The sequence below is a fragment of the Anoxybacillus tepidamans PS2 genome (assembly GCF_000620165.1).
Classification (GTDB): domain Bacteria; phylum Bacillota; class Bacilli; order Bacillales; family Anoxybacillaceae; genus Anoxybacteroides; species Anoxybacteroides tepidamans_A.
In genome coordinates this window covers 1-115,343 of record NZ_JHVN01000005.1, presented here as the reverse complement: position 1 = coordinate 115,343, position 115,343 = coordinate 1, and the positions used below count along the sequence as shown (strand labels likewise).

The following is a 115,343-nucleotide window of genomic DNA, read 5'->3' as shown; positions in this document are numbered from 1 at the left end:
GGTGACATGGGCAATAATTGGGCGTTTTGTTTCTTTACGGGCGATGGAAAGCACCGTCTTTAATTCTTCTAGATCGTAATATGTCTCTAACAGTACTCCATCGACATCTTCGTGTAAAAGGGCATATAATTGCTCGCGAAACGTCCGCTTGACTTCCTCAAGTGTAATGGCGCTTTTGTTAATGCTGCGCAGCCCGCCGATTGTTCCGAGGACATAGGCGCGGTTTTCCGCAGCTTGTTTGGCCAATCTTACCGCCGCTCGGTTAATAGATTGCACCTCATCTTCTAATCCATAGCGGGCTAGTTTAATATAATTGGCGCCATATGTGTTTGTTTGAATGACTTCGGCCCCTGCCGTAATATAAGCTTCATGGATATGAACAATATCATCCGGCTTAGAGAGGTTCAATTCTTCAAAACAGCGATCGACACCGTGCGAGTATAATAGAGTGCCCATCGCGCCATCGGCAATAACAATTCGTTCTTTCAAGTCTTCTAACAGACCCACATTCATTCCCCCGTCCTTCTTCAATAAAATAAAAAAAGCCTTCTACAATAAGAAGAAGACTTTTTGCGCTGCTCCTTCTTATCTTCCAAGCAACATGCTTGTCTGGAATTAGCACCTTGGCATTTGCCAGGTTGCTGAGGGTTCATAGGGCCAGTCCCTCCCCCTCTCTTGATAAGAAATCGTTATGAAGTTTTAAAAAATGGTTATTTATAATTTAAATAATTTTATGAAAATATTCAACTACAAATTTTTATTCTTTTATCGCTGTACCGCGTTTGTGTCATAAAAACAAGCCTAATTCGTTGCAGAATTAGGCTTTTATAAGGTTGTCTTAGCGATAATTGACAAATTGCACGTCGATCGGCAGGTCGGCTTCACGAATCGCGGCAATCACCTTTTGCAAATCGTCTTTGCTTTTACCGCTGACGCGAATTTGATCTTCTTGAATTTGACTTTTTACTTTTAGGCCGGTATTTTTAATAATCGTGTTGATTTTTTTCGCATTGTCTTTATCGATGCCTTGAACAAGTTTCGCGCGTTGGCGCACTGTTCCGCCGGAAGCCGGTTCGACTTTTCCATAATGGATATTTTTTGTTGAGACGCCGCGTTTAATGAGTTTTCCGATGAGCACATCTTTTAGTTGCTCTAGTTTAAATTCGTCGTCGGAAATAAGGACAAGCTCTTCTTTTTCTAAAGAAATATCGCTTTTGCTTCCTTTGAAATCATAACGATTTTGAATTTCTTTCAGCGCGATATTAATGGCATTGGTGACTTCAGATAAGTCGACTTTGGATACAATATCAAATGAGCTTTCTTTCGACATACACTACCTCCAGCAAAATTTGGTCATTTCGTACTTATTATAGTAAAATGTAGCATGATAAACAATAAAAAGGAAGATGCATCCATGAAGCCATTAAAAGCAGGAGAAACAACCATATTAACAGTCAAACGAGAAGCGTCTATTGGCTATTTTTTAACAAACGGTAAAGAAGAAGTGCTGCTTCACAAAAGAGAAACGGAACGCCCGCTTTCGATTGATGAGGAAGTAACGGTCTTTTTGTATCAAGACCACGAGGGGCGGCTATGTGCGACAATGGAAAAGCCAAAAATCACCAATCATCGGTACGACTGGGTCGAAGTGGTCGATGTTGTTCCGAAGTTAGGCGTCTTTGTCGATATTGGAATTTCGAAAGATGTGCTCGTATCGCTTGATGATTTGCCGCCGCTTCCGACGCTTTGGCCTAAGCGCGGCGATCAACTGTATTGTTCGCTAAAAACCGATAAGCGGGGACGGTTGCTTGCTGAGCTGGCGGATGATGAAGTGATGAAGCAAATTGCTGTGAAGGCGCCGGAATCTATATTTAACAAAAATATTCGCGGCCGCGTCTATCGGCTTATTAAAGCCGGATCGTTTCTCATTTCAGATGTCGGATATATCGGGTTTATTCACGAGTCCCAGCGCCGGAGAGAACCGCGGCTTGGCGAAATCGTCGAAGGACGTGTTATTGCCGTCAAAGAAGACGGAACGGTGAATGTATCCCTGCTCCCAAGAAAGCATGAAACGATCGATGAAGATGCTGATATGATCTATCGTTATCTGGAAAGCAGAGGCGGGGCGATGCCGTATCACGACAAAAGCGACCCAGACGACATTCAAGCGCGTTTCCAAATGAGCAAAGCGGCCTTTAAGCGGGCTTTAGGGCGCTTAATGAAAGAGAAAAAGGTATATCAGGAAAATGGATGGACGTACATCAAAAGAGAAGAATCGTGAAAACAAGCGGAGCGAAAAAGCTCCGTTTTTTTTGTAGAAAAACTAAAAGATTATACAATATAACCGATAAAAACAGTGGAAATATTGTAAAACGAGGGGAAAAGAGATGAAACAACTGCGACTGATTATTGCTATGATCATGATTGTCGGTCTCTTTGCCGGCTGTTCGACAAAAGAGGCTGTGAACTCAAAAAAACGGATACGAGTCGGCATTATGTTGTCTGACGTCGGACTAGGAGATCAATCGTTTAGTGACTCTGCTTTTCGCGGATTAATGCAAGCGCGCGATGAACTTGGCATCATTTTTGATTATCGGGAGTTGCAAGATACGAAAACGTATGAACAAGGATTGAAAGAACTTGTTGAAGAAGGAAACGACGTTGTTATTGGTCTCGGATTTATGGTGCAACAAGATTTGGAAAAAGTCGCGAAGCAATATCCGAAGCAACAATTTATTTTAATCGACGCCGTTTCCAATTTAAAAAATGTGACATCGATTACATTTAAAGAAGATGAGGGAAGCTTTCTTGCCGGGCTTGTTGCGGCGCTAACGACTAAAACAAACAAAGTCGGCTTTATCGGCGGGGCTGATGTGCCGCTAATTCGCAAATTTGCTGTCGGCTTTGAAAAAGGGGTACATGCGATAAAACCTTCTGCATCCGTTGATATCGTGTATGCCGGTGATTTTGGCAACGACAAGCTTGGAGCAAAGATTGCTAGAGGCATGTTTCAAAAAGGAAGCGATGTGGTCTATACAGCTGCCGGGTTTACTGGAGTAGGTGCATTGCGCGAGGCGGAAACGCACGGAGTATATGCCATCGGTGTCGATAGCGACCAATATTTTTATGCGGAAAAAGCGGTTGTCACGTCGATGGTCAAAAACGTCGATGTAGCGCTGCTTACTGTGTTAAAGGAATACGTGAAAAAGGGCGAGATTCCAACAGGAACTGTTGAGTTAGGATTGAAGGAAAACGGGGTCGGTCTTGCGCCGATCCGAGTGGTGCCATGGAATGAGCCGCAGCAAAAGCTTTTAGAACAATGGAAAGAAAAAGTGGAAAGCGGACAAGTGACAACGAAAGAATAGAAAAGGGGATTACAATGACAATTCGGAAAAAGCTATGGCTTCATTCGACGATCTCGATACTACTATCGATAGTGATTATGGGATTTATTATTGCGAATATGTTATCCATTCAATCGACGAACAAAGATATTGTTCCTGTATTGCTGACGGTACAAAAGCTTGAGGCAAGCATGAAGTCGGCGAAACAAGGCTTAAATAACTTTGCGTATAATATGACAGAAGGCAACAAGCAGGAAGTGATCACGCAAGTAAATGAAACGGAGCGAATGATAAGCCAGCTTGAAAAGATGTTGAAGCAAAAAGAGTTTCGTGTATTGTTAGAAAAAGCGAAACGGAAATTTTCTGATGTGCGCGCTCGATCTTTGGAAGCGCTCGACAGCCGCAACGAATCTGAAGCGAGACGGCAAGCGATGCGCATTGAAGGAGCGATTAACGATTTATATGTTCTGCAGCTGTATACAAACGATTTTTATGAACAATTGCAACGTGATTTACAAGGCCAAATTCGTTTCGTAGTATGGGCATCAGTGATTGGCTGCGTGGTGCTCTTTGTATTGTCGGGAGGGAGCAGCTTAAGGCTGACGCGTTCGATTACGAAACCGCTTGAACGGCTTGCAGCGAACGCAACCGAAATTGCTAGAGGCAACTTGCTTGTCGAGCGCGTTGCTTACAAGAACCGTGACGAAATTGGTGAGCTGAACGCGGCATTTAATCAAATGGTGGACGAACTAAAGCGGTTATTGCATTCTGTTGATGATGCTAGCAAACGGGTCGAAGCGTTCGCTAAAGAGATTGAACAGGAAAATCAAACGTTAACAGAAATCAATCGGCAAGTCGCTTTATCGACCAATGAGTTATCATCCGGCGCTCAAAGTATTTCTGAAGAGTTGCAGCAAGCGGTATTGCTCATTGAAAAAATGGACAATACGTTCGCACAAACAGCCGAGAGAACGGAACAAACAGCGCAATACAGTGAAGTCGCAGTCGAGGCGATCCGCGACGGACAAGCAGCGATTCAACAGCAGATGGAGTTGATCCGCAATAACGCTGAAGCGACATCGTTGATTGAGCGGGAGACGAAAGAATTTATCGAGCATGCGACGGACATTGAGCAAATGGCGAAGGCCGTATCGGAAATTGCTGAACAGACGAACTTGCTTGCCTTAAATGCAGCCATTGAAGCGGCGCGAGCGGGCGAAGCGGGGAAAGGATTCGCGGTGGTGGCAGAGGAAGTGCGCAAACTTGCGGAGCAGTCTGCTCAGGCGACAAAGCAAATTTTCACAACAGTTTCCCATATTAAACATGGGGTGGCTTCCGTTTCAGCCGCAGTGGCACAAGGAGTGAAAATTGCTGAACAGCAATCGCAATCGATTGAAACGACAGCAGCTGCTTTTACTGAGATTGAAAGCAAAGTCGCAGGAATTTCAACTGATATTCAAGCGCTTGTGACCGATGTCGCCGCCTCAAAGCAGTTCGGAGAAAGGGTGCTCCAGAACGTTGAAAGCATTAGCGCGGTTGTCGAGCAATCGGCTGCCGGAAGCGAAGAAATTGCCGCTTCGATGTCCGAACAGCTTACCGCTTTTGAAAATATGGTTGAAAAAGTCAAAATGCTGCGTCAATTGACGGATGAATTGCATACAGTGATGGCGAAGTTTCGTATGGAATAAATTGATCATAAAATAAAAGTTCTCCACGACTTTCAAGGTGGAGAACTTTTGTTTTAAGGACGAGAGGGGCCTTCATTACGATTAAGGAGCCTATTATACAAAATTATTAACGTTGTTATTTCTTCCAAACTTATAGGCCGAGACGAGGAAAAAGATCAGCGCGAACGCGAGAATAATGAGCAGATTCAAATATAAGCTTCCAAAGGAATGACCTTGCTGCAATTTTAATAACGCGTCTAGCGCCCAGCGTTGCGGCAGAAAATTAGCTATTTTTTGTACGAAAGTAGGCATAATATCCGCCGGCCAAAAACAGCCTGAAAGCATGCAGGTAGGAACAACGATCAAGTTTTGCATCGCTCCTGCTGAAGCAGAGCTGTTTGCAAAAGCGACCGTTATAAAAGCGATGCCGATGGCTACTAGTGAAAATAACATCAGAATAGCTGCCATTTGCCAAAAAGCAATATTCGTTTTTATGTGAAATACCTGATCCATCATCACTAGTGTAATCATAATCTGTCCGGTCATCACAATCATGTTGACGATGATATTTGATAATATATATTTGTTTCCGTTAATCGGGGCGGATAATAATCGGAAATACGTTCGATTTTCTTTTTCTCGCACGATCATTTCCGCTAAACTGCCCGCTGAAAAAAGCATAATCATCAGCAAATATCCGATGGTCTGATAGGTCATGCCGATATTTTTCGATGTATCTTTTAGCGGATGGACTGATGTACGGAACGGCGATTGCTGGTAGCGTTCGTACATTTGCCAAAATGTGCGCTCATCCCCGTTTGCGATTTTTCCAAGTGCACTAATATTATTGATGTAGTGATATAAATATGATTTGACGAAACCGGTAATTTCCGCTCCGTGAATCGAAACGATTTGCAGATGGCCGGGTCGTCCTTGCTCGACGCTTTTGGAAAAGCCTTGATGAAAAACAAGCACGCAATCGAGCTTGCCGGATGTGATTTGATCGTCTATTTCCGATTTTTTAATGTTCGTTACCGAAAGATGTTCTAACCCTTTGATAAAATGGATCGTATCATTCGTAATATAATGAGGATCGTTGTTGACAACGCCGATGTGCACATTTTTTTCGTTAGAACCGCTGTAGACAAACAAGGATATGATAATTCCGATGAGCGGCGTGCCAAAATACAATAGGATATTTTTTTTATTACTGAACGTCTTTTTTAAGGTATGTCTAACTAACCACATTACATCTTGCATGTTATAATCCCTCCTGTTTTGTGAACGCCGTTCCAGCGATCAGCAAAAACAGCGCTGCGAATCCGACATTTAACAGCATGGTGAAGGAACCAGCTGATAAATCGTTCACATAAATGATTTTTGTAAGGGCTGTATTGACCCATGTGAGGGGGGAGAGGTTCGTTATCAATTTTTCCATTGTGCCTGTAGCTTCTATTTTGTAATACGCTCCGCCCAAGAAGGACGCTAGCTGTATAACAACCATAAGAATCATTCTGGCCGCTCCTTCTGTTCTTGCAATATAGCTGATCCCAAGACCGAGGCTAACGGCAAATAATACTTCTGTAAATACTACAAAATACACTAGAGCAAGATGATGTCCCCAATAGGCTTTAAAGACGAATTTGCTGAACGTAATGACAATGGCTACGCAAAGAAAATTCACAACGACGTTTCCAAGTATTTTTCCAATAAAAATTTCAAATTTATGGACTGGTGCTGCCAATAATCGATCTGCTGTTTTGCGCGTTCGTTCTCCCCGAATTAAATAACTGGCTGGCAAGGCTCCATAAAGGGCGATCATCGTTGTCATGGCAATCGCATAATAGTCCATTGCACCTGGCTGTCTTTTAGAATGAAGGGACGTTTCTTTTATATAATTATTTTGTACTTTGTTGTTCATTAATAGTTGCACTTGCTCGGGTTTTACTTGTGCGACGGCTGTGGCGATGTTATACTGATCGGCAAACGCTGCCGCCATTCCTTGAATAATGCTCGCTTTGATCGAGTTTGTATCGTTCACATATAGTTGGATTTGTTCATTGGTGATTGCCATATATCCATCATAATTGTCTTGCTGTACCTCTTTTTTTGCATCAAGCTGACCAGAGGCTCGTTTAAAATGAATATCGGATTTTTTGGCTTCTTTCATAAACTGACGAACATAGCTTGAAAATTCTCCTGATGTTTGATCTTTATATAATACATGGATCTGGCCAACAGAAGTTGTAGTATTAAAGGCATTAGATAAAGCCGTTCCTAATATGAGCATTAATACAATCGGGAATGCCAGCATAAAAACGAGCGTTCTTCGATCCCGAAAATCACTTTTTATTTCTTTCATAGCAATGCGAATGATATTCAAAAAACATCTCTCCTTTGGACTAGTGATCCCTTAAACTTCTCCCTGTTAAAGTAAGGAACACGGTTTCTAAATTTGGCGACTGTTCTTTCAGTGAACGTATTTCTACTTTGTCGTTAATGAGACATTGAATGATGGTATTTAAATTGTTAACGCTGATATCCGAACTGACTTTAATTAAGTTTTCTTCCATTTGAACAGCTTTTACGCCGCTAATGGATTGTATTTTATTTAAATCGATCGTCTCCATCGGTTTAATTTCAATCCACACATCTTTTGTATTCGTGATAATGGCTTTGAGTTGCTCTTTTGTTCCTTCAGCGATGATTTTGCCGTGATCGATAATCGCAATCCGAGAGCAAATTTCTTCGACTTCCTCCATATAGTGGCTTGTATAAATAATGGTGCAGCCCATTTCGTTCAATTTTTTGACAGAGTTTAAAATATAGTTTCTTGATTGCGGATCGATGCCCACCGTTGGTTCGTCCATAATAATGAGCTTAGGCCGATGGGCGATTGCACAAGCGATATTCAATCTCCTTTTCATTCCACCTGAGAAGCCTTTAGGATAGCTTTTATGTTTATCGCTTAATCCGACAAATTTCAATGCTTCTTCCACTCGTTCGTGTAGCTGGGAACCGCGCAGTCCGTATAGCCCTGCGAAAAATTTCACGTTTTCGTATGCCGTCAAATCTTCGTAAATGGCAATATCCTGCGGAACGATGCCGATATTCTTTTTAGCGAAATGGCTATGCTTGCTAATATTTTTGCCAAGAATTTTGATTTCTCCGGCGTTGGCTCGCAACAGTCCTGCAATCATATTGATTGTTGTGCTTTTTCCGGCTCCGTTTGTTCCAAGAAATCCAAATATTTCTCCCTCAGCTACGGTTAAAGACATATTATCAACTGCGATAAAATCGCCGAATTTTTTCGTCACATTTTTTATTTCCAAAATGTTCATCATCTCACCTCTTCGTGTTCGTTATGTCTTTAGTATAAAAAAGAAAATGAACTCATATAAGTGCATGAGTTCATTACTTTTACATGAGAATATTCATATTTTCCATCTGAAGCTGTTCATTGATTGACAGGGAGCAATGTGGTGACAGAGAAACCGTTTGTGCCATCGACAATTACAGTGCCGTTTACGGACGCTGCCCGTTCTTCCATGCCGATGATTCCAAGGCCTTTTGTTACCTTTTCAGCTCCTTTTCCGTTATCTTTGACTTCGATTTTAATTAGAGTATTCAGCACGTGAATTTCAATCGAAATGACGGTGGCTTCTGCGTATTTCATGGCGTTCGTTAAGGCTTCAGTAATATTTTCGTAAATAATTTTCCACTGAATTGGGGAAATGACTTCCAAATTGCCTTTGCAAACAAAAGGGATTTGAATATTGTGCTGCGCTGAAAATTCCTCTATGAATAATTTCACCCGATTGATTCCCATTTGTTCCGCTCGCGGTTTGATATGCTTTAACGTGATGCGAATATTTTCAATTCCTTCTTTGGAAATATGAATCGCATTTTGCAGAAATTCTTTCGCCTTGTTATGATCGATGTCCATTAAGCGCTTCGCGGCCTCCATCTGAATGAGCGCTCCGGTCATCGAATGGCCGATTTGGTCGTGAATTTCTTGGGCGAGCCGATTCCGTTCTTCTAACTGAAGCGTATATTGTGACTGCTTAATGTATTCATGATATTCGTTTAAGCTTTTCGTTAGCCGCTGTAGATCCCTTCGCATTGTATCAAGCTTATCTTCTAAATTCGCTATTCGAAACGTATAGCGTTCGGCCATGGCGACACTCATAAAATTAAAACACGCTGTCAGAAAATAAACCGGGTGCAGATTGTTTGGAATAAAGACGATTGGAAATAAAAGTAAAGTGAATATCGCCCATTTATTGTGAACATGGTTTGCTGAAAGTTCATATAGGTTAATCGGCAGCAGCAAAATAAAGAAAGAATAGATATGGAAGCTTGAAAGCAATATAAGAGCAATTGATAAAAATACCACCCCTTTTTTTAACGATGCTTTTTTGAAAATATAAATGCTCATATTGATGCAAAGATAGACAAGAGAAGCAAAAACGAACCAAGGAGTGCTAATGTGGTTGGAGTATAAATAGCAAATACATATATATAGCCATAAAATAAGTTTGTTTAGAATGAACAAAAGTTCCATTGACATCCCTCAGCGAATTTTTCCTGTTAAATAATAAATGGCAATCTGTGTCCGATGCTGCAAGCCTGTTTTCCCTAAAATCGATGTGATATAATTGGCGATCGTCCCTTCTGATATAAAGAGCTGCTTGGAAATTTCTTTATTGGAAAGTCCTTTGGCAATTAAAGACATAATCTCCATTTCCCGCTCTGTAAACAGCGTTTTATCGATTTTAGGTTGAGCTTCTTTTTCAGTTGTTAAATTCGATTTAATCTTTTCCATGATCACGTCTTGCATAATCGTATTTCCGTTATATACGGCTTTGATCGCTTCCCTTATTCTTTCTGGATCGGTGTTTTTTAAAAAATAGCCTTTTGCGCCGTTGCGGATGGCGTCCAAAATGTATTCGTCATCATCGAAAGTGGTGAGGATCAGAGGTTTTGTGTTTGTTTGTTCGCATATGAGTTTCGTGGCTTCGACTCCATTCATATTCGGCATGCGCACATCCAACAGCGCAATATCAACAGGGAATTTTTTGCAGTATGCAACGGCTTCTTGACCGTCATTGACGGTTGCTACCACGTCAAATTCGTCATATGTACTTAGTATAATTCGCATCCCTTCTCGAACAAACGAATTATCATCGGCGATCATTACTTTTATTTTTCCTGGTTTTTGCGAGAGGTCGTTCATCCATTCACGTCCTTTCATATTCGAATTGATATTTTACTTAAAGTAAAGAGGGAGAAGGCCCGTTTGATCGGGCCAACCTCCATTTGTTTGGCAAAAGAAGGCTGAATGGCGGTCGCAACTAAAAAATACAAAACAAAATAACGTATAAAAATGGTTGTTAGTCCACAAATACGCGACGCATCGTATTAATTAAAAGGTAAAGGCCGTACGATAGACAGCTCTATTTGGCGGTAAAGATTGACTCGCCGACTGTTGTACGAGAAGGAGATGGGAAAATTTTAATATATTCACTGAGAATTCTCCCACCTCTAAGCGAAGTGTAGGTGGGAGAGGTTTATGATTTGTGAGAGAATCATTTAATTATAACAAAATATTGTAAACAAAGGAATGAGGGAACAGATTGAATAAAAAAGGGGAAGTGTACTGCATTATAGCTTTAGTCAAACCAACTGCATGTGCTTGCAAATCGCTGCAGAGAGAAAGGGAGAGCTGCTACAAAGAAGAACGTTAAGGTTTTTCAAATGTAAAAAGAGCTTGCAAGCAAGCTCTTTTTACAAATGGTCTGTCTTTTTAGAGTATTCGTTTTTTCCTGCTTGGCGATTTTTTTCCCGTAGCATGTTTTTTTCATGGCGTTTCGCGTTGTTATCGCGCGCCTTTTTATCGTTGTCGCTTGTACGAGGCATATTGCTTGCACTCCTTTTTATTAATCGTACATCGGTAGTTTTTTCAGCGACAAGCGATTTTATGCTTCGAGATATTGGTTAAGGAAAAAGACCGCTAACGTGCCTGGGCCGGCATGTGCCCCGATCGCCCCTCCGATTTGGGAGATATAAAAGCGGTTGCAGCCGAATTTTTCTTCAATCATCCGCTTTAACTCCAATGCCGCCTCCTCATCATCGCCATGGCTGATGCCGATCAGCTGCTTTTGTAAATCGTCTCCGCGCTCTTCCATTAATTCAACGATCCGTTTTAACACTTTTTTGCGGCCGCGAATTTTTTCAAGCGGAATCAGCTTCCCATCTTCTACGTGAAGAAGCGGTTTAATGTTCAATAGTCCGCCGACAACGGCTGATGCTTTGCTGATCCGTCCCCCGCGCGCTAAAAATTCTAAATCGTCGACGGTAAAGATATGCTCCATATGGCGGCAATATGTAGAAATTGCTTCGCATAATTGTTCATACGGCATCCCTCTTTGCGCTAATTCACATGCTTTTATGACGACGAGCCCCAAGCCGAGCGAAGCGCATTTTGAATCGATAACAGTCAGCTGAAAGTCAGGGTATTGTTCGAGCACTTCTTGACGTACCATCATCGCTGTTTGGTACGTCCCCGATAACTGAGAAGAAAAAGCGATATAAATAGCAGATCGACCATCCTTCGCAAGTTCTGTAAACAACTCTTTCATTTTAAGCGGGCTTGCTTGCGATGTTTTTGGTATTTCTCCATTCCGCATCGCGTTGTACACTTGCTTTGGCTCGATTGTGATGAAATCTTCATAATCCGCTTCGTTTAAATGAACAATGAGCGGAAGAAACGAAACGTGACGTTCTTGTAAAAAAGAATACGGTAGGTCACATCCGCTATCAGCGACAATGGCAATTGACATCCTCTTCACCTTCTTACCTTAAAATAATTCGTTCTTAATTAAGTGTAATAGCTTAAAAGAAAAAATACAATTTCCATTTTGTAAACGGTTGCTAGAGGAAGAAAAAACATCATTTTTTATTAAAAAATGAAACTTTTGGAAAGTAAGGCTCGTCTAAATAAATGGATTTTAAACCAATAATTTACATGATTGTAAAAGGGGGATTTGCTCGAATGAATAAAAAATGGCTTTCAAAGTTGTTAGTGACCGCTGTGCTGGCCACGAGCGCAGGACCGATTACTGCAAAAGCGGCGGAAGAAAAAATCTATATGCCGCCGCAGCAAAAATTGTATCAACGGGTAGGAATCAATATGCAAGCGAACAACGTTAGAGAAATGGAAGGAGTGAACATTTCAAAAGAGGAAGCGCTTGAAATTGCTAAAAAAGCGGTAAAAGTTGACAAAGATTATAAATTTCAAGGAATTTCATTCTCGAATGATTGGTATGGAAATAAACCAGTATGGCAAGTTTCATGGTATAAAGAGGATCGGGGATATCATGACATTAGTGTCACAATCAACGCGAAAACAGGAAAAGTAGTCAATATGCATATATACCATGAAAAAAATGATAATACATCGTTCCCTCCGAAAGTAAGCTACGAGCAGGCTGTGGACATCGCTAAAAAATATATCGAGACGATGTACCCTGGCAAGCTTAAAGAAGCGGTCATGGATGAGCAATTGAAAAAGCAGCAAGGAAGGCTGCCATATGGGAATCGAAAGTTTTATGCGGTCCGTTTTTATCAAGTCGTTAACAGCGTTCCGTACTATGAGAATAACATAATGGTGACGATTAATGGGAACGGGGAAATTCAAACATTTGAATATAACTGGAATGATGAAGTAACGTTTGAAAAGAACGAGAAAGTGATTAGCGAAGATCAAGTGAAAAAATTGCTGCAAGATCGTATTCAATTAGAATTGCGCTATCAGCTCGATTCTTCGGCCAATGCAAAGCCTAAGCTTATGTACGTTCCTAAGTCCAATATGTATCAATATTATTATGGAAATATAAATATGACGATTGATGCACACACAGGGAATTTTATTGACGTATACGGCAAACCGGTAGAACTATCTTCATCGGGAGAAGAAAAGCCGTTATCAAATCAGGCGACTCCTCTTCCGGTTCGCAATAAAGAATTAACACAGAAGGAAGCGTATGAAATTGTTCAACAAGCTTTGCCGCTTCCAAAAAATTTGGTGCTAAACTCGGCAAATTACGAAGAGCGCAATGAAACTCCGGTTTGGTTCTTTACGTGGAGAAGCCAAGACGACGGCTATTCTTTCTTGAATGCGACGGTGAATGCGAAAACTGGCGAAATCATCAGCTTTGACGACGATTCCATCTATAGAGACTTGGAATCTGGGAAAAACGTACAAATAAACTATACGAAAGAACAGGCATTACAAATTGCCTCCGACTTTGCAAGGAAAATTGCTGCTGATAAGGCGGACCGTTTATATGCAGCTCCCCCTCAAGAAATACGCTATGGAAAGGCAGCGAAACCGCAGTTTTATGAAATCTATTTTTATCGTAAAGAAAATGGCATTCCGGTACAAGGACAAGGAATGACTGTGACCGTTTCAGCCGAGACTGGAAAAATTGTTCGCTTTTATACAGAGTGGCGCAACGTGTCGTTCCCTGTACCGAATCAAGTCGTTTCCCTTGAAAAAGCAAAAGAAATTTATCTGAACGATACAAAATTTGCTTTAAGCTATTTTACAACAGTCGCACAAAACGAAAGCAAAAGCAATGAGGCTATTTTAGTTTATCAACCAGTGCCGACTTGGACGGAAAAATATTTGGATGCTATTGACGGCAAATGGAAGGATGCAGCGACAGGGAAAGTGATTGATGACCAAAGCGTTGCAACCGATATAAAAGGACATAAGCAAGAGCAGGCGCTGCAAGCGATGATCGATTACAACATTTACGATGTCGAAAACGGAAAGGTATATCCTGATAAAATAGTAACAAAAGGAGAATTTGTCGAGATTTTAATGCGAGCGGTGGGCGATTACGGAACATGGTATAACGAAAACGCACCAGCACCGTTCAAGGATGTAAAAAAAGAGGCGGATTATTATCCATACTTGCAGCGCGCGGTAGACCGCAAATGGATTAAAATGGATCGAGATGAGTTTCAACCGAACAGCCAAGTGACGCGTGAATTTGTTGCGGTAACGCTTGTGCGTGCACTCGGATATGACAAGCTTGCTTCGCAAAATGGTTTATTCCCTGTAACGTTTAAGGATGCGAACAAAATTCATTATAAAGGCTATGTCGGCTTAATCAGCAAACTCAAAATCATGCCAGGTACGAAATCGGGCGAGTTTCAGCCAGCTTCGCCATTAACACGCGCTGATATGGCTGTCATTATTTATCGTTTTATGAACAAATATGCGGCTATTGCCGAAAATTAACAGAAAAGCGATGCGGAAAATCTATTCCGCATCGCTTTGCTTTATTTGGTCAAGTTCTTCTTGCAGTTGACGCAGCTGCGCTTTTTCAGCTAAGTTAGAGTGAACGTAGGCAGAGGATAATGCATTTTTAGCAACAGCGACTGCTTCATTGACATCAATATCCGCTTGTCCTGCTGCCGCTTGTTTAGCATTCATAACAGCTTTGCGCGCCTCTTGAAATAACCGGTTTCCCATTATTAGTGTCCTCCAAGCGACGTTTCAATTGCTGTTCTTGCCTTCCGTTCTTCCGCTTCCGCATACGTCATATGATAAGGGATTCGTTCATCATGTTTTTCAACGGCATCGACGCTTTGCTGAATAAACCGCTTCGATTTATTTCGTTTACCCAAGACGCATTCCCCCTTGAAAAATAAAGACGCAACGCTGCGTCGTTTATATTGTAACCGCTTTGGGGGCATGATACTAAGGCAATTCGTTACAGCTTTAACAGCCCTTTTAAGTAAATGCCGATTCCATCTTCTTCATTGGTTTTTGTCACATCTTTTGCAACTTGCTTTAACGGCTCGATCGCATTGCCCATGGCGATCCCATATCCTGCCCATTGGATCATTTCTAAATCGTTGTCTTCATCTCCAAAAGCGATGACGCGATCATTTGGAATTTGGAAATATTCCGCGATGCGCTGCAATCCAAAAGCTTTATGGACACCCGCGCGGACGATTTCGATAATATGCCAAGGAGCAGCCCAGCGGCGATGATGGAGCACATTTGCGTGCACCGAAGATAAATAATATTGAATATCATCGGCATGCTCTTCGTCTGTATGAATAAGAACGCTCGTTGGATCGGTTTTTAATATTTGACGCAAATCGCCAATTTCAATTTTCGGTTGACCTAACTGAACGATGCTAAGCAGCTTTTCGTCATGGTCGTGGAAATATACATCATCCATTACTTCCGCTAAAATGTTTTTGATATTGTATGTTTCGCTTACTTCAATAATTTCTTTGATCGTTTCCAACTGAAGCGGGGAATGGTACATGCCCCACGTATCGTCTTTTGGGTGATGCACAAAAGCGCCGTTGAAGTTGACAATTGGGGTTGTTAAATGAAGCTCCTCATAATACATTTTGCTGGCGCGGTACGGTCTTCCAGTAGCGATTACAACAATGTGTCCAGCCTCTTTTGCACGTAAAATGACGTCTTTTGTGAACGGAGAAATCGTTTTATCATCTTTTAACAATGTGCCGTCCAAATCTAACGCAATTAAATATCGTTCCATAATAGCTCCTTTGCATATGTATTTTTAGATATGCGCTCTAAGAGCATAGCTGCGGTTTGCTGAACAGCAAGCACATAATAACATTGCTTTTCTTCTATAGTGTAACTCTTTTCCAAAATTTTTGTCTACATGTTACACTAGAAGAAAAGGAAATCAAAAGGAGTTTTAACAGCCATGGTAATTATTCAAAATGAGACAATCGCAAACGTTCCTGTATTGCATGTAGTAAAAGAAGAGAGAAAAAATGAAACGTTGCCGCTGATTATGTTTGTGCACGGATTTACGAGCGCGAAAGAACATAACCTTCATTTTGGCTATTTGCTTGCTGAAGCAGGATACCGTGTCATTTTGCCAGATGCGCTTTATCACGGCGAGCGTGAGCAAAATCTTACGGCTCAACAATTGCAATTATCATTTTGGAACATTGTTGTGCAAACCATTCGCGAGATTGAACAAATCAAAGGCGAACTTTGCGAACGCAATCTCGTTGAAAAAGATCGCATCGGTATAGCAGGGACCTCGATGGGAGGCATTGTGACGTTTGGAGCGCTTGCTGTATATCCTTGGATTAAAGCTGCTGTTTCATTGATGGGAAGCCCACGTTATGGGGCGTTTTTCGACGCGCAAGTTGAAATGGCGAAAAAAATGCAACTTTCGATTCCGATGACAGCCGAACAATTGCAAAAAGAGCGTGCACGACTTACTCGATATGATCTTTCACTGCAGCCGGAAAAATTGCAAGACCGTCCGCTTATGATGTGGCATGGCAAGCGTGACCAAGTCGTACCTTACCAATATACATATGAGTTTTACGAGCAAATAAAACCTCTTTATGAAAAAGGAAGGCTGAAATTTATTTCCGACAATGAAGCGGGCCATAAAGTGACAAGGGAAGCATTTTTAGAAACGGTGAAATGGTTTGTCGAGCATGTGTAAGATGTTTTTTAACTTTTAACATATCCACCGAGAAATCTTCCAACCTGAAAGGACGGGGAGTTGGGGGAGGTTCATAGAGAAATCATATTATTGAGGAATTTTAAGCGCCGATTGGAGCCAGAAGCGAAAAGAAAAATCGCAGAATTTTCTGCGATTTATTTACTTGCTTTTTTGAGTTCCTTTTTCTCATAGCATTCGAAGCAATACAACGTTTCCTTTTCTTCGCTGATAACGCCGTTTAAAAATCCGGACAAACAGTGGATCGGTTTGCCGCACTTCGAGCAAAAGCCGACGAACTCTCCCAAGGGCCATTCCCCTTTCGTGACCGTTAAAAATTCCCATAAACATTCGCTCTGCCTATTGCTGCTTGACGAAATGGATCGGATCATCATGATGTTTATATTATTTATTATAATATAAGAAAGGTTCGTTTTATGAACAGATTTATTGGGAATTTCTTCATTATATAACATACGACAATCTCTTCACTTTGCCGCTAATCCAAGGAGAATGGCGCTTTAGCATTGATACAAACAATGAGAAGACTAGATCATGCAGAACGGATGAGATGTAGGAGGAAGACGGATGGAACGGATCGTTGGGGTTGTTCTTGCCGGAGGAGAGTCGCGTCGCTTCGGTCGCCCGAAAGCATTTGCCAAGAGAAAGGGGATGTATTTTTTTCAAATTGCAGCTGAAGCGTTGCGCCCAGCTGTTCAGAAACTATACATTGTCAGCCATCCTTCTCTTGTTTTGCGTTTTCGAAAGGAGACGAACGACGAAGTAATCATGGATGTAGAAGCGTACCGCGGCCAAGGACCGCTTGCTGGCATTTATACAGTAATGAAACGAACGGAGGCTGACTGGGTGTTCGTGCTTCCTTGTGACATGCCCTATATGAAAGCAAGCACTGTACAAAAACTTGTTTCCTGCATTGATGATGCATTTGATGTCATTATTGCTGCGCATTTTGATAGAATTCAGCCGTTGGTTGGTGCGTATCACCGCCGAACGATAAACGAAATGGAACGGTTGCTTGAAGAAGGAGATAATCGTATGATGTCGTTATTAGAGCGCGCACGTGTCCGTTATGTGAATGAGCAGCATTTTCAAGAAGAGAGTACCGTGTTTCAAAATATCAACTCACCAGCCGATCACAGTATTGATGGCGAGTGAGCCACATGTATGTGGGACAGGGAGAGGGATTGAGTTTAGGCGAACATCATATTTGTTGTATCTGTCTTCTTGAACTGGTACTATGATGCTAGATAGAACGAAAAGGCAAAGGTTAAGAAGGGAGTATCTTTGACGAAGATATTCCCTTTTTTTAAGACGGTTACGGGGGAGTTTGTTATGAGAAAAGCGATGTTATTATTTTTAGTCTGTTTTGCCGCGATTGCAGGCGGATGCAACCAAAAGGAAACAAAGGAATTAAAGATTGCAGCGGCGGCTGACCTCACACTAGCATTTAAAGAGATTGGCAAACAGTTTGAACAGAAGACAGGGACGCATGTCGTGTTTTCGTTCGGTTCAACCGGGCAACTAGAAGAACAAATTAAAAACGGCGCCCCTTTTGATGTGTTTGCTGCGGCAAACGTTAAAGCTATCGACGAGTTGAAAAACGAGCATCTCATTATTCCGGGGACGGATTATGTATATGCGCTCGGAAAGATTGGAATTGTCACGAAAGATCAGTCCGTCCGCAAGTTAGATGATTTATTGCAGCCGGATGTGAAAAGAATCGCCATCGCCAATCCAAGCCATGCTCCTTATGGGTTAGCGGCGAAACAGGCTTTAGAAAAGGGAGGAATATGGAATAAAATAAAGAACAAATTAGTCTACGGGAAAAATATCGCCGATACGCTTGCTTATGTAGAATCGGGCAACGCTGAAGCCGGGATCGTCGCCTATTCTCTAGTAAAAACACACAACATTCCTGTCGTGTTGATCGATGAAAGGATGTATGAGCCGATTCAGCAAGAAGTCGCTGTTTTAAAAGCAACGAAATATGAAAAGGAAGCGAAACAATTTGTCGAGTTTTTACATAGTAGAGCAGGGCAACAAATTATGAAAAAATACGGATTTACGATACCGAAGGAGAAATAGCAGTGGAGTATAGCCATCTGTTTCCGCTTATATTATCGTTGAAAGTGGCAGCGGCGGCCACTGTGCTTGCGGCAGCGGTAGGTCTTCCGCTTGCTTACTATTTGAGTCGTTCTAACGGAAAGATTGCTGATATGATCGACACATTGACTACATTGCCAATCATTTTGCCACCTACTGTTCTTGGGTATTATTTGCTTGTGTTGCTTGGCAGGCAAAGCGGGTTAGGCAAATTTTTAGAGGAGACATTGGGGATCTCGATAGTGTTCACGCCGATAGGAGCCGTTATCGCCGCATTCGCTGTATCGGTTCCATTTTTAATTAAGTCTGCTCGCGCCGCTTTTTCTAGTGTCGAGCCGAACTTGCTACATGCTGCCCGCGTACTGGGCCGCTCTGAATGGAATATTTTTGTTGTCATCATTCTCCCTCTCTGTTGGCGCGGTGTAGCCTCTGGCCTGATGCTTGTTTTTGCGCGAGCGCTTGGGGATTTCGGCGCGACTTTAATGGTGGCAGGAAGCATTCCAAACGAAACGATGACGATGCCTGTGGCCATTTATGACGCTCTGCTTGCTGGAAACGACCGATTGGCGAATGTACTTGTCATGATTATGACAGGTGTATCCGTAGCGCTGTTATATATGATGAAACGTTTAGAGCGGCGCGTGCTTCGAGGTGAAAAATAGCTGTATGCTTTATGTTAACATCAAAAAATTTTTTCAACACTTTTCTTTAAATGTTGACTTTACAGCAGAACGAGGAATTGTTGGTATTTTAGGGCCATCTGGTTGCGGAAAAAGTTTGACATTGCAGTGCATCGCTGGTTTGCAATCCCCCGCTGAAGGGGTGATTACGTTAAACGGGCGTGTATTTTTTGATTCGAAACAGCGAATCAATATGAAAACGCAAGAGCGAAAAGTCGGGTATATGTTTCAAAACTATGCACTTTTTCCTCATTTAACGGTCAAGCAAAATGTGGCGTTCGGATTGAAGGGGAGACCGAAAGCGGAAATTGAGCGAAAAACGATAGAGATGTTACAGAAAATCGGGATGGAACATTATGAACATTATTATCCGGCACAGCTTTCCGGCGGACAGCAGCAAAGAGTTGCATTAGCGCGGACACTTATTACCGATCCGGATATTTTGCTGCTTGATGAGCCTTTCTCGGCGCTCGATTCATACTTGAAGCGCTCGCTTGAACAAGAATTTCTCTCGTTTATTAAAGAGCAATTTGCAGGCGTTGTGTTATTGATTACCCACAACATTGACGAGGCAGAACGATTATGTGATCAAATCTTGATCTATCACGAAGGGAAAGTGGTGCAGTCCGGGAAGAAAGAGGACGTATTTGCTCGACCCGCGAGTGTTCATGCTGCCAGAACGATTGGATATCAAAATTTGTTCTCTGTCGATTCGCTTAAAAAGTGTCACGATGGTGCGCTGGTGATTGTTAATGGGACTGAATTGTTTGTTAGGGCAGAGGATGTGCCCATCTCTTCAAAATTTCTAGGCATTTATGCAGAGTATGTGTTGTTTGTCGAAGATGATCGTCCGAATACATTTGATTATGAAATTGTTCAAATGAAAACGGGGACGAACTGCTTACATTTAACAGTTCAGACGAAACATCTAGCGGTGCAAGCGACAGTTGCCAAAAAAGAATGGGATCGGCTCACAAAGGACAAAACAAAATTGCATCTTCCTCCAGAGCATTTGTTTTTTTGGCAAGAATGAATCTCTCGCGCCTGCACTCCGTTTAGAGGCAGGTGGATATGTTAAATTGGCAGCCGTCTCTTTTTCTGAGGTCGTTTGCCATAATATGATCATTGATGCGAAGTATGGCAGTCGTGTTTAACAGGGCGTGCCCCCTTTTGTCTGTTTAGTGTGGTATACTGTTTTGTAATATCGCTTTGTGCGAATGCATAAGGCAACAATTTATTTTGAAAAGAGGAAACGCCATGAGCGGAGCAAAACCGATTTTCGTTGACCGATGGAACCGTCCGTTGCGTGATTTGCGCATCTCCGTGACTGATCAATGTAATTTTCGCTGCGTTTATTGCATGCCGGCGGAAATTTTTGGCCCGAATTTTCGTTTTTTGCGGGAAGACGAATTGTTAACGATTGATGAAATGGTGCTGATTGCGGAATGTTTTGCAGAACTAGGCGCAGAAAAGGTGCGAATTACAGGCGGCGAACCGCTGCTCAGAAAAGAATTGCCGCTATTTGTTGAGCGGTTGGCGGCTATTGAAGGAATACGAGATATTGCCTTAACGACAAATGGGGTGCATTTAGTCAAAATGGCAGCACGACTAAAAGAAGCAGGATTGCAGCGGGTGAACGTCAGCCTTGATGCGCTCGAGGATGAAGTATTCAAAAAAATGAACGGGGTTGGTGTCGGCGTTCAGCCGGTTTTAAAAGGAATCGCCGCTGCAAAAGCGGCTGGGCTCTCGGTCAAAGTCAATATGGTTGTGAAAAAAGGATGGAACGACTCGCAAATCATTCCGATGGCGAAATATTTTAAGGAACAGGACATTCCGCTTCGCTTCATCGAATTTATGGATGTCGGGACGTCAAACGGCTGGGATGTAGCGCAAGTGGTGACGAAAAAAGAAATATATAAACAGATTCAAACGTTCCATCCTCTCGAGCCGCTCGAACAAGCCTACTTTGGCGAGGTGGCGAGCCGCTACCGCTACGTTGGAACGAATACGGAAGTGGGATTTATTGCTTCAGTAACGGAATCATTTTGTGCAAGTTGTACAAGAGCGCGGGTTTCAGCGGATGGAACACTTTATACGTGCTTGTTTGCGTCAGAAGGAGTTTCACTAAAACATTTATTGCGACAAGGAGCGGATAAGGCGGCTGTCAAGCAATTTGTGATGGATGTATGGATGAAGCGAACAGACCGCTATTCCGAAGAAAGAACGGAGCAAACGGCGAAGACACGCAAGAAAATTGAAATGTCGTATATCGGCGGATGAACCTCCTCCACCTACACTCCATTAAGAGATGGGAGATTTCTCGGTGGATTATGTTAAATCATGCAGGATAAGACTTTTTTCAAGAAAGTGAAAGAGCAAACTACAAAAATTAAGCGGGGGAGCCATGTGGTTGAAAGAAGAACACCGATTTCAGTCATAGAAGCGATTCAAAAAGTGATGAATTTTGCCAAAGAAGGGGAAACGGAGATCATACCGCTTGAAGAAGCATATGGGAGATATTTAGCGGAAGATCTTCTAGCGGATCATGATGTGCCGCCTTTTGACCGTTCGCCATACGACGGTTTTGCGATTCGAGCGGTTGACTCTAGATCGGCAAGCCTCGATCATCCGGTGGAGTTTGAAGTCATCGAAACGATTGGGGCAGGAGAAGTAGCTAAAAAAGAAATGGGGCCGTTTCAGGCGGTGCGCATTATGACGGGGGCGCAAATTCCAAGCGGCTGCGATGCAGTGGTAATGTTTGAAGTTGCTAACGAGTATGAGCGAAATGGGAAGACGTATATGTCGATTAAGCGTTCATTCCGTCCTGGAGATAACATTTCCTTTCAAGGAGAAGACACGAAAAAAGGCGAAGTGTTGGTTGCCAAAGGGACGTTGATCAATCCGGGCGTGCAGGCGTTGTTAGCGACATTCGGCTACGCTAATGTGAAAGTCGCCAAAAAGCCGCGAATTGGAATTTTTGCGACAGGAAGCGAGTTATTGGATGTGTCGGAACCGCTTGTTCCAGGGAAAATTCGCAACAGCAACGCTTATATGATTCAAGCACAAGCGATTCGAAGCGGCGCCTCCCCTCTTTATTTCGGAAAGTTGCCGGATAATATCGACCGTTGTTTTGCTGCTATCGAGCAAGCGTTACCGGAAGTCGATTTCCTCATTACGACAGGGGGCGTTTCGGTCGGCGATTACGATTATTTACCGGCCATTTACGAGCGGCTTGGAGCGGAAGTGTTGTTTAATAAAGTAGCGATGCGGCCAGGCAGCGTGACAACAGTGGCGCAAATGCAAGGCAAGTTACTGTTTGGATTATCAGGCAACCCTTCCGCGTGCTATGTCGGATATGAGCTATTTGTCCGCCCTATCGTTCGCACCATGCTTTGCTCGCCTACGCCTCATTTATATAAAACAAAAGCGACGTTATTGGCTGATTTTCCAAAACCGAATCCTTTTACGCGCTTTGTCAGAAGCTATGTAAAGGCACAAGATGGACAACTGTATGTAATGCCAGTAGGAACGGATAAGTCCAATATCGTGACATCGTTAGCAAAAGCGAATGCATTGATGGTGCTGCCAGGCGGAACGCGCGGTTTCATGCAAGGCGATTTAGTTGACGTATGGCTGCTAGAACATGAAGAAGGAAGCGCGCTATGAACGTCTGGCAAGTTGTCGGATTTAAAAATAGCGGAAAAACGACATTCATTGAAAAATGGATTCAGAGGGCAGCAAAAGAGGGGTATAAAGTGGGAACGATCAAACACCACGGACATGGAGGATATCCCGATATCGCCTGCGCCCGAAAGGATTCAAACCGGCATCAGCAGGCAGGAGCGCTGGCTGTTTCGGTAGAAGGCGCCGGTTTCTTGCAGCTGCATGCGTTTCAGCATGAATGGACGCTTTCACAAATTTTGCAGCTTTATTCGTTTTTGCCGCTCGATTTTGTCATTGTAGAAGGATACAAATACGAGCACTATCCGAAAATTATTATGCTTCGCGATCCATCCGACTGGCAGAAACTTAGCGGACTAAAAAATATTATCGGCGTGGTCTCATGGGAAGAGTTATCACTGCCAACAGATGCGCCGTATCCTTTGTTTTCGATTGCCGATGAGGAAAGCTATTTGCAATGGATTATGAACGAGGTGAAAAACGCAGTATGAGCACATTTTTTACAATCACCGACCAACCGATTTCGCTAGAAGAGGTGGTACGAAAAGTCATTCGGCCCGAAGCCGGGGCGGTGACGACTTTCATCGGCACGGTGCGAGAGTTCACGAACGGGAAGCGAACATTGTTTTTGCAATATGAAGCGTACGTGCCGATGGCGGAAAAGATGCTAGCCCAAATTGGCGAAGAGATCAGCAAGCGGTGGCCGGAAGCGAAAGTAGCGATTACGCACCGAATTGGTAAGCTAGCTATTTCCGATGTGGCTGTAGTTATCGCTGTGTCGACGCCGCATCGGAAAGACGCCTATGAAGCGAATCAATACGCAATCGAGCGAATTAAACAAATTGTGCCGATTTGGAAAAAAGAACATTGGGAAGATGGGACGGAATGGGTCGGAAACCAGCTTGAGACAAAGGCGTACCCGACAGGCAAACCCGAAGGAGAGGATCTAATATGATCACGCTGCTTTTTTTCGCCTATTTGAAAGATGCAATTGGAACAGAGCGGCTTGACGTTGCGCATGCTCCGATGACGGTCGGACAGCTGAAGCGGCAGCTCGAGGCTGATTATAACCTCGATTTGCGACATGTGATGGTAGCAGTGAACGAAGAATATGCGCTGGAAGAGCGGACGCTGCAACAAGGCGACATTGTCGCATTCATTCCGCCGGTAAGCGGGGGATGAAGCAAAAGGAGAACGGGATGTTTAGGTGATGCTTATTCTTTTTCAGAAACTGCTAAAATAGGTGAGTGTAAAAGAATTTATATATACGGTAGTGCAGGAAGAGGGGCTTTCGTTCCCTCTTTTTTTGTTTTCTATAAAAGCATTTACTTCTCCTTTGGCCCGGCTCTTAACATATGCCTCCCACCTCTAACTGGAGCGCAGATGGGAGAGTCTCATTGGATACGATTTGCTATTTATGCCAGTGAGTTAGCTAAAAAACTGATCAAAGTATTTCTATTTGTTAACGTAAAACAGTAATAAAGGGAATTGATTTTGAATAATTATAAAAAATAATTAAATATACATTTGATTTTATTTTTATACAGTATTATAATGATAACTACATGAAATACAAACGGTCGAGGTGGCAAAGAATGAATGTTGCAATCATTGGCGCAACGGGATACGGCGGCGCAGAGCTGCTGAGATTTTTGCAGCATCATCCGTATGTGAACGAGTGTATGCTGTATTCTTCATCACAAGACGGGATCGATTTATCGCTTAGTTTCCCGCACGTCGGAGAAGGGAAAACGCTTCGAAAAATCGATATCGAACAAATTGCAGCAACAAGCGACGCTGTTTTTTTGGCGACGCCACCGGGAGTGTCAAGCGAGCTTGCGCCGTTGTTGATTGAGCGCGGCATCAAAGTCATTGATTTATCCGGTGATTTCCGTTTGAAAGACGGAACATTGTACGAAAAATGGTACAAACGACAAGCAGCGAATGACGTTTATTTAAAGCAAGCAGTGTACGGGTTGACAGAATGGAACCGAGAGCATATTAGGGAGGCACAACTTCTCTCGAATCCAGGGTGCTATCCGACCGCCACATTGCTTGGTTTAGCGCCGCTTGTAAAAAATAGATTCATTGAAGAGCAATCTATCATTGTTGATGCGAAATCAGGTGTATCAGGGGCCGGACGCCAAGCGTCGTTAAATACGCATTTTTCCGAAGTCAACGAAAGCGTCAAAATTTATAAGGTGAACGAACACCAGCATATTCCAGAAATTGAACAGATGTTAACCGAATGGAATGAACGAATTCAGCCAATCACATTCAGCACTCACTTAATCCCAATGACAAGGGGGATTATGGCGACGATTTACGCAAAAGCAAAAACAGATTTATCGCTTGAAATGCTGGTAGATTTATATAAAACAAGCTATGAAACTTCTACATTCGTCCGCATCCGGCAAGCGGGGCAATTCCCGGCAACGAAAGAAGTGTACGGTTCAAATTATTGTGATATCGGCATTGCCTATGACGAGCGCACAGGGCGGGTAACTGTCGTCTCTGTCATCGACAATTTAGTAAAAGGAGCTGCGGGCCAGTCGATTCAAAATTTCAATCTTATGATGGGATGGGATGAAACGAGCGGATTGTTATTCGCGCCTATTTATCCATAGGAAGGAGATTGTATGACGATGTTAACAAAGCAAGCAAATGACGTTGATTATATTGCGGAAGGGACGGTTGTCACGCCGAAAGGATTTAAAGCGGCGGGGGTTCATGCCGGATTGCGCTATACAAAGAAAGATTTAGGTGTCATCGTCTGCGAGGTGCCTGCTTCGTGCGCCGCCGTTTATACGCAAAGCCATTTTCAAGCAGCTCCGCTGAAAGTGACACAAGAGAGCATCGCTGCCGAACAAAAATTGCAAGCGATTATTGTCAATAGCGCTTGCGCCAATGCCTGTACAGGTGAACAAGGATTGAAAGACGCGTACGAAATGCGAGAGTTGTGCGCGGTTCAATTTGGTTTGCCGCCGCATTATGTAGCGGTTGCTTCAACGGGAGTGATCGGTGAGTTTTTGCCGATGGAGAAAATTCGCGCCGGAATCAAGGAGCTTGAGCCAAATGATTCAGCGGAAGGGGCGCACGCGTTTCAGACAGCGATTTTAACGACGGATACGGTGACGAAGCAAGCATGCTATCAGACTACTATTGATGGAAAAACCGTGACGGTTGGCGGGGCGGCCAAAGGTTCGGGCATGATCCATCCAAATATGGCGACGATGCTTGCGTTTATTACAACGGATGCGAATATTTCATCTGCTGTGCTTCAAGAGGCGCTTCGTTCGATTACCGACGTCTCGTTCAATCAAATTACGGTTGATGGTGAAACGTCGACGAACGATATGGTTGTTGTTATGGCGAGCGGATTAGCGCAAAACGATGAACTTACACCGCAACATCCGGAGTGGGCAAAGTTTTACGGTGCGCTCAAAAAAACATGCGAAGATTTAGCAAAGCAAATCGCCAAAGACGGAGAAGGAGCGACGAAGCTCATTGAAGTTCGCGTTTCAGGAGCGGCAACCGATGAGGAAGCGAAGCGCATCGCCAAAAAAATTGTTGGCTCGAACCTTGTGAAAACGGCTGTTTATGGAGCAGATGCCAACTGGGGGAGAATTATCGGGGCGATCGGCCATGCGGAGGCGACAGTGAATCCAGACTGCGTCGATGTTTCATTAGGACCGATTGCAATGCTAAAGAAAAGTGAACCGCAACCATTTTCGGAAGAAGAAGCAACGGCTTATTTGCAAAATAAAGAAATTGTGATTGATGTGAATCTTCATCTAGGCAATGGAACAGGTATCGCCTGGGGATGCGATTTGACATACGACTACGTCAAAATTAACGCGAGCTATCGCACATAAGGAGGCGGAGGGAGAGACGTGGAAGAAACGATGGTCATAAAATGCGGGGGGAGCGTATTAAGCGAACTGTCACCAGCATTCTTTAAAAGTTTGCAGGAAATGTATGATCAAGGAAAAAACATCGTCATCGTTCACGGGGGAGGCCCGGAAATCGGACAGATGTTAAAACGATTAAATGTTTCAAGTGAATTTGTGGACGGACTGCGAAAAACGACAGAAGAAGTGCTAGAAGTGGTTGAAATGATTTTAGCGGGGAAGGTAAATAAACAGCTTGTGTCGTTATTGCAGCAACACCACCTTCCAAGCGTCGGTTTTTCTGGTATTGACGCAAGGCTGTTAGAAGCAGCGCCCATTGACATTGAAAAATTAGGATATGTAGGAAACGTCATTCGCATTAATACATCGTTTCTAACGGATCTTCTTCGCTCTCGCTGCATTCCTGTCATTGCACCAATCGGTTGCGGCCGAAATGGGCAAAGATATAACATTAACGCGGATACGGCTGCAGGCGCGATCGCTCAAGCCTTGCAAGCCGAGCAGCTTCTATTTGTGACGGATGTTCCAGGCATTTTGGAGAACGGATCGCTAGTAGAGCAGGCGACAGTGGAAAAAATTGAAGCAATGATTAACAGCGGAGTCATTTCAGGCGGGATGATTCCGAAAGTGAAAGCGGCGATGGCCGCATTGTCGGATTCTTTGAGCGAAGTCATGATTGTAAGCGGGAAAATCCCGTTTTACTCTAAAGGGAACATTTACGGCACGAGCATTCGGAAAGAAGTGGGGGTTTACTAATGGGAGCGCTGTTTCCTACTTATAATCGTTGGAATATATGTGTGGAGTCGGCACAGGGGACAACAATTATCGCCAAAGACGGCAAACGATATTTAGATTTTGTGACGGGAATTGCCGTGTGCAACCTCGGGCATCGCCCTCCGGCTGTGCAGGCAGCGTTGGAGGCGCAACTCAATCGAGTGTGGCATGTGTCGAACTTATTTACAAATGAATTGCAAGAAGAAGTGGCGCAGCTTCTTGTGGAACATAGCTCAGGGGATTGCGTGTTTTTTTGCAACAGCGGGGCGGAAGCAAACGAAGCCGCATTAAAATTGGCGCGAAAACATACAGAGCGGCATAAAGTAATTACGTTTAAGCAGTCATTTCACGGCCGCACTTTTGCGACCATGTCAGCGACGGGACAGGAAAAAGTATATGGCGGATTTGGGCCGCTTTTGCCGGAATTTGTCCATCTCCCGTTTAACGATATCGATGCGTTAGAAAGCGAAATGAATGAGCAGGTTGCCGCTGTGATGCTTGAAATGGTCCAAGGAGAGGGCGGTGTGAGGCCGGTTGAAGCGCCGTTTTTACAGAAAATTGTTCAACTTTGCAACCAGTACGATGCGCTGTTGATTGTCGATGAAGTGCAAACAGGCATAGGAAGAACAGGGAAAGCATTTGCATATCAGCATTTTGGTATCGAGCCAGATATTATTACGGTTGCTAAGGGACTAGGAAGCGGTTTTCCAGTCGGAGCGATGATCGGAAAATCATTTTTGCGCGATTCATTTACGGCAGGGGTGCACGGCTCGACATTCGGGGGCAATCCGTTAGCGATGGCAGCCGCTAAAGCAACGTTGCAAGTGATTTTTCAAGAGTCGTTTTTACAAGAAGTCACAGAAAAAGGAACGTATTTTTTGCAACAACTTCAGACGGCTTTGGCGGAAAGCGAGCAAGTCAAAGAGGTGCGCGGTCTTGGTTTGCTTGTAGGAATTGAGTGCGCAAACGATGTTACAAAACTGATTCCACTTATTCATGAGAAAGGATTGCTCGTGTTAACGGCCGGTCCAAATGTGATTCGATTGTTGCCGCCGTTAACAGTGACGAAAGAAGAACTTGATGCGGCAGCAGATATATTAAAAGAAGTGCTCGCAAGCGAGAAGATCGCTACTCAATGAAAAAGCGAGGAATTTTTATTGTATTAATTGCATAAAAATTCTTTTGTTTAAATAAAAATTCATCAGTGAGGTGGCTATGATGAATGCCTATTTGCATTTGGCAAACGGTAAGACGTTTGCCGGCATTCTTGAATCTCCGCTTTCAACTCAGGAAATTTACGGGGAAGTCGTTTTTTTTACCGGAATGACCGGATATCAAGAGGTCTTAACAGATCCATCATATAAAAATCAAATTATTGTATTTACCTATCCTTTAATTGGAAATTACGGGATTAACGAGACCGATTTCGAGAGCAAAAAGCCGCATGTGCAAGCGGTCGTCGTCTATGAAGCGAGCAGCCAAGGTTATCATTACGAAGCAAAATACAGCTTAAAAGAATACTTACAGCAGTGGAATATCCCGCTGTTAAGCCATGTCGATACGCGGGCGCTCGTGAAAGAAATTCGCAATAAAGGAACAATGATCGGCTGTCTAACGAAAGACCCGTGCAACACGGTAAAGGTGCAAGATGAGCAATTTCCGGTCAGTGACGTATCTGTGAAGCAGGCAGAAACGTATGGAAGCGGCGAAACACATATCGTTTTATTCGATTTTGGTTATAAAAAATCTATTTTACAATCTCTCGTGGCAAAAGGATGCAAAGTGACTGTTGTTCCTTATAATACGCCGCCTTCGACGATTGAGGCGCTGCAACCGTCCGGCATCGTTTTATCGAACGGACCTGGGGATCCGAAACAGCTTTCAGAGTATTTGCCGGCGATTCGCATGATGATCGACCGCTACCCGACGCTTGCTATTTGTTTAGGTCATCAGCTCGTTGCCCTTTCATACGGAGCGGACACGGAAAAACTTCGTTTCGGCCACCGCGGGGCGAACCAGCCTGTCTACGATGCTTTGAAAAAGAAAGTATTAATGACTTCGCAAAATCATAGCTACGTTGTGAAGAAAGAAAGTTTAGCAGACACGCCGTTTGATATTCGCTTTACTAATGTCAACGACGGTTCCGTTGAAGGAATCGTCCATCGCAACAAACCGATTTTCTCCGTTCAATATCATCCGGAGGCGCACCCAGGACCAAGCGATACACACCACATTTTTGATGAATTTTTGCAAGTCGTAAACAAAGGAGAGAAAGTATATGCCTAAAGATACATCGCTTCATTCGATTTTAATCATCGGCTCCGGACCGATTGTGATCGGTCAGGCTGCCGAATTTGATTACTCAGGGACACAGGCGTGTATCGCTTTAAAAGAAGAAGGGTATCGCGTCATTTTAGTCAACAACAATCCAGCTACGATTATGACGGATGAAGTTCATGCTGATGCGGTTTATTTTGAACCGCTCACTATCGACAGCATTGAAAAAATTATCGCCAAAGAACGGCCCGATGGCTTGTTAGCGACATTTGGCGGACAGACAGGATTGAACTTAGCTTTTCAGCTGCACGAAGCAGGGATTTTAGAAAAGTACGGCGTTAAGCTGCTCGGCACGCCGATTGAAGCGATTAAAAAAGGGGAAGACCGCGAAGCGTTTCGCCAACTCATGTATGAACTTAACGAACCGGTCCCGGAAAGCGAAATTATTACGAATGTTGCCGATGCGATCACATTTGCAGAAAAAATTGGTTTTCCGATCATCGTTCGTCCTGCCTACACGTTAGGGGGCAGCGGCGGCGGAATTGCAGAAACGATGGAACAGTTTGTTGCCCTCGTTGAAAAAGGGTTGGCGGAAAGCCCGATTACGCAATGTTTAATCGAGCGAAGCGTCGCAGGCTATAAAGAAATTGAATATGAAGTGATGCGCGATGAAACAGATACATGTATTACCGTTTGCAATATGGAAAATGTGGACCCTGTCGGTGTCCATACCGGCGATTCCATTGTCGTTGCTCCGTCGCAAACATTAACGGATGAAGAGTACCATATATTGCGTTCGGCAGCGGTAAAAATTATTTCTGCGCTCGGTATTATCGGCGGATGCAATATTCAATTCGCGCTTGATCCATTTAGCAAAAACTATTATTTGATCGAAGTCAATCCGCGCGTCAGCCGTTCTTCGGCGCTTGCTTCGAAAGCGACAGGGTATCCGATTGCCCGCATTGCTGCAAAATTAGCCGTCGGCTATACATTAGCAGAGCTATTAAATCCGGTGACAAAAAATACGTATGCCAGCTTTGAGCCGGCGCTTGACTATGTGGTAGTTAAGTTCCCGCGCCTTCCTTTTGACAAATTTCCAAACGGGGATCGCCATCTCGGCACACAGATGAAAGCGACAGGCGAAGTAATGGCGATTGACCGCAATATGGAGCGAGCTTTTCAAAAGGCGGTTCATTCGTTAGAGGGGACCAACAACGGTTTATTTTTGCCGGAGTTGACGAAAAAGACGAACGACGAATTGAAAGAGTTATTAATTCATAAAGATGATCGCCGCTTTTTTGCGATTTTGGAACTGTTCCGCCGCGGCGAGCAGATCGAAACGGTATATGAACTAACGAAAATTGACCGTTTCTTTTTAAACAGCTTTTATCAACTAATTGTACTTGAACAGAAGGCAAAAGAAACGAATATAGCTGATGTGGATGAAATGACGCTGCGCTTATTGAAGGAAAAAGGATTTTCTGACGCGTTTTTAGCGGACGTATGGAATGTTGCTGAACGGGCAGTGAGAGAAAAACGGAAGCAACTTGGCATTATTCCTTCTTATAAGATGGTTGATACATGTGCCGCCGAATTTCACTCCGAAACAGATTATTATTATTCCACTTATTTTGGAGAAGATGAACGAAAAGCGAGCAACAAAGAAAAAGTGCTTATTATTGGCGCTGGTCCCATTCGCATTGGGCAAGGAATCGAATTTGATTATAGCTCCGTTCATAGCGTCTATGCGCTGCAAGAAGAGGGATATGAGACAGTATTAATTAACAATAACCCAGAAACGGTAAGTACGGATTTCGCGGTGGCTGACCGTCTGTATTTCGAACCGCTGACGCTCGAAGAAGTGCTCAATGTGATCGAAGCTGAACAGATTCAGAAAGTGATTGTTCAATTTGGCGGACAGACGGCGATCAACCTTGTCAAAGGATTAGAAGAAGCCAACGTGACAATTCTTGGAGTGTCCCATGATGTCATTGATCAGCTAGAAGACCGGGATCGCTTTTATCAGCTATTAGAAGAACTCGATATTCCGCATGTGCCGGGAGTGATGGCAAACGATCAACAAGAGTTAATCGAGAAAGCGGAAATGATTGGCTATCCTGTGCTGCTTCGTCCTTCATATGTGATCGGCGGAAAAGGGATGTTTATTATCAATGATGGGCAGCAACTTCGACATTTGTTACAACAGCCATTTACGTTCACGTATCCAGTGCTCATTGATGCGTATCTAAATGGAAAAGAAGCGGAAGTTGATGTCGTGGCTGATGGAACAACAGCGCTTATTCCGACCATTATTGAACATGTTGAAAAAGCAGGAGTTCATTCGGGAGACAGTTATGCTTGGCTGCCGGCACAAACGTTAACCGACGAAGAGAAAACAAAAATTCAAGTGTTTGCCCAGAAAATTGTGCAAAAGCTCGAATTTAAGGGGATCATGAACATTCAATATGTAATCGCAAACGGCGAGGTGTACGTCTTAGAAGTAAACCCTCGGGCGAGCCGAACGGTGCCGATCGTTAGCAAAACAACTGGAGTGCCTCTTGCGCAAATTGCGACAAAATTATTGCTTGGGAAATGTTTGAATGACGTAATGAATCGAACAGCGCGTTTCCCAGAAAGCATGCCTTATGTCGTTTTAAAATATCCGGTCTTTTCTATGCACAAATTGCCGGGTGTCGATCCTCTAGTCGGACCGGAAATGAAATCAACAGGAGAAGGGATTAGCATTGCGGGCACAATTGAAGAAGCAGCGGTAAAAGCCTTCCATTCATATTTATCTAAAAAGCCTAGTGCTTTTGAAATTTATATTGATACGGAATCGGCTACAATGAAACCGCTCATCGAACAAATGAAAGAGCAACAAATCAAAATCGTTAAAGATGTTGCATTCGCAGAATGGGTAAAACGGAAAGAAGCGTTGGCTTTCTTTAATCTTAAAAAAGACTCAGAAAGCGCTCAACAACGAATGCTAGCGTTGTCCCAACAACTAATGACTTTTACAGAAATTGAAACGTTTGAACTATTTTTAAAAGCGCTTAAAGCCAATGATTTCTCCGTTCTTTCGATTCAAAAATGGTTAAGCAAAAAGGAACAAATAGAGAAAGCGGGGATAAAATGAATACAATACTTACTTCTTTAAAAGGAAAGGACTTATTGACATTAGTTGATCTTTCTTCAGAAGAAATTCACCATTTATTAACATTAGCGAGTGAGTTAAAACAAAAGCAATTGTCGAAAGAAGCATATAAACCGCTTACGGGAAAAACGTTAGCAATGATCTTTGAAAAGCCATCCACTCGCACAAGAGTATCGTTTGAAGTGGGAATGGCACAGTTAGGAGGCCATGCTCTTTATCTTAACAGTAATGATTTACAGCTTGGCCGCGGGGAGACGATTGCTGATACAGCAAGAGTGTTGTCGCAATATGTGGATGCGATTATGATTCGGACATTCGCCCATAGTAAAATTGAAGAGCTTGCCCAGTATGCTTCGGTGCCGGTCATTAACGGTTTAACGGACGATGATCACCCATGCCAAGCGTTGGCGGACTTATTAACGATTTATGAAGTGAAAAAGAAGCTAAAAGGCATTAAACTTGTGTATGTGGGAGACGGCAACAATGTGGCTCATGCTTTAATGATCGCTGCTGCCAAAGTAGGAATGGATTGTGTTGTTGCTTGTCCGGTTGGTTACGAGCCGAAAGGAGAATATGTGAATGCGGCGTTGCTAGCCGCAGAACAGACCGGGGCAACGGTCAAGGTCACTCATGATCCAGTAGAAGCCGTTCAAGATGCCGATGTCATCTATACGGATGTGTGGACGAGCATGGGCCAAGAGCAAGAAAGCAAACAACGGTTAGCGGTATTTCAGCCATTCCAAGTGAATGAACAATTGGTCGAACAAGCGAAAGAAGACTACATGTTCCTTCATTGTTTGCCTGCTCATCGCGGGGAAGAGGTAACAGCGGGTGTGATTGACAGCACTCACTCGTATGTATTCGAGCAAGCTGGTAATCGCCTTCATGTGCAAAAAGCGATTTTAACATCATTATTATCATAACGAAAAACACCGGCACACATTCCGGTGTTTTTCACATATAGCACCATTATTTGCATCGATGAATAGTTAAAGGAAAGGGAATGTTAATAATGTATTTCGCTCAAGGGAGGGAACAACATGGGGCAAAGACGGCATTTTGGTCCCGGAGATAAAGCGCCGAACAATGGGACATATATTGAAATAGGAGAAACAGGCGATAACGTAAAAAACCCAAAAAAAATCAAATTAAAAGCGGGAGACACATTCCCGGAAACATCGAATCATAATCGACACTGGACATATATGAGAAAGCCGTAACGGCCTACAAAGCCATTCTCTTTGCGAGGATGGCTTTTTTCGTCAAAAAAGTGATATAATAAAAAGTAAAAGGTCAAAAAAAGTCAAAGGGCAGGTGAAAGCAATGAATATGAACAAAATGACGGAAAAAGTGCAAGAGGCGCTGCTTGCTGCCCAGGCGATTGCTAGAAAAGAGCAGCATCAAGAGCTCGATATCGAGCATCTTTTGCTTGCTTTGCTTGAACAGGAAGAAGGACTGGCAAAAAGGATGATGGCGCTCCTTCATGTCGATATTGACAAAATGAAACTTGATCTTCATGCGATCTTAAAGAAAAAGCCAGAGGTGATAGGAGCTAGCGACAAATTATACATGTCCCACCGTCTAGAGCGGCTTTTTATAAACGCCGAGAACGAAGCAAAGCAAATGGAAGATGAGTATTTATCAGTCGAACATTTGTTGTTAGCTTTTACAGAGGAGAGAAATGAGATCGGACAACTGTTGCAAAAACATAAAGTAGACCGTTCGGCACTGTTGAACGTACTACGAGAGGTAAGGGGGAATCAGCGGGTGACAACTCCAACTCCAGAAGCTACATACGAAGCGTTAAAAAAATACGGCCGTGATTTAGTAGCAGAAGCGCGTGCTGGGAAAATCGATCCCGTCATTGGCCGCGATAGCGAGATTCGCCGCGTGATTCGCATTTTATCGCGCAAAACGAAAAACAACCCCGTGTTGATTGGTGAACCGGGAGTCGGAAAAACGGCGATTGTCGAAGGATTGGCCCAACGCATCGTTCGCAAAGACGTACCGGAGGGACTTAAAGATAAAACGATTTTTGCGTTAGATATGAGCTCGTTGATTGCTGGGGCTAAATTTCGCGGCGAGTTTGAGGAACGGTTAAAAGCGGTATTAAATGAAATTAAAAAAAGCGAAGGAAAAATCATTTTATTTATTGATGAATTGCACACGATTGTCGGTGCGGGAAAAGCAGAAGGAGCGATTGATGCCGGGAACATGTTAAAACCGATGCTCGCTCGCGGGGAATTGCGTTGCATCGGTGCAACAACGCTCGATGAATATCGCCAGTACATCGAGAAGGATCCTGCACTCGAACGGCGCTTCCAACAAGTGCTTGTCGAAGAACCGAGTGTAGAGGATACGATTTCAATTTTGCGCGGATTAAAAGAGCGCTTTGAGATCCATCATGGCGTGAATATTCATGATCGCGCCCTTGTCGCCGCAGCTACGTTGTCTAACCGCTACATTTCCGAACGTTTCCTTCCAGACAAGGCCATCGATCTTGTCGATGAGGCATGCGCAATGATCCGCACTGAAATTGATTCGATGCCGTCTGAGCTTGACGAAGTCATGCGGCGCGTGATGCAGCTTGAAATTGAAGAAGCAGCGTTGCGAAAAGAAACGGATGAAGCAAGCAAGGAGCGGTTAGCGTCTTTAACAAAAGAGTTGGCTGATTTGCGCGAAAAAGCAAATAGCATGAAGGCAAAGTGGCAGCAAGAAAAAGAAGCGATCCAACACGTGAGAAATGTGCGAGAAACGCTAGAAAGGGCAAAGCGAGAATTAGAGGAGGCAGAAAGCGAATATGACTTAAATAAAGCTGCCGAACTACGGCACGGCCGCATTCCGCAGCTTGAAAAACAGCTGAAGCAGCTTGAGCAGCAAATGACTGAAACAGGGGAGGAAGGACGGCTTCTGCGCGAAGAAGTGACGGAAGAAGAAATTGCTGAAATTGTATCAAGATGGACCGGCATTCCTTTAACGAAATTAGTCGAAGGAGAGCGGGAAAAGCTGCTGCGCTTGCAGGAGTTGTTGCATGAGCGCGTTATCGGACAGGATGAAGCGGTTGAACTCGTCGCAGATGCTGTGCTCAGGGCGCGAGCCGGCATTAAAGACCCGCATCGCCCCATTGGCTCGTTTATCTTTTTAGGGCCGACAGGCGTAGGGAAAACAGAATTGGCGAAGGCGTTGGCGCAAGCGCTGTTTGATAGCGAGGAACAAATGATTCGCATCGATATGTCTGAGTATATGGAAAAACATGCGGTGTCTCGGTTAATCGGAGCTCCTCCTGGGTATGTCGGCTATGAAGAGGGGGGACAATTAACGGAAGCGGTGCGCCGAAAGCCGTATTCTGTTATTCTTCTTGATGAAATCGAAAAAGCGCATCCGGAAGTGTTTAATATTTTGCTGCAAGTGCTTGATGATGGCCGAATTACAGATTCACAAGGAAGAACCGTTGATTTTAAAAACACGGTCATTATTATGACATCTAATATTGGTTCTCATCTGTTATTAGAAGGGGTCAAAGAGGATGGAGACATTCAACCAGAAACGCGCGAGCAAGTGATTCAGCAATTACGCCTTCATTTTCGTCCGGAATTTTTGAATCGCGTTGATGATATTGTGTTATTTAAGCCGTTAACAATAAATGAAGTGAAAGGAATCGTGTCAAAGTTTGCCAAAGAACTAGGCCGCCGTTTGACGGATCGCCATATTTCTTTAACGTTATCCGAGCGGGCAAAAGAACATATCGCGGCGTCGGGGTTTGACCATATGTATGGAGCACGTCCATTAAAACGATTGATGCAAAAGCAAATTGAAACTCCGCTCGCCAAAGAAATTATCGCTGGTCGTATAAAAGACTACAGCAATGTGAAAGTCGATTATGAGAGCGGACAAATCGTGATTAAGGTTGAATAAACAAAACAAGGCTGTCTCAAAAAAGACAGCCTTGTTTTGTGTGCCGAACCGCCAAGCGTGAACCATTTTCGCAGTTCATCGGTTCATCTTCGTTTTTTCTTAATGATGGTGTTGATTTACTGGTTCGTTCGGAAGCAAGTTAGCGACGATGATGATCAACACCGTCATCACCACTCCTAATAACGCTCCTGTGGAAAATTGGTAAGAGATGCCTTGCATGGAGCCGATGACATATGTGGCCATTTGGGCTAACAGAAACGTCCAGAAAAACGTCCAGAAAAATTTCATTGTTTTCACCTCAACATTTCTTACATTCGCCTCTTATCTTATCACAAATTGCTCAAATCGAAAATGTTCTTCTTTTTTAGGCGTGTGCCTTTTCTCATTTTTTGTTTCTGCATATATTCTAATGTACAGCTATGCTCTTCTAGAAAGCAAAGGTGAAAGGATATGGCGATTCAGCAACGATTTTTCCAACTTGATGACCAATGGTGCGTTGTACATTTACCGGAGCGGCCGAATGGGTTTGCCGTTCTTCTTCTTGGTGATGTCAATCAGTATGTAACAAGTAATGTAAGTTTTTGGATGGAACATGAAGGAAGGAGACAGCTGCTTGAAGATTTACGTGAGTACGGCTATACTATCTTCTATTCTCATTTATACGGTCGACACTGGGGAAGCAAAAAATCGGTTCGCTTGGCTAAGCAATTAATTTACTATGTGTTAAAAAATGAAATATTAAACAACCGCATCTACATTTTGGCGGAAGGAATGGGGGCACTCAACGCCTTGCAGTTGTTAGAAGAGATGCACACACAAATTCGCGCGTTGGCGATGTTAACCCCTTGTATTGATTTGCGAGCGCAGCTTGAGTATGAAAAGGAGAATAAGTTTTTTTACAAGCGAATGTTGAAAGATATTGCATCTGCGTATGAACTTGATGAAACAGCAGCAGATAGAGCTATTTCGTCTTTGTCCTTTACTTTTTCGACAGTTCCTATAAAAATATGGCAGTTATCAGGGGTCACTCACTATCCTTCTTCGCTCCATTGCCGGAAGTATGAAGAGTTGGCGAAAGAAAAAAACGCCCCGGTGGAGGTTGTATATCATTTACCTGAAAAAAGATACAGCTTTGCCAAAGCAATTCATCAGTTTTATCAAGAGCATAATCACTTGTGACAAACTCCTCTATCGTTCAATTGCACGGTAGAGGAGTTTTATAAAGAGTTACATATTATTTTTTGAATAAGTCACCGAAACTATTAAACGTCTTCATAAGCGGCTTGAGCCGATTAAACGAAGAAACTAGTGTGTCAATATCTTCCATCAATTTAATAAAATCAACTCCTTGCCCAGAAGGGAGCGTGTCCGTTCGTGCGGTGTTTTCTGTTTGTTGGCGTGGAAAGTTTCCAAACATTAAACGAGAAAAACGATCAGATGCCTGCTCATGTGTCTGCTTTTGTTCCTCCATTCAAACCCTCCTTTCTCCTTATAGGTACTGTATGTTCCATAAAATAGAAATGACTAGACGTATACCATATGTAAAATATTTATATTGCACGATAAGCAAAACTTCGATAAAATTAGTACCAAGTAATAGTAATTGGTTATATAAAAATGAAGGAGATGTTCGGCATGGGTGCAGGTATTCTAGGAATTGGCCGTTATTTGCCGGAGAAGGTAGTAACAAATTTTGATTTGGAGAAAATGATGGATACATCCGATGAATGGATTCGGACACGAACAGGAATTGAAGAGCGCAGAATTGCTCCTGATGATTTAGATACATCAGACATGGCTTATTTTGCTGCTCAAAAAGCATTAGAAGATGCGGGCATTTCGGCATCAGACATAGATTTAATTTTAGTAGCTACGGTGACGCCAGATCGTCCATTCCCGTCGGTTGCTTGCATGCTGCAAGAACGACTAGGAGCGACGAAAGCAGCAGCGCTTGATATTAGCGCAGCTTGTGCTGGATTTATGTACGGTATGGTGACAGCTAAACAGTTTATTGAAAATGGTGCATATCGTCACATATTAGTAATTGGTGCGGAAAAACTATCAAAGATTATCAATTGGAAAGACCGTAACACTGCTGTTTTATTCGGTGACGGCGCAGGGGCGGTCGTCATGGGACCTGTTTCCGAAGGACGCGGTATTTTGTCATTTGAATTAGGCGCTGATGGGTCAGGAGGAAAACACTTATATCAAGACGAATATGTTATTATGAATGGTAGAGAAGTATTCAAATTTGCGGTTCGCCAAATGGGAGAATCGTGCATTAACGTGCTCGAGAAAGCGGGCTTGTCAAAACAGGATGTCGATTTCCTAATTCCGCATCAAGCCAACATTCGGATTGTTGAAGCAGCTAGACAACGTCTAGAGTTACCGGAAGAGAAAATGTCTACTACAGTTAAAAAATATGGAAATACGTCTGCAGCCTCCATCCCAATCTCGATTGTCGAAGAACTAGAGGCAGGAAAAATTAAAGATGGTGATCTTGTTATTATGGTTGGTTTTGGCGGCGGCTTAACTTGGGGAGCAATCGCTTTGCGATGGGGCCGTTAAGTAATGACGATAAATGCTCTTTGACTACAAAAAGAAGGAGAGGCAAAAAATGAAGAAGAGAAGAGTCGTTGTCACGGGTCTTGGAGCAGTGACTCCACTTGGAAATGATGTTGAAACAACATGGAAACGCTTAATTGCTGGTGAAAATGGAATCGGGCCGCTTACTCGCGTGAATCCTGATGATTTTCCAGCAAAAGTCGCGGCTGAATTAAAAGATTTTAATCCAGAAAATTATATGGACAAACGCGAAGCGCGAAAAATGGATCGCTTTACGCAATATGCGGTTGCTGCTTCGCTTATGGCCGTAAAAGATGCGAACTTAACCATTACGGAAGAAAATGCGCCGCGAATCGGGGTGTGGATCGGTTCAGGAATCGGCGGAATGGAAACGTTTGAACAGCAGTTTGAAACTTTCCAGCAGCGCGGTTATCGCCGGGTAAGCCCGTTTTTCGTTCCAATGATGATTCCGGATATGGCGGCTGGTCAAGTATCGATTGTATTAGGGGCAAAAGGAATTAACTCTTGCACGGTCACAGCGTGCGCAACAGGGGCAAACTCCATTGGTGACGCGTTCAAGGTGATCGAGCGCGGCGATGCCGACGTCATGATCACAGGCGGAACAGAAGCACCGATTACGAAAATGTCGCTAGCCGGCTTTTGTGCGAATACAGCGCTATCTACGAACCCTGATCCAGATAAGGCAAGCCGCCCATTTGATAAAAACCGTGACGGTTTTGTAATGGGTGAGGGCGCTGGCATTCTCGTACTCGAGGAATTGGAACACGCTTTAAAACGGGGAGCGCGCATTTATGCTGAAATCGTCGGCTATGGGGCGACAGGTGATGCGTATCACATTACAGCACCGGCTCCGGGGGGCGAAGGCGGTGTACGGGCGATGCGTCAAGCGTTGGCTGATGCGGGAATGAAGCCAGAAGAAATCGACTACATTAATGCTCATGGAACGAGCACGGAATATAATGACAAATACGAAACGATGGCGATCAAAGAAGTATTTGGCGACCATGCGTATAAGCTAGCTGTCAGCTCGACAAAATCGATGACAGGACACTTGTTAGGGGCGGCTGGCGCAGTAGAAGCGATTTTCTCAGTGCTGGCAATTACCGATGGTGTAATCCCACCGACGATTCATTATGAAACACCGGACCCAGAATGCGATCTTGACTATGTGCCAAATGTGGCAAGACGCCAGGAAGTGCGTGCCGTGCTTAGCAACTCTCTTGGATTTGGCGGGCACAATGCTACGCTTATTTTCAAAAAATATACGGAGTAATCAACAAGGCGATTTCACTTTTAGTGGGATCGCCTTTTCATCACCTCTTTTTCTTTAGCGGCATACGATAAGAAAATAAAGAAAAGAGGTGAGTGGAATATGCCGGTCATTCGTACAGATGAATGGATGAAGAAGGAGAAGCCAACTGAAATATGCGAACGGCTTGTTTTTTATTTTGAAAATGCGAATGCGCGCGATATTTACCTTCATCTTATTCATCATGGTATGCACTCCTTATCGCATGACGTCACTAAAACGATAGAGGAAATGAAACGAAAGGGAATTTGGGAACGAGCGGACGCTATTTATCAAGAGCTGCAAAAACGCTGGAACGGTCCAGATGTTCCGATTTTTATTTTTCCGGCGGATTCTCGAAATCGAAAGCTAGCTCGAGATTTTAATAGCAAGGGAGGCCTTGCATACTCAGATAAGCTATTTTTATTTTTACTACCACATCATCAACTAAAAGAGATCGAAGCGGTATTGACACATGAATACAACCATGTTTGCCGCCTAGCCAAACAGCCAAAGAAAGAAAACACCTTGCTTGACGCCATTGTTCTTGAAGGATTGGCAGAGCAAGCAGTTGGGAAGTATGTTGGAGAGGCGCACCAGGCAAAATGGATCAACTATTATTCAGAAGAGGAGTTACGTAAATTTTGGAAACAATACCTTGCTCGCTACCAGTCGATTCGGCAGTCGCATTCGTTGCATAACCGTCTTCTTTACGGTCTCGGTTTATATCCTCCCATGCTTGGATACGCGACAGGTTACGGGATGGTCGGAGCCGCTATGGAAGAGGAGGGGGACATTCTAAAATTATTGGCAATGCCTTCGGAGCGAGTTTTGCAACTTTCGCGATTTGATGAGTAAATAGTCATCAGCGTTTGTCGCCGCACATATATCTAGAAGTAAGATGGACAAGGCGACGGAGGAAGAAGATGCGCATATTTAGTTATTTAATGGGATTTGGTTTTTCGATTATTGGGGGAGTCACAGCTATTGCCTATTTAAATCTCATCACACCGGAACGGGGATGGAATGACTACTTTCGATTCATCAGTACGCGAATCGAATGTTATTTGTTTCCTCTAGGCGTTATTATCATGTGGATTAGTTTATATTTTCCGTCCCAAGAAGAGTAATGGATAAAAAAGGCTGCAATGGAATAAAATAATTCCCCTCTGCCTATAATGATGGACAAATAGCTTTTGAAGTGAGGGGTATCTGTATGTTATATCTTCATGACATTTGGGTGAATTGGTTCGAAGGTGAAGAGAACGGGTATAATGTTTGCCATTTTCATGAATGGAGAAAGGACGATCAGGTGGAACTGCTTGATCAAGTTCCGTTGTTGAAAGTATCTTCTGCTTTGTTTTACTATATCGAAAACAGTCTATCAGAAATTCCGCAGCCTCTTCTTGATGATGTCTATCAAAAGGCGTATGTACGAAAAAATCATGAACGAATTCAGCTTGACTATTGTTTTGTCGTAACCGACGGGCACGGAATTCTTGCTGTCGATACGATTGGTTACAACATCCCGATCCGAAAAAGCCGGCTTATTCCAAGACAAGAACAGCTTGTTTATGAAATGGTTGCCGAACAACAAGAGGAAGCATATCCACTTCCTTCGTACGAAAAAGAATATCACATTTTGTCTCCATCGCCTGAGTTGATGAACGGATTGACGCGCAAAGAGCGTCAGTTAAAGCAGTTGTTGTTTATGGCGCTTGATCAGCTGCATTCAACCAAAAATGTGGCAGAAATTCGTTACTGGTATACAGAATGGGCGCCGCATAAATATCCGATCATTCAAGAGATGCCGTTTGAAGAAGCATGGCAGTGTCTATATGAAGAAACGAAATATGGCTGGTCTGAAAAACACGTGCAATTATGCGAAAAAATGATTAAAGGGCAGCCGTTTTTTGAAAAGCTGTGGGAAATGGAGCAAGAGCCAAAGGTGAATTAAAACTTAAAAAAGCATGACTTAGCGTTTTTCTGCTAAGACGAAAAAGACGGGGACAGAGTAGGAACAGGCCTAGTCCCCCTACTTTATAGAACATTCCATTAGCGTTCATGTTCGGAGGAAATATGTTAAAAAGCAAGCCACAATTGGCTTGCTTTTTTCGCTAGTGTTTATTTTCGTTTTCGGCTCAATCCCATTGCGTTTTCCATTTTTTTGAGCATTTCACTTGCGACTTTGTTCGCTTTTTCTGCACCTTCATCGAGCACTCGATCAAGCAAGTCGCTTTCCATTAAGTTGTAGTATTTTTCTTGAATCGGTGCAAGTGTGTCAATGACCACTTGGGCGAGATCGGCTTTAAACTCTCCATAGCCTTTTCCTGCATATTCTTGTTCTAATTGTTCAATCGATTTATTTGCTAAAATTGAATAAATATTCAGCAGGTTAGCAATTCCCGGTTTCGTCTCTTTATCGTATCGGACTGTGCCTTCTGAATCAGTTACCGCACTTTTTATTTTCTTTTCAATTGTTTTTGCCTCATCTAGCAGCGTGATAAACGCTTTTTGGTTAGGGTCGGACTTGCTCATTTTCTTCGCCGGATCCGCCAACGACATAATACGCGCCCCGATTTTTGGAATGCGTGCTTCCGGGATTGTAAAGATGTCGCCATATCGCTTATTAAATCGCTCAGCCAAGTCGCGGGTTAGTTCAATATGTTGTTTTTGATCCTCACCGACTGGAACAATATCTGTTTTGTAAAGGAGAATGTCGGCAGCCATGAGCGGCGGATATGTCAGCAATCCTGCGCTAACCGCCTCTTTTCCAGCTGATTTATCCTTAAACTGTGTCATTCGCTCCAACTCGCCGATATATGCGAGACATTGTAAAATCCATCCCGCTTGCGCATGGGCCGGAACCTCCGATTGAATAAACAAAGTCGCTTTGTCTGGATCGATGCCGACCGCTAGGTAAAGGGCCGCCAGACTGCGAATGTTTTTTCGAAGTTCTTTTGGATCTTGTGGAACCGTGATGGCATGCTGGTTCACGATACAAAAATAACATTGGTATTCATGCTGCAGTTCTACAAACTGCCTCATCGCCCCGATATAGTTGCCGAGAGTGATGACGCCACTTGGTTGAATGCCAGAAAAAATCGTTTTCATAAAATCACTCCTTTTTAAATTTTATTTAATTAAATAAAAAAGGCCTTATCTCCCTATCATTTAGGGACGATAAGACCGCGTTGCCACCCTAGTTATTGTACCATACGTACAATCACTCTAATCCATGCATTTTTGCATGGCACCTTTGTAACGCAAGGCGTACGTCCGAAGCCTACTTAACTCGTTCAGCTTGGATGCTCGAAAGCCCATTCCATATTGCTAGCCGCTTGTTCCCACCAGCCACAAGCTCTCTGAAGGCATCACAATATGTACTATTCTTTCTCATCGCATATTTTTATGATGTTTGTACTTGCGCTTTATTATAGATGAAGGATGCTATTTGTGCAAGATCCATAAATAAAACATAATTTTTGCAAAAATGCGCTAAAAGAATCGAACGATATGGAATATTTTATGATAGACTATCTTAATATTTTTAGATAAAAAATTATTTTAAAAAAGAGAATTCATTCAATATTGAAATTTAGCTAAAAAACTTAAGTAGTTTGTGGGGGATGGCATGATAGTAAAAGAATAAAAATGTAAGCGCTTTAAATATTTATTCTTTAAATTTTTTTGTTGGTTTTTGTTAATTTTTTTCATTTACATTTATCAAAAAAAACTATAAAATGCTAATTGGCTCAAAAAACGGATTTATATTAACAATTGAAACAGGTTAAAAATTCAGAAAAGGCGAAAATATTTTTAAAAAAATTCTTTTCAAGTATATTAATAGTGTTTATAATAGGTTTAGAGTAAAATATTCTGATAAATCAGACGCCGCGGTCTGCTCCAAGAGAAGGAATTTATCAACAAAAATAAGCTACCATCGTCCTATTTGTGTCTTGTTTGGCTGATAGTGTGTTGATTATTTAGGGTGAAAAAGGCTGCGGATCTGTAGTGCTTGCGGTTTGTACATACGTTTGCACAGATATATGAATTTAGTAACAAAAGTTCCGCGTTTTAACGTAGGACTTTTGGATATAAAAAAATTTTAATAGGGGGGAAATCCGTTGAAGAAAAGACTATCACTTTTATTCAGCCTTATGCTGATCTTGAGCCTTTTCCTTGCTGCTTGCGGCGGCTTTAACAAAAAAGATGAAGCCGGCGACAATAAAGCGGGGGACAAAAAATCAAACGTTCCGCAAGAATTGCGCGTGAACATTAAAACAGAGCCGTTCTCTTTACATCCAGGTTTAGCGAACGACTCGACTTCTGGTACTGTGTTGCGCCAAACATTTGAAGGTTTAACGGTTATCAAAGACGGCAAACCTCAATTGGCAGCAGCAGAAAGCTATGAAGTTTCTGACGACTTAAAAACTTACACATTCAAATTGCGCGATGCAAAATGGACGAACGGCGACCCAGTGACAGCGCAAGACTTCGAATACGCTTGGAAATGGGCGCTTGATCCGAAGAACCAATCTCAATATGCTTATCAGCTTTACTATATTAAGAACGGTCAAGCGTACAACGAAGGCAAAGCAAAAGCGGACGATGTCGGCGTAAAAGCGATCGACGACAAAACATTGCAAGTTACGCTTGAAAACCCAACTCCTTATTTCTTAGAACTAACTGCGTTCTATACTTACTATCCAGTTAACAGCAAAATCGCTCAAAAGAATCCAAACTGGTACAAAAACGCTGGTCCTGACTACACTTCTAACGGACCATTCAAAATGGTGTCTTGGGAGCATAACAACAAAATCGTTCTTGAAAAGAACGAAAACTATTGGGATGCTAAGAACGTAAAACTTACAAAAATTGATATGGCAATGGTCAATGATGACAATACTGAGCTTTCCATGTTTAATAACGGAGAGCTAGATTGGGCAGGTATGCCTACTGGCCAATTGCCGACGGATTCTTTACCGCAGTTAAAGAAAGAAGGTAAATTGCACGTTCAACCGATTGCTGGTACGTACTGGTTAAAGTTCAACACTGAAAAACCACCGTTCAACAACGTAAATATCCGCAAGGCGCTCACATATGCAATCGACCGCAAAGCGCTTGTTGAAAACGTGACAAAAGGCGAACAAATTCCAGCGATGGCTGCTGTGCCGCCAACAATGTTCCCTGAAAACAAAAAGGGATATTTCAAAGATAACGATGTGGAAAAAGCAAAAGAATATTTGCAAAAAGGTCTGCAAGAGCTTGGCTTAAAAGATGTTAAAGACCTGCCGCCAATCACATATTCATTTAATACAAACGATGCGCATGCGAAGATTGCTCAAGCGATCCAAGACATGTGGAAGAAAAATTTAGGCATCAATGTAAAACTTGAAAATGCTGAATGGAACGTATATATCGACAAGTTGCATTCCGGCGACTATCAAGTTGGCCGTATGGGTTGGTTAGGCGACTTCAACGATCCGATCAACTTCTTAGAGTTGTTCCGCGACAAAAAAGGCGGTAACAACGATACAAACTGGGAAAATCCAAAATATAAACAATTGTTAATCGATTCTCAAAAACAATCTGACCCAGAAAAACGTAAACAAATGCTTAAAGACGCAGAAGCAATCCTAATGGATGAGCTTCCAGTCGCGCCAGTCTACTTCTACACAAACACTTGGGTGCAAAAAGACAACTTAAAAGGCGTAGAAGTATCCGGTCTTGGCGACGTTCAATTCAGATGGGCATACTTTGAATAAGAAGCTGAATGATTGAAGGTATATGGGAGTTTTCCCATATACCTTCATTTCACGATATAGAGGATTTGTAAAAAATGGAGGTGTTGCAATATGTTACGGTATATAAGCAGACGGTTGCTTTATATGCTTGTATCGCTTTTTTTGATTGTTACAGCTACTTTCTTCTTAATGAGAGCCGTACCGGGGGGACCTTTTTCCGGTGAGAAAAAGCTGCCGCCTGAAATTGAGAAAAATTTAAATGAGTATTATGGATTAGATCGTCCGTGGTATAATCAATATTTCGATTATTTAGTTTCGGTGGCGAAGTGGGATTTTGGTCCTTCCTTTAAATATAAAGGACAAACTGTGAACGACCTAATTAACGAAGGATTTCCTGTTTCTTTTTTTCTTGGAATGGAAGCTTTATTGCTAGCGGTTAGCATTGGTATTTTACTAGGAATTATTGCGGCATTGAATCATAATAAATGGCCAGATTATGGGGCCATGGTTTTTGCCGTGCTCGGCATATCGGTTCCGAGTTTCATTATGGCATCGGCTCTGCAATATTTCTTAGCCATTAAGCTCGAACTGTTTCCAGTGGCTCGTTGGGAGTCATTACAGCATACGGTATTACCGGCGTTAGCTCTTGCGGCGACACCGATGGCGTTTATTGCCCGTCTGACTCGCTCAAGTATGCTAGAGGTATTAAGCAATGATTATATTCGCACCGCGAAGGCGAAAGGGCTCTCGAAAGGGCAAATTACAGTGAAGCACGCGATTCGCAATGCGCTGTTACCGGTTGTAACATATCTTGGACCTTTGTCTGCAGGGGTTTTAACAGGAAGTTTTGTCATTGAAAAAATCTTCGGCATTCCTGGTCTCGGAAGCCAATTCGTATTAAGCATTTCCAACCGTGACTATACAACGATCATGGGAGTTACCGTGTTTTACAGCATTCTGTTATTAGCGGCCGTTCTTCTTGTGGACATTGCGTACGGCTTTATTGACCCTCGCATTAAGTTAGCCGGTGGCAAGAAAGGAGAGTAATCATGCAGCAAATTCCAAAAGAGATGTTTCAGCCAGTAAGAGCTGAGCTTAGTGAAGCGGAAAAAATATCAAAACCGAGCCTTTCTTATTGGAAAGATGTTTCCATACGCTTCCGTAAAAATAAATTAGCGATGTTTGGCCTAGTAATCTTAATCATTTTAGTGTTCATGGCCATCTTCGGCCCGCATATGACGAAGTATGATTATGCGACAAACGATCTTATGAACACAAACCAGCCGCCTTCAGCGAAACATTGGTTTGGCACAGATGACCTTGGCCGCGATGTGTTCACACGTACGTGGTACGGAGCGCGCATCTCCTTATTTATCGGTTTGGCAGCCGCGCTTATTGACTTATGCATTGGGGTTATTTGGGGCGGTATTGCCGGACTTCGAGGCGGCAAAACGGACGAAGTCATGATGCGTATCGCCGATATTTTATGGGCTGTTCCTTACTTACTTTTAGTTATTATATTGATGGTTGTTTTAGGACAAGGTTTAGGAACGATGATCTTAGCCATGACAATTACTGGTTGGATTAACATGGCGCGCATTGTTCGCGGCCAAGTATTGCAGTTGAAAAATCAAGAGTATGTGCTAGCGGCGCAAACGCTTGGCGCCAATACATCGAGAATCATGTTTAGACACTTGATTCCAAATGCGATGGGGCCGATTCTTGTCACACTTACATTATCGATTCCATCTGCGATTTTCACAGAAGCATTTTTAAGCTACTTAGGCCTTGGGGTGCCGCAGCCTTTAGCAAGCTGGGGAACAATGGCATCTGAAGGCGTGCAAGCACTGCAATATTATCCATGGCGTCTATTCTTCCCAGCTACATTTATTTGCTTAACGATTTTTGCATTTAACGTAGTTGGAGACGGTTTGCGTGATGCACTAGATCCAAGATTGCGTAAGTAAGGGGTGAAGACATGGAAAAGCTATTAGAAGTAAAAAATTTAGAAGTTTCATTCCAAACGTACGGTGGCGAGGTACAAGCTGTCCGTGGCGTAAGCTTTCATTTAAATAAAGGGGAAACATTGGCAATCGTCGGTGAGTCAGGTTCAGGAAAAAGTGTGACATCGCAAACGATTATGCGCTTAATACCGACTCCGCCTGGAAGAATTAAAAATGGGCAAATCATTTTTAACGGGGAAGATCTCGTAAAGAAAACGGATAAAGAAATGGAAGCCATTCGCGGTAAAGATATCGGAATGATTTTCCAAGATCCGATGACATCGTTAAACCCAACGATGAAAGTCGGACATCAGATCATGGAAGTGTTAACGAAGCATTTAAAAATGGATAAATCAGCCGCAAAAGAGCGGGCAATTGAATTATTGCGCCTTGTTGGTATTCCGATGCCAGAAAAACGTGTCAATCAATACCCTCATGAATTTTCTGGGGGGATGAGACAACGGGCGATGATCGCCGTTGCGTTAGCGTCGAATCCGAAGCTTTTGATTGCCGATGAGCCAACAACGGCTCTGGACGTAACAATTCAGGCGCAAATTTTAGAGTTGATGAAAGATTTGCAGAAAAAAACAGGAACATCCATTATTTTTATTACTCACGATTTGGGTGTAGTCGCCAATGTGGCTGATCGGGTAGCGGTCATGTATGCGGGTAAAATTGTCGAGATGGGAACGGTCGATGAAATTTTTTATGACCCAAGACATCCTTACACGTGGGGACTATTAGCTTCCATGCCAAGCCTTGATAGCGATGATAAATCAGAGTTGGCTGCGATTCCAGGGTCGCCTCCAGATTTGACAAACCCGCCAAAAGGGGATGGATTCGCACCGCGAAATCCATATGCGATGAAAATTGATTTTGAATTAGAACCGCCGATGTTTAAAATTTCCGATACGCACTATGCAGCAACGTGGCTGCTTCATCCGGATGCGCCGAAAGTAGAGCCGCCTGAGGCAGTGAAAAAACGTTTGCGCAAGCTCTCCTCTAACTACCCACAACCAATTATCGTAAAGGAGAGTGAGTGAAATGGCAGAAAAACAAAAATTGATTGAGGTTAAAAATCTAAAGCAGCATTTCAATGTAGGGCACGGACAAGTTGTCAAAGCGGTTGACGGTGTCACGTTTGATATTTATAAAGGTGAAACGCTTGGACTTGTTGGTGAATCGGGATGCGGCAAATCGACGACTGGACGGACGATCATCGGTTTATACGAAGCAACGAGCGGCGAAGTGTTATTTAATGGTGTCAGCGTCCACGGAAAAAAATCATCGAAGGAATTAAAGACGCTAAAACGGAAAATGCAAATGATTTTCCAAGATCCATACGCCTCTCTAAATCCGCGTATGACAGTTGCTGATATTATCGCAGAAGGCATCGATATTCACGGCCTTGCGAAAACGAAAGAAGAGCGCATGAAGCGCGTATACGAACTGCTTGAGACGGTCGGACTGAACCGGGAGCATGCGAACCGCTATCCGCATGAATTTTCCGGCGGTCAGCGTCAACGCATCGGAATTGCCCGCGCTTTGGCGGTTGAACCGGAGTTTATTATTGCCGACGAGCCGATTTCAGCGCTTGACGTATCGATACAAGCGCAGGTTGTCAACTTAATGAAAAGGCTGCAACGCGAAAAAGGATTAACGTATTTGTTCATTGCCCACGATCTTTCGATGGTTAAGTACATTAGCGACCGCATCGGTGTCATGTATTTTGGCAGAATGGTTGAGTTGGCGGAAGCAGAAGAGTTGTACCGCAATCCAATTCATCCTTATACAAAAGCGCTTCTTTCAGCGATTCCTCTTCCAGATCCTGAAACGGAGCGAGTGCGCAGACGTACCATTTATGACCCGTCACAGCATAACTACAAAGAAGGAGAAGTGCTGGAATTTCGCGAAATTACACCTGGACATTTTGTCTTGTGTTCTGAGGAAGAGTATAAGAAATATAAAGAAATTTATAGTTGATCTCTCGGCTCGAGAGATCTTTTTTTATGCATATTTATGAATTGTTATAAATTATTTTTATAAAATTGACTATGTGCATTATAAAAAATCTCGAGCTTTTATCTCGAGATTTTTCTTCCGCCAACAAAATTCCAGCCTGTTTGAGTTTTCATTGTTTGACGAACATGTTCCGATCGTTTTGAGCCACCGAAGATGTATTCACCGATGCTGTTAGCGAACACTCCCATTAATGCGGTTATGCCAATGATAAGTATTCCAACAACCACTAAATCAATAAAATATTGCCCCATATATAATTCCTCCCATATTGGCACGATATCCTTATCTTTAATTGTAGATGATTTTTCTTTCATTGGGAAGCATCCGAAAGAAAATTCTCACTATTTAGGAAAAGTGCGCATTTACTTTTTTTCAGATACGTTTACACTTAAAGAATTTACATGGTATAATTAAATATTCATCAATAAAATGATTTGTTGTGAAGGCTCATGTTTAAAAAGTATACCTTTCCGGTCAATTTTATTGTATAATATACAACATAAAAGTCATTTCAATTTAGATATTAGTATGACTAGCAAGATTTTATAGTTGTTCATATATAAGCAGGGCAATTCATCCTGTTAAAGGAGAGTGGGTAACTTATGGTTACATTGTATACGTCGCCGAGCTGCACATCGTGCCGCAAAGCCAAAGCATGGCTAGAACAGCATGATATTCCTTACGTTGAACGAAATATTTTTTCCGAGCCGTTGACGATCGAGGAAATTAAAGAAATTTTACGAATGACCGAGACAGGAACGGATGAAATTATTTCTACTAGATCTAAAATTTTCCAAAAACTAAATATAAATCTCGAGTCGCTGCCGCTTCAGGATTTATATGAAATTATCCAAAAATATCCAGGTATTTTAAGAAGACCGATTATCTTAGATGAGAAGCGGCTGCAAGTTGGATATAACGAAGATGAAATTCGCCGCTTTTTGCCGCGCAAAGTGCGTGCTTATCAGCTTCGCGAAGCACAACGTCTTGTAAATCAATAAAAAACTTCTACATGGGCTTTCCATGTAGAAGTTTTTTATCCTCACAAGTTTTATGTCCAACGATGATGCTTCCGTCCATTCACTATTTTTCCAATAATCACAATGACAAGAGCAGTGATAAATGGAAGGATGGATGATAAAGAGCTCACTCTGTCGTATAAATGGCGAACCCGTTGTTCCGCGACGATCATTTTTCCCGCTGTGTAAGCCAATAGAGCAGCGCCGACATAAATAAGAAAAGGATAGCGCTCCATTGAATAAAGAATAAATTTGCTGCCCAAAATGATAATCGGAACAGAAAAAAGGAATCCAAATACGACGAGAGAAGCATGACCATCCGCTGCCCCAGCAATTGCAATGACGTTATCCAATCCCATGAGAATATCTGCTGTCACGATGGTCTGCACCGCTTTCCAAAGCGAAGTTTCCGACTGGATATGTGCAGGTGCTTCATCTTTTTGAATTAGAAGTTTTAGAGAAATCCATAGCAGCATGCATCCGCCTATAAGTTGTAAAAATGGAATTTTTAATAAGATGACGACTGTTGCTGTCAGCAAAATTCGAACGATAATAGCTAATGATGTTCCAAGAATAATCGCTGCATTTCGCTTATGTTCGGGTAAATTCCGGCTTGCTAAAGCGATCACTACAGCATTATCTCCGCCAAGAACGATATCGATGCCGATGATGAGAAGAATGGAAGTTATATAGTCGCTCGTCATTCATGTCCCTCTTTTCCTCTTTTTCATCATCATTATAGTAGGACATGTTTCATTTCATCACTATTTTTTTAAAATGGGGGTTTTTTTATTTCCCTTCTTGCGTTTTTTATCATAAAATAGAAGTACAAGGCATAGCCTTTCGGGGGTAAAAAAGTCCCTTCAAATTCAGTCTTGTAGAAGGGAGAGTTGGCAAATGGAAATGGAACGCATCAACGAACATACGGTCAAGTTTTATATTTCTTATGTTGATATAGAGGAGCGCGGCTTTGATCGCGAAGAAATTTGGTATAACCGTGAACGAAGCGAAGAATTATTCTGGGAAATGATGGATGAAGTTCACAACGAAGGCGATTTTTCGCTTGAAGGACCGCTTTGGATTCAAGTGCAAGCGCTTGATAAAGGATTGGAAGTACTCGTTACAAAAGCGCAACTGTCCAAAGACGGCAGCAAATTGGAACTTCCGCTTCCAGAAGACAAATTACGCGAGTTTCCAGTGGACGATAAAATCGAAGAGATTCTTGACCATCATTTTCACGTACAGCGTGGCAATGATATATTAACAGATGAGGATGAAGACGAGGATGAGGTCCTTCATTTTACTATTTTCTTCAAAGATATTGAGGACTTGATTTCGCTGGCTCATCGCGCTGATTTTACACACGTAGGGAACCGTTTGTTCCAATTTGAAGGACGCTATTATTTATTTGTTGAATTTGACGAGACGTATACAGAGCACGAAATTGATAACTGGTTAAGCCTATTGCTTGAGTATGGAATTGATTCGCAATTAACGATTTATCGATTAGAAGAATACGGAAAAGAGATTATTAGTGACAACGCCTTAGCGACACTGGCTCAACATTTTCCTCTAAAGTAAAAGCCGATTTCAACAGCTGAAATCGGCTTTTTCTTCGATAATTTAGAACAGTTAGGGTGAAAGTCATTGAGAAATACGTTGCGAGTACTTATTTTCATTTTTTTTCTTAGCGTTTTTTTGTTTTTTACAAAAGATCATTGGGAGGGGCGATTTCTCGGCTCTCTCAGCCTTTTGACCACTTGTTCGGTCATTTTTATTGCTTTTGTCATTTCACTGGAAAATCGGCGTCCAGCTCAAACGTTGACGTGGCTCGTTGTACTAGGAAGCTTTCCGCTTGTTGGCTTTTTCTTTTATCTCATGTTTGGAAGAAATTATCGCAAGCATCGCCTGTTCAAAAAGAAAGCAATGCTTGATGAGCAAATGTTTTTAAAATTTGAGGGACAGCGGGATGCATCTATTGAAAGCGTGCATGAAATGGGCGAGCATCAGCAGCCGCTTCTTCGCCTTGCCCACCGCTTTGGAAAAAGCCCTGTGTCCGTAGCAACAGAAACAAAGGTATTAACGAACGGGGAAGAAACGTTTTCCGCCATTTTTGAGGAGCTGCAAAAAGCCGTTCACCATATTCATCTGGAATATTATATCGTCCGTCATGATGAAGTGGGGCAACAATTAAAAGAGATTTTAATTGAAAAAGCGAAAAAAGGTGTCCACGTCCGTTTTCTTTATGATGCCGTTGGAAGCTGGAAGCTGTCGAAAACATATATTCAAGAACTTCGCGATGCCGGAGTAGAAATGGTTCCTTTCTCTCCTGTCACTCTTCCGTTTTTAAACAATAAAATTAATTTCCGCAATCATCGAAAGATCATTGTCATTGATGGAACGATTGGATTTGTAGGAGGACTGAATATCGGGGACGAGTATTTAGGAAAAAATGAGTATTTCGGATTTTGGCGGGATACACATTTATGGATTCGCGGGGAAGCGGTTCGAACGCTCCAGCTTATTTTTTTGCAAGATTGGTACTATATGACTGGTGAGACGTTGTTGACGTTAAACTATTTGTCGCCAACGCTTATTTCCAACAGTGAAAAAGGAGGCGTGCAACTGATTGCCGGCGGTCCTGATCAAGAGTGGGAAGTCATTAAACATTTATTTTTTGCTATGATTACATCGGCGAAAAAGTCGATCTGGATTGCTTCGCCGTATTTTGTGCCAGACGAAGATATTTTTACCGCTTTGAAAGTAGCAGCATTAAGCGGCATCGATGTTCGCATCTTGGCACCAAAACGGCCTGATAAAAAAATTGTGTTTTATGCCTCACGTTCGTATTTCCCGGAGCTATTAGAGGCGGGAGTAAAGATTTACGAATATCATAAAGGGTTTTTACATAGCAAAGTTATCATTGTCGATGGGGAGCTTGCTTCGATCGGAACAGCGAACATGGATATGCGCAGCTTTCATTTAAACTTTGAAGTCAACGCCTTTTTATATCATACGGAAAGCACAAAAAAGCTTGTTGACGATTTTCTGCATGATTTGACGGATTCGAATTTGATCGATTATGAAATGTTTAAACAGCGGCCGTTCCCTGTCCGCGTTGTCGAGTCGATTTCTCGTTTGTTGTCCCCATTGTTATAATAAAACGCTCAAAAGGTTCTTTGGGCGTTTTATTTAGTTGCGATCATGCAGGAATTTCGTGCAATTGAAACGAACGTTATTTTTAGTGAACTAAAGTGGAAGGAAGTGGTTCATTTGCTTGTTGCGCTATTAAAAAACGGACAACGAATTTCTCTTGTAGAGGGGTGGACGAAAGCACAGCTCGTGAAATTAAGAAAAAATGAATCATTCTTTTGTCCCGCTTGCCAACAAGAAGTAATCTTAAAGCTAGGAAATCAGAGAACTCCCCATTTTGCGCATAAAAAAGAAGGAACATGCGCATTAGAACAAGAGGCAGAATCGCAGTACCATGCAGCAGGAAAAATCGATTTTTTTCACTGGCTGCAAAAGCAATCCATCAGTGCCCAACTTGAGCTGTATTTTCACCAAATTCAACAGCGGCCGGATCTTTCCATTATTGAACAAGGAAAAGTATATGCACTTGAATATCAATGCTCCACCATTAGCGAGACGTTGTTTTGCAAGCGCAATGGCCGATACAAAAAAGCAGGGATTAGGCCGATTTGGGTATTAGGAGCCCAGCATCTTCAGCAACTTTCACCGTATCGCTTTAAGCTTTCCCGTTTTCATTGGTTGTTTGCTCAAAACATTTCCCCTATTTCTCCGCAACCGCTCATTTTCTACTATTGCCCCCGAACGAAACGACTCATTCGTCTGACACGATTCATTTCGTTCTCTTCGTATTATACATTTTCTGTTCCTGTCATTGAAAAGCTATCTGATATTCAGTTTTCCGATTTTCTATCCTACCCTTCTGTGGCATTGCCGCCAGTGTTTTGGTCCGAGTGGCTAGAACAAAAGAAAATATGGCGCTTAACGTTTCCCTTGTACCGAGGCAAGATCAATCGAGCGATCTGCGCCGATTTTTATCCCCGCTGTCCCCCAGCGTTGTTTCCGCCTGAAGCTGGCTGGCCGCTGCAACATAGCTATTTATTCGCGACTCCTCCATTTATTTGGCAAACGTATATACTTTTGTTTTTAGAAAAAAGAGGAATATGCTCGCTTTCTTCCATTTATAATTGCATAAAAGAGAAAATGAAGGAGAAAAAAATTACTGTCCGCTATTTGCCGCTGGCACGAACGTACCATTATACGAGAGCTGTGTATGAGTATGTGCAGCTGTTAGAGCACCTCGGGTATGTTCGTTGGGTGAATCGCCAAACGATTGCGTACGTGAAGAAATGGACGTTCCCTAAAACGATAGAAGAAGCCCTTCTTAAAGACTGCTGTCTGCTTGAGAGGGTTGAAAGAAAACAGCTATAATGGAGAGGGAATTTGACAAAAAAAGGCGAATACTACTAGAGTATACCACTTTTATGAAGGAGGTTTCAGGAAATGGTGGAAAAGAAAACGGCAAAATCGTTGCCAAAACGCGACGAAATCCCTGTAGAGGATACATGGCGGCTTGAAGATATTTTCCCGACAGACGAGGCGTGGGAACAAGAATTTCAAGCAGTGAAGCAAATGATTCCAAAGCTTTCCGGCTACCAAGGCCGCTTAGGCGAATCGGCCGATGTGTTGTATGAAGCGTTGCAATATCAAGATGAAATATCAATGCGAATCGGTAAGCTGTATACATATGCCCATATGCGCTATGATCAAGATACGACGAATTCTTTTTACCAGGGCTTGAACGATCGTATTACGGCGCTTTACAGCCAAGCTTCAAGCATGATGGCGTTTGTTGTGCCGGAAATTTTAGCAATCGATGAAGCAAAGATCAAAGCATTTCTTGAGGAAAAAGAAGAATTAAAGCTTTATGAACACGCATTAGATGAAATTAACCGCCAGCGTCCGCATGTGCTGTCCGCAAAAGAAGAAGCGTTGCTTGCGCAAGCAGCAGAGGTAATGGCATCACCGGGCAATACGTTCGGAATGTTAAATAATGCGGACTTAAAATTTCCAAGCATCATCGATGAAAACGGAGAAGAAGTCGAGGTAACTCATGGGCGGTACATCCGTTTCCTTGAAAGCGAAGATCGACGCGTGCGCCGCGATGCTTTTAAAGCGGTATATGAAACATACGGAAAATATAAAAATACGTTCGCGAGCACCTTGAGCGGAGCTGTGAAAAAAGATAACTTTTTTGCCCGCATCCGCAACTATCAGTCTGCGCGTCATGCCGCTTTAAGTAGCAATAACATCCCGGAAAGTGTCTATGACAACCTCGTAGAGACAGTCAATAAAAATTTAAACTTGCTGCACCGATATATTCGTTTGCGCAAAAAAGTGCTCGGCGTCGATGAACTGCACATGTACGATTTATATACGCCGCTCGTGAAAGATGTAAAGATGGAGGTCACGTACGAAGAAGCGAAGCAATATTTATTAAAAGGGCTTGCTCCGCTTGGCGAGGAGTACGTAAGCATTGTAAAAGAAGGTTTGGAAAACCGTTGGGTTGATGTTCATGAAAACGCTGGAAAGAGAAGCGGTGCGTATTCGTCTGGAGCATATGGCACCAATCCATACATTTTAATGAACTGGCAGGATAATGTAAACAATTTATTCACTCTTGCTCATGAATTCGGCCATTCGGTGCATAGTTACTATACGAGAAAGACACAGCCGTATCCATATGGAAACTATTCAATTTTTGTCGCTGAGGTAGCATCGACATGCAATGAAGCGCTGTTAAATGATTATTTGCTAAAAACGATCGATGACGAGAAAAAACGGCTTTATTTATTGAACCATTATTTAGAAGGATTCCGCGGCACCGTATTCCGTCAGACGATGTTTGCCGAGTTTGAACATATGATTCATGTGAAAGCGCAAGAAGGGGAAGCGTTGACTGCTGAATCGCTGACGGCGATGTATTATGAATTGAACAAAAAATATTTTGGAAACGACATTGTTGTTGACGAAGAAATCGGCTTAGAATGGGCGCGCATTCCTCATTTTTATTACAACTATTACGTCTACCAATATGCGACAGGATTTAGCGCAGCCACAGCATTAAGCAAGCAAATTTTAGAAGAAGGGAAGCCGGCCGTAGATCGCTATATCGAGTTTTTAAAAGCCGGAAGCTCTGATTATCCAATTGAAGTGTTGAAAAAGGCAGGGGTCGATATGACGACAGCGAAGCCGATTGAAGAAGCATGCCAAGTGTTTGCAGAAAAATTAGATGAAATGGAACGATTGTTATCATAATAGACAAAAACGAATGTGGAGCTTACCACATTCGTTTTTGTTGAAACCCTCTAAAGCGGTTGCGATTGTTTAGCGTCGAAAGCATGCCTAAAATCGAAATAAATAAAAGAGGCATTGTGAAGAACAGAGAGATGATGTGCATTAAACCTAACAAGTTGAGGCCGAACGAAATAGCAACCATCATAATCCAAAAGATGAGCGTTATTCGTTTCATTGTCTCCTCCAGAGAAAGAATTTCTATTTCATCATATGACAATAGATTGCCTAAACATACACATGTCTTACATAGAGGATTTATGACAAAATCGTGAACAAATAAACAAAAGTGTTGTCAAAGGCGATAATCGCTGGTATGATGAATACGTGAATAAAATCACAAACAACCTTATACCCCTTTGTTTGACCGTGAAAAATTTCTCCCATCCCCTTTGTTGTCTTAATGACAAACAAAACAAAAGACTCGGCGAAAGCCGAGTCTTTTGTTTTAGCCAAGCGATGAAGCAAGGGGAATATTCAATCAGAAATGTACCGCCAAAACGTTCCATATTTCACAGGGACTTTCTCCACTCTTTTCTTTAGCTGGAGCTTTTTCATCTCTTTCTCTACTTCTTGGGTATTGAGATCATACACAACTGCAATTTCTTTTGTGGCGACAAACTTAAAATGGCTTAAAAATGATTCAAGCGGGGGAGGTGGAGTCGGTTCAGGGCAAAACCCGAGCATCTCGTAAATGAGTTCCACGTAAATGCTGTAAGGATAACAACCGGAAATTTTAATGCCTTCTTCTTCAATATTCTCGTTGAAAAATACAAGCGTCGGCACTTCTTGAACACCCATTTCTGATGTAATTTTTAAATCGCACTGGAATGCTTTAGCGGCGCTGTTCGAATGAAGGTCGTTCAGAAATTCATTCACATCCAGCCCCACGTTTGTAGCGCATTCGACCAATACGGCTACATCAGAAATATTTTGTTTTTCCAAAAAAAGAAGTTCCTGAAGCTTGCGTAAAAAACGGATGCCGGCTCGCTTTCCTTGCAACTCTGCCGCTTTAATCGCAATTGAAGCGGCGTATGGGGTTGCGATCGGATTTTCAAACCATAAACTTCCATCACATGACATGCCAGAGCGGCTTGCGGTGCGCTCCCACGTATGAGCAATCGTTTCAAATTTTTGTTTTTTTCGGATGTTCAACATGGCTAGTTTTCCGCTTAACACATGTTTTAGTGTAAAAAATCGCCCGTATTCGATCATTAGTTTTTTTATGATAGGTTCAAGCGCCCAGCACTCTGGGCAAAGCGGATCGATAAATAAATAAATTTCCAAAGGTTTTTTCTCGCCATTGCAATACTGGGAGGTGAAGGAATGATTGGCTGCGCTCCCAGCTACCTTATCATTCAAACGAATGCTCCTTTCTATCTGTTTCTGGAGTATTAATCATATGTTGTGCAGTCAAAACCAAACGCTGATAAAATTCATCGCGCGCTTGTCCTGACAGACCGATCTCGTCCATTGCCTCGCGCATGCAGGCAAGCCATGCTTTTGCGCGAGTTGGAGTGATTTCAAATGGCAAATGGCGGGCCCGAAGCATTGGATGGCCGTGTTCTTCCGTATAAAGAGGCGGTCCCCCTAAATATTGGGTCAAAAATTGTTTCTGCTTTCTCGCTGTCTCTGTTAAATCAGCTGGGAAAATGGGCTGCAAGTCAGGATGCTTGGCGACGCGAGCATAGAAAGCTTCCACGAGCTTTGTGATTACTTCCTCTCCGCCGATCACTTCATAAGGTGTTTTCCATTGTTCCGCCATCATCAGTAACTCCTTTAAAACAAGTATCATGTAATTGCTATTTTAGCAACGAACCTCGCATATCTCAAACAAAGTGACTCGGTTTAAAAGCCCCCCATTTCAAGAAGGGGGGCTTTTTTGTAAAATGGATATCTTATTTTTTAAAGAAGCATTTTTATGAATAGTATGCATCGAGCACTTTTTGCACATACGCTCTTGTTTCACGGAACGGAGGAATACCCCCGTATCGGTCGACATTTCCGGGCCCCGCATTATAGGCGGCGAGAGCGAGCTCAAGGTCGCCATCATAGCGGTCTATTAGCTGCCGTAAATATTTTGTTCCGCCTTCTACGTTTTGCGCTGGATCGAACACATCCTCTACACCAAGCATTTTAGCGGTGCTCGGCATCAGCTGCATTAGCCCAGCGGCGCCGACGCGGCTTGTAGCGTTTGCGCGGAAGCCGGACTCTTGGCGAATCACCGCCTTTATAAGTTTTGGATCAATATCGTATTTTTCGGCTGCTTGCTGAATGATATCTTCAATCTCTTTTGGCGCAGCGAATGAAACGTTCCCAGAAGAAATGTTAGGTAAAGCAGACGCATTAGTTTTCAATGCCGCTAGCTTGAGACTTGGCCATGAAGGCGGCAAAGAAAAGGAAGATGGTTTTTCGGTTTGCGATTGGGCAACGACCTGAGAAAAAATGTCTTGGAACGATAATTCATCATCTAACAGTTCGTTCGACGGTGAAGGCTGATTCGAAAATGAGCGCAACGCTTGAAGTTCCATCCACATTCTTAGCTGTTGAATGTTCATTGTTTATCCTCAACTCCATATTTTTTGGTATATAGGCGCTTAATTTTATTCGCCGTTGGCCGCGTTGGAATGTTCAATGAAGCAAGCAATTCTTCAAAAGCTTCCTTTCCCTTCGCGAAATGACTTGCTTCATACTCAAGTTCGTAATCGTCTGTTTGTAAATAATGACTATGATCGAGTACAAGAAGGCCACCTTTATAAGCGATTTGCGCTCGATTCGTTGCCAATGTTCCAAAATGATGCAGTTGGTTCGGGGCAATTCCCATTGACTGCAGTATTTTTTTTATCTCTCCTTGAATGGCGGCTGGGTTATTTAATATTGATTGCGCCTTCTCTTGAGTAATCGTTTCATGCGTCTCAAGTAACCCTTGTTCAATCGTCTGTTTTAATGTCAGCGTGTACGTATTTTGTTTGGCGCGAATACGCAATGCCGCCCCTTTTTCCTTTAGTAAAAAATGCGGAGTATCAAAATAATGGTTTTCTTGATAAATAAATTGGCGGTCGTCAATGCCGAATGCGTGTTTAACTCGTTCAAACTCTTCTTTTGTCAATAAATTTTTAAATTCAATTTCTATTTCTTGTTTCATCGCTCTTCTTCTCCTTGCCATTCCTAACACTATTATGAAATGTTTCAAATCGAATATCAATGGTTTATTATGCATAGGTTGACTATGGTAAAATAAAAACTAGATTGTTGCAGTGGAAGGAGACATAGTGATGAGAAAAAAAATAACAATCCATCAAGCAGAAAAACGTGATGATCAAATGTGGCTGATTGGCGAAGAACCGTCATTTCCTCTTGATGAGGCAAAACCAAAGAATTATATGCTTGCAGATTCTGATTGCTTATCGTTTATTTATATACTTGAAACTGAGGACGAGTTTGTCTATGTCACGATTCCTCAGGGGCTTTGGAAAGAGATTAAGGAAGTGTTGCATCACCCGCTCCGCGTTTTTCTCCAGTGCGGACCTATTCAGCTTGAATTGCTTGGTTTTCAGGAGGAACTAGCATATTTGGTCGAAAATATTGAAGGAAATGCAAACTATGGCGAAGAAATGGAGAAAGCGGTAAAAGAGACGTTTCTTACATAACAGTTGGTGGTGGTTATATGGTGAAGCATTGGGATTTATTCCTAGCTCCTTATAAACAAGCGGTCGAGGAGTTAAAGGTAAAATTAAAAGGCATGCGAACACAATTTGAAATGCAAGGTGTCCATTCGCCGATAGAGTTTGTTACAGGAAGGGTAAAGCCGATCGCGAGCATTCTCGATAAGGCGCAAAAGAAAAATATTCCGCTCGATAAACTAGAAGAGCAAATGCAAGATATTGCGGGCTTAAGAATGATGTGTCAGTTTGTTGACGATATTAAAACGGTCGTTGAATTATTGCGGCAACGGAACGATTTTCAAATCGTCGAAGAAAGGGATTATATTACGCAAAAAAAAGAAAGTGGCTATCGCTCCTATCATGTTGTCATTCGTTATCCGGTGCAGACGATTCACGGCGAGAAGAATATTTTGGTAGAAATTCAGATTCGAACGCTGGCGATGAATTTTTGGGCGACGATTGAGCATTCTTTAAATTATAAATATAGCGGACGCTTCCCGGAAGATATTAAGGTACGTTTGCAGCGTGCAGCAGAAGCTGCCTATTTGCTGGATGAAGAAATGTCAAAAATCCGCTTTGAAATCCAGGAAGCACAAGCAGCGTTTTCTCGAAAACAAGAAGCAAAAGGAGAAGAAGTATGAGGCCCAAACAAGAGCCGCTGAAGTTTGCGATTACTTCAAAAGGCGATGCTACATCGAATACGTTAATGCAAAAAATGAAAACATATTTGGTCGATTTTGGTCTTGAATACGATGAAGACGAGCCTGATCTTGTGATTTCCGTTGGCGGCGATGGAACGCTGTTATATGCGTTTCATCGCTACTGCCAACGCCTTGATAAGACGGCATTTGTCGGTGTTCATACGGGCCATTTAGGCTTTTATGCCGACTGGGTGCCTGAGGAAATTGAAAAGCTTGTCATCGCGATTGCGAAAACACCGTACCAAATTGTTGAATATCCTCTGTTAGAGGTCATTGTCCGCTATATTAGCGGCGGCCAGGAGGCAAGGTATCTCGCGCTGAATGAATGCACGGTAAAAAGCCTTACGGGCACGCTTGTCATGGATGTGGAGATTAAAGGAGATTTATTTGAAACGTTTCGCGGCGACGGACTTTGCATTTCCACACCGACAGGGAGCACCGCCTATAATAAAGCGTTGGGGGGAGCTATTTTACATCCATCGCTCGAGGCGATTCAATTAGCCGAAATGGCATCGATTAATAATCGAGTGTTCCGTACCATTGGTTCTCCTCTTGTTTTGCCGGCGCACCATACATGTATTCTGAAACCGGTAAACCAAGTCGATTTTCAAATTTCAATTGACCATTTATCATTGCTGCATAAAGATGTCAAATTGATTCAATGCCGTGTAGCGGATGAAAAAATCCGTTTCGCCCGCTTCCGCCCGTTTCCGTTTTGGAAGCGGGTTCGCGATTCGTTTATTGCTGATTAAAAGTTGAAAAAGGAAGGTAGCAGCGTTGACGCATTTTACATTGCAATGGGTTATTACAGAACAGAATGAAGGGAAGCTTGTTCGCGATTTTTTGAAGGAGCAGCACATTTCGAAAACGGCGTTAACAGATATTAAATTTCACGGCGGCGCGATTGAGGTAGATGGGCGGCCTGTTACCGTCCGTCATCGTCTTCGCGCCGGTGAAATGTTGGTCGTACATTTTCCGCCGGAAGAACGTAGCAGCGATATGGAGCCGGAGCCTCTTTCGCTTGACATTGTTTATGAAGATGATTATGTGTTAGTAGTAAACAAGCCGCCCTATATGTCGACCATTCCTTCGCGGGAACATCCGAGCAGAACGCTAGCAAACGCACTGCTGCATTATTATAACGAACAGAAGCTTGCATCGACGGTTCATGTTGTGACACGGCTTGATCGCGATACGTCCGGGCTTGTGCTGATTGCGAAACATCGGCATGTTCACCATTTGTTGTCCGAATTACAAAAACGGGGACATGTAAAACGAAAGTATGAGGCGATTTGCCACGGGGATTTAGAAAAGGAAGAAGGAACGATTGATGCTCCGATTGGTCGCAAAGGTGATAGTATTATTGAACGTGAAGTCCGTGAAGATGGTCAACGGGCGGTAACACATTTTCGAGTGCTCGGGCGGTTCGGACGTTATACGCACGTATCGTTGGAGCTTGAAACGGGGAGAACTCATCAAATTCGCGTGCATCTTGCCCATTTAGGGCATCCGCTTTTGGGAGATGAACTGTACGGAGGAAGCCGTGAAATGATCAATCGCCAGGCGTTGCACAGTAAAGAGCTCTCCTTTTTTCATCCTTTTCATCAAAAAATATATAAGTTCCAATGTCCGCTTCCGGACGATATGAGGCAAATGATAGAACGGGCTGCTTTGTAAAAAGTGTGCCCGTTTTTGATCTAACTAAATGTTTTAAATTTTTCCGGCACATGTGGCATTGACGATGGAACAGAAACCGTCTCTAATTCCGGATAGCGGAACGCTGTCAATGCACCGCCAAACACGCAGCCCGTATCAATATTGGCGGTATGGTTGATAATGCGCGGTTTGCTAACAGGGGTGTGGCCATATACAATCCAAGCCGCTCCTTTATAATGTTTCGCCCAATCGCGGCGAACCGGTGTGCCGTCAGGGTTCGTTTCCCCGGTAATATCCCCGTACAGCACAAACGTCTGCACTTTTTTATCCAACCTCCCGATATAATCTTGGCGGATGCCAGCGTGAGCGATAATTAAATTTCCATCGTCTAAACGGGCGTACAATGGGGCATTTTCGTAAAGGTGAATAAATTTTTTTCTGATGGACGATTGTTCTCTAGGGGACAGCGCTTCATATTCCGCAACGGTTGTCTCCAAACCGTGCGTAATTTGTACATTTCGTCCGAGAAAAAAACGATACAATTTATTGCAGTGATTTCCTGGAACATAATATGCCAAATGGTTTTCAACGAGCGAAAAAACCGTTTCAATTGTTTGAAGAGACTTGGGGCCGCGGTCGGTTAAATCGCCGACAAAGCCCAATTTTCTTTTATTGGGATGAACGGGAAGGCCGCTTTCCCATTCATATCCTAGCTTTTTTGTGAGGGAGACAAACTCGTCATAACAACCGTGGATGTCGCCGATAACATCTATTTGCATTCGGTCACCTGCTTTCATTTTTATATATTTTATGAACATTTAGAGAGAAATAAACGAAAAGCCGCGAGATAGCGGCTTTTGTCCATCGAGAAGTCTCCTTGAAACGACGTGTAGGTGGAGATTCATTCGTCGGAAGAAAACATAAATTTTTTCGTGCGATAGCGTACGTTCAATACAATGCCGATCGCCAGCATATAGGTGGCAAGAGAGCTTCCTCCGTAGCTAACAAATGGGAGCGGAAGTCCCGTAATAGGAAGCAATCCGATTGTCATTCCAACGTTTTGGAACACTTGGAACGTAATCATGCCAATTACGCCTGCGCATAAATAGCTGCCGTATAAATCATGGCTTTCAAGAGCGATATGAACCATGCGGTACACAAGCAAGAAAAACAGGGAAACGACGATGCTCGCGCCGATAAAACCAAACTGCTCGGCGATAATGCCGAAAATAAAATCGGTGTGTGCTTCCGGCAAATACACATCTAAGTTTCTGTACCCTTTTCCATACATTTCACCAGAGCCGATGGCAAGAAGCGAACGAATCAATTGGAATCCTTGCTCATTGGAGTACTCATAAGGAGCAAGCCAACCGTAAAATCTGTCTAGCTGGTATTCCTTCAAAATGTATTTATGGAAAAAGTCAGGGAACTGAAAGAAAATAAAAACAAGTGTGCCGGCAGCAAACAGTCCGCTAGAAATAATCCCTAAAATAATGCGCCAACGAACACCAGAAACGAGTACGAGAGAGCAAACAATCGCTGTAAATACCATCGACATCCCTAAATCCGGCTGCCTCATAAGCAGCAATAGCGGTGGAGCGGTTGCAAGGGCGATTTTTCCTAATAGTTTAAAATCCTCTTCAACCGTTGGCTCCGGATATTTTTCACGATGGTTAACAATGATGCGGCTAATGACAATAATCATAAAAATTTTCATTAACTCTGATGGCTGGAAGTTGCCGGCCCCTGGAATGGAGTACCAGCTTGTTGCCCCTTTAATCGTCACTGTCCCTGGCAATCCTAATTCCAGTCCAAGCAATAACAGCATGCCAAACCCATATAAATACCAGGCAAAATGGAAAAAGCGATCGTAGTCAATGATCATCGTAATAACGATGACGGCTGCACCGATGATATACCATTGCAATTGCTTGACTACAAAGTTGACTGATTGGAGCTTTTCCGGCAGCGACGGCTGCGCGCTATGAATGGCAATCGCGCTAACAATCGCCATTAAAAACAGAATAAACAGCAAATTATAATCTACTTTTTGTTGCGGCAATTTATCTTGTTCCATTATATTCCACTCCGTATCATAAAAACTCACCATATCCATATTAGCTAATTCCATTATTTTTGCAAAGGGAAGTATATAAATCAAGCGGAAAAATTTTGTTAGAGAAAATTCTTATTTTGTCATGCCCGTTTTTTTGTTATAATAAAATTAACACTTGGTACTAATAACAAATAATAAATCCAGTCGATATAGGAGGATGAATATGACGTTATCATTAAAAGGACGTACGTATGTCGTAATGGGAGTAGCCAATAAACGGAGCATTGCTTGGGGAATTGCTCGTTCACTCCATGCGGCAGGCGCGCGGCTTATTTTTACATATGCGGGCGAGCGTTTTAAAGAAGAAGTGCGCAAGCTGGTCGACACGCTTGAAGATGAGACAACGCTGCTTTTGCCTTGCGATGTAACAAGCGATGAAGAGATTGAGAAATGCTTTGCGGAAATTAAAGAAAAAGTGGGCACGATTCATGGCATTGCGCATTGCATTGCATTTGCTAATAAAGATGATCTCAGCGGAGAATATATGAATGTCAGCCGCGAAGGGTTTTTGCTCGCGCACAATATTAGCGCCTATTCCTTAACTGCTGTGGCAAGAGCGGCGAAAGACCTCATGGCAGAGGGCGGAAGTATCGTCACTTTAACGTATCTTGGCGGCGAGAGAGTTGTGCAAAACTATAACATCATGGGAGTAGCGAAAGCTTCATTAGATGCGAGCGTGAAATATTTGGCGAACGACTTAGGGAAATATGGCATTCGTGTCAACGCGATTTCCGCTGGACCGATTCGCACATTATCCGCTAAAGGCGTCAGCGATTTCAACTCCATTTTAAAAGAAATCGAAGAGCGTGCTCCTCTTCGCCGGACAACGACACAAGAAGAGGTTGGCGATGCAGCGCTGTTTTTATTTAGCGACTTGTCTCGCGGGGTAACTGGAGAAATCATCCACGTGGATTCTGGTTATCATATTTTAGCGAGATAAAAAGGAAAGCGCCACCGACATTGAGTTCTGAAGGAAAAAGTGTTCTTCCTTACTAAAGCAGCTAATGATTAGAATTCATTGGCTGCTTTTTTTCATTAAATGCACTTTTGCCTATATGGAAGCATACATTAATGTTATAGACCATCATGATGAGGAGGAACAGAGATGAAACAAGCCGTTCCGAACGAGCCGCTTCTTTATATCGTGCAGCCGAAATTAGAGCCAAAGGTATCATACATGCAGCAATCGTTTCAGGCAAAAAAATATGCCCCGCAGCGCGCTAGCAAAGGAAAGCGAGGGGAAGATGAGCAAAAGAGCATCCACTCCAAACAATTTCAAGAAATGACACTAGAAGAACAAATCCAGTTTTTAACGAAACTTCCAAACCAATTGTCAAAAATTAAATGTAAGCTCACCACAAAAAAAGGAGAGCATAAAGGATTTGTGCTGGAATATAAAAACGGGCACGTGAGATTCCAAATCGAGAAAGGGAAACAAATCAACATTCCATTCAATCAAATTATTTCCGTGTCTTTAATTGGTTTTGGCAAAGAACATTAATTGCGCCTCCAAAACGTTAACTAGCGCCTCTGTTCGTTTTTGAACTGGCAGAGGTGCTTTTATTTTAAAAAAGTAAAACGGTTTCATGTAGAGAAATGGGAGCGATCTAAGTTGTTTCCGCGATTTTTATTACCGCCTGAAAGATGCTTTAGCACCAAGGGAATCAGGGATGTATTGTGCAAAAAAATAGGTAATATCATTATATGTGTCTATACCATATCGCAAATGATGCATACCCTATTATTGGGTTAAAGCTGACCCTCATCGAACAAATTGTTACAAAAAGTGTCCATGCTCTAACATCGTTTCGTGTTGGTGTCAATAGGAACGAAATCCATAAGATATTTTTACTTGTTAATGTTTCCAATACTTACGGGATGAATAAAACAATCATAGTTGCATTGAGTATGGCTGTATGGGGGAAAATCTTTTATTTCATAGGAGGGATAATGTGGAGACGAAGATCATTGAACCTTGGATCGTCGGAGAGCTTGATGACGATTTTTTTGTACCTGACTACATTGAAGAAATCGCGCAACAAGTTCTTCGAAGTTATGATTTATCCGTTCAAAGCATGCAAATCGTTACGACAAAACCGGATAAAGGTGGGGCTATTTGGAAGCTTGAGACAAAATCAGGACCGAAAAGTTTGAAGCTTTTACACAGACGACCAACGAGAAGTTTATTTAGCTTAGGGGCGCAAGAATATTTAGTAGAGGTCAAGAAAGCGAGAGTTCCGCAAATTATAAAAACAAAAGACGGCGAAAATTATGTAGAGGCCGGGGGGAAGTTGTGGTTTGTTGCTGAATGGATTGAGCCGCTGGCACCAGTTTCAAAGGACTTAGAAGGAGCGAAACACCTTTGCTACGCTCTTGGAGAATTTCACCACTTAAGTAAAGGATATGAGCCGCCGAAACAAGCGGAAGTTGCCTCTCGGCTTCGCAAATGGCCGAAAAACTATAAAAAAGTGATAGAGAAAATGGATTGGTTTCGCACGATTGCCAACGCTTATAGAGAAATGCCGGCTAGCTCTCATTTATTGGATGTAGTTGATCAGTTTGAAGAGCAAGCAAGAAGAGCGACAGCAGAGCTTGAACAGTCAAGCTATTTTGAGTTGATCAAACATGGGAACGCCTACTGGGGACTCGTGCACCAAGATTACGGTTGGTCGAACGGGCAAATGGGAGCCGAAGGGATGTGGATTATCGACCTTGACGGTGTCGCATTTGACCTTCCGATTCGCGATTTAAGAAAACTGATTAGCGGCACAATGGCCGATCTATATTACTGGGATGCGACGTGGGTTCGGGAAATGATTAAAGCTTACCACGAAGCCAATCCAATTACGCCTGAGCTTTACGAGATTTTAATGATTGATTTAGCGATGCCAAATGAATTTTACAAGAATATAAAAGAAGTTGTATATGAGCCTGAAATATTCCTCAACGAAGAAACGACACAATTAATCCAAACGATTGTTCAAACGGATCAGACGAAGTGGCCTGTGTTGGAAGAAATAAAAAATGATTGGAAGGGAAGAAAGTAAACATGAAAATTTTAATGATTTGCACTGAAAAACTCCCTGTCCCTCCTGTATTAGGAGGAGCGATCCAAACTTATATTGCGGGCATTCTTCCCTATTTAAAGAAATCTCATGACATTACGATTTTAGGGGTTAATGATCCGTCACTACCGGATGAAGAAACGGTTGATGGTATTCGCTATGTCCGGGTGCCGGGGAAAATATTTGAGACTTATCGAGAAAATGTTGTTCGCTATGTCGAATCTAATCAATTTGATCTTATCCACATTTTTAATCGCCCGCGTCTTGTCCTCCCTGTCCGACAAGTAGCCCCGTTAGCGAAAATTACTTTAAGCATGCATAACGACATGTTCACGCCGGAAAAAATCGATCCCGAAGAAGCTGAAAGAGTGATAGCAGAAGTATCGAGAATTGTAACGGTGAGCAATTATGTTGGAGATGCTATATGTAGCTTATATCCACAAGCCGCGTCAAAAGTGCGCACCATATATTCGGGGGTGGATGCCGAGCGGTTTTTGCCGGGAAATCATCCGAAAATGCAGAAAATCCGCAACGAAATTCGCCGAGCAAACAATTTAGAAAATAAGACGGTAATTTTGTTCGCTGGAAGGCTTTCCCGCAATAAAGGGGTCGATAAATTAGTGAGGGCGCTACCTGATATTTCTAAAAAGTTCAAAGATGTGGCTCTCGTCATCATAGGAAGTAGGTGGTTTAGTCAAGAGGATGTAAATGACTATATAGCGTACGTGCGCGCTCTAGCCCAAAAGCTGCCAGTTCCGGTGGTAACGACGGGCTTTGTCGCCCCAGATGAGATTCAAAATTGGTTTGCGGCCGCTGATTTATTTGTTTGTACTTCTCAATGGCAAGAACCATTGGCGCGCGTGCACTATGAAGCGATGGCGGCAGGCCTGCCAATTGTAACAACAGCAAGGGGCGGCAACCCAGAGGTGATTGAAGCAAATGAGAACGGTCTTATCGTAGAAAACCCGGAAGATCCAAGGGACTTTGTGGAAAAGATTTCACAAATATTATCAAATAAATCACTAATGAAAAGAATGGGGGAAAAAGGAAGGGAGCTTGCTACTTCTCGATACGGATGGAGCAGAGTCGCTTCCGAGCTGCTTGATGTTTGGGAGCAAGCAGAGAGCGTCACATATGAAAAGGCAGAGGAAGCAGAAACTGTTGAATTGCAACATGATCCGGTAGTTGAACAAGTTGAATCAGTTGAGTCAGTTGAGCAAGTTGCTCCAAAAGAAGAGGTCTTGGAGCAAAATAAAAAAAGAAAAGACAAGAAAGAAAAGAAAAAGAAAAAGTTGCAACAACTCGAAAGTTTGCTGCAGCCGGCATTAGAGGAATTTCTTTCAAAGGAAGATCCCGAAACACCAACCATCGAGCACTTGTTATCGAAAAAAGGCAAAAAGAAAGCGGATTTTACCAAAAACAAAGATTTCGAACAAACAGAACAGTATGAAACAAAAGCAAGTGCCAATCGAAGAACATTCACTCTATCCTCTTCCCCTTACCATGTCTTTCCTTCCTCTAAACGTAAAAAAGGAGACGATGATAAGCCGTTTAATATATTTATTATCGGGTAGATAAAAAGGATGCCTTATCCGTTAAGAGGCATCCTTTGTTTGTTTTTTGTAAACGCTTCGCAGTAGATAGAATCAAGCCGGGCGGCCACATGCTGGAATTGAAACTGCTCTTCTACTTGTTTTCTTCCTATCTGCGCCATGTTTTGCGCTTTCTTTTGCTGCGTGAATATATAATCGATGGCTTTTGCAAAACTAGAGGGATTTTGATAATCGTCAATAACAAACCCATTGTGTAGATGATGAATAATTTCCGCGTTTCCGCCGCGGTTTGTGGTGATAACAGGAATTCCGGCTGCCATCGCTTCATAATGAACGCGGGCAAGTGGTTCGTGCCATTGTGAGCTGCAAACAAACACATCGCCGATCAGAAACAAGTGTGGAATATGTTCTGCTGGGATATAGTTCGTGAATATGACCCGGTTGTGAAGCGGCGACGATAGCTGGTGAAGTTTTCGAATATAGTCGTTTGATCCATTTTCGCTAAACCATTTCCCGCCAACGATCACTAGTATGGCGTCAGGATGTTTTGTAAGAACGTCCTTCATGCATTGAATGAGAAGATGGGGACCTTTTGTTTTGCTTAGTCTGCCGATAAATAAAATTACTTTTTCGTTAGTGATGCCAAGCTTTTGTCTTAAACGCTTGCGAATGCTCTGTCCTTCTTCCGTCCATACAGGAATGTATTTTTCTAAATCGACGCCGGAATAAACGACGCGAATTTTTTGCTCTGGCACGCGATATCGTCCGATGACTGTTTGTTTGATGTATTCGCTTACCGATGTAATAAACGTGCTTTCCTTTATCGCTTGCTCCGCTTTTTCTTGGCTGATTTTAAGCGGCGAAAACATATCGTTATGGAGGCTCAGTACGATCGCGCTTTCAGGGGAAGCTGCTTTATACTTAGGCACGTGGGCCGGGCGATTAAAAACGTGAATGACATCAAACGAACGTGTCGCTAATTCATTAGCGACATCATGCTCATACGTTTCTTTCGGAAATCGAATATATTCAATTCCATTTACTACTTCTTGCGGAGGCAAAGCAGGATCTGTGATGGAAAAAATCGTTAATTGGTGTCGTTTGGCAATAAAAGGAGCGACGCCGTCAATCATTAATTGAATCGCTCCTCCTTTGACGGCGGGGGAAGGGAGTTTTTCTGTGCAAATATAGGCAATGTTCACGGCAAATCCCTCGCATAAGCGGAACGGATATACTCAATCTCACGCCGCAAACCTTCCTGTAAAGTTACTTCTGGATGATAGTGCAAATACTGCTCCGCTAATGAAAGATCCGCCCAAGTATGTTTCGGTTCGCCGAGCGCCGAAGCGGTATACTGTCTAATCGCTTTTGTTCCTGTCAATGTTTCTAATAGTTCGATCACTTCATTGACGGACGCTCTTTCTTTTCCGCCGATGTTGATCGTTTTTCCAATGACGGCTGTATTGCCTAAGACCGAAGCCGTTGCTTTTACACAATCGGAAATATAGGTGAAATCGCGCGATTGTGTACCGTCGCCAAAAATGGTGATTGGTTGTTTTGTTAGCAATTGTTTAATAAAGCGATGAAACGACATATCCGTTCGCTGTCTCGGACCGTAAACGGTGAAATATCGCAAAATCACTGTCGGAATGTGAAAAGTTGTATGGTACACCCGGCATAGATGTTCGCCTGTCAGCTTGGTGATTCCATACGGAGAGAGCGGAGCGGGTTCCATTGTTTCGGACAGTTTTCCGTCTTTTTCTCCGTAAACAGAAGAAGTAGAAGCATAAATGAATTGTTGAATGGACGCATCTTTGCACGCCTCAAGCAGCTGTTGCGTCGAAGAAATGTTGTGAACGGCGTACGATTCAAACTCGCTTCCCCAACTCGTTCGAACACCTGGCATTCCTGCTAGATGATAGACAACATCGGCATCCTTCAACAGTTCACGTAAATTGATAGACGAAAGATCTTGCGCAATGAGGGTAAAGCGAGGATGCGAAAGAAGCGTACCGATATTCAATACTTTTAAAGGAGAAGGGGTAGGACCAATAAACCCATCAATGCCGATCACAATGTTTTGTTCATCTTCGAGCAACTTTTCACATAGATGAGAGCCAATAAATCCCGCTGCACCTGTTACGATGATTTTCATCCAGCACCAACCCCTATATATTGTAATCCACATTCTTCAATTGCTTCTCGCTGGAGGCAGTTTCTTGCATCAAGCACGATGTTGCCTTTCATCCATTTTTTTACCTCTCGCCAATCGAGCTGTTGAAATTCTGCCCAATCGGTGGCAATTACTAAACAGTCTGCACCGCAAATGGCTTCTTTGCTTGTTGCCGTTTGTGTTACGTTCGCTTGATGATCGCTGCTTAGTTTTGCCTTCGGGTCGTACGCGCGAATGATACAGCCTGTTTTGCTGAGGTGGCGGATGAACCGTTCCGCTGGAGACTCGCGGGTATCATCCGTGTTAGGTTTGAAAGCGATGCCTAAGACAGCGATGGTCTTCGTTGATAAATCATTTAATGTTTCCCGTAATTTATTGATATACACATCAATTTGTGAATCATTAACGAATTGAACTGCTTGTAAAATGTGCGGTTGAATATTTTTAAAACGCGCGGTTTGCTCTAGCGATTTTACGTCTTTTGGGAAACAAGAACCGCCGTAACCAAGACCGGCTTGCAAAAAGTGTGGCCCTATTCTCGGATCGTGTCCGATTCCTTTTGCGACATCATTTACATTTACTTTAAAAGCATCGCAAATGCGCGCAATCTCGTTGATAAATGAAATTTTAGTCGCTAAAAAAGCATTGGAAGCGTATTTAATCATTTCTGCTCCTGTTAGGCTTGTAATAATGTATGGAGCAGAGATTCCATCGTAGATCTTTTGGACAATCGGTAATGACCGATTATCATCCGAACGGAGACCGACGACGATTTTGTCAGCATGAAGCATATCGGAAATAGCAGAGCCCTCCCTTAAAAATTCCGGATTTGAAACGACAGCAAATAAATGGGGAGGAACTCCTTTTTCAATTAATCTCGCACGGATCCATTCGTTCGTCCCAGGAGGTACGGTGCTTTTTGTAATAATTGTTTTATATGAGTCGATGTAGTTTGGCAGATCGTCAGTTACGGACTGAAGATACCGTAAATCTGTTGTTCCATCTTCTAAAGATGGTGTGCCGACGCAAATGATAACAACGGAGGCGCGCTTTATGGAATGAGCGAGAGAAGTGGTAAAAGTGAGCCGATCGTTATTTTTATCGATAAGTTCTTTAAGTCCTGGTTCATAAATAGGGACATAGCCATTGTTCAACTGTTCAATTTTATAATTATTTTGATCGACGCAATCTACTTGATGTCCAAGCTCAGCGAGAACGGCTGCTGTCGTTAATCCGACGTACCCGGCACCGACGATGCATATATTCATTTGAGCACTCCTTTCCAAAAATATTATGGCAAAGCGAGTTTAGCGTGCATCACAAAATAATAGATAGCTATACTTGTGATAGTGTATGAAGGGACATTCCTCATCGGCGATACGGCAAAAGCCTATTTTATTAAGAGAAATCAGCGCTATGAATAAGGAAAACCAGGTTCACTACCTGGTTTGTTAATCTTTACTCATCCTCTTCGTCTGCATTGCTATTAATAGGGAACCCCTCTTCGTTTTCCGAAGCAGGAAAATCAATAGAAACGATATCGCTTCCTCTCAAAGTGGCAACTCGGCCGCCATCTTTGTAAAAACGATCTATTAATAATGAAACGTCTCCCGTTTCTTGATCGAATGATTGGAATAGAGCATTATAGTATGTTTCGTTATCGGTGTGTACATTAATTTCTGTTCCTGGTTGCAGAGCTTCTAGTTGCGAGAGTATGCTGTTGGCTGTTTCCGACGGTTTCGGTGATTCGAATGTTTTCGCAGCTCTGCCCATCAAGTTCGCTCTTTTTTTCAATGGCCGGTTGTGAAAAAAGACCCGATACATGCATCATCACTCCCTTACAGGTGATAGTGAAAATATCTAGTAGTAGTCATTATATGAATCATTCGGGAAACGGTTTAGACGAATGCCTAAAAGAGAGCTATTTTACACGATTTGCTCATACAATGAACCAAAAGGGGGAGATGATGATGGACCGTTTGTTTGACCTACTGTTGCTTTCGCTTGCCAGCTTTCGTTTTACGAGACTGCTTGTTTACGATGCGATTATGGCTTGGCTGAGAAAACCATTTCATGACATTGTGGAGGAGACTCTTCCGGATGGGTCGACCGAAACCTTTTTAATAGTGAAGGGAAGCGGAATCAAACATTGGATCGGTGAACTTCTTAGCTGTTATTGGTGCACGGGTGTATGGTGTGCAGCGTTTTTTTACGGTGGTTACATGCTTTTCCCATCCTTCTTTGGACCGCTTGTCCATATTTTTGCAATTGCAGGATGTGCAGCACTCATTGAAACGATCGTCAGTAAATTTTTGAATACATAAGAAGCCCCCTCTTCCCATGGGGGAAGGGGGGAAGCTAAAAGTTAATGACGATGTTATTTAATGAAGCGACTCCTTTTGGCAATTCATTGCAGTAAATGAATCCATCAATCACAGCTGAATGTATGCTGTCCGTCTTTTTTATTCTTATTTCAAAATGGGAAAATCGTATTTCTTCATTCGGCATGAGCTTTTTTATGTTGGCTGGTTTTATCCAGTATTCTCCATCGTTTTTTATTTTCTCTCTCCAGTTGTCATGGGCGAAAGTCCATTCGACTGTCGCTTCGTTTTCCACGAAGCTGTTTTCCCCCGAAAAATTTCGTTTGACGGCAATTTTTCCGCTAAGCTCTCCCGCTTTTTTAGGAGAAATGCGGATGCAGACGACCAAGTTTTGCAACGCTTCAGTACCTATATTTTGAATGATAAAATCGCCGAACACGAGCGTTTCTTCCTCTGGCGTTTCCGCTAGAAGGGTGGAATACGCAAAAAAAGCTTGTGCTTTTGTGACGGGCACGGGCTTTTTTTCTTCCTCTAAAGCGGCATATTTCGTTTTTTTTAGATGCTGAATTTGCCGCTCAGCTTCTTCAAGGGCTACTTCATAAGATAAAAGCTGTTGTTCAAGCTGGGCAATTTTTTTTTCATACGGTTCAACGTGTACCGACTCAGCTAAATGCAGCTTCTCGAGCAAATATTCATTCCGCAGCTTTTCTTTTTGAAGATCGGCTTGCAGTGCTTTTAATTGCTCTTCGTATTTAGCAATTTCTGAGCGGTAATGAATAATTTTTTGTTGCAGCTGAATCTGTTGATTCGGCGGTTTTTGTCCCATGGCACGACCCTCCTTTACAGCTATATATATGTTAAGGAAGCAAATAAATACGAATATATAAGTTTTGCGTGAAGATTCATTGAGAGATCTGTTGGGGGGAGATGTCTGCAATCACACAAGCGCACTCGTACTTTTTCTTTTTTGTCCATTCAAATAAGAAGGCAAAAGACAGCAGAAAAAAATTCGCCTTTTACTTTAAAACAAGCAAAAGGCGAAATGTAAAGGATTTTCATTTGTAAACAAAAAAGGCTGTTGGTATAGCAACAGCCTAACTCGCAAAGTGTGGTTAATGACTTGGAAATACTTCAGGACATTGAGGTGGGAAATTATTTGTTGGGCAAAGGGTTGCTTCTAAAATTTCCTCGCGCGGCTTGCAGAAACGAGCTTCGACTTCGATTTTTACGTCTGCTTCCATTTGCACTTCTAAACATAGCGTGATGGAGATATCTAATTGCTGGAAATTGTTTGTGCAAATAAGGCTTGCGTCGCACTCAAAGAAGGAGATGTGGCAGTCAAGCATCGTTCCTTCAGGGGCACATAAAATAAATGTTTGGGCAGTAGCAAATGGGATAGGATCGGATTCGCAAATAACTTGCCCGTTGGCATTTAAGATTTGCACAACAATATGTCCTTTGACGAGCACTTTGACTTTTTGTAGTGTGACTTGGTCGCCGGATGGGAGAGTCACTGTTACAGGTTGACGTCCGTTCGGCTGGGTAATTTCTTGGCAAATGAGAGCATCGTTATCTACAACCGGGTCAATTCGATTGCCTTCTTCATCTGATAAGAAGCATCTAATTGTAAGATCCTGTGGGTTCATTCCGCTTGTAGCGAGGAAATCGCAAATGCTTTCATGATCTCTTGGACATTTATCGTGTGGAAAGACATGTTCTAATTCATCATTGTTGAAGCTTCTGAGCGGCACATCGACTTGACGAGTAACCCAGTCATACACTTTGCGAGTCTTAATACATACTTTTTCTTTATGATGAGAGTGACTCATAACTCTTTCCTCCTAATTAAAAATTTTCCCCACAGTTTTGTGGGTGTTAGGACTACTGTATAGTATGAAAAAGTTGGGTAAATGTGCCGGGACAAAAGCGGAAATTTCATTTTTTTGGTCTAAAAGGAAAGATGAATGAATTTGTATGTATTAGGAGCAAATGATTTTCAAGGAGGAAAAATAGGTGAAAGCGAAACAGGCGGAAGATATCGTTTTGTTAAAGCAAAAAATTATTTATTTACAGTCGGAATTGGCAAGGTATAAATCAAAGTATGGGGATTGGAGCTTGATACAAGCAGAAAATGAGCGGTTAAAAGAAGCTTTAGAAAGAACGGAATCACAAGTAAGGGAATTAACAAAACAATTAGAAGAAATTGCGGCAGAAAATATCCTTTTAAAAGAACTTGCTTTACAAAGCGAGCAACGATATGAAGAATTGACAAAAGTGAAAAAGGAGAAGGAAGAGCTTGAACGCCAACTCGCACAATTGAAAACATACGCGACAGACGAAGGGGACGAAAGCTGGTTTTTTCATACGCTTCGCCAGCAAAACGCCATTATTAAAGGCGAACAAAGCACGACCTCGAACTCTTCGAATCCCCCTCTTTCATCTGAAGAAGATTCCAAAGAAAAATAAAAATTTGTCAGTTGCGAACCTCCTGATGCTGTCATAGTATAACAGCAACATCATATTTGGAGGTCTCAAAGAGATGAAGAACAAAAAGCCAATTATCATCAGTGGAACGAAATCATCTCCGATATATTCGTCTTCATCAAACAGAAAAAAAACCGGTGGATGTGGATGCGGAAAGTCAACGAAGAAAAAGTAAGCCAACTCGCGAGGATTATCGAAAAAGATAATCCTTTTTATGTAAAACGCCTATACCATGATCGTGACAATTGCATAGTCTAACAATGCAAAAGCTTTAAATGATAAGGAGGAAAGAAACATGTCGGAAAATAAAAAACCGCGTGTTATTCACGTCGATAAGCTGATCATTCATGCAGACGATGTCGTCATCGTTCCAAGAAGACGCATTCACGATCCATGGTTCTCTCCACGCAATGTGGATGTCGAGGGAATTGAGGAAATTCAAGAAGAAAACCAGTTAGAAGAAAACGAAGAGCAAGGAGAAAACGAAGGTAACGAAGGCAACGAAGGTCGAAGACCGTTCTCATGGATTTAAAAGGACAATGAAATGGGGAGAGGAACCAAATGGAGCGATTTAAAAATTATGGATTATGGTTGGCGATTGCTTCTTTTGTAATCATGGCTTTAAAAACATTTGGGGTTGATATCGATTTAGGCAAATATGAGGATTTGTATGAAGCACTTTTGAGCATTCTTGTGATGGCTGGAATTATTAATAACCCATCGCTTGGGCGTGGCTATTCCGACAAAGTGGAAGAAAAAAAATAAGCAAACAAACTGCCTCTAAATCAAGGGGCAGTTTTTTATTGATAAAAAATGGAATTCATATTTTTTGAATAAAAATCCATTATAACAATTGTAATCAAACTTTTAGGAGGTTTTATCAGTGACAGTTGCATCTCAAGTAAAACAAACATTAGCGGGATTAAAATCGGCTCAAGCAAGCTTCGAAACATTTGCTCTCCAAACTGAAAATCAAGCCGCAAAACAGCTTTATCAACAAGCGGCACAACAAACACAAGCGATTGTAGACATGATTAATTCTCGCGTCCAAGAAATCCAAAACGAAGAACCTCAGTATAAACAATAAAAGTCGGAGCACTTAAAAAGTGTAAGAATCAAAAGGTTGGTTAAGCACCAACCTTTTTTCAAACGAAATACATATACGGATGGGTTGATGAAATATGAGAAAAAGCGTACAAGCAATGATCATTTTCATAGTAATGATAGCGGGATGCGCACGTGAACCGGACATAAAAAGTCAATCATTACAAGGAAAAAATATGATTAAGCTCAACTCGGATGGGGCAGCTCAACTCGGTCCGGTCGACCAATCAGTTGCAAGGCAAGCGGTGGAACGTATTCGGGCGAAAAAAGAGATTCACGATGCGGTAGCGCTGAATACGAACAAGAAACTGCTTCTCGCCTACCAAATTAAACAAATGAGCCGCTTCCGCAAACAACAAATTGATCAAGAAGTAGCGAAACAACTAAAAAAGCAATTTCCTGATTATCAAATTGTCACATCAGGGGATTTGAAATTATTTTGGAAGACAAATGAATTAAGACAGCGGATGCAAAAAGACGCTATCAATGAACGAGAACTTAATCAGCAAATCGAAAAATTAAAAAAGTTAAGTGAGGAACGCACGTGATAAAGGGGTGGCGATATGGCAAACGACAAACGGAAAAATTTGACGCCCGTACAGCAGGAATATCATTTATTTGAAAAAGAAAGGGAAACGAAACGTCCAGTTCTGAGAAACTGTCTGCGTGCTTTTTTAATTGGGGGACTCATTTGTACAATCGGCCAAGCGATTTCATATTTTTATATGTACTTTTTCGATTTTACTGAGCAGACCGCTGGAAATCCCACTGTTGCTACAATGGTATTCCTTTCAATGATCTTGACTGGATTAGGGGTGTATGATCGAATTGCCCAATTTGCAGGAGCAGGAACAGCCGTACCGGTGACCGGGTTCGGAAACGCTGTCATTTCTGCAGCGATCGAACATCGCACAGAAGGGTTTGTGTTAGGTGTCGGATCGAATATGTTTAAACTTGCCGGCTCAGTCATCTTATTTGGCACATTCGCCGCTTTCATTATTGCTTTAGTTAAAACGATCGCCGTGAAATGGGGTGGTCTCTGATGCTGCAAGGCCACCGTACGTGGGTGTTTGAAAATCGCCCAGTTATTGTTGCCACAGCGGCTGTTGGCGGGCCGTTTGAAGCGAACGGGCGCATCGCTGATGATTTCGATTTATTGCATGAAGATCTTTGGCTTGGGGAAGAATCATACGAGAAAGCCCATAAAGTATTGTTGGAAGAAGCCTTTTTTAAGGCAATGGAAAAAGGCGGAGTGACGAAAGAACAAGTCGAGTTTATTATCGCCGGCGATTTAATTAATCAAATGACCCCATCTAACTTTGCAGCCAGAACGCTTGGCTCTCCATATATTGGGGTGTTCGGCGCCTGCTCAACGTCAATGGAAGGGTTAGCCTTAGGCGCCTTTATCGTCAATCACGGCGGAGCACGATATGTATTGACGGGGGCATCAAGCCATAATACAGCCGTCGAAAAACAATTCCGTTATCCGACGGAATATGGCGGACAAAAGCCGCCGACCGCTCAATGGACAGTAACAGGAGCGGGAGTCGCCCTTCTAAGCAACCAAGGACAAGGTCCGCGCGTCGTCGCCGCAACGATCGGTAAAGTCGTTGATATGGGACTGAGCGACCCATTTAATATGGGAGGGGCAATGGCTCCTGCTGCCGTTGATACGATCGAAGCGCACCTAAGGGACATGCAAATTGATAGTTCATATTACGACTTAATTGTCACCGGCGACTTAGGAAAAATTGGCCGCCAAGTGTCGCTCGATTTAATGCGTGAGCATGGCCTATCAATTGAAGAAGAGAGATATCAAGATTGCGGCTTGCTCATTTACCGGGACGATCAGCCGGTATTATCAGGGGCAAGCGGCGCGGGATGTTCAGCGACCGTCGTATATGGCCATTTGCTCAATCGTATGAAACGCGGCGAGTTCAAACGAATTCTCGTCGTCGCTACCGGTGCTTTATTATCCCCGCTTTCGTTTCAGCAAAATGAAACGATTCCATGCATTGCGCATGCGGTGGCGATCGAGTACGGAGGTGATGAAGCATGATGGGGATGTTTTTCTGGGCCTTTGTCGTTGGCGGAATCATTTGTGTCATCGGCCAAATTATGATCGATGTGTTCAAATTAACACCGGCGCATACATTAAGCATTCTCGTCGTTATCGGAGCCATTTTAGACGGATTTGGATTGTATGAGCCGCTCATCGATTTTGCCGGAGCGGGGGCCACGATTCCAATTACTAGCTTCGGAAACGCACTCGTTCACGGCGCTTTGCAGGAAGCAGACCAACACGGAATTATCGGCGTGTTAACCGGCATGTTTGAAGTCACGAGCGCCGGAATTTCGGCTGCGATTGTTTTCGGATTTATCGGCGCCCTGTTATTCCGGCCAAAAGGGTAAGGAGGAAAAAAGATGACCGTTGCTTCACAAGTGAAACAAAGTTTAGCCAGTCTCAAAAGCATCCATGCCGGACTGCAGCAAATCGCGCTTTCCTCAACCGATGACTACGCGCAGCGAACATTTCATGAAGCGGTGATGGTGACGGAAGAAATCATTGCTGATTTGAAAAAGCGCATTGGCCAGTTAGAACGGGAAGAACCACAATATCAAGGAAAGTAAGGAGCAAGATCGATGCCAATATGGTTGGAAGCATCAATCAGATCTGTTTCAATACTCATAGGGTTATTTATCATTACAAGGATTTTAGGAAAAAAGCAATTAGCGAAATTGTCTTTTTTTGAATATGTCGTTGGCATTACTGTCGGTGATATCGCCGCTGCCATATCAGTCGACCTAGGCATTAATTTAAGAGAAGGTATTCCAAGCCTTTTAATATGGTCTTTATTTCCAGTCGGAATTTCATATATTTCATTAAGAAATAAAAAGTTCCGCGATTTCGTTGAGGGAAATTCAACGGTCTTTATTAAAAATGGAAAAATTTTAGAGAATAACTTAAAGCGTGAAAAATATACAATTGATGAGTTAATGGAACAATTACGGAAAAAAGATGTATTTCGAGTGGCGGATGTCGAATTTGCTGTGCTAGAACCAAACGGTGATTTAAACGTGTTGTTAAAGAGAGAAAAACAGCCGCTTGCCGTGGGAGATGTGTTTCCAAACCCTCCAGCAGAAAAAGAGCCGCAAACGGTCATTATGGATGGAAGAATTTTGGACGAACCGCTCGCAACCGCTGGACTCAACCGCGGATGGCTCAAGATGGAGCTCGACAAGCAAGGGGTTGCCGTGGAAAACGTCTTTTTAGCACAGGTCGATTCGTATGGACAACTGACGGTCGATTTATACGACGATAAGATTCAAGTCCCACAGCCACAGGCAAAGAAGCTTCTTTTAGCGGCGCTGAAAAAAGTGCAAGCGGATTTCGAATTGTTTGCGCTTGAAACGGAAGCTACCGAGGCAAAGCAAATGTATGAGAGAAACGCTAAAAAAATCAGCGATATGCTAGCAAAAATAGAGCCGTTGCTAAAAAATTAAAGGAGGGGCAGCGCCTATGGAGAAAAGAACAACAAGAACGACCGATGAAGACATTCGAATTTCATTAAAGAAAAAAGAGCCCGAAAAGCCGATCCACACTACTGACGAGGAAATAACGATCGAGTGGGTATATAAAGACCATCGCATTACACACCACCCGAAAGATTATGAAGAAATTGAATATTAACAGGCAGAAAGGGACGTCCGTTTTTCGGACGCCCTTTTTTAGTTGGCATTACAACGACTGTAAAAACGTTCTTACTTCTTCTGGAGTTTTGGCGTTGGCGCTATGGAGATGGGCAATTTTTTCTCCTTTTTGAAACACAAGTAAACTTGGAATGCCCATCACTTGATATTTTTCCGCAAGCTCTGGAACATGATCACGATTTATTTGAAACCAATCATATTCTGAATACTCTTTTATAATATCTTCGATAAACATATCCATCCGCACGCAATCAGGACACCATGTTGTGTAAAATTTGACGATGATCGGTTGTTCTCCTGATACGACCTCAAGAAATTGTTCTGCTGTTTGTAGTTCCTTCAATTGAAATTCCTCCTTAAGTTATGAAATCATACGTTTTTACTTTATCACATTTTTTCAAAAAAAGAACGGAGATGCCTTAGCACATCATCCGCCTTTTGGCATAAACAGATGATAGAAAGGCGGTGAACTGATGACGAAGAAATTTGAAAAGTCATTAGAAGATTTTGCGAAATCAAAACATCAAGGACACGACCAATTCATCGGGCGCTTCGAAAAATGGGGCAAAGATTTTGAGCAAAAAATGAAAGAGATCGAAAAAATGAACGACCAGTTTTTCAAAGAAGTCGAAGGAAATCTCGGCTATATCAATAGCTGGTTTGGCAAAAAAGAAAAGCAAATGGAGCAAATTTTACGCATTTTTAAATAGCAACCGCCCAGACCGTTTCGAAAGTAGATGCATACGATAACACTACAAACGTGCAAGGAGGTGCAATGCAATGTTTGGATATTGTGGATATGGTGGTTACGGATACGGAGGTTACGGTTACGGTTCTACGTTCGTGTTGATCGTCGTGTTGTTTATTTTATTAATTATTGTTGGCGCGGCGTTCGTAGGCTAATGAACCAAAAGGTACGGGCTGTTTGTAAAAAGGACAGCTCGTACTTTTTCATTGAATCGATGCACTTCTTATTTATTTTTTCATACGATGTAACATGGAGAGGGAGGATGAAACGATGGATAATCAATTTTTTAAGAATGTTGAAAAGAAAACGGGCGTCAATATGAAAGATATTCTCGAACTTGCTAATTCGCTGCAAAATGCGAATTTCAAAGACGAACAAACGGTTCGCAGCGTCGTGAAACGGGTGGCGCAAATTGCTAATCGAAAAGTGCCGAAAGAGCTGGAAGATCAAATTGTAAAAATGATCATTCAAAACGGAAAACAAATCGATTTTAACACGATTGCCAATATGCTTAACAATAAGAAATAAAAACGAGGGAGTCTCTGTTATTGAGCTCCCTCTGCTGTTGGATTTATAAACTCTTGAAGAAATCTGGACGGTTGAACCGCCTTCATTCGCCTTCGTGACGGAACGGAGAAAAAGAGAGAATGTTTGGCCCTTGTCATGGCAACGTATAGGAGGCGCCGCTCTTCTTCTAAAGGAAGCGGGTCGCCATTGCGTTTGGCTTCGATGGCATAATCATGGGGAACGCTTCCTTCTACCGCACTTAGCACGTAGACATAATTGTATTCCAACCCTTTAGCGCGATGGATCGTCGAAAGCTGAATGGCATCGACCGATGAAGGAAATTGCCCATTGTCTTTGGCCGCTTGGATCATTTCATCGGCGTGATTAAGAAAGGCATGAACCGTTTTAAATTTTTTAGCTATGACTTTCACATCGCGCACATCATCGGTTCCTCGTTCCATCATATTTCCTTCATTGCCTCTTTTTTTAACAAACTCGGAAAAACCCATTTCTGATTCAATGATTTCGATGGCTTCAAGCGGTTTTAATTTAGAAAGCTGCCGAAATAGCGGTATGATCGCTTTTAGTTTTTTTTGTTGGAACGCAAGCAACCCTTGCAATTTTCCTAGCGCTTGGACAAGCGAGCAATCTTCGAGAATACTGATTGCCTTTAGATCTTGCAGACAGGACTGTTTTAGAAACAGTGAAACAAGTAAATCGTTCATCGCTTCTTCGTCGTTTGGATCTAGGCTTAGCCGCAAATAAGCGAGCAGCGAGCGGACAAAGCGACGCTGATAAAACGATTCTCCGCTTTGTTCGATTACAAAAGGCAGCTTTGCCTGTGCGAGTCGCTCAAAAATGGCGCGTGATGCCGCATGGGTGCGGTATAAAATCGCAAACTCGGAAGGCTGCGCTCCGTGTTGCAGACGTTCCTTTATATCCTCGACGATCATCGTCGCTTCTTCTTCCTCGTCATAGGGAAAAAAGAACAGCGGGGTTTCGCTGGCGGCTCGCTGGGCGTTCATCTGTTTTTTGTGCCGAAATCGATTGCGTGAAATTACTGCGTTCGCCATCGCGACAATGTTGTGGGATGAACGGTAATTTTCCGACAAAGTGACGATGCGCGCATCTGGATAGCGCTGCTTAAATTCAAGAATGAAAGAAGGATCCGAACCGCGAAACGAATAAATCGATTGATCATCATCGCCGACCGCGCAAAGGTTGCGGGTATGGGCGCACATCATGTTGATGATATCGTATTGCACTTGATTGATATCTTGAAATTCATCGATTAAAAAGTAGCGAAACCGCTCTTGGTAGCGCGCTAGCAATGACGGCTGTTCAAGCAACATCTCATAGCAGCCGATGAGCATATCGTCAAAATCAAAGAGTCGTTGCTCGCGTTTCATTTCTTCGTATCTTTTATATAAATAGGCGACTCGCTCTTCCCATTGGCTGCTCGCCTGGACCTTTTCAGCAGGGACGAGCGTATTTTTCCAATAAGAAATTTGCTGAAGCGCTTGATCGTAGGCAAATTGCCGCTCATCCAAATCAAGTTCGCGCCCGGCTTCTTTAATCATTTGTTCGCGTCGCCATTCCGATTTTAACAGTCGATCAATGCGCCAACGTTCCGGAGCGAAGTGGGCGACCATTCGATAAAAGATGCTGTGAAATGTGCCGACCACAAGCTTAGAAACAAAAGCGCGATTGATATTTGGGTATGAAAGGAGCCGCTCTTTCATTTCATTGGCTGCTTTTGTTGTAAATGTCACAAGCATCATCGAAGAAGGAGAAATGTTTTGTTCGGCCATCATATAAGCGGTACGGGCGGTCAGCACGCGCGTCTTGCCGCTTCCTGCTCCGGCTAATACGAGAAGCGGTCCCTCTGTCGCCTGCACCGCCTGCCATTGCGCCGCGTCCAACCGAATATTAGCTTTTAAAAGAGTTTGTATATAACCAGCTTCATCGCAAGCCCTTTCTGTCTTTCTTTCTAGAAAAGGGGAAGAGGGTTGGTAGAAAATAGGCTCATTCCACTCTGGATGGTTGGCTAACGTGTCTTCGGTAGAAAAGAAACAATTTTCCTTATTCTCATGATAAAAATGCGGCGGCTGTTGAATACCTAAATAAAGCTTGACCGGTTCGCCGCATGCCGCGCAAGTAATATGACCGCGCAGCGCCGCTCCGTATGCGGCCTCATATTTTTCTCTCGGAAATGATGAAAGGCGGATAAGTTTTCCTTTGTATTTTGCACTGTCCATACCGAAAGCTCCCCTGTTTCGTTTGCAAACATCACTGTCCATGATAACACAGGATGAACAGACGAACCAATAACGTTTTGCGAAGGGGGATGATTAGTGAATTGGCTAGAAAAAGCATAGAAACCTAGTGGCAGAGGCTTGCATCTATCAAAAAAAGAACACGTGATTATAGAGGGTTCGTCATTTTCCAATCAACTTCCAAAGAGAAGAAAACGTGCCTCCCTCAACATTGAAACCGACTGTCAAACATATGATAAGAAAAAGGATTTTCTAATGATGTATGGAATTTTACTAATGATGGGGAGGATTATAACATGTATACGGTTGCTTCTCCGTATGATTCATTTTTTTATTATGCGAATCGGCCGGTGCCGCACTATTCCTATTCGTTCGCAACACCCCCTGTCGCGCCGTTGAAGGCGATCGCCCGGTATCGCCATGAGCTCTCATTGAAGTCGCCGGAGCGCAAGAAGGCGGCAAACGAGAAAGAGACGTTAGCAGCACAGATCGAAGCGGAGATCACCGGAAAAGGGCGGTGGTTCAATGAGTACATATAGCATGGAGGTTTTAGATGGAACTTATCAATATTTCTGATCGTTGCTACTATTTTAAAGGAGCTGTCAATATCGGCTACGTTCATCATGGAGATATAGGCATTCTTATCGATGCGGGACTTGATCGAAGCGCGACGAAAAAAGTATTGAACATACTAGAAGAACAGCGTTTGCCGCTTACGCATCTTTTCATTACCCATGCCCATGCCGATCATTACGGAGGAGCGGCCTATTTACAGAAGCAGCGGAACGTTTATACCGTTGCTCCGATGCTGGAGGAAGCGATTTTACGAAATCCGGTTCTTGAGCCGATTTATTTATTTCAAGGAAATTGGCCGCTTGCGGAAATGCGCAATAAGTTTCTTGAAGGGGAAGCGATGCGCGTCGATGAAGTGATGAAAGAAGGAACGTGGGATGTAGAAGGGCTAAAGATCGAGAGCATCGCTTTGCCCGGACATAGCTACTATCAGCTCGGTTATATTATTGACGGCGTATTGTATGCGGGCGACGCCTTTTTCGGCATAGAAGCGTTAGAAAAACATAAAATTCCGTATATCGTTGATGCGGATGAGACGCTCCGCACATTGCAGCGCCTTCTTTCGCTTCCGACGTCCCGTGCCGTTCCAGGGCACGGGACGTATGCCGAAAACGCCCAATCAGTGATTCAAGAAAACATTGCTTGGCATGAACGAGTGCTTGCAAGTATGGAGCAAATTATAAGCAACCATGCGGACGGATTAAGCCAAGAGCAATTGATTCATGAAATGTGCGTGCGTTGGGAAATTGAAACAAATCTTGTTTCTTCATGGATGCTATACCGCACAGCGATCACCGGCTATTTATCGAAACTTATCAAAGACGGAAAAGCTCTTCTTTCCATCGAGCGCCATTCGCTATGGATTAGAGCGAATCAAGGCATATAAAAAGGACCGTATGATACGGTCCTACAGTTTTTTTACCATTGTTACGTGCGGAATGCCGGCATCCATAAACACGTCAGAAACGGTTTCATAGCCTAATTTGCTGTAAAACGCTTCCGCGTGCGTTTGCGCGTTCAATTTCGTTTTTTTCACGCCGCATTCGCTCGCGAATCGCTCAATGCCCTCCATAATGAGGCGGCCCGCTCCTTTACTTCGATAGTCTGGCAACACACAAATCCGTTCGATTTTCCCGATTCCTTCTTCAAGCAAGCGAAATCTCCCAGCTCCAACTGGTTTGTTCCCATCATAAAGAACAAAATGAGTCGCTTCCTCTTCAAATGAATCAATTTCTTCTTCTACCGGGACATTTTGTTCGATTACAAACACTTTTTCGCGAATGGAGAGGGCATCTTGATAAAGCGATTCGTCCCCTTTTCGGCCAAAGACGACGTGCATATTATTCTTCGTCCTTTCCAATTCGGAACGTTTCGTACACCGTCCACGCTCCATCCTCAAGCTGGTAAAGGAGATGGAAGCGGTCGACTGTTTCCTCAAAATTCACTGTTTGCATTTTTAATTGTCCGTATACATCGGAGTATTCACCGTCTGATAAATCTTGGCCAATCGTAATATGCGGAACAAACGCATACGCTGGTTTATCGGTAAAAATGCCGCTGTACAATTTTTTATGAAGCTGCTCTAGCTGTTCATTCGGCTCTACCTTCAAATAAATGACGTTGTTGGCCGGATAAAACGAGCTGAATTTCGTGATTTTCAACGGAATGGTGTCAGTTTCAGCCGCAATTTGTCGAAGCGCTTTCACGATTGCTGGCATTTGGCTGTCATCCGCTTCAAACGCCGTCTTTAGCGTGATATGCGGCGGAATCAAAGCATAGTGGCTGTCGTAGCGCTTTCGATATGAATTCGCAAAATCTTGAACCCGCTTCGATGGAAAAATGGCAATGCCGTATTTCATTTCAATCCCTCCCTATATCGCAGTATTATTTAATTATAACAAAATTTTGAAAAGTATTGTAGTGTAACACTTTTTAGAGCGCGAGAATATGTTCGAGCGCTTTAGGGAGATCCGGCTGCCAGTATGTCCATGCATGATCGCCGGCAAATTCTTCGTATTTATAGGAAAATCCTTTTTGTACAAAAAGATCGCGCGCTTTCCGATTTGGCGTCACAAAATCGCGGAAGCTTCCGTTCGTCGTTTTGACCGCTGTTTCTTCACTGCCAATCGAGTGGTACAAATGAAGCAAATGCGGTTCAGAAAACTGCTCAATTTTTTTCAAGATCGTTTCATCAATATACGGCGATTGCATCGCGATTTTTCCGAACGTATGCGGATACGCAAGCCCCGCAAGCAACGATACCGCACCGCCTAACGAATCGCCGATGAGAGCGCGCCCCATCCCCATTTGATATGTAGGGAATTCGCGATCTAAATGTGGCACAAGTTCATTCGTTAAAAATTTCATATAAGCCGCATGCTGCTTTCCTTCTGGGTGATATTTTTCGTAACGGTCATTAACATCTTTATATGGAATTCCGACAACGATCGTGCGGTCGATTTTTTTCTCTTCCATTAGGCTCTCAACAACGCGCCCTACTTTGCCAAACATGAAATAATCTTTGCCGTCTTGGGCGATAAGAAGAGAGTATTTGTAAAGCGGAGAAAACGTGCTTGGCACATAAATCAGCAAAGTAACTTCTTCTTGCAGCTCATGGCTATAAATCGTTTGCTCGTTTACGATTCCTTTTTGTATTGTCATCGCTTGCATCCTCCATCACAAAGTAAAAATTCATAGGATATTGTAACATATTTTCGACAAACTATGTCACTTTCTAGCATGTCCACTTTTTCTTTTTCAGCTGCGGCGAGAAGGTGTTTTTTTCTCTTTGTCAAACATGAATACTAAAGGGTGTTTTTGCGTAAGGGGAGATGGGAAAGTGGAGAGCATCGTCTTTCAGCATAAAATTTTAGAAGCAGTGATTAATAATGCGTACGAATGGATTGTCGTTGTCGATGACCAAGGCAAAATTATTTATATTAATAAAAACTACTGCGAGTTTCTAGAGAAAAGCCAAGAAGAAGCGGTCGGGAAGCATGTGACGGAGGTTATTGAAAATACGCGGATGCATATTGTCGTAAAGACAGGGAAAGAAGAAATCGCAGACTTGCATTACATTAAAGGAAACTATATGATTGCCAACCGCATTCCGATTAAAGTGGACGGAAAAGTCATCGGCGCGGTCGGCACGGTCATTTTTCGCGATACCAATGAATGGAAGCGGATGAACAGCCATATCAAAAGTTTATTATCGCAATTACAGACATATCTTCAAGAATGGAAAGAAAACAACGGCGCGAAATATACACTATCCGATATCATTTCATGCTCTAAGCAAATGGAGGAATTAAAAGAAAAAGTAAAACGAATTGCCGACAGCGACATTTCCGTGTTGATCCGCGGCGAAAGCGGCACGGGAAAGGAGCTGTTTGCCCACAGCGTCCATCAGTTAAGCAGCCGGAGCGAAAAGCCGTTTGTGAAAGTGAATTGCGGCGCCATTCCGGAGCATTTATTAGAGTCAGAGCTGTTTGGCTATGAGGAAGGAGCGTTCACCGGGGCGAAGAAAGGCGGGAAAAAAGGGAAGTTTCAGCTGGCCGACGGTGGAACGATTTTTCTTGATGAGATTGGCGACTTGCCGCTTCATATGCAAGTCAAGCTTTTGCGCGTGCTGCAAGAAAAAGAAGTAGAGCCGATTGGTTCAACGAAAACCGTTTCCATTGATGTGCGAATTATTGCCGCCACCAACCGTCCGCTTGAAAAAATGATCGAAGAAAAACGGTTCCGCGAAGATTTATATTATCGCATTAACGTCGTTCCTTTTGTCATTCCGCCGCTTCGCGAGCGGCCGGAAGATATTGAAATGTTGGCGTATCATTTCATCAAAAAAATTGCGAAACGATCAGGAAAACGGGTGACCGCCATCAGCCCCGATGTCCTGCAACTGTTGCGGCAGCACGTTTGGCCAGGAAACATTCGCGAGTTGGAAAACGTGATGGAAGCAGCCGTTCATTTCGAAAGTGGCAAGACGATTACAGTGGATGCTTTGCCCGAATATTTGAAAGCGAATACAACGTATCAAATCGAAGGAAAAACGTTAAAGGAATTGCTTGAAGAGACGGAAAAAGCAGCCATCGAGCAAAGCTTGCAGCGTTTCCGCGGCGATAAGTTAAAAGCGGCGAAAGCGCTTGGCATCAGCAAATCAGCCATGTATGAAAAAATCAAAAAATATCGGTTAGATGAGTAAGTATTCCGTTTTTCTGGAATCTGTTCCGGAAAAACGGAATTTTTTCAGGCGTGTATTCCTTGTCTTTTTTGTCCTCATTCCGGAATGATGGAAACAATCGCTACAAACATAGTTGGGATATGATTTATTTTCTTTCTATTTTTCTTGGCACAGTTTTTGCAAAAGAAAAAAGCGAACGCTTTTCGATAAGGAGGGATGGATCAAAGAAAGCTGAAGTTCCATCGGCAGTGTCTCATATTTTGCGAAATGCACATAGGGGGTGTTGGGAAATGTGGAGTATGATCGGTCTAATCGGGGGACTGGCATTATTAATTTATTTGACGATGCGAGGCATGAACTTATTCATTGCGGCGCCGCTGTGTGCGCTCATCGTTGCCGTATTGAGCGGAATGCCGCTGTTTCCGCAGCTGGTTGGCGAGGGAGAAGCCAATTTTGTCGGGAATTATATGGCTGGTTTTTCAAGCTTCATTCAATCATGGTATTTAATGTTTTTATTAGGTGCGATTTTCGGCAAGGTGATGGAGGACAGCGGGGCAGCGGAGAGCGTTTCCAAATGGATTGTCGACAAGCTTGGAGTGAAGCGGGCCGCGCTTGCTGTCGTGCTTGCTTGTGCCGTATTAACATATGGCGGAGTGAGCTTGTTTGTCGTTGCCTTTTCCGTCTATCCAATGGCTGTGAGCTTATTTAAGCAGGCCGATTTGCCGCGCCGTTTCATTCCGGGGGCGTTGGCGTTCGGTTCGGTGACGTTTACGATGACATCGGCCGGTTCACCGGAAATTCAAAACTGGATTCCGATTCAATATTTAAAAACGTCGCCTTACGCCGGATGGGAAGTAAGCATTATTGTCGCCGTATTCATGGCTGTTTTCGGATATTGGTGGCTAAAGCGAATGATTATGAAAGCGGTTGCAAACGGCGAGCGGTTCATTCCGAGAGAAGGCGATCCGGAAGTAAGCGATAAGCCGCTGCCGCATCCAATCGCTGGCATGGCTCCGCTTGCGGTCGTGTTAATCATCGCTTTTGTGTTCCATAATTCGTTAAAGGAATCGGCTTTAATTATCGCATTGCTTGGCGGCGTGATTGCGGCGTACGCTTTGAATCGAAACTATTTTCGCAATTTTGCCGGTGCCGTTTCAGAAGGGACGCTTGGCGCGCTCATTGCGCTAGGAAACACGGCAGCCGTTGTTGGCTTTGGCGGCGTAGCGAAAGCCGTTCCAGCCTTTACAGAGGCTGTACATGCGATTACAAACATTCCAGGAAGCCCGCTCATTGGTAGCGCTATCGCTGTCAGCGTTATCGCGGGAATCACCGGTTCCGCTTCCGGAGGCCAGGCGATCGCGTTGCCGCTTTTAGCGCCGCATTACTTAGATTTAGGAGTCAATCCGGAAGCGCTGCACCGAGTTGTAGCGATCTCGTCAGGCGGGCTCGATTCACTGCCGCATAACGGGTATGTCGTCACAACGATCCGCGCGATTTGCGGTGAAACGCACCGCGATGCATACGGGGCGGTCGGCGCGCTAACCGTGATCGTTCCGGTGCTTGGGACAGTCCTTGCCATCATCTTATTCTCATTGGGGTTAGGGATTTAAAATAGGAGGTTTACCAAATGGTACGCAATCACGTAATGTTCATCACAGGAGCCGCGCGAGGGATCGGATTCGAAATAGCCCAACGTTTTGCGCAGCAAGGGGCGAAAGTCGTTCTTACCGATATTAACGGAGAAGCGGTGCAGGAAGCGGCTCAGTCGCTCGTTAGCGAAGGAGGGGAAGCGATCGGTTTTAAATGTGACGTAACGATGGAAGAGGAAATTCAATCAGCGATTGAGAAAACGATGGCACAATACGGGCGCCTCGATATTTTAGTCAACAATGCCGGGCTGCAGCATGTGGCGCCGATCGATCAATTTCCGACCGAACGGTTTGAAACGCTCGTCCGCGTCATGCTTGTGGCGCCGTTTTTGGCGATCAAACACGCTTTTCCGATCATGAAACAGCAACAATACGGCCGCATTATTAACATGGCGTCGATTAACGGATTGGTCGGTTTCGCTGGAAAAGCGGCCTACAATAGCGCCAAGCACGGGGTGATCGGCTTAACGAAGGTGGCGGCGCTCGAAGGAGCAGCGCACGGAATCACGGTCAACGCTTTATGCCCCGGCTATGTCGATACGCCGCTTGTGCGCAACCAGCTTTCCGATTTGGCAGCGACAAGAAACGTCCCGCTAGAAAACGTGCTAGAGGAAGTCATTTATCCGCTTGTTCCGCAACGCCGGCTGCTTTCCGTCGAAGAAATCGCCGACTATGCGCTCTTTTTGGCGAGCGAAAAAGCCAAAGGCATTACAGGCCAGGCAATTGTCATCGACGGGGGGTATACAGCACAGTAAAAACAGGTGTGTTGATGATCCAATATTCCTAGCTTTTCTGCCTCCCCTCGAACAATAACGCAACGGGCAACATTCATTTGCCCGCAAAGCGTTCATTGTTCGAGGGGGCATGTCTACCAAATGCCTAGTCGGCAAGCTATTTGCTTGCCGACTTCGGCAGAAAAGCTAGTGTTTAGGTAAAAGAATGGATATTCAATACTTGTGCAATAAAAAAATAACTTGCAAATTGCCAGAAAATCATGTAAATTGATAGAAAATTAGAAAATTCCATATCGTTTTGCTTTCTTATCAAGAGAAGCGGAGGGAACTGGCCCAGTGAAGCTTCAGCAACCAGCCGGTATCGGTCAGGTGCTAAATCCAGCGAATTGGTTTCGGTCAATTCGAAAGATAAGAAGAAGCGCTTCGTTCGTATGTAAAGTCTTCTTCTTAAGAAGACTTTTTTTATTTTATGAAAAAGGGGAGAGCTTGGATGGAAAAAGTGGAAACGGTGCTTGCGCAAATTGGGAATCGAAGCGAGAACGCAACAGGGACGGTCAACCCGCCGGTCTATTTTTCGACCGCCTATCGCCATGAAGGAATTGGACAATCGACCGGGTTTGATTACATTCGGACGGGCAATCCGACGCGAAAAATTATCGAGGAAGCGATCGCCAAACTAGAAGGCGGCGACCAAGGCTATGCCTTCAGCTCAGGGATGGCTGCGATCCAAACGGTGCTTGCTTTGTTTGAAAGCGGCGACGAGTTTTTAGTATCCGCCGATCTTTATGGCGGTACATACCGGCTTTTTGAAAGAGGATGGAGAAAGTACGGCTTGGACTTTCATTACGTCGATTTTCGCGACATACAATTAGTGGAGGAATCGATTTCGGAGAAAACGAAAGCCATTTTCCTTGAAACGCCGACCAATCCGCTCATGCAGGAGACCGACATTGGCGAAGTCGCTAAACTCGCTAAGCGGCACGGATTGCTGCTTATTGTCGATAATACGTTTTACACGCCGGTGATCCAGCGGCCGATTGAACAAGGAGCGGATATTGTCATTCATAGCGCGACGAAATATTTAGGCGGCCATAACGACGTGCTAGCGGGGCTTGTCGTCGCCAAGGGAGAGGAGCTCTGTCAACGGTTGGCTGAATATCACAACGCCATCGGAGCGGTGTTGTCGCCGTTTGACTCGTGGCTGTTAATCCGCGGCATGAAGACGCTGGCGCTGCGCATGCGGCAGCACGAAGAAAACGCGCGGCGAATTAGCGAATTTTTAGCGGCGCACGAAGATGTGACCGACGTGCTCTATCCGGGGCGGGGCGGAATGCTGTCGTTTCGCGTGCGGGACGAACGCTGGGTCAATCGCTTCTTGCAAAGCTTACAGCTGATTACGTTTGCCGAAAGCCTCGGCGGCGTGGAAAGCTTTATTACGTACCCGGCGACGCAAACGCATGCGGATATTCCAGAGGAAGTGCGCATCGCCAACGGCGTTTGTAACCGTTTATTGCGGTTTTCGGTCGGCATCGAGCATGTCGAGGATTTAATCGCTGATTTATCGCAAGCCTTGAAACATATGAAAGAGGTGTAGCGGCATGGGTTCATCATTTTCATTTCAAACCAATTTGTTGCATAACAAATGGAAAGTTGACAAGGAAACAGGCGCGGTCAGCGTGCCGATTCAGCACGCGTCCACGTTTCACCAGTTCGATTTTGACGAGTTCGGCAAATACGATTACAGCCGTTCCGGCAACCCGACGCGCGAGGCGTTAGAGGAGACGATTGCCGAGTTGGAAGGCGGGGTGCGGGGATTTGCTTTTTCGTCCGGCATGGCGGCCATTTCCACGGCGTTTTTGCTGTTGTCAAAAGGCGACCATGTGCTTGTGACGGAAGATGTGTACGGCGGGACGTATCGAATGATTACCGAGGTGTTAAGCCGCTTTGGCATCGAGTATACGTTTGTCGACATGACCGATTTGCACGAAGTCGCTTCACATATCCGGCCGAACACGAAAGTAATTTATGTAGAAACGCCGTCCAACCCGTTATTAAAAGTGACGGATATTCGCGGCATCGTGAAATTGGCGAAAGCAAACGGCTGTTTAACGTTTTTGGACAATACGTTTATGACGCCTGCCTTGCAGCGGCCGCTTGAGCTCGGCGTCGATGTCGTTCTTCATAGCGCCACAAAATTTTTATCCGGCCATAGCGATGTCGTCGCGGGGCTTGCCGTCGTCAAAGATCCGAAGCTAGCGGAGCGGTTATATAAGCTGCAAAACGCGTTTGGCGCCGTCTTGGGAGTGCAGGATGCGTGGCTTGTCTTGCGCGGTTTAAAAACGCTTCATGTCCGCCTCAAACAATCGAGCGAATCAGCGATGAAAATCGCTTCCTTTTTAGCGAAACATCCGAAAGTGGAGGAAGTGTATTATCCGGGGCTTTCATATCATTCCGGCCATTCGGTGCAGCGCTATCAAGCAGCCGGCTTTGGTGCGGTGCTGTCGTTCCGTTTAGCGGACGAAGAAGCGGTGCGCACGTTTGTGAAGCACGTGAAAATTCCGGTATTTGCGGTGAGCTTAGGGGCGGTGGAGTCGATTTTATCGTACCCGGCAAAAATGTCGCATGCGGCCATGCCGAAAGAGGAGCGGCATCGCCGGGGAATTACCGACGGGCTGCTTCGTTTAAGCGTCGGATTGGAAGCAGCGGATGATTTAATTGCCGACTTTAACGAAGCGCTCTTTCATGTCGCAAACAAGCCGATCACAGTTGAAGGCTAGGCGCTATATTCGCCTAGCCTTATATAATATAATCAAGCCGCTCTTTTTGTAATTGCTTGTCAACCAATTCATCAAGCTCTCTAATTTTTTTCAGCGCGAGCGCTTCGTCGATATGCCGGTAATGATGCTTGCCGCCCGGTTCTTCATCCGCTTCGTCCGCGAGTTTGATCACCGTCTGCAGCGGCTTGCGCTTAAGCTCTCCTTCTGGAAGGTAAGAGTCCGTATGCAAGAGGATCGCCAGGGCGATTTCCTTTGCATTTTTCGGATGTTCCCCCAGGCGAATGAGCAGCTTATGCGCGCGCTCCGCCCCTTTAATCGCATGGATGTCATTTTGTTTATATTTCTCGTAATCCCATGTTCCGTTCGAGTACCATTCATAATGGCCGATATCATGCAATAGAGCGGCTTTCGTCGCTAAATCGACATTCACACCATGGTTGAGGGCGAACCGATACGCATGATACGCCACCGCAATCGCATGGGCGATGCCAGACCGCTTCAAATATTTTTGCGCAATCGGATGAACAAACACATCCTCAAGCGTGACGCATCTCATCAAAATCCCTCCGCTTAAAAGTGTTTCTTGTCATCATATCACAAAAAAAGGAATCAGAGCAATGGGAGAATGTCACGGGTCAAATTTTTCATTTAGTGCATGGAAATGGGCCGAAAAGCAAAGAACTGGAAGGTAAAAAAACTCTGTTATACATCGTTGATGAATTTCTTGTTAAACGAGCGAGCAGGTTCATGTGACCATCCACTATTTCCAATAGACAGAACGTTAGCATTATGTGATAATTTCTTGTGGAACGAGTGAAGAAAAACAAACGTTAAATTTTGTTTATTTGACATCAAAGGAGAGTATCATGGGAAGAAAGATAAAATCTGCTCTTTTTTCAACGTTGGCATTAAGTGGAAGTATTTTTTTGTTAGACTTCATAAAAGGATTTGAAGAGAATCCATTTATTAACTTCATAGTTGTCTTTATATATGCCGCAATAGGAAATTTTTTATACGGAATACCTGTTTCGATTTTATCAGATATTATAACGAAGAAACTCGTTCGTTACCGATTTATCGCGGCCGCATGGATTCATATTTTATTCGGACTTCTAACCATTTTTATGATTAGAGAATTATGGATGTATAGCGTGATATGTTCCTTGCTGTTTTTCTTATCAGAGGAATGGCAAAGGCGCAGAAAGCGAAATGTCAAACCCTCTTTCAATACCATTGTTTTGAAAGGAACTGCTGTTATTCTGCTTTTTTGTATCATAATTTTTGTGGGACCCCAATTGATGATCATGACCGAGGAGAAAACGCATTATTATTACCTTATCCCAAAAGGATATGTAGGAAAATTTATCGTTGTATACAATATAAAACATGCCCAGAAACCTGAAAAAATAGGAGATTATGATGTCGTTAAGATTAACGAAAAAGGATACGCGCTTATCTCAACACCACAGAAATACGGAGATATTGAAGACAAGTATTTTTATATTGATGAAAAAGGAAACAAAGAAGAAATCGATCAAAAATGTATTGATGTAGGCGCTACAGAATCGATATCGGGAGAAGGGTATGAATACACTGGTGATGAATTTTATATCAAACCTGAATGCGGAAACGAATCCCAAAATGTAAACGACCCGGTCTATCCAGAAGAGTTAGAGCTCGAAGAGATTCTTATTGAGGAAGGCTTAATCGATAGGTATTAATAATGATGAAAAATGTAATGAACTTTCTTATGGAAGTACGGACGCGTTCGTAAAAGAACGTCAAAAAAGCCGATATAAAAAAATCGGCTTTTTTCTTTAACGAAAAATCAATGATGAAATTGAATAACACTTTTGAAAAAAAATATTTGACAAACTATATCCCCGTCTATATAATAGGTAGTGTGTTCGATAAGGAACTCAATATCATACGATTCCGTAGCTCAGCTGGGAGAGCGCTACCTTGACAGGGTAGAGGTCGCTGGTTCGAGCCCAGTCGGAATCATCATAAGACAGAAGCTTGAAGTCCTTGTGTATCAAGGGTTTCAGGCTTTTTCGTTTTTATAGGCAAGCACTCAGAATGGTGCCAAAATAACGGTTGGTGCCATCCTGGTGCCGAAGCATTTTTAGTTTGATTTCGATAGCAGGGCATCGATTTGATTAGCGGCCTCTTCCTGCATATTAGGTAATACATGTGAATAAGTGTCTAACGTTATTTTAATGTTGCTATGACCTAGACGTTCCGATATAACCTTTGCGTGCACCCCTTGAGCGAGAAGCATTGTTGCGTGAGTGTGGCGCAGGTCATGGAAGCGAATCTTTGGAACATCCGCTTCTTTTATCAACCTTTCATAAGTTTTTTTCAAATTCTCAGGATTTACAGGAGTACCTTTTGATGTACAGACGACAAGGTCATAATCCACATAGTCAGGTCCAAGTTGTAGCTTCTCTTTCGCTACTCTAGCCTTATGTTTCCTTAAAACAGCAATGGTTTCATTTGAGAGTTTAATACTACGGACACTTGATTCTGTTTTAGCTCCGCTCAAAAATCTCTTTCCATCTTTACTCAAGGTTTGACGAACATATAATATGCCTTTATCAAGGTCAACATCTTTCCAGCGCAGTCCTAGTATCTCACCCCGCCGCATTCCAGTCGTGATCGCCAAATGAAAAGCAGGATATAGTCGATCTTTGCTAGCTATTTTAAGAAAAGCTCTAATTTCATCGATATCCCATACCTTCATTTCTTTCTTTTTATCCTTTGGTAGCTGGATCTTTTTTGCGGGGTTAGAAGGTAAAAGCTCCATGTTCACAGCATAATCGAGTGATCCCTTTATAATATTGTAAATTTTTTTGATCGTTGCACTCGCAAGACCTTCTTCTTTTAAATTACTCACATAATTTTGCAGCAACATAGGTGTTAGCTGTGACAGTTGAACGTGTCCTAATACTGGAATGATTCGATTGTTCAGGTAGTTTTCATAAACTTGTGCTGTTTGGATGTTAATGCTGTTCTTTTTCACTTTAAACCATTCATAGAGATGGTCCTTAAAATGAATGCTAGAAGGCTCGAAATACGTTCCTTTGAATACCTCTGCCTCAATCAAAGCAAGTGCTTTTTCAGCATCTTTCTTCGTCTTAAACCCCCGCTGCTTTTTGCGCTTCCTCTTACCAGTGAGCGGGTCAACTCCTAGTTCAGCAACAAAATACCAACTTGAACCCTCTTTTTTTACATAACCCATAGACGACATCCTCCTTTAATCAGATGTCCTCTAAAGGCAACATGACAAGCTTTCTTAACCATAATGTAGCAAATAAAATGCTTATAAACAATTGTAAACATTCAATAAAACCCCCACATTTTAGAATTTCAGCTCAATAGCCATATACGCCTGCGGGGGGAGTCAGTTAAGAGGGAAGCAAAATAAATTTATGTACATATTACTAAGCAACTTATTGTTATGGAATAAATTTTTTCGTTCTTATGAATGACAATAGCAATACACTATCCGCTAATTTTTACTGATTTACTGCTCCTCCCTTCCTTTATAGATTTTAATAATTATCTTCTTTGTACTCTTATACACTGTTTGGAACTCACTTTAAAATTAAAAAGCTACATATTATAGCGGACTTAAAAAGTAATTTCTATCCTTTATCTATCTCGAATCACATTATTTTAAAAAATTTTATATCCATGATTTATCTTAAAACCCCCCGCGGTGCCTAGAAAATCGGCTTTTGTAAGCTTCTAGGGCGGGGGGCTGATTTTTTCTGCGGGAAAATTTTTTGAAAAGTTGGTGCGATTTGACCTTAACTATGTGTTTTATAAGGTCGTATGAGGAAAATGAGGGGGCGAATAGCTCCTTGAAATATTCGATTAAAAATCACTTAACTCTACCTATATACAATCGTATAGAGCAAATGAAGGGGGAAAGATGGTATGAATTTAAAAAAGCAGTACAACAACAAAAATATCGCATCTTTTACTTAACTGTTCTCCTATAAAGTTCGTATGAGGGAACTGTAGCAATCATCATCAATCTAATCAATAAAAAAATTAAGAAAGGAATGATAACTAATGTTAACTAAAAGTCAATTTTTAAAATTCTGGTTTGAAGGATCTGAAGGCTACGTTGAGTTTAAGTTTATTAACGAGGAAGGAGTCAAAGGTCAACGCTTTATTGATGTGGTTGACATCAATGAGGGATTGTTACAACGTTTTATTGATAAAGGGACTACAGAGAAGTTAAACGTGTACTTTAGTGTAGCCACACGAAAAGCAAGAGGACTAGGAGAGGAAGAACATGTATTAGACGTTCCAGGTTTATGGGTCGATATTGATCAAAAACACGCTTCATTCTCAGAAGCTATGAAAAAGGTTTTCGAACTACCTACTCCTCCCTCCACTATTGTTTCTAGTGGTAAAGGCATTCATGCTTATTTTAAATTTATGAATCCATTCAGAATTACGGACGATGAAAGTTTTGACAAAATTAGAGTGTTGAGTGCTCAGATGCATAAATACTTAAATGCCGATAATACTAGCGACCTTGCAAGGGTATTACGTCTTCCTGAAAGTTTAAATTTTAAATACACAGAAGAAGGCGATCTTTGTGAAATAATTGAGCATTCAGGCTCTCTTTATAGTTTAGACGATTTTCAGTATCTAGCTGATGTTAAAGTTGAAATCAAAACTCGCACTAAAAGAACAATTGTTGTAAACAACTACAAACAAGTATCACTAGACGAATTACGGGTACCAAAGCATATTATTCGTCTAATTCAAGAAGGCGGGGAAAAGCATACACGCTCTGAAAAAATATTTGGAGTAACATGGGCAATGCTGGAAGCAGGGCATACTCCAGAAGAAATTGCTTTTGTGCTTACTAATCCAGATTGGGGTATTAGTGAAAAAATATTAGAACGCCCCCCTCAACATCAGTTACCATATATCGAAAATGCTATTAATAAAGCATTACAGCGTATTGAAGAAAATAACAAATGTGCTACTAATAATGAAATAATAAGTGAAATAACAGAGAAAGGAGGTTGTTATTACCATGGCGAAAAACGACTATCAAACTTTGTCTTTGTTCCGTACGAACGAGTATTTGTTGGGAAAGATGAGATATTGAAAGGAGTTATCCAAGTCAATGATGGTACTACCTTTTCTGTGCATCTAAACTATAAATCTTTAATCTCTAAAAAAGACTTACTAACTGCTATCAATAGTAGCCGTATAAGTTGGTTGGGGGGTGACAAGGAAATACAATACCTCAGGGAGCATCTTTTAACTAAAGATGTAACTGAAAAAACAGGTGTAAGTAAGATAGGATTACATGAAGATTTGTTTATAACATTGCATCAAACGATTAATCATAAAGGAATTGTTGATGATGCGAAAAAAGTATTTATACCTAAATTTATTAACTCTATAACTGATTTGGAGCAATCGGTTAATATCCAATGTAAGGATGGTTGGGTAGAAACAGCAAGAGAAGTTATTTCTCTTTTACCTAAAATTAATACCAATGAGGTAATCTACCCAATTATTGGATGGCATATGCTATGTCCAATTGCTCCACTAGTAAGAAAAGATGCCGATGGTGGGTTTCCACAGTTAATGATGTGGGGAACAAAAGGCTCAGGAAAAACAAGTACTGCACAACTATTTGGAAAATTGTTCGGTAATCCTGAAATTCGTTCTTGCAGTCGCCCACCGTTTTCGATAATGAGGGAAATGGATACACTAAACGCCATTCCTCTATATCTTGATGAGTATAGACCACAACATATGGCAAAAGACTACATAAATCAGATTAAATCTTTTGCCTTACTGGCTTATAAGGCCTCTTACGATTCAAGAGGCAAACAGGATCAGAGTACTGTTGATTATCAGTACACTGCTCCTGTTGTATGGATAGGGGAAACGCCATTTACTGAACCCAATCTATTAGAAAGGGTTGTGATGGCTAAACTTTCACCTAATACTCTGCTTTCATGTTCGGAGTATAAAAACTATTATAAAAAGTTAAGTCAGTTGGATTTAACTTCTTTCTTGGGAGGTTATATTCAGTGGTTGTTACAAAAGAAACAACAAGAAGAGCTGAAATTAAGAGAATGGTTAGAGGATATGAGAAGTCTAGTAGACGGCATGTATCCTAATTTGCCTGAACGTGTAGTTATTAATATATCTCTGGTTCTTACAGGAATGGTTCTGTTTGAAAAGTTGGCGGGGGAATTAGGTGTTGAGATAGCTCCTGTGCCATATATCAAGGTTCTACAATCACAAGTAGAGCATTTAACAGGAGAGGAAGCAAGAGGTTCTTTAGATAGAATCATGGAGCATACTGCTACACTCACCCGTGAACCATACTTCGAGTATGGAAGGGATTACATATATAATCCTTCTACGGGTGAATTAATTCTCGCAACAGAATCCTGGTTTGCCTCTCTACGAAAATTTTGTAGAGAATATGGTTATCAGGATGATAACATAAATAATACCCAAATACGCAATTTCCTAAAGGAAAATTGCGAAATGGAAGGGTATGTGAAAGAGCCTTATGGGGCGAGAAGAACTCTAGAAAAACAGCAGCGTTGCACTATTATCGATGCATATATGCTTGAGCAACAACTAGGGATTTCAGTAAGTACCTGGGCCCTCCCGCAAAAGCCATAGCCTTAGAGCTATGGTTTTCTTTTTGTACAATAACGACACGCTAAGACACCACATATCCTAGAATTGTCTAGTAAAAATGCAACATAGAACCTATAATCCTAATAAATTTAGACACAAAGTACAACAATATAGAGTATAAGATAATATATTGTCGCTAAGAAGAAATATAGAAGTATAAATATACCCTTTCCCCGTATTTTGTTGTCTTTTTGTCTATGTGGCCATAACTTATAGGAGCTACCTACGTAAATAAGCAGACACTATAATAGGAAATATAATTTTAAATGTCTATGTGGTTATTAATTTAATTACAAACTTCTCGTTCATTTTTCTTGAAATTTTCCTACTCTCGTTATCCCATTCATTGTTAAAAATTGATGCGTGTTGCGTTTCTCCTACTTTTTCTAAAAAACGTATTTACACCAAACCGCAATATTCCCCCCTCCATACAGTTTTCGATGTTTTTAAGTATCATAACTATAGTTAGAATCTAGGAATTTTGTTATAGTTAATTATGTAAAAGATTGTAACGAAAGTAGGAAATAGAAGTAATGGAGGCAACAGTATGAGCAAGTTAACTCTACAAGAACTTGAATCTCATCTTTGGGAATCAGCGAATATATTACGTGGTAGCATTGATTCTTCTGACTATAAAAACTATATTTTTGGAATGTTGTTTTTAAAGCGATTAAACGATGTATTTGTGGAAACGGCTGAGCGCATTGAAAGGGAAGAAGGGGAAGATTACGGTTGGTATGACCGTGATGAACATCAATTCTTCGTACCTGAAAAAGCACGTTGGAGTTATATTCAATCCCATTCCCAAGACGTGGGGGCGGTCATTAATAAAGCCTTTGAATTACTCGAAGATGAAAACCCTTCCCTACAAGGGGTATTAGCGAACATTGATTTTAACGATAAAGAAAAATTGTCCGATAAAACTATTCTTCAATTAGTACAACACTTCTCACAAATTGATTTACGCAACGAAAACTTATCAGAACCTGATATCCTTGGTCGTGCGTATGAGTATCTCATTAAACAATTTGCCGACGATGCAGGTAAAAAAGGCGGCGAGTTCTATACACCTAGTCAAGTCGTTAAATTAATTGTCAAACTGATTAAGCCTGAAGAGGGCATGCGTGTATGTGACCCAACAGCGGGGTCTGGGGGTATGCTCATTCAATCGGTCGACTATATAAAAGAGAAAGGCGGCAACCCGCGCAACATTACATTGCATGGACAGGAGAAAAACTTAAATACGTGGGCGATTTGTAAAATGAATTTGTTGCTTCATGGTTTAAGCGACCATGAAATTAAAAAAGGCGATACAATTCGTGAACCAAAACTATTAGACGAAAACGGCGAGCTTCTATTATATGATCGCGTCATTGCCAATCCTCCGTTTAGCTTGAAAAACTGGGGACGTGAAGAAGCAGAAGCAGACGAATTTAACCGTTTCCGCTTTGGTTTACCGCCAAAAAACGCAGGAGACTATGCGTTTATTCAACATATGATTGCCACACTCAATGATGAAGGAAAAGCGGGAGTCGTCATGCCGCACGGTGTTCTCTTCCGTGGCGGAGCGGAAGGGAAGATCCGTCAAGGTATCTTAGAAGAAGATTTAATTGAAGCGATTATAGGTTTGCCAGCAAACTTGTTCTATGGGGCGAGTATTCCTGCGGTTATTCTTATTATCAGCAAAAATAAAGAAGAGCATAAAAAAGGAAAAGTTCTATTCATTGACGCATCACAGGACTATCAAGAAGGCAGAAATCAAAACTTTCTTCGTGACGAAGATATTCAAAAAATCGTCAGCACATATGATGCATGGAAAGATGTTGAGAAATATAGCCGTGTCGTTACACTAGAAGAAATTAGGGAAAACGACTATAACTTAAACATTGCTCGTTACGTTGACACAACTGAAGAAGAAGAGCAAATCGATGTCGCAGAAGCACTTCGTCAACTCCGTCAACTTGAACAAGAACGGGATGAAATTGAGAAGGTGATGTACGGCTATTTGAAGGAGTTGGGGTATAATGCAGCAAGAAAGTAAGTGGGAGCGCAAATTACTAGGCGAACTTGTTGATATAAACGTAGAAAACTTATCTCAAAAAACTCCTGGGAACACTCCTATAGAATATATAGACATTGCTTCTATTGAAAAGACTGGATATATAGCACAAACCAAACAGTATACTTTTTCAAATGCACCTAGTCGAGCACGTAGAGTAGTGAGAACTGGAGATGTAATTGTTTCAACTGTACGTCCATATTTAAAGGCTTTTGCTTTAGTAACTGATGAACACAATGGGAAGATTTGTTCCACAGGCTTTGCAGTTTTAAGACCAAAAAAAGGTGTTGATTCACGTTTTATTTATCAAACCGTTATAGATGACAGGTTTATAGAATATCTAAAAAGCAAAATGACTGGATCAAGTTATCCTGCTGTTAGGCCTATTGATATTGCGGTGTATCCTCTTGATGTACCTAAATATGAAGAACAACGCAAAATCGCAGCCATCCTCTCATCCGTCGATGAGGCGATCGAGAAAACGGAAGCCATTATCGAGCAAACGGAGAAAGTGAAAAAGGGGCTCATGCAGCAGTTGCTCACAAAAGGAATTGGACATACGAAGTTTAAAAAGACGGAGATTGGGGAGATTCCTGAAGAATGGGAAGTAAAGCAATTAGCTGAAGTATGTGTAGTCAATCCTACTTATCGAATTGAAAAGGGGACTATTTGTTCCTACGTAGAAATGGGTGCAGTTAATGAAAACTCCCCTCATATATCTTATTTTGGTAAAAGAGAAGCTGGACAAGGTGGCGGTTCGAGATTTAAAGAAAATGATGTGTTATTTGCGAGAATTACTCCTTGTACGGAAAATGGCAAAACTGCTTTGGTTCCAAAATTAGAGTCTGAAGTAGGACTTGGTTCAACAGAATTTATTGTATTATCTCCTTTAAAGCAAATTCTTGATCCAAAATTCTTATATTACTTTGTTAAGTCCGATAGAGTAAGAAATTACGCTATTAGTAGAATGACGGGAACAACAGGTCGCCAACGTGTTCCAAAAGAAGTATTTGAACAAGAGTTAATGATTGCTTTACCACCTATAGATGAACAAAAGAAAATAGGTGAAATTTTATACAATTATGATAAGAAGATAGATCACGAAAAAAGATGGAAGAATCAACTTCAAACAATCAAAAAAGCCCTCATGCAAGTCCTATTAACAGGCAAAGTTCGTGTCAAAGTTGATGATGAGGTGATGTCACAGTGACCGCCGCAAGTGAATGGAATGAGTTAAATCTTGTGGAAAAACGTTTGATCAATCAGCTTCAAGAGTTGGGCTATGAACATGTACCAGGCTCAGCTCTTGAGTCTGAACGTGATTCGTTGAGCGAGATAATTTTAAAAGAACGGTTAAAGAAGGCGATTCAGCGGTTAAATCCATGGATTGATGATAATAACCTCGCTCGGATTATTTACAATCTAACTCATATTGAAGCAACAGGTCTCATGCAAGCGAATGAAAAGTTTCATGAAATGCTTGTCAACTATATTTCGATTCAACAAGACTTAGGAAAAGGGAAAAAGAATCAAACGGTTAAATTGATTGATTTTGATAACCCTTATAACAATGAATTTCTTGTTGTTGATCAATTCCGCATTCAAGATGCAAGAGGCACGATTCGTCCTGATGTTGTGATTTTTGTGAATGGATTGCCTTTAGTCGTCGTTGAATGTAAAAGCCCGACGCTACAGGAAGATACGCAAATTTCGAAGGCTGTTAATCAATTACGCCGCTATCAAGAAACTCATGAGCAACTGTTCTACTATAACCAGTTTATGATTGCGACAAGTAACTATCGGGCCAAAGCGGGAACAATTGGTGCAAAAGTACAACATTACAGTGAATGGAAAGATCCATACCCAAGAACGGTGCCTGAACTTGGTGACTCACCTACGAAACAAGACATCTTAGTTGCTGGGATGTTAACGAAAGAAAACTTGCTTGATCTGATTCAGAACTTCATTGTCTATGAAGTTGACGGGGGACGGGTGATTAAAAAGATTGCCCGTTATCAACAATTCCGTGCCGTTAATAAAGCGATTCACCGCATTTTACATGCAAAAACTCTAAAAGACCGCGGCGGGGTGATTTGGCATACACAAGGTTCAGGTAAATCGTTGACCATGTTATATTTAGCTGTAAAGCTTAGAAGAATAAAAGAATTACAAAACCCAACGATTGTCGTTGTGACTGATCGTAAAGACCTTGATGATCAGATTACAAAAACATTCCGTAAATGCGGTTTCCCTAATCCGCAGCAAGCGGAAAGCGTCAAAGACCTTAAGAAATTGTTACAACAAGGTCCTGGTTCAACGATTATGACCCTTGTGCAAAAGTTCCAACCAGACAAGGATCAAGACGAGTATCCAGAGCTTTCGAGGTCGGAAAATATTTTTGTGTTAGTCGATGAATCGCACCGCACACAATACAAAGGTCTAGCGATGAACATGCGGAAAGGCTTACCGAATGCATGTTATCTCGGCTTTACAGGAACGCCAATCGATAAAGAAGATAAAAGTACAACAAGAACGTTTGGCTCTTATATTGACAAATATACGATTGAACAAGCGGTGGATGATGGAGCAACCGTTCCAATCTTCTATGAAGCTCGAATGGTCAACCTTCATTTGCAAGGCGATTCACTAGATCGCTTATTTGACCGTAAATTTAGTGAGTATAGCGAGGAAGATAGAGAACGCATTAAAAAGAAATATGCAAAGGAAGAAGCAATCTTAGCCGCTCCGAGCCGCATTGAACAAATTGCTTTAGATATTGTGGAACACTTTGAAAATTATATCCTGCCAAACGGTTTTAAAGCACAAGTGGTGGCGGTGAACCGTGAAACAGCAGCGATTTATAAACAAAAACTAGACGAACTCATTAACGGAAAATATGAAACAGCGTTAATTATTTCAACAGGTCCCGAAGACAAAAATAATGAACTGTTAAAAGATTATTCCCTATCCCGTGAGGAAGAAAAACAATTAATTGAACGATTCAAGAAGCCATTTGAAGAAGACAAACTGGCGATTTTAATTGTTTGCGATAAACTTCTAACAGGCTTTGACGCGCCAATCGAACAAGTCATGTACTTAGATAAACCGTTAAAAGAGCATAACCTACTTCAGGCAATTGCTCGTACAAACCGTACATATGAAGGAAAAACATATGGACTCATTGTGGACTACTTTGGGGTATCCAAATTCTTGGAGAAAGCTCTTGCGATTTTCTCTAAACAAGATATTCAAGGGGCGCTACTCCCGATTGAAAGTGAATTGCCAAAGTTGAAACAAGCCCACCGAAAAGCGATGAGCTTTTTTGATTACATCAATCGAGATAATGCTGACGCATGCGTTCAAGTATTAGAGCCTGAAGATGTGCGGCATGAATTTGAAAAAGCGTTTAAAGAGTTTTCCAAACGAATGGATATGATTTTACCGAACCCTGAAGCTTCTCCATATGTCGAAGACTTAAAGTTTTTAGGTAAAGTACGGCAAATGGCAAAAACGTTATATCGTGACGAGCAAATGGATATCTCCGAGTGTGGCGAGAAGGTCAAACAATTAATTGCAGAACATTTATACGCGGAATCTGTAGAAGTGATCCATGAACCAATTGATATCTTGTCCAGTAAGTTTGATGAACGGCTAGAAAAAGCTCCTTCAAAAGAAGCACAAGCGGCGGAGATGGAACATGCGATCCGTCATGAAATTAAAGTGAAACTGGAAGAAAACCCTGTCTACTATACATCGTTAAAAGAAAAGCTAGAGCAATTAATCGAAGCAAGACGGAAGAAAATGATGGACATTGCGGAATTAGTAGAAAAGCTACGCAACATGGTCAATGATATGCGAAACGTCAACCAACAAGCACAAAACCTTGGCTTTACACGAGAACAATATCCGTTCTATCAACTGTTCCAACAGCTTCTTCCAGACGAAGAACATAAAGATGCGATCGATGCGCTGACACATCTCGTAACGGACATTATTGCCGAGGAAAGTCAAGTCATTGATTGGGTAAACAAAGAAGATGTAAAACGGGAAATGCGGAAGAGAATTAAGAAGCAGTTGCGGGCAAGTGTAATCCCGAAAGACCAATTAGAAAATATAACGCAACAGATTATGTCATTAGCAATGGTTCATTATAAAAAGTAAAGAGGAGAGTGATGATACTCTCCCAATTTTTTATAAAAGGGTGGAAGTTATGATGAAATGGTGGATGGTACGTGCGGGAGATCATAATGAACTTATTCCAATTTGGAAACAAAAAGGTGTTGCTTCGATAGGATGGGCGGAATTTGGAGACCCAAAAAACTATTCAACTAGGGATGCTTTGATTGAGAAAGCGCATGAGATTTATGAAGAAGAAAAACCTGCTACAAGAATTACTTGGGCAAGTCAAGTATGGAGATTTAGCCGTGAAATTAAAGTCGGAGATAGAATCATTACATATGCTAAAGACAAACGTGAATACTTAGTAGGGACGGTTACTAAAGAACATGAATATGACGAAACAATTGTAGATGAGTATTATCCAAATGTAATCCAGGTAAAATGGGAAAAGAAACAAATTCCACGTGATCGATTGTCACAAGGTGCAAAAAACTCCCTTGGTTCCACTCTTACGGTTTTTCGTGTAGATGACTGGGGAGATGAATTAGAAAGGTTATTAGCTGGTAAAGAACCTGTAGTAAGTGAGCCTGAAGACAATGAAGATGAAGTTATTAAAGAAGACTTTGTTCAAAAAGCATTGACGATGATTCAAGATAAAGTTGATAAATTAGATCCATGGCAAATGCAGGAGCTAGTCGCTGGATTGTTGCAAGCTATGGGCTATAATGTGAAAGTAAGTAAAAAAGGACCTGACGGGGGAGTTGATATTTTAGCCCATAAAGATGCGTTTGGTTTTGAAAAGCCGATTATTAAGGTACAGGTAAAGCATCGAAAATCCTCTTCATCGGGTCCTGAGATTCAACAACTGTTAGGAGCTCACCCAATCGATGCGAATAGTTTATTTGTATCAACTGGAGGATTTACAACAGCCGCTGAAAATATAGGAAAACAACATAACGTCAAGCTCATTGATTTAGAAGAGTTAGTAAACTTAATTGTCCAATGGTATGATAAAATGCCAAACGAAACGAGATCATTGTTGCCCCTGCAAAAAATATATATTCCAGAATAAATGACAAAAGAGCCGTTACTTTACAGTAAGGCTCTTTTCTATGTCTATAAAGTTAAAGTTGGACCATTGACACGCAACCATTCTTTTCTTTGTTCATAGTCTGACATCACAGATTTAACAAAAAGCCAAAAATCATTGGAGTGATTTGGATATTTAATATGCGCTAATTCATGCACTAATAAATAATCGATAATCGGCACGGGCGCCATCATAATTCTCCAGTTTAAATATATGGCTCCTTCGTTCGTACATGTTCCCCAGCGCATTTTTTGTTCTTTTAATTTAATTTTAGTAGGAGTTACCCCCATCTTAGGGCAATACACTTTTAAGCGTTCCTGTAGTTTCATTTCCCCATGTCGAATGTACCAATCTTTGAAAGCATGTTGTAAACTAGCGATTCGCTCTTTTTCTGTGAAACGCAGTGGCACCGTGGCAATAAATTTACCTTGTTTAAACATAAGAGCTGGCTTTGTAACTTCTTCGCTTTTATATACTTTTAATCGATAGTGACGCCCTAAATAAGCAAATTTCTCCCCACTTACAAATTCTTTTGGAGCGGGGGGATCGGAAATTTGATTCAACGCCTGCCACTTATCAATAATCCATGGGGCTTTTTTATAAAGGATAGAATTTAGCAGTGAATCCTCTATACCTTCAGGAGCTAATACCTTTACTCCTTCCAACCATTCAACCGATATCGTCACATCCCGCTTTTCTGGCTTATACTCTACTGCATAATCTATTGTTGTCTTGCCATATTGAAAGCTAGGCATATAAATACATACTCCTTTGTTCCTTTAATTGTCTCCCATTTTATCCTTGAGAAAACAAAAGGTCAATCGTTGAACTAGTAATTTAAAAAAGAGAGAATCGTGCGTTAGAGACTTTATGCCGAATGACAAAAATTACTCCAAAGCATCCAGAAATATGCCTGCACTTAAGTTTTTGAGGTTACTTTTCTGTTATAATCGTTATATATACGTTTTAACAGAAAAATAGCTATGTTAAAGTTAGATGTCGATTTCTTATGGTTTTTATTAAACGGTTATTATCAAAGGTGATCTGATGAAAAAATGGTTTAAGCAACTTCGTGCTCGACGAAAAATACAAAACTGCATTTTATTTGTATTATTGGTAATGTTATTCATTCTTCCAGAACAATATATCTATACTGATTTTGCGTATGTTATGATATTGTTTTTCATTGCATATATCTCTACATATATTAAAACTGAACCTATTTGGAAAGGACTTTTATATTCTTTTTGTGTAACAGCTATTGTTATTGCTGTGTTCTTTACTACCTTAAGTTTGTTTCCTCATATCCCTTATATACTATTGTTAATTATTGTTGCTCTTACAGGGCTCTTGAGCACATACTGGATTGGTGGGCGGTAACAGAGTAAAAAGTAAATCATTTCAATAAATACCTAAATTATGTACAATATTTACTAAGCTGTTTGTAAATCAAAGTTACCGTTTTATCAATAAGAGTAACTATAAGGGTACACCGAAAGAGAGCTATCTCATTAGTTTTATGAGATAGCTCTTTTTCAATTGAACACATTTCATAAATATAGACAAATGAAGCTTTTGGAAATTATTAATAAGTTCGAATACCATGCTTATCTGCAGTGCGAGATTTATTATAGTCGCTCATAATATCTATTATGGGCAGTCTTTTAGTGTTATTTAAAAAGCTTCATTTCTTCTTAATGATAATGTTTTGGAAACGATAGTTTAGATTGTTATTATAGTGATGAATACCAATTTTTTAGTGTTTGGATGTTCTTAATGGGAACATATCTAGATTCTGACTTTTTATATCTATGTTAACACAGGTGATAATTTGTATGTAATAAATTCATTTTCTTTGTAGAACCTAAAAATTGGTGTTTTTGATGAATTTTTTTTAAAAGACTGGTTAATAGTTTTGTACAGTTTTTACAGGAATATTTTAGAGGAGATTGTCATATTTTAGTTGAGTTGTTAAAATAGTGTTGCCTAAACAACAATTCTTAATGGGTGGGTCTATATGTCTAAAAGCTTGTTAGGAGTCAATGATATTGAAGATATTGTTAATAGATTACTAACCCATACCGCTTCATTAATAAATCATGTTTATTGGGTTAAACAAAAGTTTGATATATTGCCTGATCATGACCATATAGGGATGAGTATTAATTATGTGGATTTAAAAGAATTTCGAAACGAGTTTTTAAACGAACTAGTTAATACGATTTGTGAATGGGTCTACAGTAACAAAAAAGCAATGAAAATCATCGATGAATTTATTAAAGAAGATAATAGAAGTATTCTAAATGCACAATCAGCTTTAAGAACATTAGCATTTAGTAAATTTAGAAAAATAGAGGGGCAAGATGTTTACTCACAAGGTCAGTTTGGGGAACTATTGCTTTTTAATTTTATTCAGCACTTTTTTCATGCTGTGCCCCTTCTTAGAAAGATGGCAATTACTACTTCGGAGGGACATGAAAGATTTGGAGCGGACGCCATTCATTATAAATATGAAAATGATAAAAATATCATAATACTGGGTGAATCAAAGGTTTATAAAAGTGATTATCAGTTTAAAAACGCATTTGAAAAATCACTTGAAAGTATTTTATCTACATATAATAAACATACAGAAGAATTGAATTTATATCTTTACGATGACTTTTTAGATGATGACTTAGTACCAATTGCCAAATCGTATAAACAGGGAAAATTGAAGAATGTGGAGGTGCAATTAGTTTGTCTAATTGCATATAACGAAACAAAAACAATTGACAAGGTCAACGAAATGCAGATAAAAAAGGAAATAGTTAATATAATAGAAGAAAGATGCAATTCATTAGAAAAGGAAATTTTTAAATGTATTAGTTCTGAAGGTTTGTTGCCGCGAATGAATTATCTAATCTTCCCCGTTTGGAATCTTGAAGATTTATTAATAAACTTTCAAAGATTAATAGGGAGATAGGCTTATGATACTTGATGATAATCAAAAAAACACGGTAGAGCAATTACTAAAAGTTGATTTACATAATATTGCATCACAACTAGGGTTTATAAAAAAGGACCCTGTTACCTTAGAACAAAAACTATTATATAGTGCAATTGGTTTAATTGATGAATTTTCTAGAGAAAAAGCTGAAGAATACCATAAAATTGCAACAACTCTTAGTGCTTTACTATGGTATTACAGACAAAGTAATTGGGAAGGGTTAAAGGACTTCCTTGTTCTAGTACTTTCTCGAATGGGATTACCTCCATCAGCTATAATGATCGACAAAGGATATGATAAGGTTAATTATAAACATTCTAGTTTGAATAGTCTGATAAATGAAATTTCCGTAGCTTTAAATCAATTAAGAAATGAAGTCAAAATAAAAGAAAAAAAATACCTGCTTACTGATTTTCAAAAAGAAATATGGAATCAAATTGATGCAAAAAGAGTTACGGGGATTTCTGCACCGACGTCTGCAGGAAAATCGTTTGTAATTCTGCTCAAATCTATGCAGTTGCTATTAGAAAAGGACGGAACTATAGTTTATGTTGTTCCAAATTTAAGCCTAGTTTCTCAAGTTGCTTCAGATTATAAAAAAGAATTAACTAATTTTGGTTTGAATGCATATCAAGTATTAACTTCTTATGACGGAAATTGTGTCGATAAGAGAAAGATATTTGTTCTAACTCAGGAACGTGCAATAGCAGCATTTTCACAAAAAGAAAATCCATTTCCAGAATTACGATTATTGGTTATAGACGAAATACAAAATGTTGAACAAATGTCGAGCGAGGATGAATTGCGTTCCAAAATACTATATGACTCATTAATTGAATTTAGGTACAATACCAAAGCTGATAAAATAATTATTGCGGGACCACGAATTGAAAAGATAGATAAGTTGGCAAAAGATATTTTTGATGATATAGCGCATAAAGGAGAAACTAATCACTCTCCTGTTGTAAATATAACTTATTCTGTTGATAAAAAAGGAAATTATTATATTTTTAAGCAATATACTGATTTGTTGGACTACCCACTAGAAATAAAGATAGCAAATGATAAGCATATTGCTGGTTTTGGGCAAAGTAGATATACAGAGGAATACCATCAATATCTCCGCTATATTCTTAAGAGTTTAGGAGAAGATTCTATAAACATTATCTTTTCACCTACTTCTAAGCAGGCCCGAAAAACAGCGGCGGAAATATCTGGGGGATTAAAGGATACTAACAACGAAAAATTGCAATCATTAATAAGTTATATCAAAGAGACTGTCCATGATAAATATAGTTTATGTGACTTTTTAGTTAAGCAAGTTGCCTACCACCATGGAAAGTTGCCGCATCATGTAAGAAAAGTAATTGAAAAAGCAGTTTCAGAACGTCTGATAAAGAATATTGTTTGTACAACTACTTTAATGCAGGGGGTAAATCTGCCAGCTCAAAATGTAATAATAAGAAATCCAAATCTTTTTATCAGACGTAAGAGTGGTAAAACTCCGAAAAAACTGACAAGCTATGAATTAGCAAATCTACGTGGGCGAGCTGGAAGACTTTTGAAAGATTTTATCGGTAGAACCTTTATATTAGATGAAAGCGCGTTTGAAGTAGAGGAACAACAAATATCCTTGTTTGAAGACTCAACAAAAGAGCTAAAAGCGACGTATCAGGATAAATTTTTGGATTATAAAGGGGAGATTATATATGCATTAATTAATGGTGACACCGCCGAAAGTGAAACGCCTTATTCATTTTTATTGCCGTATATCCGACAGACGATCCTAAGGTTTGGAAATCAGGCAAGGAAAAGACTGAGTGCAGTTGGTATTGATATTACAGATAGTTTGCTAAATAATATTTCAAGAAGTATGAGAGAATTAAAAGTTCCGATTAATGTATGTATATCAAATCGTTATTGGGATCCGCTACATCTAAACGAAATGTATAATATAACTGTAGATGAGCAAATTCACTAACATAAATTGACAACCAAACAAAAAAGGAGACATGAACCGGACTCCTTGGGTAAAATAGATGTGCTCAAAACCCATTCACACAAGGAGGTTCATGTCTCATGAATAGATTAGCACATCACCAAGGAATCTACAAGTTTTTCTTCACGCTGGGGTTGACGCTGCAGCTTTCCAAACCGGTCATCAAGCATCTCATTCATATTGTCGATGCCTTGACCACCAAGGGATTCTCGGGAACATTGACCGATATTCATCACTGGAGCTTTCATCCGAATCATCGAACGACGCTCAGTCACTTTTTCACGAAAA

The 115,343-nt window shown here is 42.1% G+C and carries 116 protein-coding genes, 1 tRNA gene, 1 pseudogene, 2 riboswitches and 1 other annotated feature (1 of these 121 running past the window's edge); of the genes and pseudogenes, 79 read left to right on the top strand and 39 right to left on the bottom strand.

The genetic code is table 11. From position 1 onward, the window contains the following. A protein-coding gene (locus N667_RS0107275; RefSeq protein WP_027408968.1) for a bifunctional homocysteine S-methyltransferase/methylenetetrahydrofolate reductase crosses the window boundary here: on the bottom strand, window positions 1-507 show its start. It extends 1,344 nt beyond the left edge of the window; only the first 507 of its 1,851 coding nucleotides appear in the window; it begins with the start codon at window positions 505-507; the stop codon falls past the left edge of the window. 75 nt (window positions 508-582) lie between these two features. Then, window positions 583-685, bottom strand: a riboswitch (SAM riboswitch). A 153-nt stretch (window positions 686-838) separates the two neighbouring features. Then, entirely contained in the window at window positions 839-1,330 is a 492-nt protein-coding gene (locus N667_RS0107270; RefSeq protein ID WP_027408967.1) for a YajQ family cyclic di-GMP-binding protein, read from the bottom strand. 84 nt (window positions 1,331-1,414) lie between these two features. Between N667_RS0107270 and N667_RS0107265 the strand changes: the two genes are divergently transcribed. The 3 genes from N667_RS0107265 to N667_RS0107255 all read left to right on the top strand — a co-directional run bounded on the left by N667_RS0107265 (window position 1,415) and on the right by N667_RS0107255 (window position 5,032). Continuing rightward, window positions 1,415-2,281 (top strand): S1 RNA-binding domain-containing protein, encoded by an 867-nt coding sequence (locus N667_RS0107265; protein WP_035098309.1) that lies wholly within the window; start codon window positions 1,415-1,417, stop codon window positions 2,279-2,281. 106 nt (window positions 2,282-2,387) lie between these two features. Next, window positions 2,388-3,365, top strand: coding sequence for a BMP family protein (locus tag N667_RS0107260; RefSeq protein WP_027408965.1), 978 nt, complete (start codon window positions 2,388-2,390; stop codon window positions 3,363-3,365). 14 nt (window positions 3,366-3,379) lie between these two features. Then, window positions 3,380-5,032, top strand: coding sequence for a methyl-accepting chemotaxis protein (locus N667_RS0107255; RefSeq protein WP_027408964.1), 1,653 nt, complete (start codon window positions 3,380-3,382; stop codon window positions 5,030-5,032). A gap of 93 nt (window positions 5,033-5,125) precedes the next feature. On the opposite strand, the gene N667_RS0107250 is transcribed toward N667_RS0107255, so the two are convergent. The 7 genes from N667_RS0107250 to N667_RS0107220 all read right to left on the bottom strand — a co-directional run bounded on the left by N667_RS0107250 (window position 5,126) and on the right by N667_RS0107220 (window position 11,853). Next, window positions 5,126-6,271, bottom strand: a complete 1,146-nt coding sequence (locus N667_RS0107250; RefSeq protein WP_027408963.1) for an ABC transporter permease — start codon at window positions 6,269-6,271, stop codon at window positions 5,126-5,128. Window position 6,272: 1 nt separating this feature from the next. Then, a complete protein-coding gene (locus tag N667_RS0107245; RefSeq protein WP_027408962.1) occupies window positions 6,273-7,394 on the bottom strand; it encodes an ABC transporter permease in 1,122 nt (373 codons plus the stop codon). Window positions 7,395-7,413: 19 nt separating this feature from the next. Beyond that, window positions 7,414-8,352, bottom strand: coding sequence for an ABC transporter ATP-binding protein (locus tag N667_RS0107240; RefSeq protein ID WP_027408961.1), 939 nt, complete (start codon window positions 8,350-8,352; stop codon window positions 7,414-7,416). 116 nt (window positions 8,353-8,468) lie between these two features. After that, entirely contained in the window at window positions 8,469-9,575 is a 1,107-nt protein-coding gene (locus N667_RS0107235; protein WP_027408960.1) for a sensor histidine kinase, read from the bottom strand. Window positions 9,576-9,584: 9 nt separating this feature from the next. Next, complete coding sequence (locus N667_RS0107230; protein ID WP_027408959.1) at window positions 9,585-10,247, bottom strand: response regulator transcription factor; 663 nt, start codon at window positions 10,245-10,247, stop codon at window positions 9,585-9,587. A gap of 551 nt (window positions 10,248-10,798) precedes the next feature. Beyond that, complete coding sequence (locus N667_RS19365; protein WP_084278967.1) at window positions 10,799-10,930, bottom strand: DUF3941 domain-containing protein; 132 nt, start codon at window positions 10,928-10,930, stop codon at window positions 10,799-10,801. A gap of 59 nt (window positions 10,931-10,989) precedes the next feature. Continuing rightward, complete coding sequence (locus N667_RS0107220; protein ID WP_027408958.1) at window positions 10,990-11,853, bottom strand: DegV family protein; 864 nt, start codon at window positions 11,851-11,853, stop codon at window positions 10,990-10,992. Between the two features lie 212 nt (window positions 11,854-12,065). Between N667_RS0107220 and N667_RS0107215 the strand changes: the two genes are divergently transcribed. After that, window positions 12,066-14,321 (top strand): YcdB/YcdC domain-containing protein, encoded by a 2,256-nt coding sequence (locus N667_RS0107215; RefSeq protein WP_027408957.1) that lies wholly within the window; start codon window positions 12,066-12,068, stop codon window positions 14,319-14,321. A gap of 21 nt (window positions 14,322-14,342) precedes the next feature. Here the strand turns inward: N667_RS0107215 and N667_RS0107210 are convergent, their stop codons facing one another. From N667_RS0107210 to N667_RS0107200, 3 genes are all read right to left on the bottom strand, one after another. Next, window positions 14,343-14,555, bottom strand: a complete 213-nt coding sequence (locus N667_RS0107210; RefSeq protein WP_027408956.1) for a DUF3813 domain-containing protein — start codon at window positions 14,553-14,555, stop codon at window positions 14,343-14,345. Window positions 14,556-14,557: 2 nt separating this feature from the next. Further along, a complete protein-coding gene (locus tag N667_RS19975) occupies window positions 14,558-14,710 on the bottom strand; it encodes a hypothetical protein (protein ID WP_198020526.1) in 153 nt (50 codons plus the stop codon). 86 nt (window positions 14,711-14,796) lie between these two features. After that, entirely contained in the window at window positions 14,797-15,603 is an 807-nt protein-coding gene (locus N667_RS0107200; RefSeq protein ID WP_027408955.1) for a Cof-type HAD-IIB family hydrolase, read from the bottom strand. A gap of 174 nt (window positions 15,604-15,777) precedes the next feature. Here N667_RS0107200 and yjfP point away from each other — a divergent pair, with 174 nt between their 5' ends. Further along, window positions 15,778-16,539: an esterase gene (yjfP, locus tag N667_RS0107195; RefSeq protein ID WP_027408954.1), complete on the top strand. Its 762-nt coding sequence runs from the start codon at window positions 15,778-15,780 to the stop codon at window positions 16,537-16,539. A 155-nt stretch (window positions 16,540-16,694) separates the two neighbouring features. Here the strand turns inward: yjfP and N667_RS19970 are convergent, their stop codons facing one another. Beyond that, window positions 16,695-16,844, bottom strand: coding sequence for a hypothetical protein (locus N667_RS19970; protein ID WP_198020525.1), 150 nt, complete (start codon window positions 16,842-16,844; stop codon window positions 16,695-16,697). Window positions 16,845-17,124: 280 nt separating this feature from the next. On the opposite strand from N667_RS19970, the gene N667_RS0107185 reads away from it, so the two are divergent. From N667_RS0107185 to clpB, 18 genes are all read left to right on the top strand, one after another. Then, window positions 17,125-17,712 carry a molybdenum cofactor guanylyltransferase gene (locus N667_RS0107185; RefSeq protein ID WP_027408953.1) on the top strand — a complete coding sequence of 196 codons (588 nt, stop codon included), beginning with the start codon at window positions 17,125-17,127 and terminating at the stop codon, window positions 17,710-17,712. Window positions 17,713-17,889: 177 nt separating this feature from the next. Beyond that, a complete protein-coding gene (modA, locus tag N667_RS0107180) occupies window positions 17,890-18,642 on the top strand; it encodes a molybdate ABC transporter substrate-binding protein (protein WP_027408952.1) in 753 nt (250 codons plus the stop codon). Between the two features lie 2 nt (window positions 18,643-18,644). Continuing rightward, window positions 18,645-19,322: a molybdate ABC transporter permease subunit gene (gene modB / locus N667_RS0107175; RefSeq protein WP_027408951.1), complete on the top strand. Its 678-nt coding sequence runs from the start codon at window positions 18,645-18,647 to the stop codon at window positions 19,320-19,322. A gap of 4 nt (window positions 19,323-19,326) precedes the next feature. Continuing rightward, window positions 19,327-20,373 carry a sulfate/molybdate ABC transporter ATP-binding protein gene (locus tag N667_RS0107170; RefSeq protein WP_027408950.1) on the top strand — a complete coding sequence of 349 codons (1,047 nt, stop codon included), beginning with the start codon at window positions 19,327-19,329 and terminating at the stop codon, window positions 20,371-20,373. A gap of 224 nt (window positions 20,374-20,597) precedes the next feature. Continuing rightward, a complete protein-coding gene (moaA, locus tag N667_RS0107165) occupies window positions 20,598-21,620 on the top strand; it encodes a GTP 3',8-cyclase MoaA (RefSeq protein WP_027408949.1) in 1,023 nt (340 codons plus the stop codon). 126 nt (window positions 21,621-21,746) lie between these two features. After that, window positions 21,747-23,006 (top strand): gephyrin-like molybdotransferase Glp, encoded by a 1,260-nt coding sequence (gene glp / locus N667_RS0107160; RefSeq protein WP_027408948.1) that lies wholly within the window; start codon window positions 21,747-21,749, stop codon window positions 23,004-23,006. Continuing rightward, window positions 23,003-23,512 (top strand): molybdopterin-guanine dinucleotide biosynthesis protein B, encoded by a 510-nt coding sequence (gene mobB / locus N667_RS0107155; protein WP_027408947.1) that lies wholly within the window; start codon window positions 23,003-23,005, stop codon window positions 23,510-23,512. The genes glp and mobB overlap by 4 nt, the downstream gene beginning before the upstream one ends. Beyond that, window positions 23,509-23,976, top strand: a complete 468-nt coding sequence (locus N667_RS0107150; protein ID WP_027408946.1) for a molybdenum cofactor biosynthesis protein MoaE — start codon at window positions 23,509-23,511, stop codon at window positions 23,974-23,976. Before mobB ends, N667_RS0107150 begins: the two co-directional genes overlap by 4 nt. Next, a complete protein-coding gene (moaD, locus tag N667_RS0107145; protein ID WP_027408945.1) occupies window positions 23,973-24,203 on the top strand; it encodes a molybdopterin converting factor subunit 1 in 231 nt (76 codons plus the stop codon). Before N667_RS0107150 ends, moaD begins: the two co-directional genes overlap by 4 nt. A gap of 413 nt (window positions 24,204-24,616) precedes the next feature. After that, window positions 24,617-25,648: an N-acetyl-gamma-glutamyl-phosphate reductase gene (gene argC / locus N667_RS0107140; RefSeq protein ID WP_027408944.1), complete on the top strand. Its 1,032-nt coding sequence runs from the start codon at window positions 24,617-24,619 to the stop codon at window positions 25,646-25,648. 12 nt (window positions 25,649-25,660) lie between these two features. Beyond that, window positions 25,661-26,896 (top strand): bifunctional ornithine acetyltransferase/N-acetylglutamate synthase, encoded by a 1,236-nt coding sequence (gene argJ, locus N667_RS0107135; protein ID WP_027408943.1) that lies wholly within the window; start codon window positions 25,661-25,663, stop codon window positions 26,894-26,896. A gap of 18 nt (window positions 26,897-26,914) precedes the next feature. After that, entirely contained in the window at window positions 26,915-27,688 is a 774-nt protein-coding gene (gene argB / locus N667_RS0107130; RefSeq protein WP_027408942.1) for an acetylglutamate kinase, read from the top strand. Beyond that, window positions 27,688-28,845 carry an acetylornithine transaminase gene (locus N667_RS0107125; RefSeq protein ID WP_027408941.1) on the top strand — a complete coding sequence of 386 codons (1,158 nt, stop codon included), beginning with the start codon at window positions 27,688-27,690 and terminating at the stop codon, window positions 28,843-28,845. The genes argB and N667_RS0107125 overlap by 1 nt, the downstream gene beginning before the upstream one ends. A 79-nt stretch (window positions 28,846-28,924) precedes the next feature. Next, window positions 28,925-29,992, top strand: coding sequence for a carbamoyl phosphate synthase small subunit (locus N667_RS0107120; RefSeq protein WP_027408940.1), 1,068 nt, complete (start codon window positions 28,925-28,927; stop codon window positions 29,990-29,992). Next, window positions 29,985-33,119 (top strand): carbamoyl phosphate synthase large subunit, encoded by a 3,135-nt coding sequence (locus N667_RS0107115; protein WP_027408939.1) that lies wholly within the window; start codon window positions 29,985-29,987, stop codon window positions 33,117-33,119. The genes N667_RS0107120 and N667_RS0107115 overlap by 8 nt, the downstream gene beginning before the upstream one ends. Continuing rightward, on the top strand, window positions 33,116-34,060 hold the full coding sequence (gene argF / locus N667_RS0107110) for an ornithine carbamoyltransferase (protein WP_027408938.1): 945 nt from the start codon (window positions 33,116-33,118) through the stop codon (window positions 34,058-34,060). The genes N667_RS0107115 and argF overlap by 4 nt, the downstream gene beginning before the upstream one ends. Window positions 34,061-34,177: 117 nt before the next feature. Then, window positions 34,178-34,357, top strand: coding sequence for a YjzC family protein (locus N667_RS0107105; RefSeq protein WP_027408937.1), 180 nt, complete (start codon window positions 34,178-34,180; stop codon window positions 34,355-34,357). A gap of 103 nt (window positions 34,358-34,460) precedes the next feature. Next, on the top strand, window positions 34,461-37,052 hold the full coding sequence (clpB, locus tag N667_RS0107100; protein WP_027408936.1) for an ATP-dependent chaperone ClpB: 2,592 nt from the start codon (window positions 34,461-34,463) through the stop codon (window positions 37,050-37,052). Window positions 37,053-37,151: 99 nt separating this feature from the next. Here clpB and N667_RS0107095 read toward each other — a convergent pair whose 3' ends face one another. Further along, window positions 37,152-37,340: a DUF2929 family protein gene (locus N667_RS0107095; RefSeq protein WP_027408935.1), complete on the bottom strand. Its 189-nt coding sequence runs from the start codon at window positions 37,338-37,340 to the stop codon at window positions 37,152-37,154. 162 nt (window positions 37,341-37,502) lie between these two features. On the opposite strand from N667_RS0107095, the gene N667_RS0107090 reads away from it, so the two are divergent. Then, a complete protein-coding gene (locus N667_RS0107090; protein ID WP_027408934.1) occupies window positions 37,503-38,231 on the top strand; it encodes a hypothetical protein in 729 nt (242 codons plus the stop codon). A gap of 55 nt (window positions 38,232-38,286) precedes the next feature. On the opposite strand, the gene N667_RS0107085 is transcribed toward N667_RS0107090, so the two are convergent. Next, the gene (locus N667_RS0107085) at window positions 38,287-38,523 is read right to left on the bottom strand and encodes a hypothetical protein (RefSeq protein WP_027408933.1); all 237 of its coding nucleotides are present in this window, start codon (window positions 38,521-38,523) and stop codon (window positions 38,287-38,289) included. A 164-nt stretch (window positions 38,524-38,687) separates the two neighbouring features. Here N667_RS0107085 and N667_RS0107080 point away from each other — a divergent pair, with 164 nt between their 5' ends. The 5 genes from N667_RS0107080 to N667_RS0107060 all read left to right on the top strand — a co-directional run bounded on the left by N667_RS0107080 (window position 38,688) and on the right by N667_RS0107060 (window position 42,883). Further along, on the top strand, window positions 38,688-39,620 hold the full coding sequence (locus tag N667_RS0107080; protein WP_027408932.1) for a beta-ketoacyl-ACP synthase III: 933 nt from the start codon (window positions 38,688-38,690) through the stop codon (window positions 39,618-39,620). 49 nt (window positions 39,621-39,669) lie between these two features. Further along, window positions 39,670-40,911: a beta-ketoacyl-ACP synthase II gene (gene fabF, locus N667_RS0107075; protein ID WP_027408931.1), complete on the top strand. Its 1,242-nt coding sequence runs from the start codon at window positions 39,670-39,672 to the stop codon at window positions 40,909-40,911. 99 nt (window positions 40,912-41,010) lie between these two features. Next, window positions 41,011-41,784 (top strand): DUF2268 domain-containing protein, encoded by a 774-nt coding sequence (locus N667_RS0107070; protein ID WP_027408930.1) that lies wholly within the window; start codon window positions 41,011-41,013, stop codon window positions 41,782-41,784. A 68-nt stretch (window positions 41,785-41,852) separates the two neighbouring features. Next, entirely contained in the window at window positions 41,853-42,056 is a 204-nt protein-coding gene (locus N667_RS0107065) for a hypothetical protein (protein ID WP_027408929.1), read from the top strand. An 86-nt stretch (window positions 42,057-42,142) separates the two neighbouring features. Next, on the top strand, window positions 42,143-42,883 hold the full coding sequence (locus N667_RS0107060) for a YjbA family protein (protein ID WP_027408928.1): 741 nt from the start codon (window positions 42,143-42,145) through the stop codon (window positions 42,881-42,883). Between the two features lie 167 nt (window positions 42,884-43,050). Here N667_RS0107060 and trpS read toward each other — a convergent pair whose 3' ends face one another. After that, complete coding sequence (trpS, locus tag N667_RS0107055; protein ID WP_027408927.1) at window positions 43,051-44,040, bottom strand: tryptophan--tRNA ligase; 990 nt, start codon at window positions 44,038-44,040, stop codon at window positions 43,051-43,053. Between the two features lie 59 nt (window positions 44,041-44,099). Then, window positions 44,100-44,335: a binding site (T-box leader), on the bottom strand. A 718-nt stretch (window positions 44,336-45,053) separates the two neighbouring features. Between trpS and N667_RS0107050 the strand changes: the two genes are divergently transcribed. The 5 genes from N667_RS0107050 to N667_RS0107030 all read left to right on the top strand — a co-directional run bounded on the left by N667_RS0107050 (window position 45,054) and on the right by N667_RS0107030 (window position 50,659). Continuing rightward, complete coding sequence (locus tag N667_RS0107050; protein ID WP_027408926.1) at window positions 45,054-46,694, top strand: peptide ABC transporter substrate-binding protein; 1,641 nt, start codon at window positions 45,054-45,056, stop codon at window positions 46,692-46,694. Between the two features lie 90 nt (window positions 46,695-46,784). Further along, window positions 46,785-47,720: an ABC transporter permease gene (locus N667_RS0107045; RefSeq protein WP_027408925.1), complete on the top strand. Its 936-nt coding sequence runs from the start codon at window positions 46,785-46,787 to the stop codon at window positions 47,718-47,720. Window positions 47,721-47,722: 2 nt separating this feature from the next. Continuing rightward, window positions 47,723-48,640 carry an ABC transporter permease gene (locus N667_RS0107040; protein ID WP_027408924.1) on the top strand — a complete coding sequence of 306 codons (918 nt, stop codon included), beginning with the start codon at window positions 47,723-47,725 and terminating at the stop codon, window positions 48,638-48,640. Window positions 48,641-48,651: 11 nt separating this feature from the next. Next, complete coding sequence (locus N667_RS0107035) at window positions 48,652-49,719, top strand: ABC transporter ATP-binding protein (protein WP_027408923.1); 1,068 nt, start codon at window positions 48,652-48,654, stop codon at window positions 49,717-49,719. Window position 49,720: 1 nt separating this feature from the next. After that, a complete protein-coding gene (locus N667_RS0107030; RefSeq protein ID WP_027408922.1) occupies window positions 49,721-50,659 on the top strand; it encodes an ABC transporter ATP-binding protein in 939 nt (312 codons plus the stop codon). 98 nt (window positions 50,660-50,757) lie between these two features. Here the strand turns inward: N667_RS0107030 and N667_RS0107025 are convergent, their stop codons facing one another. After that, window positions 50,758-51,012 (bottom strand): hypothetical protein, encoded by a 255-nt coding sequence (locus N667_RS0107025; protein WP_409978175.1) that lies wholly within the window; start codon window positions 51,010-51,012, stop codon window positions 50,758-50,760. A gap of 288 nt (window positions 51,013-51,300) precedes the next feature. On the opposite strand from N667_RS0107025, the gene spxA reads away from it, so the two are divergent. Beyond that, a complete protein-coding gene (gene spxA / locus N667_RS0107020; RefSeq protein WP_027408920.1) occupies window positions 51,301-51,699 on the top strand; it encodes a transcriptional regulator SpxA in 399 nt (132 codons plus the stop codon). 50 nt (window positions 51,700-51,749) lie between these two features. Here spxA and N667_RS0107015 read toward each other — a convergent pair whose 3' ends face one another. Continuing rightward, the gene (locus N667_RS0107015) at window positions 51,750-52,421 is read right to left on the bottom strand and encodes a TerC family protein (RefSeq protein ID WP_027408919.1); all 672 of its coding nucleotides are present in this window, start codon (window positions 52,419-52,421) and stop codon (window positions 51,750-51,752) included. Between the two features lie 193 nt (window positions 52,422-52,614). Between N667_RS0107015 and mecA the strand changes: the two genes are divergently transcribed. From mecA to pepF, 4 genes are all read left to right on the top strand, one after another. Continuing rightward, window positions 52,615-53,298, top strand: coding sequence for an adaptor protein MecA (gene mecA / locus N667_RS0107010; RefSeq protein WP_027408918.1), 684 nt, complete (start codon window positions 52,615-52,617; stop codon window positions 53,296-53,298). Between the two features lie 66 nt (window positions 53,299-53,364). Then, the gene (gene cls / locus N667_RS0107005) at window positions 53,365-54,876 is read left to right on the top strand and encodes a cardiolipin synthase (protein ID WP_027408917.1); all 1,512 of its coding nucleotides are present in this window, start codon (window positions 53,365-53,367) and stop codon (window positions 54,874-54,876) included. 45 nt (window positions 54,877-54,921) lie between these two features. After that, entirely contained in the window at window positions 54,922-56,178 is a 1,257-nt protein-coding gene (locus tag N667_RS18365) for a competence protein CoiA (protein WP_232223888.1), read from the top strand. A 72-nt stretch (window positions 56,179-56,250) separates the two neighbouring features. Continuing rightward, window positions 56,251-58,065 carry an oligoendopeptidase F gene (gene pepF / locus N667_RS0106995; RefSeq protein WP_027408916.1) on the top strand — a complete coding sequence of 605 codons (1,815 nt, stop codon included), beginning with the start codon at window positions 56,251-56,253 and terminating at the stop codon, window positions 58,063-58,065. Between the two features lie 22 nt (window positions 58,066-58,087). Here the strand turns inward: pepF and N667_RS0106990 are convergent, their stop codons facing one another. From N667_RS0106990 to N667_RS0106970, 5 genes are all read right to left on the bottom strand, one after another. Then, window positions 58,088-58,279, bottom strand: a complete 192-nt coding sequence (locus tag N667_RS0106990; RefSeq protein ID WP_027408915.1) for a hypothetical protein — start codon at window positions 58,277-58,279, stop codon at window positions 58,088-58,090. Window positions 58,280-58,578: 299 nt separating this feature from the next. Next, entirely contained in the window at window positions 58,579-59,463 is an 885-nt protein-coding gene (locus N667_RS0106985; protein WP_027408914.1) for a ClpXP adapter SpxH family protein, read from the bottom strand. Next, window positions 59,456-59,866: a globin gene (locus tag N667_RS0106980; RefSeq protein ID WP_027408913.1), complete on the bottom strand. Its 411-nt coding sequence runs from the start codon at window positions 59,864-59,866 to the stop codon at window positions 59,456-59,458. The genes N667_RS0106985 and N667_RS0106980 overlap by 8 nt, the downstream gene beginning before the upstream one ends. 154 nt (window positions 59,867-60,020) lie before the next feature. Then, a complete protein-coding gene (locus N667_RS0106975) occupies window positions 60,021-60,659 on the bottom strand; it encodes a lytic transglycosylase domain-containing protein (RefSeq protein ID WP_027408912.1) in 639 nt (212 codons plus the stop codon). Beyond that, a complete protein-coding gene (locus N667_RS0106970) occupies window positions 60,656-61,246 on the bottom strand; it encodes a CYTH domain-containing protein (RefSeq protein WP_027408911.1) in 591 nt (196 codons plus the stop codon). The genes N667_RS0106975 and N667_RS0106970 overlap by 4 nt, the downstream gene beginning before the upstream one ends. A gap of 130 nt (window positions 61,247-61,376) precedes the next feature. Here N667_RS0106970 and N667_RS0106965 point away from each other — a divergent pair, with 130 nt between their 5' ends. From N667_RS0106965 to N667_RS0106950, 4 genes are read left to right on the top strand one after another with little or no spacing between them, the layout of a single operon-like run. Then, window positions 61,377-61,751: a hypothetical protein gene (locus tag N667_RS0106965; protein WP_027408910.1), complete on the top strand. Its 375-nt coding sequence runs from the start codon at window positions 61,377-61,379 to the stop codon at window positions 61,749-61,751. Window positions 61,752-61,768: 17 nt separating this feature from the next. Next, window positions 61,769-62,407: a GTP pyrophosphokinase family protein gene (locus N667_RS0106960; RefSeq protein WP_027408909.1), complete on the top strand. Its 639-nt coding sequence runs from the start codon at window positions 61,769-61,771 to the stop codon at window positions 62,405-62,407. Continuing rightward, complete coding sequence (locus N667_RS0106955; RefSeq protein ID WP_027408908.1) at window positions 62,404-63,219, top strand: NAD kinase; 816 nt, start codon at window positions 62,404-62,406, stop codon at window positions 63,217-63,219. The genes N667_RS0106960 and N667_RS0106955 overlap by 4 nt, the downstream gene beginning before the upstream one ends. 25 nt (window positions 63,220-63,244) lie before the next feature. Next, entirely contained in the window at window positions 63,245-64,144 is a 900-nt protein-coding gene (locus N667_RS0106950) for an RluA family pseudouridine synthase (RefSeq protein ID WP_027408907.1), read from the top strand. Window positions 64,145-64,164: 20 nt separating this feature from the next. Here the strand turns inward: N667_RS0106950 and prpE are convergent, their stop codons facing one another. Next, the gene (gene prpE / locus N667_RS0106945) at window positions 64,165-64,902 is read right to left on the bottom strand and encodes a bis(5'-nucleosyl)-tetraphosphatase PrpE (protein WP_027408906.1); all 738 of its coding nucleotides are present in this window, start codon (window positions 64,900-64,902) and stop codon (window positions 64,165-64,167) included. A gap of 122 nt (window positions 64,903-65,024) precedes the next feature. Then, window positions 65,025-66,200, bottom strand: a complete 1,176-nt coding sequence (locus tag N667_RS0106940) for an FtsW/RodA/SpoVE family cell cycle protein (protein WP_027408905.1) — start codon at window positions 66,198-66,200, stop codon at window positions 65,025-65,027. A gap of 202 nt (window positions 66,201-66,402) precedes the next feature. On the opposite strand from N667_RS0106940, the gene fabI reads away from it, so the two are divergent. The 4 genes from fabI (at window position 66,403) to N667_RS18360 (ending at window position 70,878) form a co-directional block, all read left to right on the top strand. Then, complete coding sequence (gene fabI, locus N667_RS0106935; protein ID WP_027408904.1) at window positions 66,403-67,179, top strand: enoyl-ACP reductase FabI; 777 nt, start codon at window positions 66,403-66,405, stop codon at window positions 67,177-67,179. A 165-nt stretch (window positions 67,180-67,344) separates the two neighbouring features. Beyond that, window positions 67,345-67,740 carry a CotO family spore coat protein gene (locus N667_RS0106930; protein ID WP_027408903.1) on the top strand — a complete coding sequence of 132 codons (396 nt, stop codon included), beginning with the start codon at window positions 67,345-67,347 and terminating at the stop codon, window positions 67,738-67,740. Window positions 67,741-68,191: 451 nt separating this feature from the next. Then, on the top strand, window positions 68,192-69,286 hold the full coding sequence (locus N667_RS0106925) for a CotS family spore coat protein (RefSeq protein ID WP_027408902.1): 1,095 nt from the start codon (window positions 68,192-68,194) through the stop codon (window positions 69,284-69,286). A gap of 2 nt (window positions 69,287-69,288) precedes the next feature. Further along, a complete protein-coding gene (locus N667_RS18360) occupies window positions 69,289-70,878 on the top strand; it encodes a glycosyltransferase family 4 protein (protein WP_084278960.1) in 1,590 nt (529 codons plus the stop codon). A 14-nt stretch (window positions 70,879-70,892) separates the two neighbouring features. On the opposite strand, the gene N667_RS0106915 is transcribed toward N667_RS18360, so the two are convergent. The 4 genes from N667_RS0106915 to N667_RS0106900 form a co-directional block, all read right to left on the bottom strand. Then, entirely contained in the window at window positions 70,893-72,059 is a 1,167-nt protein-coding gene (locus tag N667_RS0106915) for a glycosyltransferase family 4 protein (RefSeq protein WP_027408901.1), read from the bottom strand. Then, a complete protein-coding gene (locus tag N667_RS0106910; RefSeq protein ID WP_027408900.1) occupies window positions 72,056-73,012 on the bottom strand; it encodes an NAD-dependent epimerase/dehydratase family protein in 957 nt (318 codons plus the stop codon). Before N667_RS0106910 ends, N667_RS0106915 begins: the two co-directional genes overlap by 4 nt. Beyond that, on the bottom strand, window positions 73,009-74,298 hold the full coding sequence (locus tag N667_RS0106905; protein WP_027408899.1) for a UDP-glucose dehydrogenase family protein: 1,290 nt from the start codon (window positions 74,296-74,298) through the stop codon (window positions 73,009-73,011). The genes N667_RS0106910 and N667_RS0106905 overlap by 4 nt, the downstream gene beginning before the upstream one ends. A gap of 190 nt (window positions 74,299-74,488) precedes the next feature. Beyond that, the gene (locus N667_RS0106900; RefSeq protein ID WP_027408898.1) at window positions 74,489-74,854 is read right to left on the bottom strand and encodes a hypothetical protein; all 366 of its coding nucleotides are present in this window, start codon (window positions 74,852-74,854) and stop codon (window positions 74,489-74,491) included. A 146-nt stretch (window positions 74,855-75,000) separates the two neighbouring features. Between N667_RS0106900 and N667_RS0106895 the strand changes: the two genes are divergently transcribed. Then, on the top strand, window positions 75,001-75,354 hold the full coding sequence (locus N667_RS0106895; RefSeq protein ID WP_027408897.1) for a DUF1360 domain-containing protein: 354 nt from the start codon (window positions 75,001-75,003) through the stop codon (window positions 75,352-75,354). Between the two features lie 34 nt (window positions 75,355-75,388). On the opposite strand, the gene N667_RS0106890 is transcribed toward N667_RS0106895, so the two are convergent. Both N667_RS0106890 and N667_RS0106885 read right to left on the bottom strand, forming a co-directional pair. Next, the gene (locus N667_RS0106890) at window positions 75,389-76,177 is read right to left on the bottom strand and encodes a hypothetical protein (RefSeq protein WP_027408896.1); all 789 of its coding nucleotides are present in this window, start codon (window positions 76,175-76,177) and stop codon (window positions 75,389-75,391) included. Window positions 76,178-76,463: 286 nt separating this feature from the next. Continuing rightward, entirely contained in the window at window positions 76,464-77,180 is a 717-nt protein-coding gene (locus N667_RS0106885; protein ID WP_027408895.1) for a hypothetical protein, read from the bottom strand. A 184-nt stretch (window positions 77,181-77,364) separates the two neighbouring features. Here N667_RS0106885 and N667_RS19965 point away from each other — a divergent pair, with 184 nt between their 5' ends. The 11 genes from N667_RS19965 to N667_RS19960 all read left to right on the top strand — a co-directional run bounded on the left by N667_RS19965 (window position 77,365) and on the right by N667_RS19960 (window position 82,630). Then, a complete protein-coding gene (locus N667_RS19965; RefSeq protein WP_198020524.1) occupies window positions 77,365-77,817 on the top strand; it encodes a hypothetical protein in 453 nt (150 codons plus the stop codon). Window positions 77,818-78,130: 313 nt separating this feature from the next. After that, window positions 78,131-78,367: a hypothetical protein gene (locus N667_RS0106870; protein ID WP_027408894.1), complete on the top strand. Its 237-nt coding sequence runs from the start codon at window positions 78,131-78,133 to the stop codon at window positions 78,365-78,367. 29 nt (window positions 78,368-78,396) lie between these two features. After that, window positions 78,397-78,600, top strand: a complete 204-nt coding sequence (locus N667_RS0106865; protein ID WP_027408893.1) for a hypothetical protein — start codon at window positions 78,397-78,399, stop codon at window positions 78,598-78,600. Window positions 78,601-78,718: 118 nt separating this feature from the next. Further along, window positions 78,719-78,922, top strand: coding sequence for a DUF1657 domain-containing protein (locus tag N667_RS0106860; RefSeq protein ID WP_027408892.1), 204 nt, complete (start codon window positions 78,719-78,721; stop codon window positions 78,920-78,922). Window positions 78,923-79,016: 94 nt separating this feature from the next. Next, window positions 79,017-79,487: a YhcN/YlaJ family sporulation lipoprotein gene (locus tag N667_RS0106855; protein ID WP_027408891.1), complete on the top strand. Its 471-nt coding sequence runs from the start codon at window positions 79,017-79,019 to the stop codon at window positions 79,485-79,487. Between the two features lie 15 nt (window positions 79,488-79,502). Beyond that, window positions 79,503-79,982 (top strand): stage V sporulation protein AC, encoded by a 480-nt coding sequence (spoVAC, locus tag N667_RS0106850; protein ID WP_027408890.1) that lies wholly within the window; start codon window positions 79,503-79,505, stop codon window positions 79,980-79,982. Continuing rightward, the gene (gene spoVAD, locus N667_RS0106845; protein WP_027408889.1) at window positions 79,982-80,998 is read left to right on the top strand and encodes a stage V sporulation protein AD; all 1,017 of its coding nucleotides are present in this window, start codon (window positions 79,982-79,984) and stop codon (window positions 80,996-80,998) included. Before spoVAC ends, spoVAD begins: the two co-directional genes overlap by 1 nt. After that, the gene (gene spoVAE / locus N667_RS0106840) at window positions 80,995-81,351 is read left to right on the top strand and encodes a stage V sporulation protein AE (RefSeq protein WP_027408888.1); all 357 of its coding nucleotides are present in this window, start codon (window positions 80,995-80,997) and stop codon (window positions 81,349-81,351) included. The genes spoVAD and spoVAE overlap by 4 nt, the downstream gene beginning before the upstream one ends. A gap of 12 nt (window positions 81,352-81,363) precedes the next feature. Then, window positions 81,364-81,570 (top strand): DUF1657 domain-containing protein, encoded by a 207-nt coding sequence (locus N667_RS0106835; protein WP_027408887.1) that lies wholly within the window; start codon window positions 81,364-81,366, stop codon window positions 81,568-81,570. 12 nt (window positions 81,571-81,582) lie between these two features. Continuing rightward, a complete protein-coding gene (locus tag N667_RS0106830; RefSeq protein WP_027408886.1) occupies window positions 81,583-82,443 on the top strand; it encodes a DUF421 domain-containing protein in 861 nt (286 codons plus the stop codon). 16 nt (window positions 82,444-82,459) lie between these two features. Next, window positions 82,460-82,630 carry a hypothetical protein gene (locus N667_RS19960; protein WP_198020523.1) on the top strand — a complete coding sequence of 57 codons (171 nt, stop codon included), beginning with the start codon at window positions 82,460-82,462 and terminating at the stop codon, window positions 82,628-82,630. Between the two features lie 48 nt (window positions 82,631-82,678). On the opposite strand, the gene N667_RS0106820 is transcribed toward N667_RS19960, so the two are convergent. Beyond that, entirely contained in the window at window positions 82,679-82,993 is a 315-nt protein-coding gene (locus N667_RS0106820; RefSeq protein ID WP_027408885.1) for a thioredoxin family protein, read from the bottom strand. 130 nt (window positions 82,994-83,123) lie between these two features. Here N667_RS0106820 and N667_RS0106815 point away from each other — a divergent pair, with 130 nt between their 5' ends. From N667_RS0106815 to N667_RS0106805, 3 genes are all read left to right on the top strand, one after another. Beyond that, window positions 83,124-83,360 carry a hypothetical protein gene (locus tag N667_RS0106815; protein WP_027408884.1) on the top strand — a complete coding sequence of 79 codons (237 nt, stop codon included), beginning with the start codon at window positions 83,124-83,126 and terminating at the stop codon, window positions 83,358-83,360. A 70-nt stretch (window positions 83,361-83,430) separates the two neighbouring features. Continuing rightward, window positions 83,431-83,553 (top strand): YjcZ family sporulation protein, encoded by a 123-nt coding sequence (locus N667_RS19360; protein ID WP_084278957.1) that lies wholly within the window; start codon window positions 83,431-83,433, stop codon window positions 83,551-83,553. Between the two features lie 115 nt (window positions 83,554-83,668). After that, on the top strand, window positions 83,669-83,926 hold the full coding sequence (locus tag N667_RS0106805) for a stage VI sporulation protein F (protein ID WP_027408883.1): 258 nt from the start codon (window positions 83,669-83,671) through the stop codon (window positions 83,924-83,926). Between the two features lie 17 nt (window positions 83,927-83,943). Here the strand turns inward: N667_RS0106805 and N667_RS0106800 are convergent, their stop codons facing one another. Beyond that, window positions 83,944-86,163, bottom strand: a complete 2,220-nt coding sequence (locus tag N667_RS0106800) for a competence protein CoiA family protein (RefSeq protein ID WP_027408882.1) — start codon at window positions 86,161-86,163, stop codon at window positions 83,944-83,946. Window positions 86,164-86,477: 314 nt separating this feature from the next. On the opposite strand from N667_RS0106800, the gene N667_RS0106795 reads away from it, so the two are divergent. Next, window positions 86,478-86,720, top strand: coding sequence for a hypothetical protein (locus N667_RS0106795; RefSeq protein ID WP_027408881.1), 243 nt, complete (start codon window positions 86,478-86,480; stop codon window positions 86,718-86,720). 14 nt (window positions 86,721-86,734) lie between these two features. Continuing rightward, window positions 86,735-87,640 (top strand): MBL fold metallo-hydrolase, encoded by a 906-nt coding sequence (locus tag N667_RS0106790; RefSeq protein WP_027408880.1) that lies wholly within the window; start codon window positions 86,735-86,737, stop codon window positions 87,638-87,640. Between the two features lie 21 nt (window positions 87,641-87,661). Here N667_RS0106790 and N667_RS0106785 read toward each other — a convergent pair whose 3' ends face one another. The 3 genes from N667_RS0106785 to N667_RS0106775 all read right to left on the bottom strand — a co-directional run bounded on the left by N667_RS0106785 (window position 87,662) and on the right by N667_RS0106775 (window position 89,415). Continuing rightward, window positions 87,662-88,093 carry a GNAT family N-acetyltransferase gene (locus N667_RS0106785; RefSeq protein ID WP_027408879.1) on the bottom strand — a complete coding sequence of 144 codons (432 nt, stop codon included), beginning with the start codon at window positions 88,091-88,093 and terminating at the stop codon, window positions 87,662-87,664. Between the two features lies 1 nt (window position 88,094). Continuing rightward, the gene (locus N667_RS0106780) at window positions 88,095-88,613 is read right to left on the bottom strand and encodes a YjcG family protein (RefSeq protein WP_027408878.1); all 519 of its coding nucleotides are present in this window, start codon (window positions 88,611-88,613) and stop codon (window positions 88,095-88,097) included. 73 nt (window positions 88,614-88,686) lie between these two features. Continuing rightward, the gene (locus tag N667_RS0106775; RefSeq protein WP_027408877.1) at window positions 88,687-89,415 is read right to left on the bottom strand and encodes an alpha/beta hydrolase; all 729 of its coding nucleotides are present in this window, start codon (window positions 89,413-89,415) and stop codon (window positions 88,687-88,689) included. Between the two features lie 187 nt (window positions 89,416-89,602). On the opposite strand from N667_RS0106775, the gene N667_RS0106770 reads away from it, so the two are divergent. The 5 genes from N667_RS0106770 (at window position 89,603) to metC (ending at window position 96,097) form a co-directional block, all read left to right on the top strand. Then, on the top strand, window positions 89,603-90,958 hold the full coding sequence (locus N667_RS0106770; protein WP_084278995.1) for a sigma-54 interaction domain-containing protein: 1,356 nt from the start codon (window positions 89,603-89,605) through the stop codon (window positions 90,956-90,958). A 269-nt stretch (window positions 90,959-91,227) separates the two neighbouring features. Then, window positions 91,228-92,547: a GntP family permease gene (locus N667_RS0106765; RefSeq protein ID WP_027408875.1), complete on the top strand. Its 1,320-nt coding sequence runs from the start codon at window positions 91,228-91,230 to the stop codon at window positions 92,545-92,547. 17 nt (window positions 92,548-92,564) lie between these two features. Beyond that, window positions 92,565-93,341 (top strand): 3-hydroxybutyrate dehydrogenase, encoded by a 777-nt coding sequence (locus tag N667_RS0106760; RefSeq protein ID WP_027408874.1) that lies wholly within the window; start codon window positions 92,565-92,567, stop codon window positions 93,339-93,341. 282 nt (window positions 93,342-93,623) lie between these two features. After that, window positions 93,624-93,735: riboswitch (SAM riboswitch) on the top strand. A 75-nt stretch (window positions 93,736-93,810) separates the two neighbouring features. Further along, the gene (locus tag N667_RS0106755; protein WP_027408873.1) at window positions 93,811-94,914 is read left to right on the top strand and encodes a methionine biosynthesis PLP-dependent protein; all 1,104 of its coding nucleotides are present in this window, start codon (window positions 93,811-93,813) and stop codon (window positions 94,912-94,914) included. Window positions 94,915-94,918: 4 nt separating this feature from the next. Further along, window positions 94,919-96,097, top strand: coding sequence for a cystathionine beta-lyase (metC, locus tag N667_RS0106750; protein WP_027408872.1), 1,179 nt, complete (start codon window positions 94,919-94,921; stop codon window positions 96,095-96,097). A 19-nt stretch (window positions 96,098-96,116) separates the two neighbouring features. Here the strand turns inward: metC and N667_RS0106745 are convergent, their stop codons facing one another. Next, a complete protein-coding gene (locus N667_RS0106745) occupies window positions 96,117-96,653 on the bottom strand; it encodes an HD domain-containing protein (protein ID WP_027408871.1) in 537 nt (178 codons plus the stop codon). A 310-nt stretch (window positions 96,654-96,963) separates the two neighbouring features. On the opposite strand from N667_RS0106745, the gene N667_RS0106740 reads away from it, so the two are divergent. Together N667_RS0106740 and N667_RS0106735 are read left to right on the top strand one after the other, a co-directional pair. After that, entirely contained in the window at window positions 96,964-97,818 is an 855-nt protein-coding gene (locus tag N667_RS0106740; protein ID WP_027408870.1) for a DUF6843 domain-containing protein, read from the top strand. A gap of 210 nt (window positions 97,819-98,028) precedes the next feature. After that, window positions 98,029-98,101: transfer RNA gene (locus N667_RS0106735), tRNA-Val, on the top strand. A 121-nt stretch (window positions 98,102-98,222) separates the two neighbouring features. Here N667_RS0106735 and N667_RS0106730 read toward each other — a convergent pair. Next, on the bottom strand, window positions 98,223-99,338 hold the full coding sequence (locus N667_RS0106730; protein ID WP_027408869.1) for a site-specific integrase: 1,116 nt from the start codon (window positions 99,336-99,338) through the stop codon (window positions 98,223-98,225). 839 nt (window positions 99,339-100,177) lie between these two features. Between N667_RS0106730 and N667_RS0106720 the strand changes: the two genes are divergently transcribed. The 5 genes from N667_RS0106720 (at window position 100,178) to N667_RS0106700 (ending at window position 110,049) form a co-directional block, all read left to right on the top strand. Next, on the top strand, window positions 100,178-102,781 hold the full coding sequence (locus tag N667_RS0106720) for a hypothetical protein (RefSeq protein ID WP_027408868.1): 2,604 nt from the start codon (window positions 100,178-100,180) through the stop codon (window positions 102,779-102,781). A 565-nt stretch (window positions 102,782-103,346) separates the two neighbouring features. Continuing rightward, window positions 103,347-104,840, top strand: coding sequence for a type I restriction-modification system subunit M (locus N667_RS0106715; protein ID WP_027408867.1), 1,494 nt, complete (start codon window positions 103,347-103,349; stop codon window positions 104,838-104,840). Then, on the top strand, window positions 104,824-106,068 hold the full coding sequence (locus N667_RS18350) for a restriction endonuclease subunit S (protein ID WP_035098289.1): 1,245 nt from the start codon (window positions 104,824-104,826) through the stop codon (window positions 106,066-106,068). The genes N667_RS0106715 and N667_RS18350 overlap by 17 nt, the downstream gene beginning before the upstream one ends. Next, window positions 106,065-109,019 (top strand): type I restriction endonuclease subunit R, encoded by a 2,955-nt coding sequence (locus tag N667_RS0106705; RefSeq protein ID WP_027408866.1) that lies wholly within the window; start codon window positions 106,065-106,067, stop codon window positions 109,017-109,019. Before N667_RS18350 ends, N667_RS0106705 begins: the two co-directional genes overlap by 4 nt. A 49-nt stretch (window positions 109,020-109,068) precedes the next feature. Continuing rightward, window positions 109,069-110,049, top strand: a complete 981-nt coding sequence (locus tag N667_RS0106700; RefSeq protein WP_027408865.1) for a restriction endonuclease — start codon at window positions 109,069-109,071, stop codon at window positions 110,047-110,049. 44 nt (window positions 110,050-110,093) lie between these two features. Here N667_RS0106700 and N667_RS0106695 read toward each other — a convergent pair whose 3' ends face one another. Next, the gene (locus N667_RS0106695; protein ID WP_027408864.1) at window positions 110,094-110,822 is read right to left on the bottom strand and encodes a M48 family metallopeptidase; all 729 of its coding nucleotides are present in this window, start codon (window positions 110,820-110,822) and stop codon (window positions 110,094-110,096) included. A 1,262-nt stretch (window positions 110,823-112,084) separates the two neighbouring features. On the opposite strand from N667_RS0106695, the gene N667_RS0106685 reads away from it, so the two are divergent. From N667_RS0106685 to N667_RS19355, 3 genes and pseudogenes are all read left to right on the top strand, one after another. Beyond that, window positions 112,085-113,032 carry a DUF1837 domain-containing protein gene (locus tag N667_RS0106685; RefSeq protein ID WP_051529977.1) on the top strand — a complete coding sequence of 316 codons (948 nt, stop codon included), beginning with the start codon at window positions 112,085-112,087 and terminating at the stop codon, window positions 113,030-113,032. Window positions 113,033-113,036: 4 nt separating this feature from the next. After that, a complete protein-coding gene (locus tag N667_RS0106680) occupies window positions 113,037-115,037 on the top strand; it encodes a DEAD/DEAH box helicase (protein WP_027408861.1) in 2,001 nt (666 codons plus the stop codon). A gap of 98 nt (window positions 115,038-115,135) precedes the next feature. Further along, window positions 115,136-115,343: pseudogene (locus tag N667_RS19355) on the top strand (IS701 family transposase); the annotation flags it as partial.

What these genes read in the sequence shown, in the direction of transcription:
- N667_RS0107270 (WP_027408967.1), bottom strand. Translation starts at nt 1,330, where the DNA reads ATGTCGAAAGAAAGCTCATTTGATATTGTATCCAAAGTCGACTTATCT.
- N667_RS0107265 (WP_035098309.1), top strand. Translation starts at nt 1,415, where the DNA reads ATGAAGCCATTAAAAGCAGGAGAAACAACCATATTAACAGTCAAACGA.
- N667_RS0107260 (WP_027408965.1), top strand. Translation starts at nt 2,388, where the DNA reads ATGAAACAACTGCGACTGATTATTGCTATGATCATGATTGTCGGTCTC.
- N667_RS0107255 (WP_027408964.1), top strand. Translation starts at nt 3,380, where the DNA reads ATGACAATTCGGAAAAAGCTATGGCTTCATTCGACGATCTCGATACTA.
- N667_RS0107250 (WP_027408963.1), bottom strand. Translation starts at nt 6,271, where the DNA reads ATGCAAGATGTAATGTGGTTAGTTAGACATACCTTAAAAAAGACGTTC.
- N667_RS0107240 (WP_027408961.1), bottom strand. Translation starts at nt 8,352, where the DNA reads ATGAACATTTTGGAAATAAAAAATGTGACGAAAAAATTCGGCGATTTT.
- N667_RS0107235 (WP_027408960.1), bottom strand. Translation starts at nt 9,575, where the DNA reads ATGGAACTTTTGTTCATTCTAAACAAACTTATTTTATGGCTATATATA.
- N667_RS0107230 (WP_027408959.1), bottom strand. Translation starts at nt 10,247, where the DNA reads ATGAACGACCTCTCGCAAAAACCAGGAAAAATAAAAGTAATGATCGCC.
- N667_RS19365 (WP_084278967.1), bottom strand. Translation starts at nt 10,930, where the DNA reads ATGCCTCGTACAAGCGACAACGATAAAAAGGCGCGCGATAACAACGCG.
- N667_RS0107220 (WP_027408958.1), bottom strand. Translation starts at nt 11,853, where the DNA reads ATGTCAATTGCCATTGTCGCTGATAGCGGATGTGACCTACCGTATTCT.
- N667_RS0107215 (WP_027408957.1), top strand. Translation starts at nt 12,066, where the DNA reads ATGAATAAAAAATGGCTTTCAAAGTTGTTAGTGACCGCTGTGCTGGCC.
- N667_RS0107210 (WP_027408956.1), bottom strand. Translation starts at nt 14,555, where the DNA reads ATGGGAAACCGGTTATTTCAAGAGGCGCGCAAAGCTGTTATGAATGCT.
- N667_RS0107200 (WP_027408955.1), bottom strand. Translation starts at nt 15,603, where the DNA reads ATGGAACGATATTTAATTGCGTTAGATTTGGACGGCACATTGTTAAAA.
- yjfP (WP_027408954.1), top strand. Translation starts at nt 15,778, where the DNA reads ATGGTAATTATTCAAAATGAGACAATCGCAAACGTTCCTGTATTGCAT.
- N667_RS0107185 (WP_027408953.1), top strand. Translation starts at nt 17,125, where the DNA reads ATGGAACGGATCGTTGGGGTTGTTCTTGCCGGAGGAGAGTCGCGTCGC.
- modA (WP_027408952.1), top strand. Translation starts at nt 17,890, where the DNA reads ATGAGAAAAGCGATGTTATTATTTTTAGTCTGTTTTGCCGCGATTGCA.
- N667_RS0107170 (WP_027408950.1), top strand. Translation starts at nt 19,327, where the DNA reads ATGCTTTATGTTAACATCAAAAAATTTTTTCAACACTTTTCTTTAAAT.
- moaA (WP_027408949.1), top strand. Translation starts at nt 20,598, where the DNA reads ATGAGCGGAGCAAAACCGATTTTCGTTGACCGATGGAACCGTCCGTTG.
- mobB (WP_027408947.1), top strand. Translation starts at nt 23,003, where the DNA reads ATGAACGTCTGGCAAGTTGTCGGATTTAAAAATAGCGGAAAAACGACA.
- N667_RS0107150 (WP_027408946.1), top strand. Translation starts at nt 23,509, where the DNA reads ATGAGCACATTTTTTACAATCACCGACCAACCGATTTCGCTAGAAGAG.
- moaD (WP_027408945.1), top strand. Translation starts at nt 23,973, where the DNA reads ATGATCACGCTGCTTTTTTTCGCCTATTTGAAAGATGCAATTGGAACA.
- argC (WP_027408944.1), top strand. Translation starts at nt 24,617, where the DNA reads ATGAATGTTGCAATCATTGGCGCAACGGGATACGGCGGCGCAGAGCTG.
- argJ (WP_027408943.1), top strand. Translation starts at nt 25,661, where the DNA reads ATGACGATGTTAACAAAGCAAGCAAATGACGTTGATTATATTGCGGAA.
- N667_RS0107125 (WP_027408941.1), top strand. Translation starts at nt 27,688, where the DNA reads ATGGGAGCGCTGTTTCCTACTTATAATCGTTGGAATATATGTGTGGAG.
- N667_RS0107120 (WP_027408940.1), top strand. Translation starts at nt 28,925, where the DNA reads ATGAATGCCTATTTGCATTTGGCAAACGGTAAGACGTTTGCCGGCATT.
- N667_RS0107115 (WP_027408939.1), top strand. Translation starts at nt 29,985, where the DNA reads ATGCCTAAAGATACATCGCTTCATTCGATTTTAATCATCGGCTCCGGA.
- argF (WP_027408938.1), top strand. Translation starts at nt 33,116, where the DNA reads ATGAATACAATACTTACTTCTTTAAAAGGAAAGGACTTATTGACATTA.
- N667_RS0107105 (WP_027408937.1), top strand. Translation starts at nt 34,178, where the DNA reads ATGGGGCAAAGACGGCATTTTGGTCCCGGAGATAAAGCGCCGAACAAT.
- clpB (WP_027408936.1), top strand. Translation starts at nt 34,461, where the DNA reads ATGAATATGAACAAAATGACGGAAAAAGTGCAAGAGGCGCTGCTTGCT.
- N667_RS0107095 (WP_027408935.1), bottom strand. Translation starts at nt 37,340, where the DNA reads ATGAAATTTTTCTGGACGTTTTTCTGGACGTTTCTGTTAGCCCAAATG.
- N667_RS0107090 (WP_027408934.1), top strand. Translation starts at nt 37,503, where the DNA reads ATGGCGATTCAGCAACGATTTTTCCAACTTGATGACCAATGGTGCGTT.
- N667_RS0107085 (WP_027408933.1), bottom strand. Translation starts at nt 38,523, where the DNA reads ATGGAGGAACAAAAGCAGACACATGAGCAGGCATCTGATCGTTTTTCT.
- N667_RS0107080 (WP_027408932.1), top strand. Translation starts at nt 38,688, where the DNA reads ATGGGTGCAGGTATTCTAGGAATTGGCCGTTATTTGCCGGAGAAGGTA.
- fabF (WP_027408931.1), top strand. Translation starts at nt 39,670, where the DNA reads ATGAAGAAGAGAAGAGTCGTTGTCACGGGTCTTGGAGCAGTGACTCCA.
- N667_RS0107070 (WP_027408930.1), top strand. Translation starts at nt 41,011, where the DNA reads ATGCCGGTCATTCGTACAGATGAATGGATGAAGAAGGAGAAGCCAACT.
- N667_RS0107065 (WP_027408929.1), top strand. Translation starts at nt 41,853, where the DNA reads ATGCGCATATTTAGTTATTTAATGGGATTTGGTTTTTCGATTATTGGG.
- N667_RS0107060 (WP_027408928.1), top strand. Translation starts at nt 42,143, where the DNA reads ATGTTATATCTTCATGACATTTGGGTGAATTGGTTCGAAGGTGAAGAG.
- trpS (WP_027408927.1), bottom strand. Translation starts at nt 44,040, where the DNA reads ATGAAAACGATTTTTTCTGGCATTCAACCAAGTGGCGTCATCACTCTC.
- N667_RS0107045 (WP_027408925.1), top strand. Translation starts at nt 46,785, where the DNA reads ATGTTACGGTATATAAGCAGACGGTTGCTTTATATGCTTGTATCGCTT.
- N667_RS0107040 (WP_027408924.1), top strand. Translation starts at nt 47,723, where the DNA reads ATGCAGCAAATTCCAAAAGAGATGTTTCAGCCAGTAAGAGCTGAGCTT.
- N667_RS0107035 (WP_027408923.1), top strand. Translation starts at nt 48,652, where the DNA reads ATGGAAAAGCTATTAGAAGTAAAAAATTTAGAAGTTTCATTCCAAACG.
- N667_RS0107030 (WP_027408922.1), top strand. Translation starts at nt 49,721, where the DNA reads ATGGCAGAAAAACAAAAATTGATTGAGGTTAAAAATCTAAAGCAGCAT.
- N667_RS0107025 (WP_409978175.1), bottom strand. Translation starts at nt 51,012, where the DNA reads ATGAAAGAAAAATCATCTACAATTAAAGATAAGGATATCGTGCCAATA.
- spxA (WP_027408920.1), top strand. Translation starts at nt 51,301, where the DNA reads ATGGTTACATTGTATACGTCGCCGAGCTGCACATCGTGCCGCAAAGCC.
- N667_RS0107015 (WP_027408919.1), bottom strand. Translation starts at nt 52,421, where the DNA reads ATGACGAGCGACTATATAACTTCCATTCTTCTCATCATCGGCATCGAT.
- mecA (WP_027408918.1), top strand. Translation starts at nt 52,615, where the DNA reads ATGGAAATGGAACGCATCAACGAACATACGGTCAAGTTTTATATTTCT.
- N667_RS18365 (WP_232223888.1), top strand. Translation starts at nt 54,922, where the DNA reads ATGCAGGAATTTCGTGCAATTGAAACGAACGTTATTTTTAGTGAACTA.
- pepF (WP_027408916.1), top strand. Translation starts at nt 56,251, where the DNA reads ATGGTGGAAAAGAAAACGGCAAAATCGTTGCCAAAACGCGACGAAATC.
- N667_RS0106990 (WP_027408915.1), bottom strand. Translation starts at nt 58,279, where the DNA reads ATGAAACGAATAACGCTCATCTTTTGGATTATGATGGTTGCTATTTCG.
- N667_RS0106980 (WP_027408913.1), bottom strand. Translation starts at nt 59,866, where the DNA reads ATGGCGGAACAATGGAAAACACCTTATGAAGTGATCGGCGGAGAGGAA.
- N667_RS0106975 (WP_027408912.1), bottom strand. Translation starts at nt 60,659, where the DNA reads ATGAACATTCAACAGCTAAGAATGTGGATGGAACTTCAAGCGTTGCGC.
- N667_RS0106970 (WP_027408911.1), bottom strand. Translation starts at nt 61,246, where the DNA reads ATGAAACAAGAAATAGAAATTGAATTTAAAAATTTATTGACAAAAGAA.
- N667_RS0106965 (WP_027408910.1), top strand. Translation starts at nt 61,377, where the DNA reads ATGAGAAAAAAAATAACAATCCATCAAGCAGAAAAACGTGATGATCAA.
- N667_RS0106960 (WP_027408909.1), top strand. Translation starts at nt 61,769, where the DNA reads ATGGTGAAGCATTGGGATTTATTCCTAGCTCCTTATAAACAAGCGGTC.
- N667_RS0106955 (WP_027408908.1), top strand. Translation starts at nt 62,404, where the DNA reads ATGAGGCCCAAACAAGAGCCGCTGAAGTTTGCGATTACTTCAAAAGGC.
- prpE (WP_027408906.1), bottom strand. Translation starts at nt 64,902, where the DNA reads ATGCAAATAGATGTTATCGGCGACATCCACGGTTGTTATGACGAGTTT.
- N667_RS0106940 (WP_027408905.1), bottom strand. Translation starts at nt 66,200, where the DNA reads ATGGAACAAGATAAATTGCCGCAACAAAAAGTAGATTATAATTTGCTG.
- fabI (WP_027408904.1), top strand. Translation starts at nt 66,403, where the DNA reads ATGACGTTATCATTAAAAGGACGTACGTATGTCGTAATGGGAGTAGCC.
- N667_RS0106930 (WP_027408903.1), top strand. Translation starts at nt 67,345, where the DNA reads ATGAAACAAGCCGTTCCGAACGAGCCGCTTCTTTATATCGTGCAGCCG.
- N667_RS18360 (WP_084278960.1), top strand. Translation starts at nt 69,289, where the DNA reads ATGAAAATTTTAATGATTTGCACTGAAAAACTCCCTGTCCCTCCTGTA.
- N667_RS0106910 (WP_027408900.1), bottom strand. Translation starts at nt 73,012, where the DNA reads ATGAAAATCATCGTAACAGGTGCAGCGGGATTTATTGGCTCTCATCTA.
- N667_RS0106905 (WP_027408899.1), bottom strand. Translation starts at nt 74,298, where the DNA reads ATGAATATATGCATCGTCGGTGCCGGGTACGTCGGATTAACGACAGCA.
- N667_RS0106900 (WP_027408898.1), bottom strand. Translation starts at nt 74,854, where the DNA reads ATGTATCGGGTCTTTTTTCACAACCGGCCATTGAAAAAAAGAGCGAAC.
- N667_RS0106895 (WP_027408897.1), top strand. Translation starts at nt 75,001, where the DNA reads ATGGACCGTTTGTTTGACCTACTGTTGCTTTCGCTTGCCAGCTTTCGT.
- N667_RS0106890 (WP_027408896.1), bottom strand. Translation starts at nt 76,177, where the DNA reads ATGGGACAAAAACCGCCGAATCAACAGATTCAGCTGCAACAAAAAATT.
- N667_RS0106885 (WP_027408895.1), bottom strand. Translation starts at nt 77,180, where the DNA reads ATGAGTCACTCTCATCATAAAGAAAAAGTATGTATTAAGACTCGCAAA.
- N667_RS0106870 (WP_027408894.1), top strand. Translation starts at nt 78,131, where the DNA reads ATGTCGGAAAATAAAAAACCGCGTGTTATTCACGTCGATAAGCTGATC.
- N667_RS0106865 (WP_027408893.1), top strand. Translation starts at nt 78,397, where the DNA reads ATGGAGCGATTTAAAAATTATGGATTATGGTTGGCGATTGCTTCTTTT.
- N667_RS0106855 (WP_027408891.1), top strand. Translation starts at nt 79,017, where the DNA reads ATGAGAAAAAGCGTACAAGCAATGATCATTTTCATAGTAATGATAGCG.
- spoVAC (WP_027408890.1), top strand. Translation starts at nt 79,503, where the DNA reads ATGGCAAACGACAAACGGAAAAATTTGACGCCCGTACAGCAGGAATAT.
- spoVAD (WP_027408889.1), top strand. Translation starts at nt 79,982, where the DNA reads ATGCTGCAAGGCCACCGTACGTGGGTGTTTGAAAATCGCCCAGTTATT.
- spoVAE (WP_027408888.1), top strand. Translation starts at nt 80,995, where the DNA reads ATGATGGGGATGTTTTTCTGGGCCTTTGTCGTTGGCGGAATCATTTGT.
- N667_RS0106835 (WP_027408887.1), top strand. Translation starts at nt 81,364, where the DNA reads ATGACCGTTGCTTCACAAGTGAAACAAAGTTTAGCCAGTCTCAAAAGC.
- N667_RS0106830 (WP_027408886.1), top strand. Translation starts at nt 81,583, where the DNA reads ATGCCAATATGGTTGGAAGCATCAATCAGATCTGTTTCAATACTCATA.
- N667_RS19960 (WP_198020523.1), top strand. Translation starts at nt 82,460, where the DNA reads ATGGAGAAAAGAACAACAAGAACGACCGATGAAGACATTCGAATTTCA.
- N667_RS0106815 (WP_027408884.1), top strand. Translation starts at nt 83,124, where the DNA reads ATGACGAAGAAATTTGAAAAGTCATTAGAAGATTTTGCGAAATCAAAA.
- N667_RS19360 (WP_084278957.1), top strand. Translation starts at nt 83,431, where the DNA reads ATGTTTGGATATTGTGGATATGGTGGTTACGGATACGGAGGTTACGGT.
- N667_RS0106805 (WP_027408883.1), top strand. Translation starts at nt 83,669, where the DNA reads ATGGATAATCAATTTTTTAAGAATGTTGAAAAGAAAACGGGCGTCAAT.
- N667_RS0106800 (WP_027408882.1), bottom strand. Translation starts at nt 86,163, where the DNA reads ATGGACAGTGCAAAATACAAAGGAAAACTTATCCGCCTTTCATCATTT.
- N667_RS0106795 (WP_027408881.1), top strand. Translation starts at nt 86,478, where the DNA reads ATGTATACGGTTGCTTCTCCGTATGATTCATTTTTTTATTATGCGAAT.
- N667_RS0106790 (WP_027408880.1), top strand. Translation starts at nt 86,735, where the DNA reads ATGGAACTTATCAATATTTCTGATCGTTGCTACTATTTTAAAGGAGCT.
- N667_RS0106785 (WP_027408879.1), bottom strand. Translation starts at nt 88,093, where the DNA reads ATGCACGTCGTCTTTGGCCGAAAAGGGGACGAATCGCTTTATCAAGAT.
- N667_RS0106780 (WP_027408878.1), bottom strand. Translation starts at nt 88,613, where the DNA reads ATGAAATACGGCATTGCCATTTTTCCATCGAAGCGGGTTCAAGATTTT.
- N667_RS0106775 (WP_027408877.1), bottom strand. Translation starts at nt 89,415, where the DNA reads ATGACAATACAAAAAGGAATCGTAAACGAGCAAACGATTTATAGCCAT.
- N667_RS0106765 (WP_027408875.1), top strand. Translation starts at nt 91,228, where the DNA reads ATGTGGAGTATGATCGGTCTAATCGGGGGACTGGCATTATTAATTTAT.
- N667_RS0106760 (WP_027408874.1), top strand. Translation starts at nt 92,565, where the DNA reads ATGGTACGCAATCACGTAATGTTCATCACAGGAGCCGCGCGAGGGATC.
- N667_RS0106755 (WP_027408873.1), top strand. Translation starts at nt 93,811, where the DNA reads ATGGAAAAAGTGGAAACGGTGCTTGCGCAAATTGGGAATCGAAGCGAG.
- metC (WP_027408872.1), top strand. Translation starts at nt 94,919, where the DNA reads ATGGGTTCATCATTTTCATTTCAAACCAATTTGTTGCATAACAAATGG.
- N667_RS0106745 (WP_027408871.1), bottom strand. Translation starts at nt 96,653, where the DNA reads ATGAGATGCGTCACGCTTGAGGATGTGTTTGTTCATCCGATTGCGCAA.
- N667_RS0106740 (WP_027408870.1), top strand. Translation starts at nt 96,964, where the DNA reads ATGGGAAGAAAGATAAAATCTGCTCTTTTTTCAACGTTGGCATTAAGT.
- N667_RS0106730 (WP_027408869.1), bottom strand. Translation starts at nt 99,338, where the DNA reads ATGGGTTATGTAAAAAAAGAGGGTTCAAGTTGGTATTTTGTTGCTGAA.
- N667_RS0106720 (WP_027408868.1), top strand. Translation starts at nt 100,178, where the DNA reads ATGTTAACTAAAAGTCAATTTTTAAAATTCTGGTTTGAAGGATCTGAA.
- N667_RS0106715 (WP_027408867.1), top strand. Translation starts at nt 103,347, where the DNA reads ATGAGCAAGTTAACTCTACAAGAACTTGAATCTCATCTTTGGGAATCA.
- N667_RS18350 (WP_035098289.1), top strand. Translation starts at nt 104,824, where the DNA reads ATGCAGCAAGAAAGTAAGTGGGAGCGCAAATTACTAGGCGAACTTGTT.
- N667_RS0106700 (WP_027408865.1), top strand. Translation starts at nt 109,069, where the DNA reads ATGATGAAATGGTGGATGGTACGTGCGGGAGATCATAATGAACTTATT.
- N667_RS0106695 (WP_027408864.1), bottom strand. Translation starts at nt 110,822, where the DNA reads ATGCCTAGCTTTCAATATGGCAAGACAACAATAGATTATGCAGTAGAG.
- N667_RS0106685 (WP_051529977.1), top strand. Translation starts at nt 112,085, where the DNA reads ATGTCTAAAAGCTTGTTAGGAGTCAATGATATTGAAGATATTGTTAAT.
- N667_RS0106680 (WP_027408861.1), top strand. Translation starts at nt 113,037, where the DNA reads ATGATACTTGATGATAATCAAAAAAACACGGTAGAGCAATTACTAAAA.